The sequence below is a fragment of the Rhizobium sp. L51/94 genome (assembly GCF_019355555.1).
GTDB classification, from domain to species: Bacteria; Pseudomonadota; Alphaproteobacteria; order Rhizobiales; family Rhizobiaceae; genus Rhizobium; species Rhizobium rhododendri.
On record NZ_CP072141.1, the window covers coordinates 1,706,515 to 1,817,290 of the forward strand.

The 110,776-nt window shown below is 61.4% G+C and carries 116 protein-coding genes and 1 tRNA gene (1 of these 117 cut by a window edge); 67 read left to right on the forward strand and 50 right to left on the reverse strand.

What is annotated here, in order from left to right; translation table 11 throughout:
• Nucleotides 1–1,096 carry the 3' portion of a methyl-accepting chemotaxis protein gene (locus J5274_RS08275; protein ID WP_142824175.1) on the forward strand. Its footprint begins 905 nt before the window's first position, so 1,096 of the gene's 2,001 nt are visible here — the last part of the coding sequence; the start codon falls outside the window, past its left edge; it ends in the stop codon at nt 1,094–1,096.
• A 57-nt stretch (nt 1,097–1,153) separates the two neighbouring features.
• On the opposite strand, the gene J5274_RS08280 is transcribed toward J5274_RS08275, so the two are convergent.
• A complete protein-coding gene (locus J5274_RS08280; RefSeq protein ID WP_142824176.1) occupies nt 1,154–2,044 on the reverse strand; it encodes an AraC family transcriptional regulator in 891 nt (296 codons plus the stop codon).
• A gap of 167 nt (nt 2,045–2,211) precedes the next feature.
• Here J5274_RS08280 and J5274_RS08285 point away from each other — a divergent pair, with 167 nt between their 5' ends.
• Both J5274_RS08285 and J5274_RS08290 read left to right on the forward strand, forming a co-directional pair.
• On the forward strand, nt 2,212–2,943 hold the full coding sequence (locus J5274_RS08285) for an SDR family oxidoreductase (RefSeq protein WP_142824177.1): 732 nt from the start codon (nt 2,212–2,214) through the stop codon (nt 2,941–2,943).
• Nucleotides 2,940–3,215, forward strand: a complete 276-nt coding sequence (locus J5274_RS08290) for an Atu4866 domain-containing protein (RefSeq protein WP_142824178.1) — start codon at nt 2,940–2,942, stop codon at nt 3,213–3,215. The genes J5274_RS08285 and J5274_RS08290 overlap by 4 nt, the downstream gene beginning before the upstream one ends.
• A 21-nt stretch (nt 3,216–3,236) precedes the next feature.
• Here J5274_RS08290 and dxs read toward each other — a convergent pair whose 3' ends face one another.
• The 4 genes from dxs to J5274_RS08310 all read right to left on the reverse strand — a co-directional run bounded on the left by dxs (nt 3,237) and on the right by J5274_RS08310 (nt 7,567).
• Complete coding sequence (gene dxs / locus J5274_RS08295) at nt 3,237–5,153, reverse strand: 1-deoxy-D-xylulose-5-phosphate synthase (RefSeq protein ID WP_142824179.1); 1,917 nt, start codon at nt 5,151–5,153, stop codon at nt 3,237–3,239.
• Between the two features lie 122 nt (nt 5,154–5,275).
• Nucleotides 5,276–6,199, reverse strand: a complete 924-nt coding sequence (locus tag J5274_RS08300) for a pirin family protein (protein WP_142824180.1) — start codon at nt 6,197–6,199, stop codon at nt 5,276–5,278.
• A 169-nt stretch (nt 6,200–6,368) separates the two neighbouring features.
• Nucleotides 6,369–6,620: an exodeoxyribonuclease VII small subunit gene (locus J5274_RS08305; RefSeq protein ID WP_111217733.1), complete on the reverse strand. Its 252-nt coding sequence runs from the start codon at nt 6,618–6,620 to the stop codon at nt 6,369–6,371.
• Between the two features lie 2 nt (nt 6,621–6,622).
• Complete coding sequence (locus tag J5274_RS08310; RefSeq protein ID WP_142824181.1) at nt 6,623–7,567, reverse strand: histone deacetylase family protein; 945 nt, start codon at nt 7,565–7,567, stop codon at nt 6,623–6,625.
• Nucleotides 7,568–7,731: 164 nt separating this feature from the next.
• Here J5274_RS08310 and J5274_RS08315 point away from each other — a divergent pair, with 164 nt between their 5' ends.
• Nucleotides 7,732–8,133 carry a thioesterase family protein gene (locus tag J5274_RS08315; RefSeq protein ID WP_142824182.1) on the forward strand — a complete coding sequence of 134 codons (402 nt, stop codon included), beginning with the start codon at nt 7,732–7,734 and terminating at the stop codon, nt 8,131–8,133.
• Here J5274_RS08315 and J5274_RS08320 read toward each other — a convergent pair whose 3' ends face one another.
• From J5274_RS08320 to J5274_RS08330, 3 genes are read right to left on the reverse strand one after another with little or no spacing between them, the layout of a single operon-like run.
• Nucleotides 8,134–8,697, reverse strand: coding sequence for a biotin transporter BioY (locus tag J5274_RS08320; protein WP_142824183.1), 564 nt, complete (start codon nt 8,695–8,697; stop codon nt 8,134–8,136).
• Between the two features lie 29 nt (nt 8,698–8,726).
• The gene (locus J5274_RS08325) at nt 8,727–9,329 is read right to left on the reverse strand and encodes an energy-coupling factor transporter transmembrane protein EcfT (protein WP_219274917.1); all 603 of its coding nucleotides are present in this window, start codon (nt 9,327–9,329) and stop codon (nt 8,727–8,729) included.
• The gene (locus tag J5274_RS08330) at nt 9,329–10,006 is read right to left on the reverse strand and encodes an energy-coupling factor ABC transporter ATP-binding protein (RefSeq protein ID WP_142824185.1); all 678 of its coding nucleotides are present in this window, start codon (nt 10,004–10,006) and stop codon (nt 9,329–9,331) included. Before J5274_RS08330 ends, J5274_RS08325 begins: the two co-directional genes overlap by 1 nt.
• A gap of 109 nt (nt 10,007–10,115) precedes the next feature.
• Between J5274_RS08330 and J5274_RS08335 the strand changes: the two genes are divergently transcribed.
• On the forward strand, nt 10,116–11,306 hold the full coding sequence (locus J5274_RS08335; protein WP_142824186.1) for a winged helix-turn-helix domain-containing protein: 1,191 nt from the start codon (nt 10,116–10,118) through the stop codon (nt 11,304–11,306).
• Between the two features lie 69 nt (nt 11,307–11,375).
• Here J5274_RS08335 and ribB read toward each other — a convergent pair whose 3' ends face one another.
• Both ribB and aroC read right to left on the reverse strand, forming a co-directional pair.
• A complete protein-coding gene (ribB, locus tag J5274_RS08340) occupies nt 11,376–12,476 on the reverse strand; it encodes a 3,4-dihydroxy-2-butanone-4-phosphate synthase (protein ID WP_142824187.1) in 1,101 nt (366 codons plus the stop codon).
• Between the two features lie 10 nt (nt 12,477–12,486).
• Entirely contained in the window at nt 12,487–13,584 is a 1,098-nt protein-coding gene (gene aroC / locus J5274_RS08345; protein ID WP_142824188.1) for a chorismate synthase, read from the reverse strand.
• 437 nt (nt 13,585–14,021) lie between these two features.
• On the opposite strand from aroC, the gene J5274_RS08350 reads away from it, so the two are divergent.
• The gene (locus tag J5274_RS08350; RefSeq protein ID WP_142824189.1) at nt 14,022–14,279 is read left to right on the forward strand and encodes a DUF1344 domain-containing protein; all 258 of its coding nucleotides are present in this window, start codon (nt 14,022–14,024) and stop codon (nt 14,277–14,279) included.
• A gap of 16 nt (nt 14,280–14,295) precedes the next feature.
• Here the strand turns inward: J5274_RS08350 and J5274_RS08355 are convergent, their stop codons facing one another.
• From J5274_RS08355 to J5274_RS08365, 3 genes are all read right to left on the reverse strand, one after another.
• Nucleotides 14,296–14,889 (reverse strand): histidine phosphatase family protein, encoded by a 594-nt coding sequence (locus J5274_RS08355; protein ID WP_142824190.1) that lies wholly within the window; start codon nt 14,887–14,889, stop codon nt 14,296–14,298.
• Nucleotides 14,890–14,909: 20 nt separating this feature from the next.
• Complete coding sequence (fabI, locus tag J5274_RS08360; protein ID WP_142824191.1) at nt 14,910–15,728, reverse strand: enoyl-ACP reductase FabI; 819 nt, start codon at nt 15,726–15,728, stop codon at nt 14,910–14,912.
• A 121-nt stretch (nt 15,729–15,849) separates the two neighbouring features.
• Complete coding sequence (locus J5274_RS08365) at nt 15,850–17,034, reverse strand: DnaJ C-terminal domain-containing protein (RefSeq protein ID WP_219274918.1); 1,185 nt, start codon at nt 17,032–17,034, stop codon at nt 15,850–15,852.
• A 306-nt stretch (nt 17,035–17,340) separates the two neighbouring features.
• Here J5274_RS08365 and J5274_RS08370 point away from each other — a divergent pair, with 306 nt between their 5' ends.
• The 3 genes from J5274_RS08370 (at nt 17,341) to J5274_RS08380 (ending at nt 22,553) form a co-directional block, all read left to right on the forward strand.
• On the forward strand, nt 17,341–18,345 hold the full coding sequence (locus J5274_RS08370) for an ornithine cyclodeaminase family protein (RefSeq protein ID WP_142824193.1): 1,005 nt from the start codon (nt 17,341–17,343) through the stop codon (nt 18,343–18,345).
• Nucleotides 18,346–18,358: 13 nt separating this feature from the next.
• Nucleotides 18,359–19,903 carry a histidine ammonia-lyase gene (gene hutH, locus J5274_RS08375; RefSeq protein WP_219274919.1) on the forward strand — a complete coding sequence of 515 codons (1,545 nt, stop codon included), beginning with the start codon at nt 18,359–18,361 and terminating at the stop codon, nt 19,901–19,903.
• A gap of 91 nt (nt 19,904–19,994) precedes the next feature.
• Nucleotides 19,995–22,553 (forward strand): DUF1217 domain-containing protein, encoded by a 2,559-nt coding sequence (locus J5274_RS08380; protein ID WP_142824195.1) that lies wholly within the window; start codon nt 19,995–19,997, stop codon nt 22,551–22,553.
• A gap of 78 nt (nt 22,554–22,631) precedes the next feature.
• Here the strand turns inward: J5274_RS08380 and J5274_RS08385 are convergent, their stop codons facing one another.
• Complete coding sequence (locus J5274_RS08385; RefSeq protein WP_142824196.1) at nt 22,632–23,090, reverse strand: RT0821/Lpp0805 family surface protein; 459 nt, start codon at nt 23,088–23,090, stop codon at nt 22,632–22,634.
• Nucleotides 23,091–23,153: 63 nt separating this feature from the next.
• Between J5274_RS08385 and pdxH the strand changes: the two genes are divergently transcribed.
• A complete protein-coding gene (gene pdxH, locus J5274_RS08390) occupies nt 23,154–23,774 on the forward strand; it encodes a pyridoxamine 5'-phosphate oxidase (protein WP_142824197.1) in 621 nt (206 codons plus the stop codon).
• Nucleotides 23,775–23,778: 4 nt separating this feature from the next.
• On the opposite strand, the gene J5274_RS08395 is transcribed toward pdxH, so the two are convergent.
• On the reverse strand, nt 23,779–24,825 hold the full coding sequence (locus tag J5274_RS08395) for a polysaccharide deacetylase family protein (RefSeq protein WP_142824469.1): 1,047 nt from the start codon (nt 24,823–24,825) through the stop codon (nt 23,779–23,781).
• Nucleotides 24,826–25,080: 255 nt separating this feature from the next.
• On the opposite strand from J5274_RS08395, the gene J5274_RS08400 reads away from it, so the two are divergent.
• Both J5274_RS08400 and J5274_RS08405 read left to right on the forward strand, forming a co-directional pair.
• Nucleotides 25,081–26,385: a D-alanyl-D-alanine carboxypeptidase gene (locus tag J5274_RS08400; protein WP_142824198.1), complete on the forward strand. Its 1,305-nt coding sequence runs from the start codon at nt 25,081–25,083 to the stop codon at nt 26,383–26,385.
• Between the two features lie 90 nt (nt 26,386–26,475).
• Entirely contained in the window at nt 26,476–26,784 is a 309-nt protein-coding gene (locus tag J5274_RS08405; protein ID WP_142824199.1) for a MazG nucleotide pyrophosphohydrolase domain-containing protein, read from the forward strand.
• Between the two features lie 55 nt (nt 26,785–26,839).
• Here J5274_RS08405 and tldD read toward each other — a convergent pair whose 3' ends face one another.
• From tldD to J5274_RS08420, 3 genes are all read right to left on the reverse strand, one after another.
• Nucleotides 26,840–28,255 carry a metalloprotease TldD gene (tldD, locus tag J5274_RS08410; RefSeq protein WP_142824200.1) on the reverse strand — a complete coding sequence of 472 codons (1,416 nt, stop codon included), beginning with the start codon at nt 28,253–28,255 and terminating at the stop codon, nt 26,840–26,842.
• A 61-nt stretch (nt 28,256–28,316) separates the two neighbouring features.
• Nucleotides 28,317–28,931 (reverse strand): invasion associated locus B family protein, encoded by a 615-nt coding sequence (locus tag J5274_RS08415; RefSeq protein WP_142824201.1) that lies wholly within the window; start codon nt 28,929–28,931, stop codon nt 28,317–28,319.
• Nucleotides 28,932–29,013: 82 nt separating this feature from the next.
• On the reverse strand, nt 29,014–29,628 hold the full coding sequence (locus tag J5274_RS08420) for an invasion associated locus B family protein (RefSeq protein ID WP_142824202.1): 615 nt from the start codon (nt 29,626–29,628) through the stop codon (nt 29,014–29,016).
• 340 nt (nt 29,629–29,968) lie between these two features.
• On the opposite strand from J5274_RS08420, the gene coxB reads away from it, so the two are divergent.
• From coxB to J5274_RS08475, 12 genes are all read left to right on the forward strand, one after another.
• A complete protein-coding gene (coxB, locus tag J5274_RS08425; protein ID WP_142824203.1) occupies nt 29,969–30,859 on the forward strand; it encodes a cytochrome c oxidase subunit II in 891 nt (296 codons plus the stop codon).
• A 20-nt stretch (nt 30,860–30,879) separates the two neighbouring features.
• Nucleotides 30,880–32,580 carry a cytochrome c oxidase subunit I gene (gene ctaD / locus J5274_RS08430; protein ID WP_142824204.1) on the forward strand — a complete coding sequence of 567 codons (1,701 nt, stop codon included), beginning with the start codon at nt 30,880–30,882 and terminating at the stop codon, nt 32,578–32,580.
• 60 nt (nt 32,581–32,640) lie between these two features.
• Nucleotides 32,641–33,597: a heme o synthase gene (locus tag J5274_RS08435; protein WP_142824205.1), complete on the forward strand. Its 957-nt coding sequence runs from the start codon at nt 32,641–32,643 to the stop codon at nt 33,595–33,597.
• Nucleotides 33,597–33,731 carry a hypothetical protein gene (locus J5274_RS28755; protein ID WP_142824206.1) on the forward strand — a complete coding sequence of 45 codons (135 nt, stop codon included), beginning with the start codon at nt 33,597–33,599 and terminating at the stop codon, nt 33,729–33,731. The genes J5274_RS08435 and J5274_RS28755 overlap by 1 nt, the downstream gene beginning before the upstream one ends.
• Before the next feature lie 75 nt (nt 33,732–33,806).
• Nucleotides 33,807–34,355: a cytochrome c oxidase assembly protein gene (locus tag J5274_RS08440; protein ID WP_244615291.1), complete on the forward strand. Its 549-nt coding sequence runs from the start codon at nt 33,807–33,809 to the stop codon at nt 34,353–34,355.
• Between the two features lie 60 nt (nt 34,356–34,415).
• A complete protein-coding gene (locus tag J5274_RS08445) occupies nt 34,416–35,291 on the forward strand; it encodes a cytochrome c oxidase subunit 3 (RefSeq protein WP_142824208.1) in 876 nt (291 codons plus the stop codon).
• 118 nt (nt 35,292–35,409) lie between these two features.
• Complete coding sequence (locus J5274_RS08450) at nt 35,410–35,793, forward strand: DUF983 domain-containing protein (RefSeq protein WP_142824209.1); 384 nt, start codon at nt 35,410–35,412, stop codon at nt 35,791–35,793.
• 1 nt (nt 35,794) lies between these two features.
• Nucleotides 35,795–36,550, forward strand: coding sequence for an SURF1 family protein (locus J5274_RS08455; RefSeq protein WP_224128096.1), 756 nt, complete (start codon nt 35,795–35,797; stop codon nt 36,548–36,550).
• A 127-nt stretch (nt 36,551–36,677) separates the two neighbouring features.
• Nucleotides 36,678–37,685, forward strand: a complete 1,008-nt coding sequence (gene ispH / locus J5274_RS08460) for a 4-hydroxy-3-methylbut-2-enyl diphosphate reductase (RefSeq protein WP_142824211.1) — start codon at nt 36,678–36,680, stop codon at nt 37,683–37,685.
• A 33-nt stretch (nt 37,686–37,718) separates the two neighbouring features.
• Nucleotides 37,719–38,687 (forward strand): homoserine kinase, encoded by a 969-nt coding sequence (locus J5274_RS08465; protein ID WP_142824212.1) that lies wholly within the window; start codon nt 37,719–37,721, stop codon nt 38,685–38,687.
• A complete protein-coding gene (rnhA, locus tag J5274_RS08470) occupies nt 38,684–39,124 on the forward strand; it encodes a ribonuclease HI (protein ID WP_142824213.1) in 441 nt (146 codons plus the stop codon). Before J5274_RS08465 ends, rnhA begins: the two co-directional genes overlap by 4 nt.
• An 83-nt stretch (nt 39,125–39,207) precedes the next feature.
• Nucleotides 39,208–39,516 (forward strand): Dabb family protein, encoded by a 309-nt coding sequence (locus J5274_RS08475; protein WP_111217796.1) that lies wholly within the window; start codon nt 39,208–39,210, stop codon nt 39,514–39,516.
• A gap of 58 nt (nt 39,517–39,574) precedes the next feature.
• On the opposite strand, the gene J5274_RS08480 is transcribed toward J5274_RS08475, so the two are convergent.
• Nucleotides 39,575–40,060 (reverse strand): peroxiredoxin, encoded by a 486-nt coding sequence (locus tag J5274_RS08480; RefSeq protein ID WP_142824214.1) that lies wholly within the window; start codon nt 40,058–40,060, stop codon nt 39,575–39,577.
• A 61-nt stretch (nt 40,061–40,121) separates the two neighbouring features.
• Nucleotides 40,122–40,958, reverse strand: a complete 837-nt coding sequence (locus J5274_RS08485; protein WP_224128080.1) for a protein-disulfide reductase DsbD domain-containing protein — start codon at nt 40,956–40,958, stop codon at nt 40,122–40,124.
• A gap of 134 nt (nt 40,959–41,092) precedes the next feature.
• On the opposite strand from J5274_RS08485, the gene J5274_RS08490 reads away from it, so the two are divergent.
• From J5274_RS08490 to J5274_RS08500, 3 genes are all read left to right on the forward strand, one after another.
• Nucleotides 41,093–41,698, forward strand: coding sequence for a YqgE/AlgH family protein (locus J5274_RS08490; RefSeq protein ID WP_142824215.1), 606 nt, complete (start codon nt 41,093–41,095; stop codon nt 41,696–41,698).
• Between the two features lie 93 nt (nt 41,699–41,791).
• A complete protein-coding gene (locus J5274_RS08495; RefSeq protein ID WP_111217804.1) occupies nt 41,792–41,983 on the forward strand; it encodes a CsbD family protein in 192 nt (63 codons plus the stop codon).
• An 88-nt stretch (nt 41,984–42,071) separates the two neighbouring features.
• Nucleotides 42,072–43,157 (forward strand): putative zinc-binding metallopeptidase, encoded by a 1,086-nt coding sequence (locus tag J5274_RS08500; protein WP_142824216.1) that lies wholly within the window; start codon nt 42,072–42,074, stop codon nt 43,155–43,157.
• A gap of 25 nt (nt 43,158–43,182) precedes the next feature.
• Here J5274_RS08500 and J5274_RS08505 read toward each other — a convergent pair whose 3' ends face one another.
• The 4 genes from J5274_RS08505 to thrC all read right to left on the reverse strand — a co-directional run bounded on the left by J5274_RS08505 (nt 43,183) and on the right by thrC (nt 49,488).
• Entirely contained in the window at nt 43,183–46,038 is a 2,856-nt protein-coding gene (locus J5274_RS08505) for a sensor domain-containing phosphodiesterase (protein ID WP_244615289.1), read from the reverse strand.
• 74 nt (nt 46,039–46,112) lie between these two features.
• Nucleotides 46,113–46,724 carry a GNAT family N-acetyltransferase gene (locus J5274_RS08510; RefSeq protein ID WP_142824218.1) on the reverse strand — a complete coding sequence of 204 codons (612 nt, stop codon included), beginning with the start codon at nt 46,722–46,724 and terminating at the stop codon, nt 46,113–46,115.
• A gap of 47 nt (nt 46,725–46,771) precedes the next feature.
• A complete protein-coding gene (locus tag J5274_RS08515; RefSeq protein ID WP_142824219.1) occupies nt 46,772–48,070 on the reverse strand; it encodes a pitrilysin family protein in 1,299 nt (432 codons plus the stop codon).
• Between the two features lie 17 nt (nt 48,071–48,087).
• On the reverse strand, nt 48,088–49,488 hold the full coding sequence (thrC, locus tag J5274_RS08520) for a threonine synthase (RefSeq protein WP_219274920.1): 1,401 nt from the start codon (nt 49,486–49,488) through the stop codon (nt 48,088–48,090).
• Between the two features lie 311 nt (nt 49,489–49,799).
• Here thrC and J5274_RS08525 point away from each other — a divergent pair, with 311 nt between their 5' ends.
• On the forward strand, nt 49,800–50,423 hold the full coding sequence (locus J5274_RS08525; protein WP_142824221.1) for a hypothetical protein: 624 nt from the start codon (nt 49,800–49,802) through the stop codon (nt 50,421–50,423).
• 85 nt (nt 50,424–50,508) lie between these two features.
• Here J5274_RS08525 and J5274_RS08530 read toward each other — a convergent pair whose 3' ends face one another.
• Nucleotides 50,509–51,201, reverse strand: a complete 693-nt coding sequence (locus J5274_RS08530) for an HAD family hydrolase (protein WP_111217934.1) — start codon at nt 51,199–51,201, stop codon at nt 50,509–50,511.
• A 158-nt stretch (nt 51,202–51,359) separates the two neighbouring features.
• Between J5274_RS08530 and J5274_RS08535 the strand changes: the two genes are divergently transcribed.
• From J5274_RS08535 to J5274_RS08545, 3 genes are all read left to right on the forward strand, one after another.
• Nucleotides 51,360–52,028, forward strand: a complete 669-nt coding sequence (locus tag J5274_RS08535; protein WP_142824222.1) for a GntR family transcriptional regulator — start codon at nt 51,360–51,362, stop codon at nt 52,026–52,028.
• A gap of 176 nt (nt 52,029–52,204) precedes the next feature.
• A complete protein-coding gene (locus J5274_RS08540; RefSeq protein WP_142824223.1) occupies nt 52,205–52,789 on the forward strand; it encodes a biotin transporter BioY in 585 nt (194 codons plus the stop codon).
• Between the two features lie 32 nt (nt 52,790–52,821).
• Nucleotides 52,822–53,214 (forward strand): DUF1284 domain-containing protein, encoded by a 393-nt coding sequence (locus J5274_RS08545; protein WP_224128078.1) that lies wholly within the window; start codon nt 52,822–52,824, stop codon nt 53,212–53,214.
• Here the strand turns inward: J5274_RS08545 and J5274_RS08550 are convergent.
• On the reverse strand, nt 53,181–53,894 hold the full coding sequence (locus J5274_RS08550) for a helix-turn-helix transcriptional regulator (protein ID WP_142824225.1): 714 nt from the start codon (nt 53,892–53,894) through the stop codon (nt 53,181–53,183). The genes J5274_RS08545 and J5274_RS08550 overlap by 34 nt on opposite strands.
• Before the next feature lie 71 nt (nt 53,895–53,965).
• Between J5274_RS08550 and J5274_RS08555 the strand changes: the two genes are divergently transcribed.
• A complete protein-coding gene (locus J5274_RS08555) occupies nt 53,966–54,295 on the forward strand; it encodes an NIPSNAP family protein (RefSeq protein ID WP_142824226.1) in 330 nt (109 codons plus the stop codon).
• Nucleotides 54,292–54,654 carry an antibiotic biosynthesis monooxygenase gene (locus J5274_RS08560; protein ID WP_142824227.1) on the forward strand — a complete coding sequence of 121 codons (363 nt, stop codon included), beginning with the start codon at nt 54,292–54,294 and terminating at the stop codon, nt 54,652–54,654. Before J5274_RS08555 ends, J5274_RS08560 begins: the two co-directional genes overlap by 4 nt.
• A 5-nt stretch (nt 54,655–54,659) precedes the next feature.
• On the opposite strand, the gene J5274_RS08565 is transcribed toward J5274_RS08560, so the two are convergent.
• Both J5274_RS08565 and J5274_RS08570 read right to left on the reverse strand, forming a co-directional pair.
• Nucleotides 54,660–55,007: a DUF86 domain-containing protein gene (locus tag J5274_RS08565; protein WP_142824228.1), complete on the reverse strand. Its 348-nt coding sequence runs from the start codon at nt 55,005–55,007 to the stop codon at nt 54,660–54,662.
• Complete coding sequence (locus J5274_RS08570; protein ID WP_142824229.1) at nt 55,008–55,304, reverse strand: nucleotidyltransferase family protein; 297 nt, start codon at nt 55,302–55,304, stop codon at nt 55,008–55,010.
• A 144-nt stretch (nt 55,305–55,448) separates the two neighbouring features.
• On the opposite strand from J5274_RS08570, the gene J5274_RS08575 reads away from it, so the two are divergent.
• A complete protein-coding gene (locus J5274_RS08575; protein WP_142824230.1) occupies nt 55,449–56,582 on the forward strand; it encodes a site-specific DNA-methyltransferase in 1,134 nt (377 codons plus the stop codon).
• Nucleotides 56,583–56,696: 114 nt separating this feature from the next.
• Here J5274_RS08575 and J5274_RS08580 read toward each other — a convergent pair whose 3' ends face one another.
• From J5274_RS08580 to mutY, 3 genes are read right to left on the reverse strand one after another with little or no spacing between them, the layout of a single operon-like run.
• Nucleotides 56,697–57,062: a nuclear transport factor 2 family protein gene (locus J5274_RS08580; protein ID WP_142824231.1), complete on the reverse strand. Its 366-nt coding sequence runs from the start codon at nt 57,060–57,062 to the stop codon at nt 56,697–56,699.
• A 4-nt stretch (nt 57,063–57,066) separates the two neighbouring features.
• Nucleotides 57,067–57,681, reverse strand: coding sequence for an HAD family phosphatase (locus J5274_RS08585; protein WP_142824232.1), 615 nt, complete (start codon nt 57,679–57,681; stop codon nt 57,067–57,069).
• A 16-nt stretch (nt 57,682–57,697) separates the two neighbouring features.
• Nucleotides 57,698–58,780, reverse strand: a complete 1,083-nt coding sequence (gene mutY / locus J5274_RS08590; protein WP_374113738.1) for an A/G-specific adenine glycosylase — start codon at nt 58,778–58,780, stop codon at nt 57,698–57,700.
• A gap of 96 nt (nt 58,781–58,876) precedes the next feature.
• Between mutY and J5274_RS08595 the strand changes: the two genes are divergently transcribed.
• From J5274_RS08595 to J5274_RS08625, 7 genes are all read left to right on the forward strand, one after another.
• Complete coding sequence (locus J5274_RS08595) at nt 58,877–59,377, forward strand: DUF721 domain-containing protein (protein WP_142824233.1); 501 nt, start codon at nt 58,877–58,879, stop codon at nt 59,375–59,377.
• A 62-nt stretch (nt 59,378–59,439) separates the two neighbouring features.
• Nucleotides 59,440–59,664: a DUF6290 family protein gene (locus tag J5274_RS08600; protein ID WP_142824234.1), complete on the forward strand. Its 225-nt coding sequence runs from the start codon at nt 59,440–59,442 to the stop codon at nt 59,662–59,664.
• Nucleotides 59,648–59,920: a type II toxin-antitoxin system RelE/ParE family toxin gene (locus tag J5274_RS08605; RefSeq protein WP_142824235.1), complete on the forward strand. Its 273-nt coding sequence runs from the start codon at nt 59,648–59,650 to the stop codon at nt 59,918–59,920. Before J5274_RS08600 ends, J5274_RS08605 begins: the two co-directional genes overlap by 17 nt.
• Nucleotides 59,921–60,131: 211 nt before the next feature.
• Entirely contained in the window at nt 60,132–60,827 is a 696-nt protein-coding gene (locus tag J5274_RS08610; RefSeq protein WP_142824236.1) for a DsbA family protein, read from the forward strand.
• Between the two features lie 396 nt (nt 60,828–61,223).
• Complete coding sequence (locus J5274_RS08615; RefSeq protein WP_142824237.1) at nt 61,224–64,682, forward strand: chromosome segregation SMC family protein; 3,459 nt, start codon at nt 61,224–61,226, stop codon at nt 64,680–64,682.
• A 507-nt stretch (nt 64,683–65,189) separates the two neighbouring features.
• Complete coding sequence (locus tag J5274_RS08620) at nt 65,190–66,083, forward strand: MBL fold metallo-hydrolase (RefSeq protein ID WP_142824238.1); 894 nt, start codon at nt 65,190–65,192, stop codon at nt 66,081–66,083.
• Nucleotides 66,084–66,211: 128 nt separating this feature from the next.
• A complete protein-coding gene (locus tag J5274_RS08625; protein WP_142824239.1) occupies nt 66,212–67,702 on the forward strand; it encodes a diguanylate cyclase domain-containing protein in 1,491 nt (496 codons plus the stop codon).
• 259 nt (nt 67,703–67,961) lie between these two features.
• Here the strand turns inward: J5274_RS08625 and J5274_RS08630 are convergent, their stop codons facing one another.
• Nucleotides 67,962–68,399, reverse strand: coding sequence for a hypothetical protein (locus tag J5274_RS08630; protein ID WP_142829214.1), 438 nt, complete (start codon nt 68,397–68,399; stop codon nt 67,962–67,964).
• 239 nt (nt 68,400–68,638) lie between these two features.
• Between J5274_RS08630 and J5274_RS08635 the strand changes: the two genes are divergently transcribed.
• From J5274_RS08635 to J5274_RS08645, 3 genes are all read left to right on the forward strand, one after another.
• Nucleotides 68,639–69,271, forward strand: coding sequence for a CatB-related O-acetyltransferase (locus tag J5274_RS08635; protein WP_142824241.1), 633 nt, complete (start codon nt 68,639–68,641; stop codon nt 69,269–69,271).
• Between the two features lie 161 nt (nt 69,272–69,432).
• On the forward strand, nt 69,433–72,099 hold the full coding sequence (gene ppdK, locus J5274_RS08640) for a pyruvate, phosphate dikinase (protein ID WP_142824242.1): 2,667 nt from the start codon (nt 69,433–69,435) through the stop codon (nt 72,097–72,099).
• Nucleotides 72,100–72,186: 87 nt separating this feature from the next.
• Nucleotides 72,187–73,107, forward strand: coding sequence for a DUF1499 domain-containing protein (locus J5274_RS08645; RefSeq protein WP_142824243.1), 921 nt, complete (start codon nt 72,187–72,189; stop codon nt 73,105–73,107).
• A 3-nt stretch (nt 73,108–73,110) separates the two neighbouring features.
• On the opposite strand, the gene J5274_RS08650 is transcribed toward J5274_RS08645, so the two are convergent.
• Both J5274_RS08650 and J5274_RS08655 read right to left on the reverse strand, forming a co-directional pair.
• A complete protein-coding gene (locus J5274_RS08650; protein ID WP_142824472.1) occupies nt 73,111–73,572 on the reverse strand; it encodes a thiol-disulfide oxidoreductase DCC family protein in 462 nt (153 codons plus the stop codon).
• Nucleotides 73,573–73,602: 30 nt separating this feature from the next.
• Entirely contained in the window at nt 73,603–74,517 is a 915-nt protein-coding gene (locus J5274_RS08655; RefSeq protein ID WP_219274922.1) for an MBL fold metallo-hydrolase, read from the reverse strand.
• A 183-nt stretch (nt 74,518–74,700) separates the two neighbouring features.
• On the opposite strand from J5274_RS08655, the gene J5274_RS08660 reads away from it, so the two are divergent.
• Nucleotides 74,701–74,775 (forward strand) — tRNA-Gln (locus J5274_RS08660).
• Nucleotides 74,776–74,803: 28 nt separating this feature from the next.
• Here J5274_RS08660 and J5274_RS08665 read toward each other — a convergent pair.
• Nucleotides 74,804–76,156: a Fic family protein gene (locus J5274_RS08665; RefSeq protein WP_224128094.1), complete on the reverse strand. Its 1,353-nt coding sequence runs from the start codon at nt 76,154–76,156 to the stop codon at nt 74,804–74,806.
• Nucleotides 76,157–76,219: 63 nt separating this feature from the next.
• Here J5274_RS08665 and J5274_RS28760 point away from each other — a divergent pair, with 63 nt between their 5' ends.
• Nucleotides 76,220–77,269, forward strand: a complete 1,050-nt coding sequence (locus J5274_RS28760) for a D-alanyl-D-alanine carboxypeptidase family protein (RefSeq protein WP_224128076.1) — start codon at nt 76,220–76,222, stop codon at nt 77,267–77,269.
• A gap of 81 nt (nt 77,270–77,350) precedes the next feature.
• Here J5274_RS28760 and J5274_RS08675 read toward each other — a convergent pair whose 3' ends face one another.
• Nucleotides 77,351–78,052: a RibD family protein gene (locus J5274_RS08675; protein ID WP_142824245.1), complete on the reverse strand. Its 702-nt coding sequence runs from the start codon at nt 78,050–78,052 to the stop codon at nt 77,351–77,353.
• Nucleotides 78,053–78,267: 215 nt separating this feature from the next.
• Here J5274_RS08675 and J5274_RS08680 point away from each other — a divergent pair, with 215 nt between their 5' ends.
• Complete coding sequence (locus J5274_RS08680; protein WP_142829213.1) at nt 78,268–78,873, forward strand: hypothetical protein; 606 nt, start codon at nt 78,268–78,270, stop codon at nt 78,871–78,873.
• A gap of 45 nt (nt 78,874–78,918) precedes the next feature.
• Here J5274_RS08680 and J5274_RS08685 read toward each other — a convergent pair whose 3' ends face one another.
• The 3 genes from J5274_RS08685 to J5274_RS08695 form a co-directional block, all read right to left on the reverse strand.
• Nucleotides 78,919–79,947: an LLM class flavin-dependent oxidoreductase gene (locus J5274_RS08685; protein ID WP_142824247.1), complete on the reverse strand. Its 1,029-nt coding sequence runs from the start codon at nt 79,945–79,947 to the stop codon at nt 78,919–78,921.
• 181 nt (nt 79,948–80,128) lie between these two features.
• Complete coding sequence (locus tag J5274_RS08690; RefSeq protein WP_224128074.1) at nt 80,129–80,581, reverse strand: hypothetical protein; 453 nt, start codon at nt 80,579–80,581, stop codon at nt 80,129–80,131.
• A gap of 247 nt (nt 80,582–80,828) precedes the next feature.
• On the reverse strand, nt 80,829–81,326 hold the full coding sequence (locus J5274_RS08695; RefSeq protein ID WP_142824248.1) for a histidine kinase: 498 nt from the start codon (nt 81,324–81,326) through the stop codon (nt 80,829–80,831).
• A 302-nt stretch (nt 81,327–81,628) separates the two neighbouring features.
• Here J5274_RS08695 and J5274_RS08700 point away from each other — a divergent pair, with 302 nt between their 5' ends.
• The gene (locus J5274_RS08700) at nt 81,629–81,841 is read left to right on the forward strand and encodes a hypothetical protein (protein ID WP_142824249.1); all 213 of its coding nucleotides are present in this window, start codon (nt 81,629–81,631) and stop codon (nt 81,839–81,841) included.
• Nucleotides 81,842–81,907: 66 nt separating this feature from the next.
• Here the strand turns inward: J5274_RS08700 and J5274_RS29335 are convergent, their stop codons facing one another.
• Complete coding sequence (locus J5274_RS29335) at nt 81,908–82,372, reverse strand: ankyrin repeat domain-containing protein (protein WP_142824250.1); 465 nt, start codon at nt 82,370–82,372, stop codon at nt 81,908–81,910.
• A gap of 90 nt (nt 82,373–82,462) precedes the next feature.
• Here J5274_RS29335 and J5274_RS28765 point away from each other — a divergent pair, with 90 nt between their 5' ends.
• The 6 genes from J5274_RS28765 to J5274_RS08730 all read left to right on the forward strand — a co-directional run bounded on the left by J5274_RS28765 (nt 82,463) and on the right by J5274_RS08730 (nt 87,935).
• A complete protein-coding gene (locus tag J5274_RS28765; protein ID WP_224140283.1) occupies nt 82,463–82,804 on the forward strand; it encodes a transposase in 342 nt (113 codons plus the stop codon).
• Nucleotides 82,805–82,879: 75 nt separating this feature from the next.
• Nucleotides 82,880–83,029: a hypothetical protein gene (locus J5274_RS28770; RefSeq protein ID WP_224128070.1), complete on the forward strand. Its 150-nt coding sequence runs from the start codon at nt 82,880–82,882 to the stop codon at nt 83,027–83,029.
• Nucleotides 83,030–83,066: 37 nt separating this feature from the next.
• Nucleotides 83,067–83,603, forward strand: coding sequence for a PadR family transcriptional regulator (locus J5274_RS08715; protein ID WP_142824251.1), 537 nt, complete (start codon nt 83,067–83,069; stop codon nt 83,601–83,603).
• Nucleotides 83,604–83,617: 14 nt separating this feature from the next.
• On the forward strand, nt 83,618–85,528 hold the full coding sequence (locus tag J5274_RS08720) for an ABC transporter ATP-binding protein (protein ID WP_307877637.1): 1,911 nt from the start codon (nt 83,618–83,620) through the stop codon (nt 85,526–85,528).
• Between the two features lie 131 nt (nt 85,529–85,659).
• Complete coding sequence (locus tag J5274_RS08725; protein ID WP_142824253.1) at nt 85,660–86,649, forward strand: aldo/keto reductase; 990 nt, start codon at nt 85,660–85,662, stop codon at nt 86,647–86,649.
• A 170-nt stretch (nt 86,650–86,819) separates the two neighbouring features.
• Nucleotides 86,820–87,935, forward strand: coding sequence for a metallophosphoesterase (locus J5274_RS08730; RefSeq protein WP_142824254.1), 1,116 nt, complete (start codon nt 86,820–86,822; stop codon nt 87,933–87,935).
• A 161-nt stretch (nt 87,936–88,096) separates the two neighbouring features.
• Here the strand turns inward: J5274_RS08730 and J5274_RS08735 are convergent, their stop codons facing one another.
• Nucleotides 88,097–89,446, reverse strand: a complete 1,350-nt coding sequence (locus tag J5274_RS08735; protein ID WP_219274923.1) for a hypothetical protein — start codon at nt 89,444–89,446, stop codon at nt 88,097–88,099.
• Nucleotides 89,447–89,689: 243 nt separating this feature from the next.
• Here J5274_RS08735 and J5274_RS08740 point away from each other — a divergent pair, with 243 nt between their 5' ends.
• The 3 genes from J5274_RS08740 to J5274_RS08750 all read left to right on the forward strand — a co-directional run bounded on the left by J5274_RS08740 (nt 89,690) and on the right by J5274_RS08750 (nt 91,652).
• Nucleotides 89,690–89,980 (forward strand): hypothetical protein, encoded by a 291-nt coding sequence (locus J5274_RS08740; RefSeq protein WP_142824256.1) that lies wholly within the window; start codon nt 89,690–89,692, stop codon nt 89,978–89,980.
• Between the two features lie 79 nt (nt 89,981–90,059).
• Complete coding sequence (locus J5274_RS08745) at nt 90,060–90,689, forward strand: hypothetical protein (protein ID WP_142824257.1); 630 nt, start codon at nt 90,060–90,062, stop codon at nt 90,687–90,689.
• 174 nt (nt 90,690–90,863) lie between these two features.
• Nucleotides 90,864–91,652, forward strand: a complete 789-nt coding sequence (locus J5274_RS08750) for an SDR family NAD(P)-dependent oxidoreductase (protein ID WP_142824258.1) — start codon at nt 90,864–90,866, stop codon at nt 91,650–91,652.
• 145 nt (nt 91,653–91,797) lie between these two features.
• Here J5274_RS08750 and J5274_RS08755 read toward each other — a convergent pair whose 3' ends face one another.
• On the reverse strand, nt 91,798–92,223 hold the full coding sequence (locus J5274_RS08755; RefSeq protein WP_142824259.1) for a helix-turn-helix domain-containing protein: 426 nt from the start codon (nt 92,221–92,223) through the stop codon (nt 91,798–91,800).
• A 102-nt stretch (nt 92,224–92,325) separates the two neighbouring features.
• On the opposite strand from J5274_RS08755, the gene J5274_RS08760 reads away from it, so the two are divergent.
• Nucleotides 92,326–93,264 (forward strand): aromatic alcohol reductase, encoded by a 939-nt coding sequence (locus J5274_RS08760; RefSeq protein ID WP_142824260.1) that lies wholly within the window; start codon nt 92,326–92,328, stop codon nt 93,262–93,264.
• Nucleotides 93,265–93,332: 68 nt separating this feature from the next.
• On the opposite strand, the gene J5274_RS08765 is transcribed toward J5274_RS08760, so the two are convergent.
• The gene (locus J5274_RS08765; protein WP_142824475.1) at nt 93,333–94,445 is read right to left on the reverse strand and encodes an AI-2E family transporter; all 1,113 of its coding nucleotides are present in this window, start codon (nt 94,443–94,445) and stop codon (nt 93,333–93,335) included.
• Nucleotides 94,446–94,908: 463 nt separating this feature from the next.
• Between J5274_RS08765 and J5274_RS08770 the strand changes: the two genes are divergently transcribed.
• Nucleotides 94,909–95,436, forward strand: coding sequence for a DUF4142 domain-containing protein (locus J5274_RS08770; RefSeq protein ID WP_142824261.1), 528 nt, complete (start codon nt 94,909–94,911; stop codon nt 95,434–95,436).
• 318 nt (nt 95,437–95,754) lie between these two features.
• On the opposite strand, the gene J5274_RS08775 is transcribed toward J5274_RS08770, so the two are convergent.
• The 6 genes from J5274_RS08775 to J5274_RS08800 form a co-directional block, all read right to left on the reverse strand.
• Nucleotides 95,755–96,849 (reverse strand): ABC transporter ATP-binding protein, encoded by a 1,095-nt coding sequence (locus J5274_RS08775; RefSeq protein ID WP_279309156.1) that lies wholly within the window; start codon nt 96,847–96,849, stop codon nt 95,755–95,757.
• Nucleotides 96,850–96,866: 17 nt separating this feature from the next.
• Nucleotides 96,867–98,819, reverse strand: coding sequence for a glycoside hydrolase family 127 protein (locus tag J5274_RS08780; RefSeq protein ID WP_161990938.1), 1,953 nt, complete (start codon nt 98,817–98,819; stop codon nt 96,867–96,869).
• A gap of 31 nt (nt 98,820–98,850) precedes the next feature.
• Nucleotides 98,851–99,726, reverse strand: coding sequence for a carbohydrate ABC transporter permease (locus J5274_RS08785; RefSeq protein ID WP_142824477.1), 876 nt, complete (start codon nt 99,724–99,726; stop codon nt 98,851–98,853).
• A 2-nt stretch (nt 99,727–99,728) separates the two neighbouring features.
• Nucleotides 99,729–100,664, reverse strand: a complete 936-nt coding sequence (locus tag J5274_RS08790) for a carbohydrate ABC transporter permease (RefSeq protein ID WP_142824263.1) — start codon at nt 100,662–100,664, stop codon at nt 99,729–99,731.
• 66 nt (nt 100,665–100,730) lie between these two features.
• Nucleotides 100,731–101,981, reverse strand: a complete 1,251-nt coding sequence (locus J5274_RS08795; protein WP_142824264.1) for a sugar ABC transporter substrate-binding protein — start codon at nt 101,979–101,981, stop codon at nt 100,731–100,733.
• Nucleotides 101,982–102,028: 47 nt separating this feature from the next.
• Nucleotides 102,029–103,075 carry a LacI family DNA-binding transcriptional regulator gene (locus J5274_RS08800; RefSeq protein WP_263431865.1) on the reverse strand — a complete coding sequence of 349 codons (1,047 nt, stop codon included), beginning with the start codon at nt 103,073–103,075 and terminating at the stop codon, nt 102,029–102,031.
• A 623-nt stretch (nt 103,076–103,698) separates the two neighbouring features.
• Between J5274_RS08800 and J5274_RS08805 the strand changes: the two genes are divergently transcribed.
• The 8 genes from J5274_RS08805 to J5274_RS08840 all read left to right on the forward strand — a co-directional run bounded on the left by J5274_RS08805 (nt 103,699) and on the right by J5274_RS08840 (nt 110,015).
• Entirely contained in the window at nt 103,699–105,264 is a 1,566-nt protein-coding gene (locus J5274_RS08805) for a GMC family oxidoreductase (protein ID WP_202617132.1), read from the forward strand.
• Nucleotides 105,265–105,308: 44 nt separating this feature from the next.
• On the forward strand, nt 105,309–106,160 hold the full coding sequence (locus tag J5274_RS08810) for an oxidoreductase (RefSeq protein WP_142824267.1): 852 nt from the start codon (nt 105,309–105,311) through the stop codon (nt 106,158–106,160).
• 52 nt (nt 106,161–106,212) lie between these two features.
• The gene (locus tag J5274_RS08815) at nt 106,213–106,956 is read left to right on the forward strand and encodes an SDR family oxidoreductase (RefSeq protein ID WP_142824268.1); all 744 of its coding nucleotides are present in this window, start codon (nt 106,213–106,215) and stop codon (nt 106,954–106,956) included.
• Nucleotides 106,953–107,399 carry an SRPBCC family protein gene (locus tag J5274_RS08820; RefSeq protein ID WP_161990937.1) on the forward strand — a complete coding sequence of 149 codons (447 nt, stop codon included), beginning with the start codon at nt 106,953–106,955 and terminating at the stop codon, nt 107,397–107,399. Before J5274_RS08815 ends, J5274_RS08820 begins: the two co-directional genes overlap by 4 nt.
• An 84-nt stretch (nt 107,400–107,483) precedes the next feature.
• Nucleotides 107,484–108,404: a LysR substrate-binding domain-containing protein gene (locus J5274_RS08825; protein ID WP_142824270.1), complete on the forward strand. Its 921-nt coding sequence runs from the start codon at nt 107,484–107,486 to the stop codon at nt 108,402–108,404.
• Between the two features lie 35 nt (nt 108,405–108,439).
• Nucleotides 108,440–109,015: an NADPH-dependent FMN reductase gene (locus J5274_RS08830; protein WP_142824271.1), complete on the forward strand. Its 576-nt coding sequence runs from the start codon at nt 108,440–108,442 to the stop codon at nt 109,013–109,015.
• Between the two features lie 188 nt (nt 109,016–109,203).
• The gene (locus J5274_RS08835; protein ID WP_153816479.1) at nt 109,204–109,371 is read left to right on the forward strand and encodes a hypothetical protein; all 168 of its coding nucleotides are present in this window, start codon (nt 109,204–109,206) and stop codon (nt 109,369–109,371) included.
• A gap of 155 nt (nt 109,372–109,526) precedes the next feature.
• The gene (locus J5274_RS08840; RefSeq protein WP_202617133.1) at nt 109,527–110,015 is read left to right on the forward strand and encodes a cupin domain-containing protein; all 489 of its coding nucleotides are present in this window, start codon (nt 109,527–109,529) and stop codon (nt 110,013–110,015) included.
• Between the two features lie 147 nt (nt 110,016–110,162).
• On the opposite strand, the gene J5274_RS08845 is transcribed toward J5274_RS08840, so the two are convergent.
• Entirely contained in the window at nt 110,163–110,684 is a 522-nt protein-coding gene (locus J5274_RS08845; RefSeq protein ID WP_142824273.1) for an isoprenylcysteine carboxylmethyltransferase family protein, read from the reverse strand.
• Between the last annotated feature and the right edge of the window lie 92 nt (nt 110,685–110,776).

A 110,776-nucleotide genomic window follows, 5' to 3' on the forward strand; every position in this document is an offset into this window, starting at 1 on the left:
CGCCGGCCTGTCGACATTGGCAAGCGGCGATGTCGCTGCCCGCCTCGAGCAGGTCTTCGCCCCGCAATTCGACAGCGTCCGCATCGACTTCAACAATGCCGCTGAAAAGCTCGACGTGACGCTGCAGTCCGTCGGCGACAATGCCTCGGCCATCAGTGCCGGTGCCGACGAGATCCGTACTGCCGCCGACGATCTTGCGCGCCGTACCGAACAGCAGGCAGCATCGGTGGAGGAAACGGCCGCAGCCCTCGAGCAGGTGGTGACAACCGTGCGCGACTCCGCCAAGCGCGCCGAAGACGTCGGTCATCTCGTCGAGCGCGCCCGCCTTGGCGCCGAGCGCTCCGGCGACGTCGTCCGCAAGGCGGTTTCGGCGATGCACGAGATCGAAAAATCATCGGGCGAAATCAGCAACATCATCAGCGTCATCGATGACATTGCCTTCCAGACCAACCTTCTGGCTCTCAACGCCGGTGTCGAAGCTGCGCGTGCCGGCGAGGCGGGCAAAGGCTTTGCCGTCGTCGCCCAGGAAGTCCGCGAACTCGCCCAGCGCTCGGCAAAAGCTGCCAAGGAGATCAAGGCGCTGATCAACACGTCGGGTACGCAGGTCAATGCCGGCGTGGCGCTCGTCGGTGAAACCGGCAAGGCACTGGAGGCGATCGTTTCCGAGGTCCGCGAGATCAACCAGAACATCGCCGCGATCGTCATCTCGACCCGCGAACAGTCGACCGGCCTTCAGGAGATCAACCTCGCCGTCAACGCCATGGACCAGGGCACCCAGCAGAACGCGGCCATGGTCGAGGAGCAGACGGCTGCAAGCCATTCGCTCGCAAGCGAAGCCAGCGCCCTCGACGACCTCCTCCGCCAGTTCAGGCTAAGCAAGGGCCGCCACCCACAGATATCGAAGCCCGCCGCCTTCGCTCCGAAGCCTGCGACGGCGCCCAGGCCCGCTGCGTCCAGAATTAGCGCCGCCACAGACCGCACCCGCGCGGTAACCTCGCCGGCACGAGCCCTTGGGCAGACGCTCGCGAAAGCCCTCAGCGGCGGCAAGCCATCCACCGCCAGCGCCCCGGCTCAGGAAAACTGGGAAGAATTCTGAGAACTGGCTGATAAATCCGAGTTCAACGAAAAGGGCGGTGCAGCAGCATCGCCCTTTCTAGTTTGGCGCGGCGGGTGTGGCGGTGCTACGCATCCGTGCCACGTCGCGCCGGGGCGTCTCCCGGTGGGTGCGGCGATAATCGCGGCTGAATTGGGAAGGGCTGTCGTAGCCCACCCGAAAGCCAGCTTCGGCCGCTGTCAGTCCTTCGATCATCATCAGCCGCCGTGCCTCCTGAAGACGGATCTGCGTCCGGAACTGCAGCGGGCTCATCTCCGTCGTCGTTCGAAAATGCTCGTAGAATGACGACGGGCTCATGCCGGCGATATTGGCGAGATCCTGGATTGCAAACGGTGCTTGAAAGTTCCGGCAGATATAGTCGATGGCGCGGCCGATCTGGTTGAGGCGGCTTTCGCCATTGGCAATCTGCCGCAGCATGGCGCCCTGCGGCCCGCCGAGCAGGCGATAGAGGATTTCCCGTTCGACGAGCGGTGCCAGCGCCGCCGCATCCTCCGGTTCGTCCAGCAGCATCAGCATCCGCGCAACAGCATCGATGAGCTTCGGCGTCGTGGCGCTGAGGCGGGCTGCCGGGGCGTTGTCGACGCGCGTGGGGGTTGTCGACACCATCTCCGCGAGAATACCGGCGTCGAACTCGAGCTTGAAGCAGAGATACGGTTCGCAGGCGCTTGCCTCGATCACGGCGCCGATGACGGGCAGGTCGATGCCGACGACCAGATAATGAGCCGCGTCGTAGACAAGACTGGTCTCGCCGATCACGGCCCGCTTGCGACCTTGGGCAACGATGCAGCAGGAGGGCCGATAGAGTGTGTGGACGGGCTCCGTTTCGGCCGAACAGCGGATCAGCCCGACGCGGGGGATGGCGGTATCGTAGCTGCCGTCTTCCGGTGCGTGGCGGTTGATCAATCCTGCGAGTTCGGCAATGGTTTCCATAGTCGCACTATGTCCCGGCGAAAGCTTGTTGCCAAGACCAAGGGGGCGCTTTCGGAGGATCGTGCAAGAAATTCGGAAAAGCTGTCTACCGCCATCTTGGTCTTGAAGTCAGGTTGTGGCCAACAAAGACGGCAATTCCGTCGTCTCTTTGCTGGAAGGACATTTGAATGACAGGCATCAGGGACAAGGTGGTTCTGATCACCGGCGCAAGCAGCGGCATCGGCGCAGCCGTGGCCATCGAACTCGCCGCAGCAGGCGCCCGCGTCGTCATCGGGGCAAGACGCAAGGACCGGCTCGACACGCTGAAGGCAGAGATCGAAGCCAGCGGCGGAACGGTGCTTTTGCAGGCTCTCGATGTCACTAGCCGCAGGGACATGGACGCCTTCGTTGCGGCCGGCATGGAGGCATTCGGTCGTATCGACGTGCTCGTCAACAATGCCGGGATCATGCCGCTGTCGCCGATGGCGTTGCTCAAGGTCGAGGAATGGGACCGCATGATCGATGTCAACATCAAGGGCGTTCTCTATGGCATCGCTGCCGTGCTGCCGATCATGAACCGGCAGGAGACCGGGCAGATCATCAACGTCTCGTCGATCGGTGGACTCGCGGTGTCGCCGACAGCCGCCGTCTATTGCGCCACGAAATATGCCGTCCGCGCTATCTCCGACGGCCTGCGGCAGGAAAACACCAAGCTGCGCGTCACCTGCGTCTATCCGGGCGTTGTCGAGTCGAAACTCGCGGATACGATAACTGACCCAGCCACGGCCGAAGCCATGGTCGCCTATCGCAGCATTGCGTTGAAGCCCGAAGCCATCGCCCGGGCTATTCATCATGTCATCGCCCAGCCCGGGGATGTCGACACGAGCGAGATCGTCGTCCGACCGACGGCCGCAGCATGACGACAGATCCATCACGCAACGATGAGGTCCGGACAATGTCCCATCCCTATGTCGGCTTGTGGATGACTGCCGATGGCCTCATCCGACACCGTCTTCTCCCGGACAACCGCTACGATGAAGCCCGTGGACAGCGCGAAAGCGCCTACCGTGGCCGCTACGAGGTAAGCGGCACCCACATCGAATACTGGGACGATACCGGCTTCACGGCCGATGGCGATTTCATCGACGGCGTGTTGCACCACGCCGGGATGGTTCTCTACCGCGCCGGCTGATCGGAGCGCTTGCCTTCCATATCAGCCGGCGATGCCGGCAATATTCGGGCGTCCGAGCGCCTTGAAGACAGTCTGGACGATGTTGGCGCGGTCGAGACCGGCATAGGCGAGCATCGCCTCGGGCTTGGCCTGCTCCATCCAGATGTCTGGCATGACGAGCGAGCGGATCTTCAGGCCGATATCGAGCAGGCCGTCTGTAGCGAGGAACTGCAGCACATGGCCTGCAAAGCCGCCGACGGAACCTTCCTCGATGAGGATCAGCACCTCGTGATGGTGGGCCAGCTGGCGGATCAGGTCGTGGTCCAGCGGTTTTGCAAAGCGCGCATCGGCGACCGTCGTCGACAGGCCGGCAGCATCGAGATCCTCGGCGGCCAGCAGGCTGTCGGCCAGCCGCGTCCCAAACGACAGCAGCGCCACCTTCGAGCCCTGCTTGACGATGCGGCCCTTGCCGATCTGGAGGATCTCACCACGCTCCGGCATTTCGATGCCGACACCTTCGCCGCGCGGGTAGCGGAAAGAAATCGGACCGTCGTCATAAGCGGCAGCAGTGCGTACCATATGCTTCAACTCCGCCTCGTCGGACGCGGCCATGACCACGAAGCCGGGCAGAGTGGCAAGGAAAGTGGTGTCGAACGAACCGGCATGGGTCGGCCCGTCGGCGCCGACGAAGCCGGCCCGGTCGATGGGGAAGCGCACCGGAAGCCCCTGGATTGCCACATCGTGCACCACCTGGTCGTAGGCCCGCTGCAAGAAGGTCGAATACAACGCCGCAAACGGTTTGAAGCCTTCGGTGGCAAGACCCGCGGCAAAGGTCACGGCATGCTGCTCGGCGATGCCGACGTCGAAACAGCGCTTCGGAAAGATCTCCGCCAGCTTGTCGAGGCCGGTGCCGTTCGGCATGGCGGCGGTGATGCCGACGATCTTGTCGTCGAGCTTTGCCTCCTGGACGAGGGCGTCGGCAAAGACGCTGGTATAGCTCGGTGCGTTCGGCTTCACCTTGGCCTGCGTCCCGGTGATCACGTCGAACTTGTTGACGCCGTGATACTTGTCGGCGGCAGCTTCGGCCGGCGCATAGCCCTTGCCCTTCTGTGTCACGACGTGGATCAACACCGGCCCTTGAGCATTATCGCGGACATTGCGCAGCACCGGCAGCAAGTGCTCGAACGAATGCCCGTCGATAGGGCCGATGTGATAGAAACCCATCTCCTCGAACATCGTGCCGCCCGTTACATATCCGCGCGCATGCTCGACGGCGCGGGTGATAGCGCGGTCGACGTTCTTGCCGAGATACGCAGTCAGCTTCTTGCCGATTTCCCGCATGCCCATATACGTCCGGCCAGATGCCAACCGCGCCAGATAGGCACTCATGGCGCCCGTCGGTGGCGCGATCGACATGTCGTTGTCGTTGAGGATGACGATCAGCCGTGCGTCCAGCGCGCCGGCATTGTTCAGCGCCTCATAGGCCATGCCGGCAGACATTGCGCCATCGCCGATGATGGCGATCACCTTGCGGGCGGTGTTGTCCAGTTCGGCTGCCACCGCCATGCCGAGACCGGCCGAGATCGACGTTGAGGAATGGGCCGCGCCGAAGGGATCGTATTCGCTCTCCGCCCGGCGGGTAAAGCCGGACAACCCGCCTTCCTGGCGCAGTGTACGGATGCGGTCGCGGCGCCCGGTGAGGATCTTGTGGGGATAGCACTGGTGGCCGACGTCGAAGATCAGCCGGTCGTTCGGCGTATCGAATACCTTGTGGATGGCAATCGTCAGCTCGACAACCCCGAGGCCAGCACCGAGATGGCCGCCGGTGCGCGACACGGCATCGATCATCTCGTCGCGCACTTCACGCGCAAGCTGCGGCATGTCTCGGTCTTCCAGCTTGCGAAGGTCGGCGGGAAAGTCGACCTGATCCAGCAGCGGCGTCTTGGGCGATGATGTCACAGGCTGGAGCCTCTTCTTATGTTCTTGGACGGGCGGCCCGCCATACCCGAAAATAGATCGTTGCGAAAGAAGCCGTTTCAAGGGGCTGCGGCAAGTTGGTCCCCTTCGGCCTGCGGGGCGAGTTAGCCTTCCGGCAGCGGAATGAATTCTTCCTCGTCGCCAGGGACGATATCGAAGCGGCCGGTGCGCCACTCTTCCTTCGCCTGTTCGATGCGCTCCTTCGAGGACGATACGAAATTCCACCAGATATAGCGTTTCGAACTGAGTGCCGCACCCCCGAAAAGCATCAGGTGGCAGCCTTTTTCGGCAGCCGTCAGCGTGATCGCGTCGCCTGGGCGAAAGACCAGCAGCTGATCCGCCTCGAAACGGTCGCCAGCCACCATCAGCGCGCCCGACAGAACATAGACGGCGCGTTCCTCGTGGTCGGCGCCAAAGGGAAACGAACGGCCGGGCTCGAGTGCCAGGTCGACATAAAGCGTGTCGGAAAACACCTTCACCCGCGATGCCAGGCCGTCGAAGTTGCCGATGATCACCCGCCCGGAGGCGCCGTCGCCGTCGATGACAGGCATGGCGCTTTTGTCGGTGTGCGAAAAGGATGGGTCGATCTCCTCCTTGTCCTCAGGCAAGGCAAGCCAGGTCTGCACGCCCGAGATCGACAGCGGATGGCCGCGCAGGTTGTCGGGCGTCCGCTCGGAGTGAACGATGCCACGGCCTGCTGTCATCAGGTTGAGATCGCCCGGCCGGACGATCTTCTCGGTGCCAAGGCTGTCGAGATGGCGGATCTCGCCGTCGAACAGGTAGGTGACCGTGGACAGCCCGATATGGGGATGCGGCCGGACATCCATCGCCTGATCTCCCCGCAGCACCGCCGGTCCCATCCGGTCGAAGAAGATGAACGGCCCGACCAGCCGGCGCCGGCTCGTCGGCAGAGCCCGCCGCACGGAAAAACCGCCGATATCGGCGGTCCGCGGAATGATCAGCTGCTCAATGGCATCGGAGGCACGGGCATCGCCGGGAAGAGGGTCTTTGCCGGGGAAAAAGGACATCGGAATCTCCTGTCGGTGACGGCAGATTACCCGCTCATCCGTTGCGCGCCCAGCAGAACTTTGCCGCACGCAGCGCGCCTGTCGTATAAGGCAACGGTCCGCCCCGCCGACAGATCTGCAAATTGCAGCACTGGATCGGTGGATGCCGGTTCGCATGCCGTCGGAGGCCTTACTGGCTGTCCAGCGGCTCCACGCCGACAGGCTTGCCGGCTCGGTCCAGGCGGATCTTTTCGATGCGGTTTTCGGCGGCGGAGAGCAGCGCTTCGCAATGCTTCTTCAGGGCTTCGCCGCGCTCGTAGATCTCGATGGATTCGTTCAGCGCCACGTCGCCGCGTTCCAGCCGCGCGACAATGCTTTCGAGTTCGGCAACAGCCTTTTCGAACGAGTAGTCGGACACATCCGGCTTGGCACTGTCAGTCATCGTCAACCCTTCATCATACGCAGAATATGCAGGCCCGCCGATTCGGCCAGCCCCTCCAGATCATATCCGCCTTCGAGCAGGCTGACGACCCGGTTCTTGGCGCTCTTGTCGGCCATTTCGAGAACGCGCCCGGTCGCCCAGTCGAAATCCTCGCCGGTCAGGTTGATCTGCGCCAATGGATCGCGGTGGTGGGCATCGAAGCCGGCCGAGATGATGATCAGGTCCGGCCGGAAGTCGTCGAGCGCTGGCAGCACGCGCGACTTGAACGCCTCGCGGAAATGGTCGCTGCCGCTGTTGGGCGACAGCGGCGCATTGACGATGGTGCCTTTGCCGCCGGTTTCGGTCTTGGCACCGGATCCCGGATAGAGCGGCATCTGGTGCGTCGAGCAGAACAGCACGGACGGATCGTCCCAGAAGATGTCCTGCGTGCCGTTGCCGTGGTGCACGTCCCAGTCGACGATGGCAACGCGTTCGGCGCCGTAGGTCCGCTGCGCATGGCGGGCGGCAATGGCGGCATTGTTGAAGAAGCAGAAGCCCATCGCCTTGTTCTTCTCGGCGTGGTGGCCGGGCGGCCGCGAGGCGACGAAGACATTGTCCGCAGCCCCGGTAAACACGTCGTCCACCGCAGCCATCGCCCCGCCGACACCGGTCAGCGCCGCCTGCAGGCTTTTCGGGCTGGCGTAGGTGTCCGCTTCAAGCTGGTTGATCTGCCCTTCGCCGTCCTCGGCGTCTGGGATCGAGCGCATCACAAATTCCAGGTGCTCTTCCGGGTGGGCGAGCAGGATGGCGTCCTCGTTGGCCTGCGGCGCATCGCGCCGTTCCAGCCGGGCGAAATTGGGATGCTCCAGGGCGATATTGATCGACCGCAGCCTGTCGGATCTCTCCGGATGGCCATCGGGCGTGATATGCTCCAGGAAAATCGGATGTTCGTAAAGACGCGTGCTCATGCGGTCAGCCTAACTATGAAACATCTCACCTAGCACGGCAGATGGGAGCGATCACCACAATGTCAACAAATGCGCTTAACCAAGAGGAGGCAAGGCCCGTTTACTTTCGGCCGAGCCGGTGCTTAAGCTTTCATTAAGGACAGCGTGTCCGTCAAGGTTGTGTAATGAGTAGAGCCCAGCGAGCAGACATCACCGAAATGCGCGTTCCACCGCGCGATGTCGACAGGTTCGGCCAGATGTTCATCGCCTCCTACATTTCGGAGGCGGAAACCGCGCTGTCGAACTTCTGGCGTGAACGGCCCGAAGTCAGCGACGAGCCGATATACATCCCGACCCGCGCCTCCTGCTCCCTGCACCGGGGGCTCAGATACGACGAGTTTGCCCGCTTCTCTGTGACCGTCAACAAGATCGGCGGCAAGTCGGTCGGCTTCATGGTGATGGTCGAGGCGGGCAACGAACTGGCAGCCGAAGTGGAGATCCTCTGGCTGGCCGTGCGTGGCGAGGAGCACGAGCCGTCGCCGCTGCCGGAAGACACCCGCGACTGGCTCTACAAATATCTCGACTGATCAGTTCCGCTGCGGCAGCAGCGGGTAGCCGGCCATGACCGCGCGGCCGACCAGCGCTGCGACGACCGCCTTGACGATATCGCCGGGCACGAAGGCCAGCGACCCGAAGAAGGCCTTGCTGAAGCCGATATTGGCGGCGATGGCGAGATAGGCGATGCCGAAGGCATAGAGCACGACCACGCCGCCGGCGACGGAGGCGATGAAGAAGCCGATGCCCTGTGCGATGCCCGACTGCTCAGCCTTAACCAGCCGCTCGGAGAGCATGCCGGTCACGAACGCCGCAAAAATCCATCCGACGAGGAAGCCCGCCGTCGGTGCCACGAAGACCGCCAGGCCTCCACGCCCGCCGGACAGCACCGGCAGGCCGATGGCGACCAGCAGCACGACGATCAGCGCGGCGATTGCCCCGCGTTTGGCCCCGAGCACGACGCCGGCCATCATGACGCCCAACGACTGCGCGGTGATCGGTACCGGAATGACGCCGAGCGAGATCGGCGGCAAAAGTCCGAGCGCCACGATGATCGCTGCGAAAAGGGCGGAGAGGACGAGGTCGCGGGTACTCATGGGGGGCTCCAAAATCAACTGTTACTTTTTCAATGCCGCCGAATGCCGCGCGCGTCAATCGCTGCGGCGATGGCGTCTGCAGCCCGCAGCGTCAGAATGATCAGCGGCACCAGCGTCGTCCGCACCCGGATCGTAAGCCCGCGCGCCTGATGCGCCTCCCGGATCGCCGCATAGCGGCCGACGATCTCAGGCACGAAGCGGACCACGAGGCCGACCGCAAGACCGATATCGGCAGCCTTCACCAGTCCTGTCCGTTCAAGTGGCATCGCCGCCCAGGTTATTTCGTCCATGAAGTCGGCAATGGTGGTAGTCGCCGTCACCGTGGCGGCAAACAGCGTCAGCGTTACCAACCTGAGGACGGTGACCAGGGCCTGATCCCACGGATTGAATAGCAGGCTGAACAGGCTGACGAAGGCAATGGTCAGCAGCACCGGCCGCAAGCGCTGCAGCGCCTCCTTCCAGCCCAATCCGCAGGTAAAATAGAGAAACGCCCCTGCCAGCAGCGCCACGCCCAGCACGCCGGGGTTACCGGTCGCAAACAATGCGATACCGAGCAGCGCCATGACAATGAGCTTCAGCCTTGCGGAGAGGCGATGCATCCAGCTATCGGCATCGACATAAAGCGATTGCATCAGCGGGCGATCTCCCGGTAGAGCGCAATGCTGTCGCCGGGTGATCCTTCGGCGACGAGCCGTCCCTTGTCGAACAGCAGCACGCGCTCGAAATTCTCGATCAATTCGAGGTCGTGGCTGATGACGATGACGTTTTCAGGCAGTTCGCCGATCATTCTCTCGACCCGTCCCCGGTTGCGAAGATCGAGCTGGTTGGTCGGCTCGTCGAGGATCAGGATGTCGGGGCCGGTGACCAGCACCGAGCAAAGCGCCGCCAGCTGCAGTTCGCCGCCGGAAAGCTCGTGGGCGCGCCGGTCGGCCAGGTGCCGGGCGTCGAGGCGGTCGAGTACGGCATCGACGGCAGCCGCAATCTCCGGCTTGCCGAGCCCGCGATTTTTGAGGCCTAGCGCGATATCGTCACGCACGACTGGCAGGATGATCTGGTTCTGCGGCGACTGGAAGATGAAGCCCACCTTGCCAAGCACCGCCTTGGCATCGGCGACGGTATCGAGCCCATCGACCACCACGCGGCCCGTCGTCGGCTTGGCGAGCCCGTTTATCATCCGGGCGAAACTGCTCTTGCCGGAGCCATTGAGGCCGATAATGCCGACGCGCCGCTCGATCAGCGTCACGCTGAAAGGCTGAAGCGCGACCTGCTGGCCGAACCGCAGTCCCGCCTGCTCGAAGCGAATATCCAATGTAGGCCCTCGTGAAACGGAGACGCTGTCCTATAGCCGGTAAATGCGGGGTGGCAAATATAGAAGGCGGACGTTTGATATGGCGTCGATAAAGGGCCATCCTCTCCGCATGACGATTCTGATTTCAAACAGCGACGCCCGCCGCGTCTTCCTGGCCCGTCAGGGGCTGGCGACGCCACCCAACCGCGCGCTCGACAAAGCCGGGCTGCTGCAACTGATCAAGGACATCGGCTTCGTCCAGGTCGACAGCATCGGCACGGTCGAGCGGGCACATCACCAGATCCTGTTTTCCCGCAACCAGACCTATCGCCGCGAGCACCTGACGGAGCTTTTGGAAAAGGACGGTGCACTGTTCGAGCACTGGACGCACGACGCCTCGATCCTGCCGAGCGATTTCTTTGTCTACTGGAAGCACAAGTTTCGCCGCGAGGACGCCGCGATCATCGAGCGTTGGCGCAAGTGGCGGGGCGAGGGGTTCGAGGCCGCGTTCGAGGAGACCTATGAGCGTGTCGCCAATGGCGGCGCGATCATGGCGCGCGAGATCAAGGCGGACGGCCATGTCTCGGGCGGCTGGTGGAACTGGCATCCGAACAAGACGGCGCTGGAATATCACTGGCGCACCGGGAAGTTCGCAATCGCTGGCCGCCGCAATTTCCAGAAGATCTACGATCTCGTCGAGCGCGTCATCCCCGCCGAATTCCTGGCTGGAGAGGTCGACCACGAGGCCTTCGTCGACTGGGCCTGTCGCAGCGCGCTGCAGCGCCTCGGCTTTGCCACGTCAGGCGAGATTGCCGCCTTCTGGAACCTGCTGACGCCCCAGGAGGTCAAGACATGGGTCGATGCCCACGGCCAGGAACTCTGCGAGGTGCTGATCGAACCGGCGCTCGGCGGCAAGCCGCGTCCATCCTTTGCGTTTGCCGGTTTCGAGGAGACCATCGATCACCATCCGGATCCCCCGGCCCGCCTGCGCGTGCTCAGCCCCTTCGATCCGGCGCTTCGCGACCGTGATCGCACGCAGCGGCTGTTCGGTTTCTTCTATCGTATCGAGATCTTCGTACCGGAGGCCAAGCGGGAATATGGCTACTACGTCTTTCCGCTGCTCGAAGGCGACCGGCTGATCGGCCGCATCGACATGAAGGCCGACCGCAAGGCCGGTACCCTCGAGGTCAGGCGCCTATGGCTCGAGCAAGGCGTGCGCGCCTCCAGCGGCAGGCTCGAAAAGCTTAGCGCAGAACTCGAGCGCATCGCCCGGTTTACCGGCGTCGAGCGCGTGGTGCTGCTCGACGGCTGGCGCGGGTGACGCTATCCGTCCCTGTCTCGCTCATAAGCCAGGGCGCGCAGAAGCGCGCCGCACTGTTGTCGAGTGGCCTCAGCAGATCTCGGTTTGGGCGATCTTGATGCCGAAACCTTCGAGCCCGACATAGTGGCGCGAGCGCGTCGTCAGCAGCTTGATCGAGGTGACGCCAAGATCTTTCAGGATCTGCGCGCCCAGTCCGATTTCCAGCCATTCGCTGTCGCGGGTCTGGGCTTCGGCATGGGCCTCGCGATCTTGACGTGCCTTGCGGCCATTGTCGTGGTGACCGACGCCGACGGAGCCTTCGCGCAGGTAGACGATGATGCCGCGGCCCTCGTCAGCGATCTTCTTCATATAGTGCTCGACCGGGCGGCCCTTGCCGAAGACGTCGCTGGCGACGTTTTCCGGGTGCAGGCGCACGGGCACATCGACGCCGTCCCGGATATCGCCGAAGACGACGGCGAGATGCTGCATGGTATCCCATGGCAGCGAATAGGTATGGGCGCGGGCCTTGCCGAAGGCGGTCTCGATATCGAAGCTCGAGCCGAGTTCGATAAGCGTTTCCTTGCGCTGGCGATAAGCGATGAGGTCGGCGACCGAGATCGACTTGAAGCCGTGGGTTTCGGCAAAGGCCGAGACTTGCGGGCCACGCATCACGGTGCCGTCGTCGTTGACGAGTTCGCTGATGACGCCGATTGGGGGCAAGTTCGCCAGCCGGCAGAGATCGACGGCAGCTTCCGTATGGCCGGAGCGCATCAGCACGCCGCCTTCGCGGGCGATCAGCGGGAAGATGTGGCCGGGGCGGACGAAATCTCCGGGGCCAACATTGGGGTTTGCGAGGTTGCGCACCGTTAGGTTGCGGTCATCGGCGGAGATCCCCGTCGTCGTGCCGTGTTTGAAATCGACGGACACGGTGAAGGCGGTAGTGTGGGCCGAGTCGTTTTCCGCCACCATGGCATTGAGGTTCAGCCGCTTGGCTTCCTCGCGCGGCATCGGCGTGCAGACGATACCGGAGGTGTGACGGACGATGAAGGCCATCTTTTCCGGCGTGCAGTGGACAGCCGCCACGATCAGGTCGCCTTCGTTCTCGCGGTCGTCGTCATCCATGACGACGACGATCTCGCCGGCTTCGAAAGCTCTGATGGCATCGACGACGCGCTTCTGGTCGTAGGGCATGGAAACGTCCTTATGTCAGCCGGCCGGTCTGGCCTCGGTCTCTCAGATAATGATCGGCGATTGCACAGGCAACCATCGCCTCGCCGATCGGCACTGCGCGGATACCGACGCAAGGGTCATGGCGGCCCTTGGTGCGCAGGTCGACATTGCGTCCGTCCTTGTCGATTGTCTGGCGTTCGGTGAGGATCGACGAGGTCGGCTTGATGGCGAAGCGGGCAATCAGCGGCTCGCCTGTCGAAATGCCGCCAAGTACGCCGCCGGCGTGGTTGGACAGGAAGATCCGCTTACCGTCGTTGCCCATGCGCATCTCGTCGGCGTTCTCCTCGCCGCTCAGTTCAGCCGCGGCAAAGCCATTGCCGATCTCGACGCCCTTGACGGCGTTGATCGACATCAGCAGCGAGGCGACATCCTGGTCGAGCTTGCCGTAGATCGGTGCGCCGAGGCCGGCCGGAACGCCTTCGGCGATGACCTCGACGACGGCGCCGATAGAAGAGCCGGCCTTACGGATGCTGTCGAGATAATCTTCCCAGACGGGCACGATCTTGGGGTCGGGCGCAAAGAACGGATTTTGGTCGACCTGTGCCCAGTCCCAGTTGTCCCGGTTGATCTTGTGCTTGCCGATCTGCACCAAGGCTGCGCGAACGGTGACGCCGGGCACCACAAGCCGGGCAATGCCGCCGGCTGCAACCCTGGCTGCCGTCTCGCGGGCAGAAGAGCGACCGCCGCCGCGATAGTCGCGGATGCCGTATTTCAGGTCGTAGGTATAGTCGGCATGGCCGGGCCGATACTGGTTGGCGATCTCGCCATAATCCTTGGAGCGCTGGTCGGTGTTCTCGATCAGCATCGAGATCGGCGTGCCGGTCGTCGTCATGGTGACACCGTCATCGTCCAGCATCACGCCGGAGAGCACCTTGACGATGTCGTCCTCGCGCCGCTGGGTCACGAACCGCGACTGGCCGGGCTTGCGCTTGTCCATCCAGACCTGCAGTTCGGCCAGCGTGAACCGCAGCCCAGGAGGGCAGCCGTCAACCACGCAGCCGAGCGAGGGGCCGTGGCTTTCACCCCAGGTGGTAACGCGGAACAGATGACCAAACGTATTATGCGACATGGGGAACGACCGGCTTGCCTTTGGGCCTGCCTGTCGGTGCGACGGGCGCGGCTTGATCTTCGAATTGCGGCACACTCTTAGGACAAAATCAGGCCGAGGCAAAAGGCTTTCTTTGCCGGAGAACTGTTGGAGAAACACAATTGCGAACACTTGCGGACGGGCGCGCCACGCTCCGCGGCGATGCCATCATCGCGGCAAGCCGGGCGCTGCAATCATAGTTTGAAGTGCCATGGCCGGGACCGATTACGAAATGGGCTTACCCGCCGTCGTTTGACCTTTGTCGACAAAGCCTGTCCCTGGTTAATCCGAACTTAATGAAACGCTTAAAGATGATTCATCATTAAGGCGGTAAAAGCCTTTGTTACGAGCAACTTCAGCCATATTCGGAAGGCTATTGGTCAACATCAGAACGACCGAATTTGGAAGAGGTTGGTAAAATGCGATTCTTTGTTGCCACATTATTGGCCACAGCCAGCTTTCTTGCGCCGGTTGCAGGCTTTGCCGAAAGCGCCGACGTCGAGGGGATCATCCGGAAGGTCGATCTGAAGAATCGCAGCCTGACGCTGGACGACGGCAAGACCTACCAGGCCCCGCCCAGTTTCGACTTCAACGGGCTAGAGGTCGGGCTCAAGGTCATCGTCTTCTATACTGAAGTCGACGGCAGGCGCGTTATCAACGATCTGGATATCGTCTAAGCGGCAGGCGGCAGGATCAGTCGATCCAGCCGATAGTCCTGTCCTGCAGTTCTATCCTCAGGATCTTGTCCTGGGGGATCTCGCCCTCGGCCGCTTCTTCCTTGGGTATCTCGGCGACGAGGCGGAACAGCGAGCGGATGACGCCGCCATGGGCGACGCAGACGGTCGGTTTGTCGACCGATTGCAGCCACGAGCCGACCCGCCATGACAGGATCTCGTAGCTCTCGGCATTTTCGCCCGGCGGGATGAAGTCCCACTTGCCGCTATTGCGCTCGACAAGTCGCTCGGGCTGGGTGATTTTCAGTTCCTTGAGGGTGGAGCCTTCCCAGGCGCCGAACGACACCTCGACCAGCCGCTCGTCCGTGCGATAGTCCTCGGGCGGGAGCCCCATTGCCGCACGAGCGATTTCCATCGTTGCCCTCGTCCGGGCAAGCGGGCTTGCAACATAGTCGAAATTCAACGCTTCATCACCGAGCAGGGCAGCCAGCGTCAAACCGTTGACGCGGGCCTGCTCGCGGCCAATATCGTTGAGATCGATGTCGCGCTGGCCCTGAAGCCGGCGCTCGGCGTTCCAGTCCGTCTGGCCGTGGCGGATGACGTAAAGCGTCAAAAATGCATTCCTGTCTGAAATCAGTCCTTGATGACGGAAATATCCGGCGCATCGACGGCCTTCATGCCGACGACATGATATCCGCTGTCGGCGTGATGGATTTCGCCGGTGACGGAACGCGACAGGTCGGAAAGCAGGTAGAGACCGACGTCGCCGACTTCCTCGATGGTCACGGTGCGACGCAGCGGTGCGTTATACTCGTTCCACTTGAGGATATAGCGGAAGTCGCCGATGCCAGACGCGGCCAGCGTCTTGATCGGGCCGGCCGAGATAGCATTGACGCGGATGTTCTTCGGTCCGAGATCGACGGCCAGGTATTTGACGCTGGCTTCGAGTGCGGCCTTGGCAACGCCCATGACGTTGTAGTTCGGCATGACCTTCTCCGCACCGTAATAGGTGAGGGTCAGCATGGCGCCGCCATCGGTCATCAGCTTTTCAGCGCGACGGGCAATCGAGGTGAACGAAAACACCGAAATCTGCATGGTCTTGGCAAAATTGTCGGCAGACGTATCGACGTAGCGGCCGGTCAGCTCGTCCTTGTCGGAAAAGCCGATAGCGTGCACCACGAAATCGATCTTGCCCCAGAGCTTCTCGACATTGTCGAACACGGCGTCAATGGTGGCTTCGTCGGAAACATCGCAATGGCCAGCCAGATGACCGCCGATTTCGGCTGCCAGCGGCTCGACACGCTTCTTCAGCGCATCGCCCTGATAGGTTAAAGCAACCTCGCCGCCCTGCGCATGGATTGCCTTGGCAATTCCCCATGCGATAGAGCGGTTGTTTGCCACGCCAAAGATGACGCCGCGTTTGCCTGCCATCAGGCCTGTTGCTTGAGCCATAGTCTGCTCCCTTGAACTTCAATCGACCCTGCCTATGGCATAGGCGGTTCGAGGGTTCAAGCTAGGCTAGCATCATCAACTGTTAGGGAACGTAATAAAGGGTGCTCGCGCTACCGAAATGCTACAGAAACAATCCATCCTTCATGCTGCGCATCAAATCCGTCATCTTGTGATCGGGTTTTTCCCAAAGCATAAGCCGCAATTCGACCACCAGATCTCCCTTGCCGCCTTCGTCATTTGCAAGGCCTTCGCCCGGAATGCGGATCGTATGGTCTGAGCCGGACCATAGGGGCACGCTGACGGCGAGCCTGCCACGCGGTCCCTCGATCGAGGTTTCCCATCCGAGTACTGCATTTTCGATCGTCACGGGCAGGGTGGTGTGCAGATCGAAGCCCTTGACGCTGAACCGCTCGTGCGGTTCGAGATGCACGGTAACCGCCACGTCGCCACGCAGCATGCCTTGCAGCTTCAGCCCTTGCCCCTTGAGGTGGACGACCTGGCCGTCGCTCATGCCGGCAACCGCCTGGAACCGCACTTCCTTGCCGTCGGCAAGCGGTACGGTGATCCACTGCGCCTTGATGATGTCGTCGAGCGTGATGCGGGCTTCGGCGGCAATCTCGGGGGCTTTTTCCTGAATGGGGGGAGCAGCGCCGGTGATGCGCCGGACGAGCGATGTCAGCATGCCGAAAGGCGGGAGGGCGATGATGGCGGCAAGGGTGCTTGTCGCAACCGCCGGCTCGACCTCGGGGGCTGCAGGCTCGGCAGCCTCCGACTCGGGAGCATCCGCCGCCTTCTGTGCCATTGCCGGCTTTTCCGTCTGGGCTGCAGCGCGGGCGCCAAAAATGCGTTCGACCATGTCCTCGGCTGTTTCCGGGGCAGCGGTTCCATCGGGTGCCGCAGAAGGCGAGGCGGAGGGCGAGGGGGCGGCAGAGGCTGCGGCCGCCGCTGCTTTCTGGGCCTTCTGGGCGTTGGCCCGCTCCAGCTCTTCCATCAGCCGTTCGGCTTTGGCACGCGCCACCTTGGCGCGTTCTTCGGCTTCGCGCGCCGCCTGGCGCTGCTGCATGATGGTCGGACCGTTGCCCTTGGCTGCTGACGACATATTTATCACCTGATCGTAGCGGCTGCGTTTCTTCGGATCCTTCAGGGTCTCGTAGGCACGGCCGACCTCGGCGAACCGGGCCGTCGCCGTCGGGTCGTCGCGGTTGTGATCCGGATGGATGGCCTTGGCCATGGACCGCCAGGCTGCCTTGATCTCGTCCACGTCGGCGTCCTGTCTGACGCCCAAAGTTTTGTAAGGATCACGCATGTGTTCGATCGCCGCTTTTTTGCTGGTACGCCATGTCGAACATGCCGTTCCCACTTCACTGACGCCTCGGTCGGTCCCGCCGAAGCGGAATCCGTGGCGTATATATTGTGATCCTGCGGGACAGTTGCTAATCAGGTGTTACGGTAGGCGTCTGGTGGCCTGCGATCTCCGGCAATGGTTATTCATTCACTAAAAATTGGGGTAATATCAGACCGGACTGTTAAGGATGCGGCGCTGGATTTGCCGATTTGACGCATTCGGCGCCTCCAGCGCCCCGGTCCGGTCAATTCTCGAGCAGGACGGCCTATGCAGGAAATCTGGATCGACTATCTCAACGCCGTGGACGTCAAGGCTCTGGCGCTCACCAACGACGATATCCTCGATGCCGTCTCCAAAGCCCTGGATGCACAGGGGCGAGGCGAAACCGTCATCGAACCGCGCGTCCATCTGGTGCCGGAAAGCTCCGACAAGGGGCACTTCAATGTGCTGCGCGGCTACGTGAAGGCGCTCGACTATGCCGGCGTCAAGGTGGTCGGAGATTTCGTCGACAACTACAAGGTCGGCCTTCCCTCGGAGATGGCAGTGCTCAACCTCTTCGATCCGCAGACCGGCGTGCCCAAGGCCATCCTCGATGCCACCGCCATCACCGACATGCGCACTGGCGCGGTGACTGCCATCGGCGCGCGGCACCTGGCCCGAAAGGACAGCAAGATCCTCGGCCACATCGGCGCCCGCGGGACATCCTACTGGAACGTCCGTCTGCTGGACCACATCTTCGATTTCGACGAAATCCGCATCCATTCCCGCCGCCCGGAAAGCCGCGATGCTTTTGCCGCGCGTCTCGAGCAGGATCTCTGCAAGAAGATCGTCGTCACTGAAACCTGGGAAGACTGTCTGAGGGGTGCCGACATCATGATCGAGGCAAGCCGGCTGCCGGAACCGACGCCGCTGTTCAAGACCTCCTGGGTCAAGAAGGGCGCTTTCGTCGTGCCCTATGGTACGATGAGTGCGCTGGAGTTTGATCTCACCGACATCATGGACAAGGTCGTCGTCGACGACTGGGGCCAGTGCGGTCCCGGCCGCCCCTATGGCGCACTCCGCCGCCATGTCGACGAGGGCAAGGTGACGGCGGAAAACCTGCATGCCGAAATCGGCGAGATCGTCTGCGGCGCAAAGCCCGGCCGCGAGAGCGACGACGAAACCATCCTCTTCTGGCATCGCGGCCTGTCGACCACGGACATTGCGCTGGGGGCTGCCATGGTCGACAAGGCAAAGCGGCTTGGCATCGGCCAGCGGCTGCGCTTTGCCTGAGGATCCAGAAGACATGAAAGTTGGCAAAGGCGCGGCAGGCGTGTTGCTCGACCGCAGCGGCGGCAGTGTCGAGGCCGTCTGCGCCATCGCCCGTCGGGAGGCCACGGTCTCGGTCGACAGCGACGCCATCTCCGGCATCGATGCCGCCTATGCCTGCCTCGTGCGCCACGCCGCGCAAGGCGAAGCCATTTACGGTGTCAGCACCGGCCTTGGCGCCGCCGTCGATACGCGCATCGATCCGGCGGAAGGCTCCGGCCAGTCGGCCATAGCGCGCCCAAGGGCGGTCGGCGTCGGCCGGTTCGCGGAGGTCGCGGAAGTCCGGGCGATGATGGCGAGCCGGCTTGCCCGCTTCTGCCTCGGCTATTCCGGCGTCTCGTCTCCTGTCGCCCTGACGCTCGCCGAAATGCTCAACCGGGGAATCCATCCCCGCGTGCCGATGACCGGCTCCATCGGCGAGGCGGATCTCGCGCCGCTCGCCCATATCGCCTTGACGATGACGGGAGAGGGTGTCGTCCTCTCCGGAGAGGGCAAGCTCCAGTCGGGCGCCGAGGCCTTTGCGTCGGCTGGTTTGGACCTGCCCGTCTTCGGCATCAAGGACGGCCTGTCGCTGATTTCCTCGAATGCTGCATCTGTCGGGCTCGCCTGCCTGCTGCTCGAAGACATCGGCTACGTCTTCGATGCCCATGTCGGTGCAGTGGCGCTGTCGTTCGAGGGGTTCCGGGCCAGCATCGATCCGCTCCATCCCCTTTCCGACCGTCTGCGACCGGGCCCCTGCCAAGGCGAGGTGGCCGCTGCGATCCGGGCGCTGCTCGAGGGCGGCGATCTCGTGGCCGGCAAGGGCGCGAGGCGGCTGCAGGACCCCCTCAGCCTGCGCTGCGCACCTGCCGTCTCGGGCACGGCGCTGCATGCCTTCCGGGCCGCCGTCGCCGTTACCGAACTCGAACTTCGCTCCAGCGACGATAATCCGTCGGTCATCGCCGATCAGGATATCGTGCTGCCGACCGGCAATTTCGATCCGACCCACATGGTTCTCGCCTTCGATACGCTGGGCCTCGCACTTGCGCGTCTGGCGGCGATGGCGGCGGAGCGGATGATGAAGTTGCTGTCGCCCGGTTTCTCGGACCTGCCGCGCTTTCTCGCCCCGGCGCAATCTGGCGCCAATGGCTTTGGCGCGCTGCAAAAGACCATCGCCGCGCTGACGGCGGAAATCGGCCATCTCGCCATGCCGATGCCGTTCGTGGTGACGCCGGTGGCCGACCGCGTCGAAGACTATGCCTCGATGTCGATGTCGGTCATCGACAAGACGAGGCAACTGGTGGCGAAGTGGCGCTATATGACCGCCATAGAGCTGATCGTCGCCGCCCGTGCCGTCGATCTCAGGGAAGGCATCGTGCTTGGACACGGCGCGCAATCCCTGTTTGAAAACATTCGCGCCATCGTGCCCCCGCTCGTCGCGGATCGCTCCTCGAGTGACGATATCCATGCGCTCGCCGACGCCATAGAGACGGCCCGGCTTCTTCCGCCACAGGCCCCAGGCAACGCCACAGCTCAGTTATAAAAGAAACGCCGCCGTAAAGTCTCGGGTAAGCTTACGCTGCTACAATAGAAAATCCTATTCGATCTGACGCAAGCTGTGGGGCCACGCGATCATGACATCGACCTATCAGAGCTTTACGCTCGATACCCGTAATATGACGTCGACGTTGTCGCGAGTGTCCTCGCAGACGACGACCAAGCGCGATATCGACTATTACAATGCCCACATCGGCAATGTGAAGACGCTCGACGATCTCATGGGCGACTACCAGCTCTACAGCTACGCCATGAAAGCCTATGGCCTGGAAGACTTCACCTATGCCAAGGGCTTCATGAAGAAGGTCTTCTCCAGCGACCTCAGCGATGCCACCAGCTTTGCCAACCGCCTGAACGATCCGAAATACAAGCAGATTGCCGCCGCCTTCAACTTCGGTGCATCCGGCACGCCGACGGCGCAGACGGCTGCGACCTCGACGAAGATGTTCGGGGCAGCTGCCACCAAGACGACCGACGCTTCGATCGGCCTCTACCAGCAGTCCTTTGCCACGGAAGAGGCAGCGGCGAAGACCGAGACGGACTATTACGATGCCAATATTGGCTCCGTCAAAACAGTCGACGACTTACTGAAAAACACCCGCCTCAGGGATTACGTGCTGAAGGGCTACGGCATCGATCCGACGAACGTCTCGAACAGCTTCCTGAAGTCGATGCTGACCAGCGACCTCAGCGATCCCGCCAGCTTCGTTAACGTCAACGGCAGCGCGGCTGGCAAGGCGATTACGGCACAGTTCAATTTCAATGCCGACGGCACCATCTCCACCACGACAGCCGACGCGGACAAGGCCTATTACGAAGCCAACATCGGTGCGGTGAAGTCGGCGACCGATTTCGTCTCCGACCGTCGGCTTTTCGACTATGCCAAGGCAGCCTTCGGCGTCCCCTCGAAAGTCACGGACGTGCAGTTCGCCGCATCGGTGGCCGACGCTGCCACGGCGGAACGATACGGCCTGACCTCGACACTGGCGCAATTCAACTTCCAGGCGGATGGAAAGGTGGCCGATGGTGCTGTGATCCAGACCGCCGACCAGATCAGCACGACATCCGCAAACTATGTTGCCCAGTATAAAAGCCAGGCCCAGACCCTCGGCCAGCGCTCGGCAGTCATGGACGCCTATAACGACACGGTGCCCACCTTCGTTACCGGCGCCGCTGCAGCCGACGATGCCGCATACTACAAGGCAAACATCGGTTCGGTGACGTCTGTCGAGGAACTGACCCACAACAAGCGGCTCTTCGACTATGTCAAGATCGCCTACAATCTGGAGGGGCTCGACGGGCAGGCGAATGAAAATACGCTGCGCTATGACTTCGAGACGGCCATGGAAGACCCGACCTATGCCAAGCTGATCGGCTTTTCCGATGTGGTCGCGCAGTTCAACTTCCAGTCCGATGGCACCGTGGCATCGGGCACGCAGGCCCAGACGGCCGCCCAGCTCGCGGCTGCGACAAAATCCTACACCACCAACTACAAGGCGGAACAGGCGGCCACCACCGTCGATGCCGTGGCCAACTACAAGACCCGCATCGCGGCCGTGAAGACCATCGACCAGTTCTTTGCGAGCAACGCCACCGCCGACAAGAGCAAGGCAAACGACAATCTCCCCGAACTCTACCAGATGGCGTTGCGCTCCTATGGTATCGGCGAGACTGAGATCTCCAAGGGCCAGATGAAGAAGATCATGGAGAGCGATCCCTATGATCCGAAAAGCTACGTCAACACCCTGAAGGACGACCGTTTCGTCAATCTGGCAAAAGCGTTCAATTTCGACAGCGAGGGCAAACTGAAGCTGCCGGTCACGGCTCTCTCGACCACGCAGATCAACGCCTACATCTCGGAATATTCCAAGGACAGCAAACGCGGACTGACCGGCCCCGCTCTCACCAAGGCGGTCGCCCAGATCAAGACCGACGCCACCTATTTCGCGACCAAGATGGCCGATGTCACCAACCTGTCCGACTTCCTGAAGGACAGCAAGCTGACGAACTTCGTGCTGACGGCCAACGGCCTCGATCCGAAGAAGATCACCGCCGACACGCTGAAAAAGGCATTCACCTCGGATCCCGCCAAGGCCAACAGCTTCATCAACACTGCGGCGGGGGCGCAATTGAAGCCCATCGTCGACGCGTTCAACTTCGGCATCGACGGCAAGCTCGTGGACACCAAGCTCGGCTCGGCGCAGAACAAGGGCGCCCTGGATTCGACGAACGACCTCTACCTTCACCAGACCCTGGAAAAGCAGGAGGGCGAAACCAATGACGGCATCCGGCTTGCGCTCTATTTCCAGCGCCAGGCGCCTGCCATCAATTCCGTTTACGACATCATGGCCGACAGCGCGCTGTATTCAGTGATCACCACCACCTACAGCCTGCCCAGTGCCATTTCGTCGATGGATGTCGACGCGCAGGCAAAGCTACTGAAAAAGTTCATTAATATCGACGACCTGCACGACACAAAAAAGCTGAACAAGCTGCTGCAGCGCTTCTCGGTGGAATACGACCTGAAGAATAACAACACCGGATCGTCGTCGGCGCTCTCCATCCTGCAGCCCTCCGGATCCTTCGGCGTCAGCGCCGACACGTTGCTGTCGATCGCCCAGCTTAAGCGCGGTTAGTTTTATCGAGGAATGGGCGGTCCGGAGCCATAATCCGCAAGGGGCTCGGCCGCGCGTTGCGCGGCTCGGCCCGGCGGGTTAGCCCTGTGGCTGGAAAGCCAGGACCTGCCACTCGTTGTCGCCGACAAGACACGTCTTGCCGTAGAAGTTGGCGATCCCGTCATAGGCGTGACGGGTGGTGCGGAACTGCCGGCAGACCTGGCCGGTCGCATTGTTTTCGACAATCGTATCGATCACGCCGGCGCTGCCGGTCGAGGCATTGGCCCAGGCCAGAGGCTGGCCCTTGAGCTTACTGAGATCCGCCGATGTCACGGCGTTGCGCACGGTGACTTCGTCGGACACGGTATCGGAGGCGGGTGGCGTCTTCGAGACGGCACCTGTGGTCACCGACTTGTCCACCTTGGCGGAACTGAAAAGATCCATCCCGCCGGTGGTGCAGCCGGAAAGCGACAGAAGAGCGATGCCCATGGCAGCGATGATGCCGCGCTTTGAAAGCAGGCCCTTTGTATAGACTGTCGATCTTGTTATGACTTTCACCCGTATGTTGCTGGGCCAGACAAACCTGGACACTTTGATTAAAATCCGGAGCGCTTAACCAATATGTCGGAAAACGAGTTAACAAGCAGTGACTTCACCCTGCAAAACGAGCCTTTTGTGCTGTTTTCGAGCTGGTTGGAAGAGGCGCACGCCTCTGAGTTGAATGATCCGAATGCAGTTGCGCTGGCAACGGTGGATGAAGATGGTCTGCCGAACGTCCGCATGGTCCTCCTGAAGGGTTTCGATCACCAAGGATTCGTATTCTATACAAATTTCGAAAGTCAGAAAGGCCAAGAACTGCTTTCGGCGAAAAAAGCGGCCATGTGCTTTCACTGGAAATCGCTGCGACGCCAGGTGCGGTTGCGCGGTCCCGTCGAGGTGGTGACCAACGAAGAGGCCGACGAGTATTTCAAATCCCGGCCGCGCGGCAGCCGGATCGGCGCCTGGGCGTCGAAACAGTCACGGCCGCTGGAAAGCCGGTTCGCGCTGGAAAAAGCTGTCGCGGAATATACGGCGCGCTACGCCATCGGCGAAATCCCGCGTCCCGAAAACTGGTCCGGCTTCCGCATCCGCCCGCAGTCGATCGAGTTCTGGAAGGACGGCAAGTTCCGGCTTCACGACCGCATTGAGTTCCGCCGAACGGCCGAGGATGCGGCCTGGGATAAGGTACGCATGTATCCCTGACCAGTCATCCCTTTCCGACAATCCGCATGGGAATGCCGGAAGCCAGGGCCTCGACGTAACGGGGCTTCTGGTAATATCCGTTCAGGGAAATCCGCGGCAACAGCGTCATCGGCGCTGCTGCCGTTGAAAGCACGGTCCCCGGTCGCGTCGTCACGCCGACGGTAAACCCAAGGCTCGCCGCGATCTGTGCCTCGCGCGCCGATACCGCGCCGGCAGTGCCGTAGGGGTAGGCAACCGTGGTCGGGCGTCGGCCGGTGATGGCCGCCACATAATCCGCCGATTCGCGGATCTCGAAGGCGACTTCCGCGGGGCTGAGCCTTGCGAGCGCCCGATGGCTGACGGTATGGGCGCCGAGCGACGCCAGGGGGTGGCGCGCCAGTGCCTGAAGCTCGCCAAAATCCATGATCAGCGCGCGCACGATCTCCAGCGGCTGGATGCCTTCATCCTCTGCCAGCCAGTCGATGGCCGATACTGCCTCCATCTCGTCCGTCCCGTGCACGAAAGCTGCAAACCGCTCGAAGGCGAGTTGCTTTTGCTCGAGGTCGCCGACATCAAGCCGTTCCAGGCCCCGGCCAAAATCGAAGGCCAGCGTCTCGCGCTCCCTGAGGAGAACGGAAAGCGTCTCCCACCACATGCTGTGGGTTCGCTCGGAAAGCCCCTTGGCAACGAAGATCGTCACCGGGACGCCGTGCCGCTCGAACACGGGCAATGCATGCTCGACATTGTTGCGGTTGCCATCGTCCAGCGTGAATGCGGCAAAGCGGGTGGCCCCGCCAGCGGCTATGCGTTGCGGCAGTTCGTCGAGGGCCACAAAGACCCGCCCCTCCGCCTTCAGTTCGCGGATGGCCCGGTCGAGAAACTGCGGCGTGATTTCGAGGTGCCGGTTCGGCTCGAAGGGGAGGGGGCTGTACGGTCGCACATGGTGAAGAGTGAAGATCGCACCGACACCGGCGGCCGCCTTCATTGCCCCAAGCGATTTCAGCAGCAACGCCGCATCCAGCCCTGCGCCGACAACCGTCCGCTTGAGCCGGCGTCGGAGCTCTGGGCTGATGAAGTTTGCCATGATGTCGGTCCGGGTCTGGGGTCATGGCCAGGTTCGGCCAGGCCCAGAATAGGCCGATGCCACTTAACCCTTGCTAAATTATGCTTAAATTCGTCGATATTAACCTGCCCTTTACCGTGACACGTAAAATTGGCGGTCAAGCGCGATTATTGCCTCGATATCGCGCCAAAATCACGCTTTTGTCGCATAATTGCACAGCCGGCCGTCGCGGCGAGCTGGCATTTGTTTCGGTTGGGGACAGGTATGAAGAAAATCTGGGTGGCTCTCTCGGCAGCTGTCGTGCTGGCGAACTCGTCTATTGCCGCCTATGCCGGCAGTGCCTACTTCATCATGGATGCGAAGAACGGCAAGGTCCTGGCGTCGCAGAGTGCCGACGAGCTGAACCATCCGGCATCGCTCACCAAGATGATGACCCTCTATCTGGCCTTCGAGGCGCTGCATCGCGGCAAGCTCGGCTGGAACTCCGAACTCAAGGTGTCGAGCAACGCCGCCGGCAAGAGCCCCACCAAGCTCGGCCTTCGTCCGGGCACCACCGTCAGCGTCCGCGAAGCCGTCAATGGCATGATCATCAAGTCCGCCAACGACGCCGCGACCGTCATGGCCGAGGCGCTCGGCGGCAGCGAAAGCAACTTCGGGCGGATGATGACGGCCAAGGCCCGCCAGCTCGGCATGAGCCGGACCACCTTCGTCAATCCATCGGGTCTCCCCGATCCTCGCCAGATCACCACCGCCCGCGACATGTCGACGCTCGCCGTCGCGCTGATCAACGACTATCCGACCGAGTATCGCCTGTTTTCGCAGACCGGCTTCGTCTATCGCGGCCGGCCGATCCGTGGCCACAACAACCTGATGTACCGCTACAAAGGCATGGACGGCATCAAGACCGGCTACACCAATGCCTCCGGCTTCAACATCGTCAGCACGGTGCGCGATGGCAATCGCCGCCTCATCGGCGTCGTCCTCGGGGGCCCCACGGCGCGTGCCCGCGACGACAAGATGGCCGGATTGCTTAATCGATACATGAGCCAGGCATCGTCCGGCGGCGGCAGCCGTCTGGTCGCAAGTATCGGTGGCCGTGCTGCTCCCCGTGAAGTCGAGGTCGCATCCGCATCGCCTGACATCGATGTGCCGGCTCCCCTGGCGCCGCGCCGTACCACCGTCATCACCCGCACGGTCGCCACGGCGACCGGTCTTGCCGTGCCGATCGAACGGCCGCAAGCGATGCAGGAAATAGTCAACAGGGCCGAGGCGGAGGACGATGCGCCTTCGGCTGAGATGACGGCATCGACCGGCTCGTCTGGTGGTGCCTGGCAGGTTCAGATCGCCGCCACGCCTTCTGCCAAGGCGGCCAAGGATCTGCTGGCGACGGCACAGGCGAAGACCGGCGGCCCGCTGCTGAACGCCTTTGCCTACACGGAAGAAGCCGGCAAGGGCTCGAAGAAGGTCTATCGCGCCCGCTTCGTCGGCTTCGAAAGCCGCGCCGCCGCCGACAATGCCTGCAGCGCGCTGAAGAAACACGATTTCAAATGCATGGCGATGCCGGGCTGACTTTGGCCACGTCCGCTGTCCTTTCACCCGTCGGGATAGACGCCGACGGGTGAATCATGCATCTCTCCATCAGAACGTATGGAGAACGAAATGCTTGGCGATTTGTCTGCGAAGTTCGAAGAAGCGTCACGGTCTTACGCCGAGCAGAACGGCATCATCCGCGACACTGAGTGGTTCTTGCTGAAGCTGCAGGAAGAGGTCGGGGAACTGACGCAGGCCTTCAACCGCAAGACCGGCAGGGGCCGTCGAAAAGGCCTGTCGGACGAGCAGCTCGCAGAGACTATGGAAGATGAAGCCGCAGACGTCCTGGGCCACATCCTGCTCTTTGCAAAGGCCCACGATCTCGACATTGCAGCTGCTGTCGAGCGGAAGTGGCGGTTCACGCCCGATATCCGCTGAAAGCCGTCACGGCTAGACCACATCCGATATGGCCGACCGCATCGATTTCCGAGCCTTAAGCCTTCGTCCCACCCACAGTCACCTGATCCATCCGCAGATGCGGCTGGCCGACGCCGACGGGGACCCATTGGCCGCCTTTGCCGCAATTGCCGATGCCGGTGTCGAGGCTGGTGTCGTTGCCGATCATCGAGACGCGCTTCATCGCATCCGGGCCGTTGCCGATCAGCATGGCGCCCTTGATCGGCGCGCCGATCTTGCCGTTTTCGATCATGTAGGCCTCGGTGCAGCCGAAGACGAACTTGCCGGAGGTGATGTCGACCTGGCCGCCGCCGAAGGAAACTGCGTAAATGCCCTTCTTGACCGACGCGATGATTTCGGCCGGTGTCTTGTCGCCGGACAGCATGAAGGTGTTGGTCATGCGCGGCATCGGCACGTGGGCGTATCCCTGCCGGCGGCCATTGCCGGTCGGCTGCATGCCCATCAGCCGGGCGTTCTGGCGATCCTGCATGTAGTTGACCAGCTTGCCGTTCTCGATCAGCACGTTGTAGGCCGACGGCGTACCTTCGTCGTCGATGGTGATCGAGCCGCGGCGGTTTTCGATGGTGCCGTCGTCGACGACGGTCACTCCCGGCGCAGCGACCATCTCACCCATCAGCCCGGCAAAGGCGGAGGTCTTCTTGCGGTTGAAATCGCCTTCGAGCCCATGTCCGACGGCCTCGTGCAGCATGACGCCCGGCCAGCCATTGCCGAGCACGACATCCATCGTGCCGGCCGGCGCTTCCAGGGCGTCGAGGTTGACCAGTGCCTGGCGTAGCGCCTCGTCGGCCCCGTAGTGCCAGTTGTCCCCGGTGATGAAATCGCCAAAGCCGACGCGGCCGCCCGTGCCGTAGGAGCCGGATTCCTGCCGGTCGCCGTCGCCGACCATGACTGAAATATTGATGCGCGTCATCGGTCGGATGTCGCGGACGCGGTGGCCGTCGGCGCGCAGGATGTCGACGACCTGCCAGGAGGCGGCGACCGATGCAGTGACCTGGCGGACCTTGCCGTCCTTGTCGCGCAGATAGCTGTCGATCTGCTGCAGGAGCTTGGCCTTGTCCTCGAAGCTCGGGCTGCCGATCGGGTTTTCGTCGCTGTACAGCCGCGTGTTCGTGCGCTGCGGGGCCGCGGCGTAGGAGCCGGCATAGCCGCGCGTCACTGCGCCGACCGCATCGGCCGCGCGCTTCAGGGCGGCTTCTGAGAGATCGCCGGCATGGGCATAGCCGACCGCCTCGCCGGCGACGCTGCGCAGGCCAAAGCCCTGTTCGGTGTTGAAGCTGCCGCCCTTCATCCGTCCGTTGTCGAATGTCAGCGATTCCGACTGGACGTGTTCGACGAAGAGTTCGCCATCGTCGGCGCCGTTGAGCGCATCGGCGACGATGCTGCGCAGCTTGGTTTCGTCGGTGTCGAACAGGGTAAGCAGATCGGTGTTCATGAAATTGGTACTCCGTTCATGCCGATGTAGGTCCGGCGCGCAGGCAGAGCAAGCCCGGCGATCAGGGAAGGGCCGTATAACCTTCGGCAAAGCCTTTCAGGTCGACGGGAATGCCGATGCCTTCTTCCTGCGTCTGGAAGACGGTGAAGGTCGCGGTCGTGCCTTTGCGCAGGGTGCCGAGCAATTGCTCCTCGAGCACGACTTCGGCGTAGCAGCCATCCGAGAAGCAGCGGGCGAAATAGGCGTTGCCGATGTCGGCGCCATCGATGTACAGGCCGAGACCGTTCGGCAGCAGCACGCTCAGTGGCGCCTGTACCCTGAGCAGTCCGGTCTTGCCGCCGGGCGCCTTGGACACGGCAACCGAAATCTGCATCTCCGGCCGCTCCTGCGACACGACGCTCTGCATCAGCACGCATTTCTTGTTGGGGCTGTTGTCCGCAGTGCCGCAGACTTCCGTCCAGGCGCCGAAGGTGGTCTTCGCCTGGCTGGAAGCGGGTGGAGGCGTGGCGGGTGCGGGAGCCGGTGCCGGCTGTGCTTCAGGGGCGGGGGCAGGCGCTGCCGGTTGCGGGGCGGGCGTCGTCTGCGCCGTGGCGGGTACGCTGGCGACCGCCCATGCAAGAAGCGCCGCGGCGACAGTGCGGGGTACCCAAAAGCCGGCAAGTAAACCAAACCGCATTGAAGCCTCTTCCAAGAAGGTCGCGCGCCCCGCAGAACGGGACGCCATGAACCGTTAAGTCCCGGCGATCACGCCGGAGACATCACGGCAGGACATCGTAGCCTTCGCCAAATCCCTTGAGATCGACGGGGATACCGATCTTATCCTTATCCGCAGCCTCGCGTACGGAAAAGACCGCAGTTGATCCGGAGCGCAGCATTTTCAAAAGATTATCGTCCAAAGCGACTTCCGCATAGCAGCCATCGGCAAAACAGCGCACGAATTGCGTCTTGCCGAGGTCTTTTCCATCGACGATCAGCCCGAGGCCACCATCGGTCGGCTGGAAAGGATTGAGCAGAACGCCGAGCGGCGCCAGCACGCGCAGGATCTTCGCCTTGCGGTCGGCCGTTTTCAGCACCACGACGGAAAGCCCGACCTCCGGCCGGTCCTCGGCGATCACATTCTGCATCAGCGCGCACTGGTTGGTCTGGGCGCCGGCAGGCTTGTCGCAGATCACAGACCATGCGCCGTGCATCGACTGGACGGTGCCGGGCGGCTGCTGTCCGCCCTGCGGCACAGGCACTTGTTGTACAGGCACCTGCGCCGGCGCCGGTGTCGGCGTGGCGGTCTGCGGCTGCTGGGCGAATGCGGGCAGTGAAGCCGAAGCGGCGATGCCTGCCGCCAGCAACCCAAGCCGCGCGAGGGAACGAAAACCCATGGAAACCCCTAGTTTCGAATCATTGCGGCCATTCTTGCGGGTGCACCCGTCAAATGAAAGCCCTGGACGCTGGATTCCATTTTCACTGCGGCGGAAATAGGACCTGCAGGCGCTTTTGTCCAAGGCTCCTGCACTGCCGCTCGGTGATTTTTCGTAAAGTTACACAATAGTTCGCGCATCTTAGCCCTGCCGAAAGATTAGACCGAGCAAAAATGCCGCACAGGCAAACACTCGGGAATTGTTGCTGCCACGGTGAAACTGTGGTTTGAAGAAGATGAGGAATGGTGGGATTCTGCGTTTGAACGGAGAGGGTTCAAGCGCTTTAGGGAGATACATCGTCATGAAGAGGACCAATGCAGTTCTGGCGTCGCTCGCCTGTCTGCTCTTTACGACCCGTAGTTTCGCCGATCAACCGATGCCGTGGCAGATGGGGATGCAGCCCTCGGCAACGCCGATCATGAGCCAGGTGCGATGGTTCGAGCAATATACGCTCTGGTTCATCGTGCCGATTACGCTGTTCGTGCTGGCCCTCCTCATCATCGTCATGATCAAGTTTCGCGCCAGCAAGAACCCCGTCCCATCGCGCACCAGCCACAACACGCTGATCGAAGTCGCATGGACCATCGGACCGGTGCTGGTGTTGCTGTTCCTTGCCGTCCCATCCTTCGACCTTCTGACCGCGCAGCTGACATTCCCGAAAAATCCCGACGTCACCGTCAAGGTCACGGGGACGCAGTGGCAGTGGAACTACGAATACGAGAACACCGGCGATACGCCGCTGGCCTTTGACTCCTACATGCTGAAGGATCCGGACCGCGCCGCATCCGGCAAGACTGACAAGGCGATCTATCCGCGCCTGCTTGCCGTTGACAACGAACTCGTGCTGCCGGTCAACAAGGTCGTCCGCGTGCTGGTGACGGCGGCGCCGACCGATGTCATCCATTCCTTTTCCATGCCGTCATTCGCCATCAAGACCGACGCCGTGCCCGGCCGCCTGAACGAGACCTGGTTCAAGGCCGAGCGTGAAGGCATGTTCTACGGCCAGTGTTCGGAGCTCTGCGGCAAGGACCATGCGTTCATGCCGATTGCCATCCGGATCGTCTCCGAGGACAGATACAAGCAATGGCTGACCGTCGCCTCGAGCGACCTGGGCAAGGCCAACAAGGCGCTTATGGCCGAGGTCGACACGCCGTCTAAGACGGTCGATGTCGCCGCGAACGTCGCGCAGTAATCCGGGGGGAGATGATTAACATGGCTGGTTCCGCCACACACGACAAGCTGTCCGATGCTCACGGTCACGACGACGCCCATGCGCATGGCGAACAACACGCGCACAAGCCGAGCTTTGCCAATCGCTGGCTGTTCTCGACCAACCACAAGGACATCGGCACGCTTTACCTGATCTTCGCGATCATCGCCGGCGTCATCGGCGGTATCCTGTCCGTGCTGATGCGTATGGAGCTGCAGGAGCCGGGCATCCAGATCTTCAATGGTCTCGCCGCCATGGTCTACGGGTACTCCGGCGATGCCGCCATTGACGGCGGCAAGCAGATGTACAACGTCTTCACGACCGCGCACGCGCTGATCATGATCTTCTTCATGGTCATGCCGGCGATGATCGGCGGCTTTGCCAACTGGATGGTGCCGATCATGATTGGCGCGCCGGACATGGCTTTCCCGCGCCTCAACAACATCTCCTTCTGGCTGATCGTCCCTGCCTTCATCCTGCTGCTGATGTCGATGTTCGTCGAAGGTCCGGCAGGCGCCTACGGGGCCGGCGGCGGCTGGACGCTCTATCCGCCCTTGTCTTCGACCGTCGGCCATCCCGGACCGGCAGTCGATCTGGTGATCTTCGCGCTGCACATCGCCGGTGCCTCGTCGATCCTCGGCGCCATCAACTTCATCACCACCATCCTCAACATGCGCGCCCCCGGCATGACGCTGCATAAGATGCCGCTGTTTGCCTGGGCCGTGCTGATCACCGCCTTCCTGCTGCTGCTGTCTCTGCCGGTTCTGGCCGGTGCGATCACCATGCTGCTGACGGACCGCAATTTCGGCACAACCTTCTTTGCGCCTGAAGGCGGCGGCGATCCCGTGCTGTTCCAGCACCTGTTCTGGTTCTTCGGCCACCCGGAAGTCTACATCCTGATCCTGCCCGGATTCGGAATGATCAGCCACATCGTCTCGACCTTCTCGAAGAAGCCGATCTTCGGCTATCTCGGCATGGCCTATGCCATGGTCGCCATCGGTGCCGTCGGCTTCGTCGTGTGGGCGCATCACATGTATGCTGTCGGCCTGTCGCTCGATACGCAGCGCTACTTCGTCTTTGCCACCATGGTCATCGCGGTGCCGACCGGGGTGAAGATCTTCTCCTGGATCGCCACCATGTGGGGCGGCTCGATCTCGTTCCGCACGCCGATGATCTGGGCTATCGGCTTCATCTTCCTGTTCACCGTCGGTGGCGTCACCGGCGTGCAGCTTGCCAATGCCGGTTTCGACCGTCCGGTCCACGATACCTACTACGTCGTCGCCCACTTCCATTATGTTCTGTCGCTCGGTGCCGTGTTTGCAATCTTTGCGGCCTGGTACTATTGGTTGCCGAAGATGTGCGGCTACATGTACAATGAGAAGATCGGCAACCTGCACTTCTGGGTGATGTTCGTCGGCGTCAACATGGTGTTTTTCCCGCAGCATTTCCTCGGCCTTGCCGGCATGCCGCGCCGCTACATCGATTATCCGGACGCCTTTGCCGGCTGGAACTTCGTGTCCTCGATCGGCTCCTATATCTCCGGCGTCGGCGTGCTGATCTTCCTTTACGGCGTCTACGACACGTTTGCGAAAAAGCGCGTTGCCGGTGATAATCCCTGGGGCGAGGGCGCAACCACACTCGAATGGCAGCTTTCGTCGCCGCCGCCCTACCACCAGTGGGAAGAGCTCCCGCGCATCAAATAATCGCTTTCGGAGCGCCGCCCGACGGGCGGCGTTTTGATCGAGACAAAACTGGACTGTGTAATGACCGTTATCGACAACCACGAGATCCTGGCTTCCGAAGGCGACCTCGGCCTGTCGCAGGCCAGTGCGCGCGATTACTTCGAGCTTCTGAAGCCGCGCGTGATGCAGCTCGTGGTGTTCACCGCGCTGGCCGGCCTGGTGCTGGCGCCCGGTCACATCAATCCGTTCATTGCCGTCATCTCGATCCTCTGCATCGCCGTTGGAGCCGGTGCCTCCGGCTCCCTCAATATGTGGTATGATGCAGACATCGACGCCATCATGACCCGCACCGCCAAGCGGCCTATCCCGTCCGGCCGCGTGACCGGCTCGGAAGCGCTCGGCTTCGGACTGGTGCTGTCCGGCTTCTCGATCACCATTCTGGCGCTCGCCGTCGGCTGGCTGCCTGCCGCCATTCTCGCCTTCACGATCTTCTTCTACGCCGTCGTCTACACGATGTGGCTGAAGCGCTCGACGCCGCAGAACATCGTCATTGGCGGTGCTGCCGGCGCATTTCCGCCGGTCATCGGCTGGGCCTGCGTCACCGGCACCGTGCCGATGGAAAGCATCGTCCTGTTCCTCATCATCTTCCTCTGGACGCCGGCCCACTTCTGGGCGCTGGCACTGTTCAAGATGAAGGATTACGGCTCCGTCGGCGTGCCCATGCTGCCGAATGTCTCGGGCATTCCGACCACCAAGAACCAGATCGTCGTCTACGCCGTGCTAACCGCCGTTGTCGGTGTGGCACCGACCATGATGGGCATGTCCTCGATCGGCTACGGGATCGTCGCCGGCATTCTCGGCGCCATCTTCGTCTACTGTTCGATCACCGTCTGGCGGATGCCGGAAACCGATGTGAAGATGGTCCCGGCCAAGCGGATGTTCGCCTATTCGATCTTCTACCTCTTTGCCATCTTCTCGGCCCTGATGATCGACCGTCTGGTGACGGTGCTGGCCTCGGGCACCGGAGGCTGGTTCTGATGGAAACCGTCAAGCTCACCGCCGCCCAGAAGAAATCGAGACGCGGGCGCAATGTCGCTCTCGGACTGGTGCTTGCGGGGCTGGTGGTGATTTTCTACGTGATGACGATCATCAAGATCGGCACGGGACATTAAGGGAGAGGCTCTTTGGAGGAGGAGACGTCAGGGAGAGCAAGATCGGTCGGGCGCAACAACGGCCTGATCGTTCTGATGTGCCTGAGCTTCGTGGTCGGCATGGGCGCGATGAGCTATGCCGCTGTGCCGCTCTATCGCATGTTCTGCCAGGTCACCGGCTTCAACGGTACGACGCAGCGCGTCGAGCAGGCTTCGACCGTAGTGCTCGACAAGCGCATCCGCGTCACATTTGATGCCAACGTCGCCTCGGGCGTGCCCTGGGACTTCAAGTCGATGCAGCGCGAGGTCGATCCGAAGATCGGCGAGACGATCATGATCAAGTTCGTCGCCGAGAACAAATCAGACCAGCCGACCCGCGCGCAGGCGATCTTCAACGTCTCGCCGATCGAGGCCGGCGCCTATTTCAACAAGGTGCAGTGTTTCTGCTTTAACGAGACGGATCTTGCGCCGGGGGAAAAGCGCGAGATGCCGGTGGTTTTCTACATTGATCCGGAGATTACCAAGGCGGCGGAAACCAAGGACATCGGCACGCTGACGCTGTCCTATACGTTCTATCCGCGGGATGACGCCAAACCCGTGGCATCGAACGAGGCTGCGGCCAAGGTCGGGGTGAAGAAGCTTTAGGGAGGAGGGCATCCGGTTTACCGGCTGCCTTAAGGGAAAAGTTACTCGGGGATTGCTGATATGGCTGACGTACACCAGAAGAACCACGATTATCACATCATCGATCCGAGCCCCTGGCCGATCCTTGCGGCGATCGGCGCGCTCGTCATTACCTTCGGTGGCGTGGCCTATATGCGCTATCTCAACAACAGCCCGTTCAAGCTGTTCGGCATCGATTTCGCCAGCCCCTGGCTGTTCTTCATCGGCCTCGTCGTCATCCTCTACGTCATGTACGCCTGGTGGGCAGATACGGTGAAGGAAGCCCATGAGGGCGCCCATACCCGCGTCGTGTCGCTGCACCTGCGCTACGGCATGATCATGTTCATCGCTTCGGAAGTGATGTTCTTCGTCGCCTGGTTCTGGGCCTATTTCGACGTCAGCCTGTTTCCGAACGAAGCCATCCAGGCCTCGCGCGTCATATTCACCGGCGGACAATGGCCACCGAAGGGTGTCGAGGTGCTCGATCCCTGGCATCTGCCGATCTACAACACCATCATCCTCCTGCTGTCGGGCACGACCGTCACCTGGGCCCATCACGCGCTGCTGCACAACGACCGCAAGGGCATGATCACCGGTCTGGCGCTTACGGTTGCCTTGGGCGTACTGTTCTCCAGCGTCCAAGCCTATGAATATGCCCACGCGCCGTTTGCCTTCAAAAGCTCGATCTACGGCGCTACATTCTTCATGGCGACGGGTTTCCATGGCTTCCACGTGCTGATCGGCACCATCTTCTTGGCTGTCTGCCTGATCAGGGCGATGCGTGGCGATTTTACGCCGACCCAGCATTTCGGCTTCGAGGCCGCCGCCTGGTACTGGCATTTCGTCGACGTGGTCTGGCTGTTCCTGTTCTTCGCCATCTACATCTGGGGCGGCTGGGGCGCACCCGTCGCCGGATGACGAAGGCGGCGATGGCACGTCCTTGACGCTGGTGCCTGTTGGATGTCGCCCTAAGGCGAGTAGAGTTTTGCGGGGCGGGAGCAAGGCTTTTCGTATCCCGCCTGGAAGGCATGACATCATGGTCAACGACACTGCCCATTTCCCGCCGGTTGATCCCATCAGGGTCGGCCTCCGGGGTCGCTGCCCGCGATGCGGACAGGGTGCGTTATTCGATGGTGTCCTAGCGCTGAAGCCTCGTTGCGCTGCCTGCAACCTCGATTTCTCCTTCGCCGACAGTGGCGATGGCCCGGCTGTTTTCGTCATCCTCATCGTCGGCTTCATCGTCATCGGTCTGGTCCTCTGGCTGCAGGTCAATTACGGCCCGCCAATCTGGGTCCACGGGATATTGTTCGGCCCTCTGACCATTCTCCTGTCGCTTTTGTCGCTGCGCTGGAGCAAGGGCATCTTCGTGGCGCTGCAATACCGTCACGACGCCAGCGAAGGACAAATCGAACGTGACTGACGTGCCGATCCAAAAGCCGGGGGCAAATGCCGCTTGGCAGGCTTTCAAGGTCCTGCTGCTTCTCTCGGTTCTTGCCGTGCTGCTTGCACTCGGCACCTGGCAGGTCCAGCGTCTCAAATGGAAGGAAGGCTTGATTGCCGATATTACCGAAAGGCAGGCCGCAGCGCCGATCCCGCTGGGTGATATCGAGGCGATGGCTGCGCGCGGCGGCGATATCGAATATCGCCGCGTGACGACGTCCGGCCGCTATCTCAACGACAAGGAGCGCCATTTCTTCGCCACCTATAACGGCATGTCGGGCTTCTACATCTACACGCCGCTCGAACTCGATGGCGGTCGCCTGCTCTTCGTCAACCGGGGCTTTGTTCCCTACGACCAGAAGGAGGCGAAGACCCGCGAAAAAGGCCAGCTCTCCGGCATGCAGGCCGTAGCCGGGCTTGCCCGCGCCAAATTGCCCTCCAAGCCGTCGTCGCTGCTGCCGGACAACGACATTGCCAAGAACATCTTCTACTGGAAGGATTTGGACGTGATGGCCTCCAGCGTCGGGCTGGATGCTAAAAGGGTGCTTCCCTTCTTCGTCGATGCCGATGCAACGCCCAATCCTGGCGGCCTGCCGGTCGGCGGCGTGACCATTGTCGACCTGCCCAACGACCATCTGCAATATGCCGTCACCTGGTATGGCCTGGCGGCAGCGCTGGTTGCCATCGTCGCGATTTCCTGGCTGCGTAAACGCCATCCGGATGCCCCGGCGCAGTAGGCATGTTTCGCGCAACCCTGTGCGGATGCAATAGAATTGCTTCAATTCATCGGCACTTTAGGCTAGATGGGCGGGCAGGGCGCACCTATCTGTGGTTAGCCCTTGTCCCCGGGCTTTTGGAAAAGACATGAACATCGCCGTTTCGAAACCTGCCCTGACCATTCGCCTCTGCGGCCCCCGCGGCTTCTGCGCCGGCGTCGACCGTGCCATCCAGATCGTTGTGCTGGCGCTCAAGGCCTATGGCGCGCCGGTCTATGTCCGCCACGAGATCGTCCACAATCGCTACGTCGTCGAAGGTCTTGAGGCCAAGGGCGCAATCTTCGTCGAGGAACTCGGCGAAATCCCGCCGGAACACCGCAAGCAGCCTGTCGTCTTCTCCGCCCATGGCGTTCCGAAATCCGTGCCGGCCGATGCCGACAGCCGCAACCTCTTCTATCTCGATGCGACATGCCCGCTGGTCTCCAAGGTCCATAAACAGGCCATGCGCCACAACCGGCTAGGCCGCCATGTGGTGCTGATTGGCCACGCCGGCCATCCGGAAGTGATCGGCACGATGGGTCAACTGCCCGAAGGCACGGTGTCGCTGGTCGAGACGATTGCCGATGTCGATGCCTATGTGCCGGTCGATCCGGACAATCTCGGCTACGTCACGCAGACGACGCTGTCGGTGGACGACACGGCCGGCGTCATCGCTCGCCTGCAGGAGCGCTTTCCGAACCTGACCGCGCCGTCTGCCGATTCGATCTGCTATGCCACCACCAACCGCCAGGAAGTGGTGAAGCAGGCGGCACCCGGCTGCGACCTCTTCATCATCGTCGGTGCGCCGAATTCCTCAAATTCGAAGCGGCTTGTCGAGGTGGCGTTGAGGGCGGGCGCAAAACAATCTGTTCTCGTCCAGCGCGCGTCGGAAATCGACTGGGACAATATGGGCGATATCGCTACGGTGGGCCTGTCCGCCGGCGCCTCTGCCCCGGAGGTGATCGTCAACGAGATCATCGAGGCTTTCCGGCAGCGCTACGATGCGGCGGTCGAACTTGCCGAGACGGTCAAGGAAACCGAGAACTTCCTGGTCAATCGCGAGCTGCGGGATGTCGAGTTGACGACTGCCGACATGGCTTTCGTCAACGGCGAATAAATAACATCAGCGACGCCAACCCAGGAATAATCCGTGGCCGTTTACACAGACATTACCGAAGACGATCTCAAGACCTTTTTGACAGAGTATGATTGCGGCGAACTCACCTCCTACAAGGGGATCGCAGAGGGTGTCGAGAATTCTAATTTCCTGCTGCACACGACGCGCGAGCCGCTGATCCTGACGCTCTATGAAAAACGCGTCGAAAAGGACGACTTGCCGTTCTTCCTGGGCCTGATGCAGCATCTTTCGGCGCGGGGCCTGTCGTGCCCGCTTCCCCTGCCGCGCCGCGATGGCGCTCTTCTCGGCGAACTCTCCGGCCGCCCTGCCGCGTTGATTTCGTTTCTCGAGGGCATGTGGCTGCGCAAGCCCGAGGCGCACCACTGCCGCGAGGTCGGCATCGCGCTTGCAAAGATGCATGTCGCAGGCGAGGGCTTTGCCATCGCCCGGCCGAACGCGCTCTCCTGCGCCGGGTGGCAGCCGCTGTGGGACAAGTCTGAAGCCCGCGCCGACGAGGTCGAGCCCGGCCTGCGGGATGAGATCCGGTCGGAACTGGCTTTCTTCGAGGCGAACTGGCCGAAAGACCTGCCGACCGGCGTCATCCATGCCGACCTGTTCCCCGACAATGTCTTTTTCCTCGGCGACCAGCTTTCCGGGCTGATCGATTTCTACTTCGCCTGCAACGACATGCTGGCCTATGACGTGTCGATCTGCCTCAATGCCTGGTGCTTCGAAAAGGACGGCGCTTACAACGTCACCAAGGGTATGGCCATGCTCGATGGCTACCAGAGCATCCGGCCGCTCAGCGACGCCGAGATCGAGGCGCTGCCGACGCTGGCGCGGGGCTCGGCGCTGCGCTTCTTCCTGACGCGGCTCTACGATTGGCTGATGACGCCGGCCGGCGCCATGGTCACCAAGAAGGACCCGCTGGAATATCTGCGCAAGCTGCGCTTTCATCGCACGGTTGCCACGGGCGCCGAATATGGGTTGGCCAAAGCATGAAACATGTCGATATCTTCACCGACGGCGCCTGCTCGGGAAATCCTGGGCCGGGCGGCTGGGGCGCCGTGCTGCGCTACGGCGATGTCGAGAAGGACCTCTGCGGTGGCGAGGCCGAGACGACCAACAACCGAATGGAACTGATGGCGGCGATCTCGTCGCTGGGTGCGCTCAAGGATGCCTGCGAGGTCGATCTCTACACGGACTCGAAATACGTCATGGACGGCATTTCGAAATGGATTCACGGCTGGAAGAAGAACGGCTGGAAGACCGCCGACAAGAAGCCGGTGAAGAACGCCGAGCTCTGGCAGGCTCTCGACGCCGCCCACAGCCGCCACAAGGTCACCCTGCACTGGGTCAAGGGCCACGCCGGCCACATCGAGAACGAGCGTGCCGATGAACTCGCCCGCAAGGGCATGGAGCCGTTCAAGAAGCGCTGAAGCCGGCTGCAAGACAGACAACAAGCATGTTGCCGCCCGTCGTTTTCCCGGTATGGTGCGGCGGTCACCCGGGGAGGTTTCACATGATCCTGCACTGCGTATTTCTGCGCTTCAAGGCCGCCGTCACGGCGCCGGAAAAGCAATCCATATTTGAAGCGATCGTCGCATTGAAGCAGGTTATTCCAGGCATTCTCGACGTAAAATATGGCCCGAATGTCTCGCCGGAAGGCTTGCATGGCGGCTTCGTCGATGGCTTCGCCGTGACCTTCGAAAGCGGCGCTGCCCGCGATGCCTATCTCGTCCACCCCGAGCACGTCGCCGTCGGCGAACGCATCGTCTCGTCCACCGATGGCGGCCTGGCCGGATTGCTGGTGTTCGATCTCAATATCTGAAAACGGTGCAGGTAGAAGGATCTGGAGGGATGTCCGGCATCCCTCCAGCTGTGCCTGATCAGAGCTGCCCGATCATCGTTGCTGCGGCCGAGACCGTCGCTTCGCCGGGGTTTTCCTCGACGTTCAGTGTCTTGACGACGCCGTCTTCTACCAGCATCGAGTAGCGCTTCGAGCGCACGCCAAGACCGCCGCCCGAGAGATCGGCGTCGAGGCCGAGCGCCTTGGTGAAGGCGGCATCCCAGTCGGCGAGGAAATGGATCTTGCCCATGCCACCCGATTGCTGTGCCCATGCACCCATCACATGCCAGTCATTAACGGAAACGACGGCAACTTCATTGACACCCTTTGCGAGGATGGCATCGAGGTTCTCGAGGTAGCCCGGCAGATGGTTCAGCGAGCAGGTTGGCGTGAAGGCGCCGGGGACGGCGAAGAGCACGACGCGCTTGCCCGAAAACAGCGTGTCCGTGGAGATTTCGGTCGGGCCGTCGGCTGTCTTTTCCTTGAACGTGGCGGCGGGAATTTTCTCGCCGATGGCAATAGTCATGCGTCTCTCCTGGTTTTTTCTGTCGCGTGCGTCTGAACGCCCGTCGATATCTATGATCGCTCTACTCCATGACAAGCGTCGTTTCCATCGCGCGGCTGCCGTTCACGACCAGTATGCCCCAACTCTTGCCGTGTACAACATAGGTCTTCGGCAATTTGCCGATTGTCAGTGCGACCTCCACATCGCGACCGCTGCGGCTGGCGCTGGCCTGCTTGAAAAACACATAGCCGCTGGGGCCGGTCACGTAGATCTGGGGAATGGCGTCGCCAGCGTCCGGCAAGGTGAGATGCAACGACAATGTCTTGCCGTCTGGCGACAGGCTGTGGCTCTTGACGCCGAAATCGGCCGAAGGTTTCTGTGGAAGCGCTGCCGCTGCATCGGTGACGATGGCTGCATCCCCGGCATCGGCGGACGAACCCGGCGGCGGCAACGTCACGCTCATGGTTGCCTGGAAGGGAACGCAGATATCCTTGCAGACGCCGATAAAGGCCGTGATATCGAGTTTTCGCTCGCCGGCGGCATTGATATCGAGCGGCAGGCTGATGGGCGCATCGTAGCCGACCTCATGGACATTTCCGAGCGAGATGAGCTTTGGCACCGGATAGCCGATAGTGTCGATTGTCGCCTTGCTTCCCGCAGGCAGCGTGAGTTGCGGCGGGATGCCGCTTTCACCGGGCTCGCGCCAGTAGGTGATCCAGCCGGGACCCGGCTCGATCTGCAATACAGCCTTTACGTGGCCGCTGACGTCGGCGGGCGTTGCCACCACCCGCATCCGGCCGCCATCGCTGGTTGCCCAGTCGCTTGTCGCCGCATGGGTAGCGGACGCGAGCATCAAGGAGACGGCAAAAATACCTGCCGCCGTCATCGGGATCCGGAAAAGTCTGGGATAGAAAATCATGGAAACAGCGTTAGACGAAGGCGGCCGCACGCGCATCATGCGATTTTTAGCAATCGATCATTTTCAGTTGATTGATCCGTCACATTACCCCATCTTTATCCGGGGGGCATAATCAAGAGCAGTGAGGAGACAGGATGTCGTTATCGACGCTGAAGTACAAAGGTGCACGCGGCTTTCTCGACGGTCAGTTTCTGATCGCAATGCCGGGAATGGCGGACAGTAACTTTGCCCGGACGGTTGTCTATATCTGTGCCCATTCGGATGCCGGAGCGATGGGTTTCATTATCAACCGGTCGCAGAACCTCAGCTTCACCGATGTTCTTCTGCATCTCGACATGATCAAGACTGACGATGCCATCATGCTGCCGGATCGTGCCCGCAGTTTTCCGATCCAGACCGGAGGCCCGGTCGAGAGCGGTCGAGGCTTCGTCCTGCACTCCGACGATTACAAGAGCGAGAGCAGCATCGCTGTCAGCGATGACATCAGCCTGACGGCAACGCTCGATATCATCCGCGCGATTTCCAACGGCAACGGCCCGAAAAAGGCGACGATGCTGCTCGGTTATGCCGGCTGGAGCGCCGGGCAGCTGGAGGCCGAAGTCAGCAATAACGGCTGGCTGAATTGCGCGCCGAGTGAAGAGCTTATCTTCGACCGCAGCCTTGATGATAAATACGAGCGGGCGCTGGCACTGCTCGGCGTCACGCCGGCGATGTTGTCGAGCGAAGCAGGCCACGCCTGATAAACCAGCGCCACCACTGGAACGATATCCGACTGTTGACGTTTTTCCTGCACGACGCACGCAACGTACGTCGCCAACCAGGGAGTGAGACACATGGGTAGCACCAGCGACAAGATTTCCGGTAAGGCCAATGAATTGACCGGCAAGGCGAAGGAAGCCGTCGGCAAGGCCACTGGCGACAACGAGACGCGTGCTAAGGGCGCCGTTCAGGAAGCCAAAGGCAAGGCCCAGGTTGCCGAAGGCAAGGCCAAGGACAAGCTCAAGGACGCCGTCGATCGCGCCTGAGCGAACTGAATAAAGACTTCAAGCCTGCCGCGCCAAAGCGTGGCGGGCTTTTCGACATTTAAGACCGTCGTCGAAAAGGACCGGGCCCATGCGATTGTTTGACTGCGACTCCTGTGGACAGTCGGTGCATTTCGACAATCGCCAGTGCGTCCGCTGCGGCCACCGCCTGGGTTTCGTTCCAGACCGGCTGAAGATGTACGCGCTGGAACCCGACCAGGAGCCGGACTGGCACATCGTTTCAGAACCGTCTCGCTCGCTGCGCTTTTGCTCGAATGCGGCGCTGGATCTCTGCAACTGGATGGTCGATTCCGACGATCCGCAAGGCTTCTGTGCGGCCTGCCGCCATAACAGGCTGGTGCCGAATACCGGGACATCCGAGGGTGTCGACCGCTGGCGCCGGATAGGGCAGGCACAGCGCCATCTGTTTTATTCACTTTTGCGCCTCGAACTGCCGCATCCCGATCGCAGCGAAGATCCGCAGGGCGGTCTGGTGTTCGATTTCCTCGAGGACAAGATCAACAGCGCCGGCTTCGTCGTGCCCGCCATGACCGGCCACGACGACGGCCTGATTGCCATCCGCGCCGCCGAGGCGGACGACGTGACGCGCGAAATGGCGCGCATGTCGATGCACGAGCCCTACCGGACGCTGCTCGGCCACTTCCGCCACGAGACCGGCCATTTCATCTGGAACAAGCTGGTCCGCGACGTCAATAATTTCGACGGCTTCCGCGAGGTGTTCGGCGACGAACGCGAGGACTATGGCGCAGCACTGCGGCGCCATTACGAGAACGGGGTGCGTGCGGATTGGCAGAGTAGCTTTATCAGCGCCTATGCCAGTTCCCATCCCTGGGAAGATTTCGCCGAGTGCTTTGCGCACTATCTCCACATCGTCGATACGCTGGAGACAGCCCGTGCTTTCGGCATCGCGGTCGATCCGCGCGGGCATGAGGAGATGGCGTCGGAGGTGGATTTCAATCCCTACAGGGCGCACGATGCCGAGCAGCTTGTTTCCGCCTGGGTGCCGCTCAGTGTCGCCGTGAACAGCATCCAGAGGAGCATGGGACAGCCGGACTCGTACCCATTTGTCCTGTCGCCGCCGGTGGTGAGGAAACTCGATTACCTGCTGCGGCTCATCCGTGACGCAGCAGCAGGCCAGACGATGCAGGCGGCCTGACCAGCGCGAGGCGGGGAGGCGTGCCTCAGGCGCGCCTTGTCAGCGGAAAACGTTCCTTCAGCAATCGCAGCACCGATTCCGAGCCCATCGGCGGTCCGAAGAGAAAGCTCTGGCCGTAGGTGCAGCCCATCTTGGCGAGTTCCAGCGCATCTTCCTCGGTCTCGATACCCTCAGCGACGACTTTCATTCCGAGTTCGCGCGCCATCGAGATCACGGAGCGCAGCAGCACGGATTTCTTGTCGCTCTCGTCGCGTACCAGGCCCTTGTCCAGCTTGATCGTGTCGAAGGGGAAGCGGGTGAGGTAGGAGAGCGACGAGTAGCCGGTGCCGAAGTCGTCGAGTGCGAGGCCGAGGCCTGCTTCGCGCAACTTCGCCAACACGAGACGCGCCTGTTCCGGATTTTCCATGACCATCGTTTCCGTCAGTTCGAGCTTGATGCGGGACGGATCGCAATGGGTCTTGGCAAGCAGCGCCCGGACGTCGTCGTAGAGCTCGTTGTTGAGCAGCTGGGCGCTCGACAGGTTGACGGATACGAACAGCGGCAACTCGCCCGTCTGGCGTGTCCAGGCCATCAGGTCGTTTGTCGCCTGCTCCATGGCGAACATGCCGAGCGGGCCGATGATGTCGGTTGCCTCGGCAATCGGAATGAATTCGGTCGGCGAAATGTTGCCGCGTTTCGGATGCTCCCAGCGCATCAGCGCCTCGAAGCCGGCGATCTCGGCATCTTCCAGCCGGACGATGGGCTGGTAGACCATCGACAACTCCTTGCGCTCGACGGCGCGACGGAGATCGGATTCCAGTTGCAGGCGGTCGGTGCCGAAGTTGCGGAAGGCTGGCAGGAAAGGTTCGACCTTATTGCCGCCGGCGCGCTTCGAGCGATACATCGCAAGCTCGGCGTCGCTGAGCAATCCGGCAGCGCTTTCCTGCTGGTCGACCCAAGAAGTCAGTCCGATGGAGGCGGTCAGCACGATTTCGCGATTGGCAAAGTTCAGCGGCACCATGATCGCCTTGCTGACGGCATCGGCGAAATCCGCCACCTTGGTCGGATCGCGCTCGGACACCAGGATCAGGCCGAACTGGTCGCCGGAGAGCCGCGCCAGCGTGTCCTGCGGCTTCAGTAGGCGGCGCAGGCGACGTGTCAGGGCGACCAGAATGTTGTCGCCGGCGGCAACGCCCAGCGCGTCGTTGACCATCTTGTACCGGTCGATATCGATGACCATCACCGTCGGTCGGACCAGATCGCCGGCGGGGGCAAGGGTCAGCACGGCCTGCAGTCGGTCGAGGAAAAGCTGCCGGTTCGGTAGTCCGGTGAGGTTGTCGTGCAGCGCGTCGTGCAACAGGCGCTCGACGGAGTTCTTCTGCTCGGTGACATCGACGACGGTGCCGACGCAGCGGATGATTTCGCCGTTCGATCCCAGCACCGGCCGGGCGCGGATTGCGAGCCAATGGAAATGGCCGTCCTCGGCGCGGATGCGGAACTCGTGGTTCAGCCTGCCGCGACGGTGCTCCAGCAGCACGTCCAGCGTCGCGCGGAAGCGGTCGCGGTCGTCGGGGTGTAGCCGTGGCAGCCAGTTGCGAGCAGCACCGTGCATGCTACCGGGCGAGAGTCCGAGCTTCTGCGAGATATCGGGAATGGTGACGACTCGGTCGCGCGCCACGTCCCAGTCCCAGACGGTATCGCCGGAGCCGGTGAGTGCCAGCGATTGGCGCTCCAGATCGGAAAACAGGCCCTGCTGGAAGGCGCCGCCGGCAAAGGCGTGCTGCATGACGGTAAAGCCGATCAGAAGTACGATGAGCACCAGACCGCCGCCGAGTGCCGGCTGGATGATGTCGTTGTCGAGCTTGCCGGTGACCGTTAGCCAGGCGCCGAACAGCCAGACGAGGATCAACGCCCAGGCCGGCACCAGCAGGATCGCCCGGTCATAGCGGTTGATACCGAGATAGACGATGAGCAGGATGCCGGCGGTTGCCGTCAGGGCCATGGAGAGGCGGGCAATGCCGGCGGCAATCGACGGATCGTAGACGGCCACGCCGAACAGCAGCGCCAGCCCCAGTATCCAGGCAAGCGTGACATAGCCGAGATGGGCGTGCCATCTGTTGAGATTAAGATAGGTGAACAGGAAGATCACCAGGCTGGAGGCCAGCGCCACCTCGACGCAGGCCCTCCATATTCGTTGGTCCCCGGATGTGATGCTGATCAGCTTGCCGAGAAAGCCGAAGTCGACGCAGATATAGCCGAGCACCGCCCAGGCAAGCGCCGCCGTCGCCGGCAGCATCGACGTGCCTTTGACCACGAAGAGGATGGTGAGAAACACCGCCAGCAGGCCGGAAATGCCGAGCACGATGCCACGATAGAGCGTGAAGGCGTTGACCGTATCCTTGTAGGCGTTCGGCTCCCAGAGATAGATCTGCGGCAATTCCGGGGACGACAGTTCGGCGACGAAGGTGATGACGGCGCCGGGATTGAGTGTGATGCGGAACACGTCCGCCTCGTCGCTCGGCTGCCGGTCGAGCGCAAAACCTTCGCTCGGCGTGATGGCGATGATGCGTTGCGAGCCGAGGTCGGGCCAGAACATCTTGGAATTCACCAGACGGAAATGCGGCGCGACGATGACGCGCTCCAGCTGTTCTTCAGAGACGTTGGCCAGTGCGAACACCGCCCAGTCGCCCTGGTGACCCGGCGAACTCGAGCGCACCTCGATGCGGCGGCGGATACCGTCGGCACCAGCGGCCGTCGACACCTGGAAGGCCTCGCCCTGGTTGGCGTAGATCTCGGTCGTCTTCGTAAGGTCGAGCGCCGTGTCGTCGCGCGAGATCTTCACCGGCTCCGCAGCCCGCGCGCCGGTCGCAAGCATAGCCGTCATCGCCAACAGGGCCGTCATCGCAAACAGGGCAACAAGGAACGCGATCAGGGAATGGCGAAGGAAGTGTGGTTGGGAAGGAGTGTCGGCAATCATCAGCGTGTGGTCTTCCCGAGCGGGTCCGTGTCTGTGGCCAAGCGAGAAAACATCACGTGATCACGCCATTGGCCGTTGATTTTCAAGTAGCCGCGCAAATGGCCTTCCCGTTGGAACCCGGCCTTCTGCAAAAGCCGCACGCTACGCTCATTCTCCGGAATACAGGCTGCCTCGATACGGTGCAACTCCAGCCCGGAAAAGATATAGGGTATAACTATCTCAAGTGCGGCGAACATATGGCCTTGGCCGGAATAGCGCTCGCCCATCCAGTAACCGATCATGCAGCTCTGCGCGGCACCGCGCCTGATATAACCGACAGTGAGCCCGCCGAGCAGCGTGGAGTTGTCGCGCTTGAAGACCAGAAACGGTACTGCCTGGCCGGAGTTGTACTCCTGCTTGCCCCGCACGACGCGGGTCCGGTAGGCGCCCTCGGTCAGTTCGTCGGTACGCCAGGTCGGCTCCCACGGTTCCAGGAACCGGCGGCTCTCGGCCCTAAGCTTCTGCCACTGGCTGAAGTCGGCGTTGCGCGGCAAGCGGAGAATATGGTCGGCGCCCTCAAGTTCGATCGTGTCCGGCTGCCGAGACAGAAACCGAAAAACCGACTTTGGCATTCGTCCATGTCTCCCGGAACTGGATCGTGAGGGGCCTCCGGCTGGGATCAGCCGTTGGCGGCTTTGGATGCCTGGCGTGGTGTGGCCAGCGAGGCGATGATGTCTTCCATCGGCGCCAGCTCGTCCAGCGGACCGATAGCGGAGAGGGTCGGCACGGCGTCGAAGAACAGACGGCCGGCGAGATCGGTCAGCCGCTGGATGGTGATGCCCTCCAGCCGTTCCATCATCTCCGGGTTGGGGATCGGCCGGCCGTAAAGCATCATCTGTCGCGCGACCTGGCCGGCCCGTGCGGCAGGACTTTCCTGACCCATGAGCAGCTGGGCCCGGATCTGGGCGCGGGCGCGGTCGATTTCCTGCTGGTGGATCTTGTCGGCAGATTTGCGCAGCTCATCGACGATCACAGGCAGCAGTTCCGGCAGGTTTTCTCCGCCGGTTGCGGCATGGATGCCGAAGATGCCAGTGTCGGAAAAGCCCCAATGGAAGGCATAGACCGAATAGCAGAGGCCGCGCGTCTCGCGCACTTCCTGGAACAGCCGCGACGACATGCCCCCGCCAAGGATATTGGCAAGAATCTGCGAGCAGTAGAAATCCCGCGCATGGTAGGCGCGGCCTTCGAAGCCGAGCAGGATCTGAGCATCCATGAGGTCGCGCGTCTCGCGAACGCTGCCGCCGACGTAGCGGGCTGTCTCGATGACGGGCGCTGCAGATGGCGCTGTCGGAAGGCTTGCAAAGCGGGTCTCGACCTGCTTGACGAAGCTGTCATGATCGACGGCACCGGCTGCCACCACGAACATCCGGTCGCAGGTGTAGTTGCGTCCGAGATAGCCGCGAATCTGCTCCGGCGTGAAGCCGAGCACGGTTTCCGGCGTCCCCAGAATGGCGCGCCCGAGCGTCTGGTCACGATAGGCGACTTCCGAGAATTTGTCGAATACGACGTCGTCCGGCATGTCGTTGGCAGCGTTGATTTCCTGCAGGATAACCTGCTTTTCACGCTGCAATTCGTCCTCGTCGAAGGCCGATTCCGTCAGGATGTCGGCGAGAATATCGACAGCGAGCGGCACGTCTTCTTTCAGCACGCGCGCGTAATAGGATGTCGTTTCCGTCGATGTCGCGGCATTGACCTCGCCGCCGACATTCTCGATTTCCTCGGCAATCTCGCGTGCTGTGCGGCGAGCCGTGCCCTTGAACGCCATGTGTTCCAGAAGGTGGGCAATACCGTGTTCGGCTTCGGTCTCGTTCCGCGATCCCGACTTGATCCACACACCGAGTGCAACGCTTTCAAGATGCGGCATCAACTCGGTTACTACCGTCAGCCCGGATTTCAGCCGGGTGCACTCAACTGTCATATTAGATCTTTCTGCGCTTAACGTCTTGAGGCCTGAACATGGTCACCGATAAAGCTTTCCACGGCTTTGAGGTCGGGATCCAGGATGTCGAAGCGCTCCTCCCTGTGCATCAGATCAGCAAGCCACGTCGGAAGCGCCGGGTCAATACCGGAGGCTGATTTTACTGCGGCGGGGAATTTTGCGGGATGGGCGGTGGCCAGCGTCACCATCGGGCTGTTCGGCTTTTCAAATTTACTGGCGACGAAGACGCCGATCGCGGTGTGCGGGTCCAGCAGGTAGCCGGTGTCGGCATAGGTCTGGCGGATGGTCTCGGCCACCTGTTTCTCGGTCGCCCGGCCGGCACGGAAATCGCGCTTAATGAAGCGCATGGCTTCCGGGGCGATGTCGAAACCGCTCGACTGCTTGAGGCTTTCCATGGCGGCGCGCACCCGGGAGGCATCGCGGCCATTGGCCTCGAAGAGCAGCCGTTCGAAGTTGGACGAGATCTGGATATCCATCGATGGCGAGGTTGTCGCCTTGACGGCCCGCATCTCGTAGCGGCCGGTCTTCAGCGTCCGCGCCATGATGTCGTTCTCGTTGGTGGCGACCACCAGCTTGTCGATCGGAAGGCCCATCTGCTTGGCGACATAGCCGGCAAAGATATCGCCGAAATTGCCGGTCGGCACGGTGAACGAGATTTTCCGGTCCGGGCTGCCGAGCGCCACGGCTGTCGTGAAATAGTAGACCACCTGCGCCATGATGCGCGCCCAGTTGATCGAGTTGACGCCGGAAAGGCCGACGCCGTCGCGGAACGGCGCGTCGTTGAACATCGCCTTCACGAGGTTCTGGCAATCGTCGAAATTACCGTTGATGGCCAGCGCGTGAACGTTGGAAGCCGTCGAGGATGTCATCTGCCGCTGCTGCACCGGCGAGACCTTGCCATGCGGGAAGAGGATGAAGATGTCGGTGCGATCGCGACCGGCAAAGGCATCGATGGCCGCGCCGCCGGTGTCGCCCGATGTGGCACCGACAATCGTTGCCCGCGCGCCGCGCTCGGCCAGCGCATACTCCATTAGCCGCGCCAGCAGCTGCATGGCGACGTCCTTGAACGCTAGCGTCGTGCCATGGAAGAGCTCCATGATAAAGCTGTTCGGGCCTGTCTGCACCAGCGGCACGATGGCCGGATGGCGGAAGGTGGCATAGGCCTCGTCGATCATGCTACGGAATATCTCTTCCGGAATTTCGCCGTTGGTAAACGGCAGCAGCACGCGGAAGGCAATTTCCTGGTAGCTCTTGCCGCGAAAGCCCCGGATGTCCTTCTTGCTCAGTTGCGGCCATTCACGCGGAACGTAGAGACCGCCGTCGCGTGCGAGGCCTGCCAGCAGTGCATCGCAGAAACCGAGGGCAGGGGCTTCTCCCCGGGTTGAGATATATTCCAAGGTCTTTACCTCTGATGTGGACGGTCGGACGGAAGATGGGTTGTCTGAAGTCTATGCCGGAAACGGCCCGTAGATGCGCCTTTTTGCGCCAAATCCGCGGCCTGGTTTTCGCAACCGTACGATTGTGCACGCCTCCGTCGAAGCGCGCCGGAAGCCGTTGCAGCGGAGGGATTTCGAAAATTGAACCAAAACGAAGCGTACCCAATCGATTTTTCGAAGCGCCGCTGATATAGACCATCGCCAAGTGCGATGAAAGGCCCGCAATTCAACCCGGGCTTGGCAAATTCATATTGTGTACAGGGTGATTTATCGTGTCAGGCAGAGCTTCGCGTCTACTTCTCGCCGTATCGTTGACAGCAGCATTGAGCGGCTGCAGCTCGCTTGGGCTCGGTAGCAAGGACAGTAAGGACCCCGCAACGCAGATCAGCGTTGCGCCGGAGGGAGCGGCATCCGCCACGCCTGCCACCCAGCCAGTGGGTCAGGCCTATGTCGCCGGAAAGTGCCCGCAAATCGTCATTCGCGACGAGGGTGCGATTTACAAGACCTACGCCAAGGGCGCCAAGGACGATGCATCGCAGCTCGCCTACCAGGCGTCTCTGGTGCAGGGCACACGCCAGTGCACCACCGACGGTACGGCGCTCAACATGACGGTGGTCGTGCAGGGCCGCCTCGTTGCGGGTCCGATGGGCGGTTCCGGCAGCGTCAACCTGCCGATCAAGGTTTCCGTCATGGATGGCCAGACAGTGCTTTACAGCGACACGACGAATTACCAGGCCTCGATCCCGCCCGGCGAGGGCTCGGCGCAGTTTCTCTACACCGACAACAAGATCCACGTGACCGGCGGCGCGGCCGGCTTCGTCAGCGTCTACGTCAGCTTCGAACAGTCGCCCGCAGCCCCGACCAAGACCGCCCGCACCGTTCGCAAGAGAAAATAACGGCCGTCGCAATTATAACGGCGTTTATCGAAGCCACTGGAGCCGGTCGCAAGCATTGCGGCCGGTTTTTTAGTGCGGTGAAATCCTAAAGGACGCCGTCCCATTCGGCGAGGGCTGCAACGACGCCCGGCAGGTCCGTCATTCGCGAAATCACGGTTTCAGCACCGGCATCGGTAAGTCGGTCGGCGTGCGACGGGTAGGTGTGGGAGGCGCCGGTAAAGCCGATTACCCGCATGCCTGCTTCGCGGGCGGCGTGCACGCCATGGACGGAGTCCTCGACGACGACGACCTGCGACGGCGAGAGATCGAATTGCGCTGCGCCATGCAGGAAGATGTCCGGCTTCGGCTTGACGCGGTCGGGGCCCAGATCCTTGGCCGAATAGATATGCGGCGCGAAGGAGGAGTGCAGGCCGACCTTGGTCAGCATCATCTCAAGACGCGCAGAACTCGAATTCGAGCAGATGCAGCGCGGCAGATCGATGCGTGACAGGGCCAGTTCGATGCCGGGAATGGCGGTCACGTCGTTGGCAAGGCGCAGGTCGAGAAGTTTTTCCGAGCGTTCGAGCAGCGACGCCGAAAACGGAATGCTCGCTTCCCGCTCGACTTCGAAGAGGATGTTCTGCCAGGTCATGCCCGAGAAGCGCTCGCCCATTTCCTCGACGCTGATCGGGTATCCTGCCTCGGTGAGCAGCTTGGATTCGACCTCCGCCGCGATGATTTCCGAATCGACGAGGACGCCGTCGCAGTCGAAGATGATAAGGTCGAAGCCAGTGTTCATGTCGATCAAGCCTTTGGATGAGCAGCTTTGGATGAGATGGTGCGGCTTTACACGACGGGGTCCGAAAGCTCAACCGACGCGCGGGCATGCCTGGCCTGCGGGTGAGGGGAGGCTTTCTCTTCTCGACAAGGCTCCGGTGCCTCAGTAAGGATCGCCGCATGGCCCGGGAAAAAGACGACACCATCGCAAACCGCATCAGCCGGGTGCTTGCCGAGCGCATCATCCATGGCGAACTTGCGGCCGGCCTGCGTCTTCGGCAGGACCACATCGCCGAGGAGTTCGGCGCCAGCCACGTGCCGGTGCGCGAGGCTTTTCGCCTGCTCGAGGCGCAGGGGCTTGCCATCAGCGAGCCGCGCCGCGGCGTGCGGGTCGCCTCCTTCGATCTGCGGCAAGTCCGCGAAGTGGCCGAGATGCGCGCCGCCCTCGAGGGGCTTGCCCTCAAGCATGCCGCGCCGCATCTGACGCCGGCGATACTCGATGCCGCCGAAGAGGCGACGCGGGAGGGCGACGCGGCTGCAGACGTCCGCGCCTGGGAGGCTGCCAACCGCCGCTTCCACCGGCTCATCCTGACGCCTTGCGGTATGACGCGCCTGCTCGCCGCGATCGACGACCTGCACGCCGCCAGCGCCCGCTTTCTCTTCTCCGCCTGGCAATCCGGCTGGGAAACGCGCACAGACCAGGATCACCGCGCTATTCTCTCGGCCCTGCGTCATGGCAGGGCCGACGATGCCGCGGCGATCCTCGGGCAGCATGTCCTGCGCATCGGCAAGGCACCATCGCGCGCCCCCGGCGGCACCCCGCAGGAAATTTTCGTCATCGTCGGCTGATTCCAAAATTATAGATAATCGTGTGTCTGCCAGTCTTTTTCGAGGCTTGGGTATGTGAATTCCTGCGACCGAATGCTGCCTCGATGCGGGAAAACTCGTCTATGGCACTTGCGCATCCATGAAGTCTTGCGCATAAAATAGATAGTCACTGAAATTATCTATAATATGGAGCAATCATGTCCCAGTCCCACGCCATCTCGAATTTCGATCCACTGCGGCTTGGCAGTCAGTCGCGCCCGATGCAGGCGCTTTTCGTCTTGGCAGGCACGATGGTCCTCGCCCTCGCATCGCGCCTCTCGGTGCCGATGGTGCCGGTGCCGATCACCATGCAGACCTTTGCCATCACCATGATCGGCGCGCTGTACGGCTGGCGCCTGGGCGTAGTCACGGTGCTTGCCTGGCTCGGGCAAGCCGCCGTCGGTCTTCCTGTGCTCGCCGGCGGTGCTGGCGGACTTGCGCCGTTCTTCGGGCCGACCGCCGGTTATCTCGTCTCGTTTCCGATCATCGTGGCTCTGGCCGGTTGGCTTGCCGAAAAAGGCTGGACCGGTGCCCGCTATGTCCGCAGCTTCCTCGCCCATCTCATCGCCAATTTCCTCGGCCTTGCCATCGGCGGCGCATGGCTGGCAGCGCTGATAGGCGCAGAGAAGGGCTGGTTGTTCGGCGTTGCACCGTTTATCCTCGGCGGCGTGCTCAAATCTGCCCTTGCTGCGGCGATCCTGATGGGCTTCGGCAATCGGAGCAGCGAGACTGACGAGAATTGACGGTCAGGCTTCGGCTCCATCACCTTTTGTGCATGCTGACCTTTATTGGTGAGGGCTACGATCCGGCCTTCACCAAGAACTACCGCAGCATCGCGCGGCGGTTGACGGAAGGCGAGGACATCCTGCTCGTCTCCGGCCCGGACGACATCTGCGCGCCCCTTTTGGATGGCCCGGATGCCCACTGCCTCCTTGCCAGCGTGGATATCCGGGATAACGCAGCAGCCGCGTCCATCTCGGCGCTGCTGGGTCGCAAGGTCAGGCCCGGGTCAACGCTGCTGCCCGATGCCGCGCTGCTTGCCGCCCTTCGCACGGCTTTTACAGAGGGCACGATACGGCAGGCCTGTAGCGGTTGCGAGTGGGACGGGCTGTGCAGCCGCATCGCCTCCGGCTGCTATTCCGGAATACTCGTCGATCCCGCCAATTGATCCACGGGGAAGTGTTTGAGAAACTGCCGCTCTCCGGCGGCGGAAAACAGGATCGAGCGGCTGCCTTCCGCGCGACGCGCCCAGCCTTCGTCGAGAAACTGGCTCAGCAGCGCCTTGCCGAGGCTGCCGGCCAGATGCGCCCGCCGTTCGCTCCAGTCGAGGCACGAGCGGCAGACCGGCCGCCGCGATGCCTTGAGCAGCGACGCATCGATGCCGATATCTCGGAGGCGGGTTTCACCCGTCGCTGTCAACGACAGTCCGTCGCCGAGCGTGTCGATCGATCCGCTGGCGATCAGGCTGTCGAGCATCCGCACACCGTAGTCGCCGGCCAGATGATCGTAGCAGATACGCGCCTTTCGCAGCGCCGGCTCTTTCGGCCCCGGCTGATGGCGCAGATGCCCGCGACCGGCCGCAAATCCCATGATGCTTTCCAGCAATTTGCCGACGCTGTCGTCGGCCAGTGTGAAATAGCGATGGCGACCCTGCTTCCGCTGAGCGAGCAGCCGTCCTGCTTCCAGCTTTGCCAGATGCGAGCTTGCCGTCTGGACGGTAATCCCGCCCGCTGCCGCAAGCTCGGTTGCTGTCAGCGCCTTGCCGCCCATCAGCGCGGTCAGCATGTTGGCGCGTGCGGGATCGCCAATGAGCGCGCCGATCTGTGCGATGTCCGGTCCTTCTTTCATACTTCGACCGTAGCCGAAGCATTGTCGTTTCGCAACATGCCAGAACGATGGGGCAGAAAAGGAGCGTCACCATGATCACCTGTTTCATCCGCTACGAAATCGACCCCTTCGGCCGCGAGGTATTTGCCGAATATGCCCGCAATTGGGGCCAGGCAATTCCGCGCTGCGGCGCCGATCTCATCGGCTATTTTGGACCGCATGAGGGCTCGGCAACGACAGCCTTCGGTGTCTATTCCATCGAAAATCTCGCCGCCTATGAGGCTTACCGCGCCAGGCTGGCCGCAGACCCTATCGGCCGGGAAAACTATGCCTTTGCCAGGCGCGAGCGCTTCATCCTGAAGGAGGACAGGATATTCCTGAAGAACGTATCGCTGCCGCACGCGGCAAAGGTGCAGCCATGATCGCCGTGATCTTCGAAGTCCTGCCCTATCTCGGCGAACGCCACACCTATCTCGATCTTGCCGGCGACCTCAGGGAGGAACTCGAAAAGATCGACGGTTTCCTCTCGATCGAGCGCTTCGAAAGCCTGGCGATGCGCGGCAAACTCCTGTCGCTGTCCTTCTGGCGCGACGAGGAGGCGGTCAAGACCTGGCGAAACCTCGAAGTCCACCGCGCCGCCCAAAAAGCCGGCCGCAACAACATCTTCGCGGACTATCGCCTGCGCGTCAGCCACGTCGTGCGTGATTACGGGATGAAGGACAGGACGGAGGTGCCGGAAGATAGCCGCGAGAGGAGTGGGGTAGGAAATACGACTTGGTAGGGATTCTAAGCAGCTTTTGTTTGTGCTCTCATCTTATGGATTGCACTCCTCAGGCCGGCGACGTCGCCGATAATTGTGTCCCAGATAATCTCGTCGGCGATGCGATGATATTCGTGCCTCAAGATATTTCCAATCGCTCGGATCGCTTGCCATTCGATCTCAGGTGTGAGCCTCTTGAGCTCTTCAGGGATATGACGGCTTGCCTCCGAGACAATTTCTATTGCTCGTTGAAGGCCGAGCTCGGTGAGGAGGTCCATCATGACCTTCTCACGGCTTCTTCCCGCCACAGTCTTTTCAATAAAATCTATCATTCCAAGTATATCGTCGAAAATAAGTTGAATATCTCTGGCCATCTAAAATATCCGTATTGCTGAACTTTCTATTCTGTCTTTTAACTTGTGATGCAGACTGTTGCGCGTGGTAACATCGACGTCGGTGGGTAGCGCGTCCTCAAGAAGAAGCTTTATGCTGGCAAGATTGATTAACGAGAATTTCTTTGTCCTGTCATAATCAATAAACACATCGAGATCGCTCGTCGGGCCCGCCTCGTTCCGGGCTACCGAGCCGAACAGGAAAAGCGAGGTCGCGCCGAGCGCCTTCAGCGCATCAGCCTGCTGTTTCAACGCTTCGATGGCCTCATCTCGGGTCATGGCGGCATCATAGCAAATAAGCCGATCTCGTTCCACGCCGAAATAAATTCCCAAATCGATCCGCGCTTCAGGGTTTGGTAACCAACTTAGGTAACCATACCGGACAGTTAAAGCGTAATGCGTAAGCGTAAGAGCGAGTATCCCATGGCGTCAGTTTTCCCGCTTGCCGACCTCAAGATTTCCGAGAGGCCGGGGTCCTGGATCGACACGATCATCAAGGGCGACTGCGTCGCCGCGTTGGAGGCCCTGCCCACCCATTCCGTCGACGTGATCTTTGCGGATCCACCCTACAACCTGCAACTCGGCGGCGCGCTCCACCGTCCCGATCAGTCGCTGGTCGATGCGGTCGATGACGAGTGGGACCAGTTCGCCTCCTTCGAGGCCTATGACGCATTTACCCGCGCCTGGCTGCTCGCCTGCCGCCGCGTTTTGAAGCCGACCGGTACCCTTTGGGTCATCGGCTCATACCACAACATTTTCCGCGTCGGCGCGATGATGCAGGATCTCAATTTCTGGATCCTTAACGACATCGTCTGGCGCAAGACCAACCCCATGCCGAACTTCAAGGGCCGTCGCTTCCAGAATGCCCATGAGACGATGATCTGGGCGAGCCCGAGCGCCAAGGCCAAGGGCTATACCTTCAACTACGATGCCCTCAAGGCGTCGAACGACGACGTCCAGATGCGCTCCGACTGGCTCTTCCCGATCTGCAGCGGTGGCGAGCGGCTGAAGGGTGAGGACGGCAAGAAGGCCCATCCCACCCAGAAGCCGGAAGCGCTGCTGGCCCGCGTCATCATGGCGTCGTCGAAGCCCGGCGACATCATACTCGACCCGTTCTTCGGCACCGGCACCACGGGCGCCGTCGCCAAGCGCCTCGGACGTCACTTTGTCGGTATCGAGCGCGAGCAGGAATATATCGACCACGCCGCAGCCCGCATCGCTGCGGTCGATACGCTCGGCAAGGCGGAACTCGTCGTCATGACCGGCAAGAAGCAGGAGGTGCGCGTCGCCTTCAACGTGCTGGTCGAGAACGGCATGATCCGCCCCGGACAGGTCCTGACCGACAGCCGTCGCCGCTACAGCGCCATCGTCCGCGCCGACGGCACGGTTGCATCCGGCGGCGACGCCGGCTCGATCCATCGCCTTGGCGCCAAAGTTCAGGGTCTCGACGCCTGCAACGGATGGACCTTCTGGCATTTCGACGACGGGAAATCCCTGCGCCCGATCGACGAACTCCGTTCCATCATCCGCGCCGATCTGGCGAAAGCCGAAGCCTGACGGCCTCGCTGGGTCCCACGCTCACCGCCTGCCGATTGTACCTCCAGTTGCGGCAGGCGGCGCGAAGACGCCCAGGGTCACAAACCCTGGGCGTCCTGCATTTTAGTCCCTGGTTCAGAACGCCTGATAATCGGTGACTTCTACGCTGACCACCTGGCCGTCTTCGTTGAAGATGATCGTTTCCTCGCCTTCGCGCACCAGCGGCTTGCCAGTCACCGCGTGGGTCGCCCGCACCGACCAGACGGCGCGGCCGGAAAGCGGCGTCAGCGTCTCGACGAGGCTGTTGATGCCCACCTGATCCGGATAAGTCTCGAAATACTGGCGGATGGCCGCAAGCACCGCCTCGCGGCCGACAAGGCTGCCGACGCCGTTCGAGACATAGGTGGCCTCGGGCGCGAAAAACCGCTCCATTGCCGCATAGTCCATGCCATTGACGGCCTCATGGAAGAGTTCGATGCGTTCTGCCGGGTCGAATTGCATGGTCTCAAACCTCGATGCCAAATGTTGCAAGATCGGCGCGCAGCTTGTCCGCGCCGGTGAAATGGACCGCGTTCCAGCCGGCAGCCTTGGCGCCCTCGACGTTGGCCAGCGAGTCGTCGATGAAGAGTGTTGATGCCGGATCGAGGCCGAAGCTCTTCGCATGGGTCTCGTAGATCGCCACGTCCGGCTTGATCAACTTGATGTCGCCCGACACCGTGACGCCGCGCGTCTTGGTGAGGAACGGAAACCGTTCCTGAGCCTCGCGAAAGGTGTCGGAGGCGAAGTTGGTGAGCAGCGTCACATCGCGGCCCTCGGCAATCAGTTTCTCCGTGATCGCGACACTGTCTTCGTAGTGGTGCGGCACCATCTCGTGCCAGTGCTTGCGAAAGGCGCGGATCTGCTCGGCGCGCTCGGGATGTTCGGCGATCAGTAGGTCCTCTGCCTCCTGCCACGTGCGGCCCCGGTCCTGCTCGATATTCCATTCGTGGGTGCAGACATTGGCAAAGAACCAGTTGCGCTCCGCCTCATCGGGAATGACACGGGCGAAGGGGAGGTCCGGATCGTAGTGGATCAGGACCTTGCCGATGTCGAAAACAATATGCTGTATCTGGGGCGTCATCGAAACCTCTCATGCGCTAATCGAAAGCACGGGGAATAGCCTGGGCGATCGCTTTTTTCATGACGGTCGGCAAGGCCTGTGCGTCAAGATTTATAACCGGCTCCCACCATCCGTCATTGCTTTTGGATCTGGCGCCGACGGAAGCGCGGAAAATCGAAAGCCGCAGCTCGAAATGCGTGAAGACGTGCACGACGGTGCCGCAGGCCTGCCAGTTGGCGGCAAAGGGTGCTGCATCGACAGTCATGTCGCCGTCGATCCGCGCCGTCCACGCTGTTGTAGGCACCTCCGTCATGCCGCCGAGCAGGCCGCTGTCGATCCGCCGTCGCAGCAGGATTTCGCCGGCATCGTTGACCGCAACGAAGGCCGCACCCTGGCGAACCGGCTTTGTCTTTTTCGCCGCCTTCACCGGAAAATGCTCCGGGTCATGCAGCGCAAGAGCCTCGCAGCTGCCATTGAACGGACAGAGCGCACAGGCCGGCCTCTTCGGTGTGCAGATCGTCGCGCCGAGGTCCATCATCGCCTGGGCGAAATCGCCGGGCCTGACCGCTGGCGTCAGCGCCACCACCTTCTGCTTCATCAGCGGTTTTGCCGCCGGCAAGGGCGTGGAGATGGCATAGAGCCTGGAGATGACGCGCTCGACATTGCCGTCCATGACTGCCGCCTGCCGGTCGAAGGCGATGGCGGCGACCGCTGCCGAAGTATAGTCGCCGATGCCCGGCAGGGCACGCAATCCTTCTTCCGTATCAGGAAAGCGCCCGCCGTGCTCGCCGGCGACGGCATCGGCGCACTTCTTCAGGTTTCTCGCCCGGGCGTAGTATCCGAGGCCTGCCCATGCAGCCATGACGTCGTCGACAGGAGCGGCCGCGAGATCGCCCACCGTCGGCCAGCGACTGACGAACTTGGCGAAATAGGCCTTTACTGCCGCGACTGTCGTCTGCTGCAGCATCACTTCCGACAGCCAGATGTGATAGGGATCGGGCAGAACGCCGCGCGCTGCCATCGAGGGCGAGACACGCCAGGGCAGGTCGCGGTGATGCCGGTCGTACCAGGCAAGAAGCACTGCGGCGGACGGAGGCGTAAGCTGTTTCAAGGTCATCATTTGCCGCATCAGGGAGATATGGCCTATACTTGGCCGAGCTGCGTCGGCGGATCAAGGTCCGCAGCGCCAAACAATGACCCCCGAGGCGTGCTGTCGATGAGTTATCCCCGCAAAGGCGCCAAGCAGATCTCCGAAGTGGCGAATGGCCTGATCGATCCGGTGCTGGCGCGCCGGGCCGGAATCAGCACCGCCTTGCTCGGCTCCTGGGACGATATAGTCGGCGCCGATTTTGCCGATTGCACCCGCCCTGAAAAGATCGCCTGGGCCAAGCGTAACGGTCCGGGCGAGGGCGGCTACCAGCCCGGCGTGCTGACCATCGCGTGCGAAGGTGCCCGCGCCCTGTTCCTCACCCACGCCCAGGGCGAGCTGATCCAGCGCATCAACGGCTTCTTCGGCTTTGCCGCCGTGCACCAGATCCGCATCATCCAGAAGCCGGTCTCCCAGCACGCCAAGCGCTCGCGCGCGCCGGTGCCGCTGAAAGGCGCCGCCGCGGTGAAGCTCGAGGGGATGATGGAGGGCATCGAAGGCGACAAGCTGCGAGCCGCCGTCCAGAGGCTCGGGACGGCTGTGCTGGGCAAGCGCATTACCGGCAAATAATCTGGACGCTTTGCGTCTGCGGACACCGGTGCTATACACGTATAGCACCGGGAGATATGTCCATGCTTGCCCTGCGTTTGCCGCCTGAAATCGAAGCAAGACTAGATGAACTCGCCAAACGCACCGGGCGGAGCAAGAGCTTCTATGCGCGTCAAGCGATATTGGAACACTTGGACGATCTGGAAGACCTCTACGTCGCCGAGCAAAGGCTCGAAGAATTCCGTAGAGGCGACAGTGATAGTATTTCTCTCGCTGAGTTGATGGCGCGCCATGGCGTGGAGGATTGAGTTCCAGCGGTCAGCGGAACGCGATCTTGAAAAGCTCGACCATGAGAGCGTGAAAAGGATACTCCGTTTCCTTCACACCCGTGTCGCCAGCCTCGAGGACCCCCGGTCGATAGGGGAGGCGCTTCGCGGATCGGAACTTGGAAACTTCTGGAAGTATCGTGTTGGAGACTATCGCATCATTGTCGACATAGACGACGGCACTGTCCGGATATTGGTCGTCCGCATTGGCAATCGGAAGGACGTCTATCGCCGCTGATCGAAAGGAACGATCATCGGGCCGTGGCAAAAGTCGGTCCGGGAACATTTGTCGGACTGCATGGCCTAAAATAATCCTCCCACAGCAAACGCGTATTCGCCCCACCGGTCACAATTCTTTGAAGAAAGTTCCGGTCCCCTGCCTTGTTCGCGGCGCGGAGCCGTTATATCGCAGATATCAACAGACGATCTTCTCTCAACACGGGTGATATATGCCGATGTCCGACATGCTTCTGACCAAACGCCATCTTCTCGGCGGTGCTGCCCTTGGCGCATTCGCAATGGCGCTGGCCGCGACCGGTGCCGGCACTGCGTTTGCCGCGACTGCTCCGACGCCGGAAGGCACGGTCGACATGGCGCAGGCGCTGCAGCCTGGCAAGTCGCCCGACATGGCGGTGGGCGACCCAAACGCCAAGGTCAAGATCATCGAATACATGTCGACGACCTGCCCGCATTGCGCCCATTTCGCAGCCACCACCTTCGATCCGATCAAGACCAAGTATATCGACACCGGCAAGGTCTATTTCATCATCCGCGAATTCCCGATTGCCAGCCAGGACCAGGATCCGGCAGCCTATGCCGCTTTCATGCTGGTACGCTGCGCCCCGAACGGCCCATCCGTGCCGCTGCTCGAGACATTTATGAAGCAGCAGATGCAGTGGGCTGGTCCCGCGGTCACCGATGTTCGCGCTTCGCTGCTTCAAATCTCCAAAATCGCCGGTTTTACACAGGACAGCTTCGAAGCCTGCTTGAACAACGGCGCACTTGTGGATGATATAAACGCCGTGCGGGCACGCGGCGTCACTTTCGGCGTCAACGGCACACCCACGTTCCTGATCAACGGGAAGCGTTACTCCGGGGACATGTCGGTTGATTCTATGTCGGCCATCATCGACAGCATGCTCTGACCCGCGCCACGTTTCAATGACGGGCAGCGGCGGCCGTGCTGCGCCCGTCATTTGCTTCCCAGTCGGACCGTTCTCGAGGCGCGTCGGCAGCCTATGGCAAAGTTTCGGCAAGGTTCCGTTCACTTCACGCTGCGCTGTTTCCTCCCCTCATTCCTGTGCTTGTCACAGGAATCCAGCCAAGGCGCGTCTGCGCCTTGAGAAGACTCTCCTGCAATCGAAAAACGACCTCTCGCGCCCAAGGACTTGGGCGCACTGGATTCCTGTGACAAGCACAGGAATGAGGGATGATGGTGTGACACCCTGCAGCTTCCACTCGAAGCCCGGCGTCCTGCCCCCCCTGCATGTCTTTCATCTCACTCGAGCTGACAGAGGCGGGTACACCACCCCGGCCTTGCAATGAAATTCAACAAGCTCCGTCTCGTCGGCTTCAAGTCCTTCGTCGAACCCTCGGAATTCGTCATCGAGGGCGGCTTGACGGGCGTTGTCGGGCCGAACGGCTGCGGAAAGTCCAATCTCGTCGAAGCCCTTCGCTGGGTAATGGGCGAGAATTCCTACAAGAACATGCGCGCGTCAGGCATGGACGACGTGATCTTCTCCGGCTCCGGCCACCGTCCGGCACGCAACACGGCAGAAGTGGCGCTCTATCTCGACAATGCCGACCGCACCGCACCCGCCGCCTTCAACGACAGCGATGAAATCCAGATCACCCGCCGCATCGAGCGCGAGCAGGGCTCCGTCTACCGGATCAACGGCAAGGAAGCCCGCGCCAAGGATGTGCAGCTGCTGTTCGCCGATGCCTCGACCGGCGCCCGCTCGCCGTCAATGGTCGGCCAGGGGCGCATCGGTGAATTGATCCAAGCCAAGCCCCAGGCACGCCGCCAACTGCTCGAGGAAGCCGCCGGCATTTCCGGGCTGCATTCCCGCCGCCACGAAGCCGAGCTCCGCCTGCGCGCTGCCGAAACCAATCTCGAACGGCTCGACGACGTCACCACCCAGCTCGATAGCCAGATCGAGAGCCTGAAGCGTCAGGCCCGCCAGGCCAACCGCTTCAAGATGCTGTCGGCCGATATCCGCGCTCGCGAGGCGTTGCTGCTGCATATTCGATGGGTGCAGGCCAAGCAGGCCGAGGGTGAGGGCGAGAGCGCCCTGAACCAGGCGACGGTCGTCGTGGTGAAAAAGGCGCAGGCCCAGATGGAAGCGGCAAAGGCGCAGGCCGTCGCCAGTCTGAAGATGCCGGAGCTGCGCGAGGCCGAGGCCAAAGCCGCCGCCGGTCTGCAGCGTCTGCAGATCGCCCGCACCCAGCTGGAGGAAGACGTCGGCCGCATTTTGCGCCGTCGCGACGAACTGATGCGCAGGCTGGCCCAGCTCGGCGAAGACATCAGGCGCGAGGAACAGCTGGTGGTCGACAATGCCGCCATCCTTGAGCGCCTGGATGCCGAAGAGGCGGAGCTTTCGGACATGCTCGCCGATTCCGGCCGGTTATCGGAGGAGAGCCGCACCGCATTCGAGGCCGCAGCCACGACGCTTGCCGAAAGCGAAGGGCTGTTCGCCCGGCTGACGGCGGAGCGCGCCGAGGCTGCCGCCGTCCGCAACCAGCTGGAGCGCGCCATCCGCGATCTCGGCGACCGCAAGATGCGACTTGAGCGGCAGATGGCCGAGGCAAACGGCGAACTTGCAACCATCGCTGAGAAGATGGCAAGTCTGCCGGATCCGGTCGAGCGGCGTGAGCAGGTCGAGGCCGCCGAAATCGGTGTCGAGGATGCCGAAACTGCCGCCCAATCTGTCGAGGCGGCGCTGGCAAAAGCCCGCGGCACCGAGGCCATGGCCCGCCCTCCGGTAGAGCAGGCCCGCACCCGCCTCAACGCTCTCGAAACCGAGGCACGCACCATTGCCCGCATGCTCGACGGCGGCGGCGCTGCCGGGGGCTTTCCGCCGGTTGCCGACGATATCAGCGTCGATCGCGGCTTCGAGACGGCGCTGGGGGCAGCGCTCGGAGACGACCTCGATACGCCGCTCGATCCAGGCGCGCCTGCCCACTGGTCGGATAACGGCGATGGCTCCAACGATCCTGACCTGCCCGAGGGTGCCGTGCCGCTGACCGCCCATGTCGGCGCACCACCGGCCCTGAAACGCCGGCTCCGGCAAATCGGCCTCGTCGCCGGTGGCGATGCAATCAGGCTGATGGCAGTTCTCAAGCCCGGCCAGCGGCTGGTCACCCGCGAAGGCGCTGTTTTCCGCTGGGACGGCCATATCACCGGCGCCGATGCGCCGAGCGCTGCAGCCCTGAGGCTCGCCCAGCGAAACAGGCTTGCCGAGTTGCAGGCGGAAGTCGAGCTCGCCGCCAAAATCCTGGCGGAAGCCGAGGCGCTGCTGGCGGCTGCAGCCGACGCAATCCGTGCCGAGGAACGCCGCCTGACGGAAGCCCGCGACCGTAGCCGCATCCTGGCCCGCCAGCTGACGGAGGCCCGCGATGCACTGGTGGCCGCCGAACGCGCTTCTGGCGATCTCATTCGTCGTCGCGACGTTCTCAATGAGGCCGTAAGCCAGCTGAAGGCGCAGATCGAGGATCTGGCCATCCAGGACGAGAATGCCCGGATCGAGATCGAGGATGCACCCGACCTCACCGTCATCGACGCGCAATTGCGCGACCAGCAGGCGGCTGTTGCCACCGACCGTGGCGTGCTGGCCGAGGCGCGCGCCCGCTACGAGGGCCTTAACCGCGAGAACGAGGCACGCCAGCGCCGGCTGATGGCGATCGGCCAGGAACGCGAGACCTGGCGCCAGCGCGTGGCAAGCGCCGACGGCCACATCCAGACGCTGCGCGACCGCGAATCTGAGGCCCGCGAGGAGGCTGCCGAACTGGAGCTTGCGCCCGATGAGTTCGACGACAAGCGCCGGGCGCTAATGAGCGAATTGCAGAAGATGGAGGAAGTCAGGCGTGGGGCTGCCGACCGCCTGGCCGAGGCCGACATCGTCCAGCGCGAGGCCGACAAACTGGCGACGACGGCGCTCTCCGAGCTCGCCGAAAGCCGCGAGCGGCGGGGCCGGGCCGAGGAAAGGCTGATGTCTGCCCGCGAAAGGCGGCTGGAAAGCGAAGCCCGCATCCGCGAGGCCCTCAACGTCGCCCCGCACGAGGCGCTGCGGATTGCCGGCAACCCGACCGGAGGCGAGCCGGACCTGCGCGAAGTCGAACGCGAGCTGGACCGGCTGAAGATCGAGCGCGAGAGGCTGGGCGCCGTCAACCTGCGGGCCGAGGAAGAAAGCAAGGAGCTCAGCGACAAGCTGGCAGCGCTCATCAAGGAGCGCGACGATATCATCGACGCCATCCGCAAGCTGCGCGGCGCCATCCAGAGCCTCAACCGCGAAGGCCGCGAACGGCTGATTGCTGCCTTCGATATCGTCAATGTCCAGTTCCAGCGGCTGTTCACCCATCTGTTCGGGGGCGGCACGGCTGAGCTGCAGCTTATCGAATCCGACGATCCGCTCGAGGCCGGCCTCGAGATCCTCGCCCGCCCGCCTGGCAAGAAGCCGCAGACCATGACGCTGCTGTCTGGCGGCGAACAGGCGCTGACGGCGATGGCCCTGATCTTCGCCGTCTTTCTGACGAACCCCGCACCGATCTGCGTGCTCGACGAGGTCGATGCCCCGCTCGACGACCACAATGTCGAGCGCTACTGCAATCTGATGGACGAGATGTCCGCCTCGACAGACACCCGCTTCGTCGTCATCACCCACAATCCGATCACTATGGCCCGCATGGACCGCCTCTTCGGCGTCACCATGGCCGAACAAGGCGTCTCCCAACTCGTCTCCGTCGATCTGCAAACCGCGGAACGGCTGCGCGAAAGCGCGTGAGCCGGAGGTCTGGTTGCATTGCCATCACGGCGGATGGCCCGGCGAGACCATCGAGACAACAGTCCGCAAGACCGATGCGACGAGCAGTCATAACTCCCGATGGGGTGTCCAGCCGGCAATGCACAGCGCCCGCAGTCGGTCGCCGTCATTTTCGAAATGGTCGCCGTCAAGGCTGCAGCGCGCCACGCGGTCGGCGCGGAAGCGTCCATTCTGGTAACGGGATGGTGTGCTCTCTGATAGTTAACGTTCGTGTCTGGCTCGGAGTCGATCTCACTGATTGTTGGGCTTTTAAGTGAGATGGAACTGTTTTCCCGCCGGACCGTTATCTGTCCGGCAGTTGACCTCTGCTTCAAAACAACCGGTTTCCCCTGACCGGTCGCAAAAGCCTCGCAGTAGCGGTACGCCGTTCTGGGAGGCTTTTTTTATGGTGCGGTGATCGATAAAGTTAGCTGGCCGTTCGAAGTCGCACTCGCGCGGCAAAGCGGAACCCACCACCGGAGGAACCCGATGTCTGATTTCACTGCGTCGCTCCGCGTTGGCGAACCCTATCCCGGCATTTTTGCCTATTACGACGGACGGATTGAGGGCAGGCGGCTTCATTCGGACAGGCCGAACTGGCTTGACGACGGGGCCTATTCGCTGGGGATTGCCTCCTATGCCATCCTCGATGGGGTCGAGGCGCTGGTCTACGACACCCACATGTCGCTGGCCCACGCCGCTGCGATCCGCGACCATCTGGAGGCGCTGGGTGCACGGTCGATCCGCGTCGTGCTCAGCCATTGGCACACCGACCATATCGCCGGTAACGCCGCGTTTGCCGATTGCGAGATCGTTGCACTGAAGGGTACTGCTGATGCGATGGCGGCCAATCGCGAAAAGCTGGAGAACGGCGATCCACCCATTGCGCCTGTGGTCATGCCCACCCGGCTTTTTGAGACGAAACTCGAGCTGGCGGTCGGCAAGCGTCGCATTGAACTTCACCATTTCGACATCCATAGCGCCGACGGCAATGTCCTCTGGTTGCCGGATGAGGGCATATTGCTCGCCGGTGATACGCTGGAAGACACGGTTACCTACATCTCCGAGCCGCAGAATATTGCCACCCACATCCGCGAACTCGAGCGCATGCGCAAATTGCCGATCAAGCGCATTCTCCCCAATCACGGAGCCTTGGAGCGCATCGCCGGCGGTGGCTACGAGCCCACGCTGATCGATGCTAACCGCAGATATCTCATCGCGATGAGCGACGTCGCGGCCGGGAAAATGGATCCGGATCATGATCTTGCAAGCTTTGTCGCGGATGACATCGCAACCGGCGCAATCCTGTACTTCGCGCCCTATGAATCAGTCCATGCCGAAAACATCGTAGCCGTCCTGTCGGGCAGCAAGCCGGAAAGGTGAGACCATTTATCCAATCGCCATCCGGCAACTGAAACTTGTCCCGTAATCATCCGTTCCTGTCGTGATCCTTGCGGATAAGAAATGAGAATATAAGTGTTTTCGTAACTATTCACGGATAGTGTTTTTGCATGAAAAATCATTGCGTTAAACCAAAAGAGGAAGGAAGGCTCGACTCCGAGCGGCTCAGGCTCGAAACGCTGGAGATGCTGGGTTTGCTGGATCCAGTGGCCGAACGTGACTTCGATGTGCTGGTCTCGATGGCGCGACGCACCCTCGGCTGCAGCGTCGCCCTGCTTTCTCTCGTCGGCTCCGATCGCCTGTTGTTCAAGGCGAGTGCCGGCGTACAGTTTACCGATACACCGCGCGAACATTCGTTCTGCTCGACTGCGGTCGCGCTGGAAGAGCCGTTGATCGTGCCGGATGCCAGTGTTGATCCGCGTTTCGCAGAACATCCGCTTGTGAAAGGTGCGCCTCACATTCGTTTTTATGCCGGCGTGCCGATACGCGCTAAAATCTCCTACGGCAGCGATGTGTCCGTGGCGATCGGCACCGTGTGCGTCGTCGACGAAAAGACGCGTGTCCTCAGTGCGGAAGAACTTGCTTCCATCGCAGATATTGCGCATCTGGTGGAATCGATCATCGATGCACGACTGACCGCACTTTTCACCGCGCAGATTGCCGATGAAAGCGAAGGCCTCGTCCGCAGTCTCTACCGCGAGCAAAGACAGCTCAAACAGGCCGAGCGCATGGCCAACATCGGCTCATGGCGGCTGGTTCTCGGCAAAAATCGGGCAGAGTGGTCCGATCAGGTTTTCGCCATTCACGAGTTGCCGGTGGGCCAGATGCCGCCGCTTGAAAAGGCATTGGATTTTTATCCGCCGCATGCCCGCGAAACCGTCTCTGCCGCCATCGAGCGGGCACTCCAGACAGGCGAACCCTTCGAAGTCGAGACCGACTTCATCACGGCAAAAGCCAATGCCCGCAGGGTGCGATGCCTCGGTGAAGTCGAGATCCGCGATGGCACGCCGGTGGCACTGATCGGCGTCTTTCAGGACGTCACGGCTCGATACCATATGGAGCAGTCGCTCCGCCGCATCGCCGGAACCGACGATCTGACCCAGCTGGCAAACAGGGCGCAATTCAACCTCGTTCTCGACGAGCGGCTGGATCATGCGCGGGCGCACAATGAAACTCTAGCACTGCTGCTGATCGACCTCGATGGTTTCAAGGCGATCAACGATCAATGCGGCCATCTTGCCGGAGACGACCTTCTGCGTCTCATCGGCGAGCGGCTAAAAGCACCGTATCTCTCCCGCTGCTTTGTCGCGCGGCTTGGCGGCGACGAGTTCGTCGTCGTCGTTTCGGACCCGGCCGATGTCGCCGACTTCGAAAACCTGCTCTCGCGTTTGCTTTCCGACCTGAGGCACACCGTCACCAAGGGGAAGGGGCTGCTGCACATCTCCGGCAGTATCGGGATATGCTGGCTGGACGACACGGTCACCAGCCGCAGCGATCTGGTGCAACGCGCCGACGTCGCCCTTTATGCTGCAAAACAGACCCAGCGCGGCACCGCCCAGGCACATGTCCCCGAGAAGTGGCAGGAGTCGCTGGGACTGTAGGATTTGCCTCGACGCTGCGTCGCCCGCGAAGGTAGATGATGGAGCGATGTCAGTGCACAGGACTGACGCGAAACAATCTTCACTGCCGGCATGGCTAGGCATTCGCCGCAAAAGCGTCGTTCAAATCGACCGACAAGGTACGCATGGTGGGCTGAGAGGTCGATGTCAAAAAAAGAACACCGCCGGCTGAGCCCGACAGTGTTCCAATGCTTCTGGCTCGTGCTTCTGGCTCGCCTTGGAGCAAGCCGGGCGCTTGTGCTCAGTACTGGTCGTCGTTGGATCGGTCAGACGAGCCGCTCATCTTTTCGATGATCTGCATCAGCGTATCCGAGCAGACCTTGGTCGGTTCGTCGTCCGCGCATTTGACATCGATCTTCGTCCGACCGTCCTCGATCCGGAAATGTGCGGCCTTCGACGGTGGCGGTGGCGGACGGTGGTGCCCGCTCATACCCATCTCGCGGCCCATCTCGCGAGGGCCGGGCGGCGGCGGTGGCGGCGCATCGCGACCTGGCATTGGCGGTGGTGGAGCATCGTTCGCGTCACTCATGACTTCCGGCACTGCGGAATGCGGCGGTGGCGCCATTTTTTCCTGTGCTGCCGGAGGGACAGGCGGCGCCGGCTGCGGCGAAGCCGTCTGGGCAAAGGCCGATGTCGTCAATGCGGCGATGGCTAATCCGGTCACTATAATGGACTTCATTGGGTTTTCCTCGTGCGTTGATAGCACCAGTTAACCCGGCGGACGCCGTTTCGTTCGAGCGGGATCGAGATTTAGTCGGGAGGCGGACGGTTTGTCGCTGCGGACTGCGTCTGGCGACGCTGTAGGATCGCTATTCAGATTATTGATGAAAGCATTTTGGTGGCGCGATGGATTTCCTCGGTCGTGGAAAATAACATTGCGGCTCCTACCGCGCTGGCCTCGTACTGAACGGTGTCCATATGCCTCTTCTCGATGCGAATGCAATCAATCCCATCACTCTGCCTGACGGAACTTTGTATCGCGATACTGTCTATCTTAAAAACGTTGTCAGCCATCCGCGCATGGAGATCGGCGAGTACAGCTATTTTACGCACTCCGGCAAGCCTGAAGACACTGCCGAAATACTTGCTCCCTACCTCGGGCATAGCGTCCGCGAGAAGCTGATCATCGGCAAGTTTGTCCAGATCGCGAGAGGTGCCTATTTTATCACCAGTTCAGCCAACCATCCGATGGCGGGCCTCACAACCTATCCATTCCGTATCTTTAGCCCCGAGACCTTCGGATACAAAGATCTGCCGGTGAAGGATACCGTTGTCGGGCATGACGTATGGATCGGCCATAATGCTGCTATCATGCCGGGTGTGCACATCGGCGCTGGAGCGATCATCGCTGCTGCGTCCGTGGTCGTTCGAGACGTTCCACCTTACGCCGTTGTAGGAGGAAACCCTGCCGCGGTCATTCGGATGCGATACCCCGAAGAAGTCATCAGCGCGCTTCTGGATATTGCGTGGTGGGATTGGCCGGTCGAAAAAATCGAAGCGAACTTGGTCGCGCTCGAAAATGGCGACCTCGATGCTCTAAAAACTGCTTGAGAATGAGATAAGCGCAGTTTGCGGGGACCGCATCCTGTTATCTTCCTCGTGCCCGAAGCTGCTGCGACCATCTTTTATACCGCATCGCAACATTCTGCCGTATTTGTCGCCTTTCAATTCTTCGGGGATCGATTACGATTGGCCTTTGAGGGGCGTGCGCAATGGTCAAGTGGGTTTACACATTCGGCGACGGCAAGGCGGAAGGCCGGGCCGGCGATCCCGAGCTTCTGGGCGGCAAGGGTGCCAATCTGGCGGAAATGTGCAACCTCGGCCTGCCTGTGCCGCCGGGGCTCACCATCATTGCCGATGCCTGCTGCCTGTACCTCGGCAATGGCCGCAATTTTCCTGACGAGATGAAGCGCGAGGTCATGGCGGGCCTTGCACAGATGGAGGCGATTGCCGGGCGACGGTTTGGCGGCGCCGAGCGTCCGCTGCTGGTGTCGGTGCGCTCCGGTGCCCGCGCCTCCATGCCAGGCATGATGGATACCGTGCTCAATCTCGGCCTCAACGACGAGGCAGTCGAGGCGCTGGCAATCGATTCCAGCGATCCGCGCTTTGCCTGGGACAGCTATCGCCGCTTCATCCAGATGTATGCCGATGTCGTCATGGGCATCGACAATGAGGTTTTCGAGGAAATCCTCGAGGACGAGAAGGGCCGGCTCGGTCACGAATTCGATACCGATCTGACAGCCGGCGAGTGGCAGGCGGTGGTCGTCCGCTACAAGGCCGTCATCGAGGAGGATTTCGGCAAGACCTTTCCGCAGAATCCGCATGACCAGCTCTGGGGTGCGGTCGGCGCCGTCTTTGCCAGCTGGATGAACCCGCGCGCCGCCACCTATCGGCTGCTGCACAATATTCCGGAAGCCTGGGGCACCGCCGTCACCATCCAGGCGATGGTGTTCGGCAATCTCGGCGACGAATCGGCAACCGGCGTCGCCTTCACGCGCAATCCGTCCACCGGCGACAAGGAGCTCTACGGCGAATTCCTGGTCAAGGCGCAAGGCGAGGATGTGGTCGCCGGCATCCGCACGCCGCAGAGCCTCACCGAGGCTGGCCGCATCGCCTCCGGCTCCGACCGCCCGTCGATGGAAAAGCTGATGCCGGCAGCCTTCGCCAGCTTCAGCCGCATCTGCGCCGAGCTCGAGGCTCATTACCGCGACATGCAGGACATCGAATTCACCGTCGAGCGCGGCAAGCTTTGGATGCTGCAGACCCGCGTCGCCAAGCGCACGACGCAGGCGGCGATGAAGGTCGCCGTCGATATGGTCGCGGAGGGCATCATCAGCGAGGACGAGGCCGTTATCCGCATCGATCCCTCGACGCTCGACCAGCTGTTGCATCCGACCATCGATCCGCGCGTCTATCGCGAAGTCATCGGCAACGGCCTGCCGGCATCGCCCGGCGCTGCCACCGGCGCTATCGTCTTTTCCGCCGATGAAGCGGTGGCTGCAAGGGCGGAAGGCCGCAAGGTCATCCTCGTGCGCGTCGAGACCAGCCCGGAAGATATCCACGGCATGCACGCGGCAGAGGGCATCCTCACCACGCGCGGCGGCATGACCAGCCATGCGGCCGTGGTGGCGCGGGGCATGGGAATCCCTTGCGTCGTCGGCGCCGGCAATCTCCGCCTCGATGTCCGCAACGAGCGGCTGATCGCCGCCGGCATGTCGTTCGGACGTGGCGACATCATCACCATCGACGGTTCGGCTGGTCACGTCGTCAAGGGCGCGGTGCCTATGACCCAGCCGGCTCTCTCTGGCGATTTCGCCCGCATCATGGCCTGGGCCGACGGAACACGTCGCATGACGGTGCGCACCAATGCCGACACGCCGGCCGATGCGCGCGCCGCACGGGCGTTCGGCGCCGAAGGCATAGGCCTTTGCCGCACCGAGCACATGTTCTTCGAGGGCGACCGGATCCATGTGATGCGCGAGATGATCCTTGCCGAAAACGAGGCCGGACGACGCACCGCCCTCGACAAGCTGCTGCCGATGCAGCGCTCGGATTTCACCGAGCTGTTCGCGATCATGCACGGTCTGCCCGTTACCATCCGCCTGCTCGATCCGCCGCTGCACGAATTCCTGCCGAAGACCGACGCCGAGATCGCCGAAGTCGCCGCCGCCATGAACATATCGCCGGTCTTCCTGCGCCAGCGGGTCGATGCGCTGCATGAATTCAACCCGATGCTCGGCCATCGCGGCTGCCGGCTGGCGATTTCCCACCCCGAAATCGTCGAGATGCAGGCCCGGGCTATCTTCGAGGCGGCGGTCGCAGCGGCGCGCGCGACCGGGGCTGCGGTGGTGCCGGAAATCATGGTGCCGCTGGTCGGTCTCAAGTCCGAGCTCGACTACGTCAAGGCGTGCATCGATGCGGTTGCCGCCGCAGTGATGGGCGAGGCGGGCATGAGCATCGACTATCTCGTCGGCACGATGATCGAATTGCCGCGCGCAGCCCTCAGGGCCCACGTCATCGCCGAGGCTGCCGAATTCTTCTCCTTCGGCACCAACGATCTTACCCAGACGACCTTCGGCATGTCGCGAGACGATGCCGCCGCCTTCATCCCCACCTATCAGCGCAAGGGGATCATCGAGCGCGACCCGTTCATCTCGCTGGATTTCGATGGGGTTGGCGAGCTGATCCAGATTGCCACGGAGCGCGGCCGGCGCACCCGGGGCGACATCAAGCTCGGCATCTGCGGCGAACATGGCGGCGATCCCGCCTCGATCCATTTTTGCGAATCGATCGATCTCGACTATGTCTCCTGCTCGCCATTTCGCGTGCCCATCGCAAGGCTTGCGGCCGCCCAGGCGACGATCAAGGGACGGAAGTGACGATGCGAGGCGTTTCGTTTACCAGAACCGTGCTCTAAACAGAGGCTCGATACTGTCCTTTCCGGCCGCCGATCCGATGAGCCCCCGATGACCATTCGTTTCGATCGACCTATCTCCGGTGCTGCAAAAGCGGCGCGACTGGTCGCCGCCTTCGCGCTGGTGCTGTGCATCCTGGCGTTGCTCGACCATCGCTTCGGGCCGTTGACCACGCCCTATCTCGCCCTTTTCCTGCTGGTGTCGGCAGCTCTTGCAGCCGTGGCAGTGCTTCTGGCTGTCATCGGCCTGGCGCAGCTCTGGAGAACCGGCGCGGTTGCCGGTGTCTCGTCGATGAAGGCGCTGGTCTATGCCGCCCTGCCGCTGGCGCTGCTTGGCCTTGCGACGCAACGATACGTCACCCGTCCGCAGCTTTTCGACGTGACCACCGACCTTGCCAATCCGCCGGCCTGGCTTGCCCAGCCGCGCGTCGATGCGCTCTGGCTTTCAAGGGACGCAAGGATCACGCCCGCCACCCGCGAGGCGCAGGGCGTAGCCTATCCGGAGCTGACGGGCCGGCGCTACGAGGGGGCGATGGACCGTGTGCTGCTGGCGGTGCGGAAAGTCGCGCGACAACGCGGCATCGCCTTCGTCAGGGCCGAAGGCACGGAGATCCGCGACCCCACCATCGACGACCTGCCGGTCAAGCCGCAGCGTGGCGGGCCGATTGTCATGGCGCCCGATATCGGCCCCATCCCGATGAAGCGGCCGGAGGGCGTGCTGGAAGGAGAGGACCCGATCGCCGCGCTGATACAGCGTGTCACCGACGTGACGCTGCAGGGCGAGACACGGACGAAAATCATCGGCCTGCCGCTCGACGTGGTCATCCGCCTGCACGAGGAGGCTGAGACGACGCTGGTCGATATCCGCATCGCATCGCGCTACGGCGCCCATGATCTGGGCGTCAGCGCCGGCGTGGCCGAGGCCTATCTGAAGGCGCTGGATGCGGAGCTTCTCGGCATCGCCGGTAACTAAGCGCTATGACAGGAACCGCGCCCGCTCCTGCGGCGTTGGCACATAGCAGCTTTCGAGGCGACCGGCGATATCGAGGCGGTGTCGGGCTATGAAGCCATAGAGCCTATCGCGCCATCCGCGTGGAACGATGCGCGCCACGCCGGCCAGCGACCACGGCAGGCCGAGCCCGGCCAGCACGCGCAGCGTCGCATCGGATTTCAGATAGGCACGACCGTTCTCGAGCAGCATGTTCGTCTCGTAATCGCGGGTCTCGAGGCCGTAATGCCTATAGAGCGCATCGCCGAGCGGCGTCTGCGCGGCGATGAACCGGTAGCGATCCCTGCGGTCCTGGTTGAGGACGAAGCGAACCCAGGCCGAACAGAACACACAATGGCCGTCGAAGACGATGATCGGCCGTCCGTCGTCGAAATCGGGAACGGCAGCATCGTCGCGATAGCTGAAGTCTCTTGTGCGCGCCATGGTCATCCTTTTTGTGCGGGCCAATATGTGTGAGCCTCAGGCGGCCGGGCGGTAGGTGCCGAGCAGGGACGGCGGGCCGTCGGTTGCGACCACTCCCTTCTCCACCAGATCTTCCAGATGCGCCAGCACGGAAAGCGCAGCGGCGCCATGCAGGCGAACATCGGTATCGCGGTAGATTGCCCGCACCATGTCGGAAATCAGCCGGTCGCCGGCCTTGATGCGCTCATGGATCGCCCTTTCGCGCATCCGCCGGTGCGTGCGCAGGCCGCGCATGAAAGAGGCCGGTTCTCGCACCGGCCCGCCATGGCCGGGAAAGAAGATCTTGTCGTCGCGCGACAGCAAGCGCTCGAGCGAAGCCATGTAATCGGCCATCGCCCCATCGGGCGGGGCTACCACGCTGGTGGCCCAGGCCATGACGTGATCGGCCGAAAACACGATGCCGGATCCTTCCAGCGCAAAGCAGGCATGGTTGGCACAGTGGCCGGGCGTCAAAAGCGCCGTCAGCGCAAAGCCGTCACCGAAAATCGTCTCGTCGTCGGCCACCGTGATATCGGGCACGAAATCCATGTCGGCACTCTCAGCGAAGGGATTGATTTCGCCCTCATGCAGCGGGCGTGCGGCCCAGTGCGGTCCCTGTCCGACGGTAAGCGCGCCCGTTTCCTGCTGCAGTCGCCGTGCCAGCGGCGAGTGGTCGCGGTGGGTATGGCTGACAAGGATATGGCTGACGGTGCGGCCGGCAAGCACCGCCATCAGCGTTTTGAAATGGGCAGCACTGTCCGGCCCGGGGTCGATGACCGCGACCGATGATCCGGCGCCGACGATATAGCTGTTGGTCCCATGAAAGGTGAAGGCGTTGGGATTTTCGACCGTCAGCCGCTCGACGCCGGGAGCCACAGGCACACCACGGCCATAGCCGGGATCGAAGGAGCGGTCGAAATCGGGGCTTGCCATGTCACTCTGCCAGTTTTCGCCCGGAGCAGGCCGAACGATCCATAGTACGTTTCCCCTCCCGCCCTAGCATAGCGCCCCCCGAACATCAGAAAAATATGCTGCCTTGCAAAACTTAGTGATTGTGACGGCGGCTCCGCTTTGCTAATCAGGCCTCGGTTCGGCGACACGGTCGCCCGACCATGCTGGGGCGTCGCCAAGCGGTAAGGCAACGGCCTTTGATGCCGTCATACCCTGGTTCGAATCCAGGCGCCCCAGCCAGAAAATTGAGACCCATTCTAGCGTAACACTAACGAACAGCAGGGTAGAGACTTGGAAGCCATCGCTCGATGACATCGAGTGGGAAGCCGAGGCGGACTTTGCCCTTGGGGCTATCGGATACCAGCATGCCCCGTTCAAGCAGGCCGGTCAGAACCGTACGCGCTTGTCTCTCCTGGTAGCCGGTGAGCGCCTGCGCCTGGGATCGGGAAAATTCTCCTGCCAGCACCGCTTCGCGCAGCAGCGGCCAACTACCCTTGGGCAGGCGCTGAATCTGCACTTCCTCGGCACACCAGACTTCGATCCGGTTCAGTAACTCTTCGGGCTGAAGCAATCCCTCCATGAAGGTCACCTGATCGACGCAGCACGAGAGGAAGAACGTGGTGAAATCGGTCAGGCCTGCCTGTGTAAGGTTACCTCGACCATCGAGGTCGCCGCGGCGTGGCTGATCCGCCCGCGCCAGCAGGCGTTTGTAGTCATCAACGTTTCGTGCAAGTCCGCGCGACACGGACCAGAGTTCCGAGCCTATTCCGAGGTCCCGCAGCAGCGCATGTGAAAACAAGCGGGTGACGCGACCGTTGCCGTCGAAGAAGGGATGAATCCAGGCGAGGCGATGATGGGATGCTCCGACGCCGATGATCTTCTGAAGCTTGGAAAGCATATTCATGGAATAGGCTTCGACAAAACGATGAAGCAATGGCGCGATCATCGCGGGTTCCGGCGCAATATGGTCGCCAACCCTGACATGCCGCGTCCGAAGCTCACCGGGGACCATTCTGATTTCCTCGCCGGTGTCAGGATTTGCGACGATCAGCAACTCGTCCGGCAGGCGACGGCAGAATTCGCCGTGAAGCCAGCAGATTCCCGCCACGGACAGGACCGGGAACGGCATGTCACCGTGGTCGATGAGCTGCTGGACCTCTATGTGCGCGCGTGCTTCGAGCTGCAGGTTTCTCTTTTCAGTCTCCGCCGCATACTCGCCGGCCATCGCACGATCGATATCGATTGGTAGCGTGTTATGTCCCTCGATGAGGTTCGAATAGTAGCAGTTCATCGAGCGAACCAAATCGCCAACCGATGCGCGCAAAACCGGATGCAGTCGCGCGGCAAAACGACTGGCTGCCGATGTCAGCTCGATTGCCAGGTCTTCCAGTTCCCGGTTGCTGTCAGGAAGCAACGGTTCCATGCTTGCAAGCGAAGCCATTTTGCCGCTTTCTTTTCCGATAAATAGATGATGTTTATCATAGCTATAGAAGGCAATGTCCGCAATCGTTTTGCCGATGTTATTGCCGCATCGGAATTTCCTGCTTTCGCCGCTCCGGGAGATGCGGCCAGTCCACTCCAGACTTCGTCTGTAACCCATCGCCATGCCCTCGGTCGTCACCAAACTCTTGTGTCCGCATCGCTCATCATGGCATGAGGAGATCTTTGTGCAGGAGGCGGGTTTATGATCGGAGCGCTGTTGGCGGCAAGGCGGTGGACGGCCTGGGTGTTGGTTGCTTGCCTTTTCGCAAGTGCGCCGGCCAGTGCCACGCCGGTGCTGGTTGTCGATACGGCAACACGCCAGGTCCTGTACCAGGAGGACGCAGGCGCGCCATGGTATCCGGCCTCGACGACCAAGCTGATGACGGCGCTGGTTGTTTTCGAAGCCCTGCGCGCCGGTCAGGTCAGCCTTACGACACCTGTGGTCATGACGCGCAATGCCACGAAGCAGGCTTTTCTCGAATCCGGCCTGACCCTTGGGCGAACGATGACGCTTGAGGACGCGCTGTTTGCGGCGCTCACGGCATCGGCCAACGATGTCGCCGTCGCCCTTTCCGAAGCGGTGGCGCCTGATGAGGCGTCGTTCGTCCAGCGCATGAACGCGGAGGCCGTGCGCCTCAAAATGACCGGCACCCACTTTTCCAGTCCCAACGGCCTGTTCGACCGGAAAAACTATACTACCGCACGCGATCTTGCGATCTTGGGAATGGAGATCGACCAGATGTTTCCCGAGTACCGGCGCTTCTTCGCAGCGACGGCTGTGACGATCGATGGCAAGGAGATCAAGTCCAACAATGCGTTGCTTACCAGCTTCAATGGCACGATCGGCATGAAGACCGGCTTCCTCTGTGCTTCAGGTCGAAACTATGTCGGGCTGGCCACGCGGAACGGGCGGCGTGTGATGGTGGTCCTTCTCGGCGCCACGACGGAGCGGGAGCGCAACGAACGGGCGGCGCTGTATCTGACGCAGGCCTTCGAGGGCCGGCTGTCTCCGTCAGGACCCGTCGACGATGTCCAAAATCGCACCGATATCGCACCGGAGGACATGCGTATCCGCCTCTGCACGGCCAAAGCAGCAGCCTATGAGACCAGTCGCGATGCGCTTTACCCGATGGGCTTGCCGGGCCAGGAGACCTATCTGCGCGACCAGATCCCCGGCCAGGTCCACGAGATCAGAACGTGGCCCACAGAAATCGTACCCGACGTGCCAGCCCCTTCGCGCCGTCCCTCGTGATCCGGAGGATTGGCCGGTTCTGAGAGGCCGCTTTGCGGTGATGTCAGCAATGCAAGGTGACGGGCTGGAGACCAGCCGTCCTCACTGCGGCCGCTTTACCGCATAGCGCAGATGCAATGCGCCGTGGCCGAGGGGTTCGCAGGAGATCAGCGAGAGCTCGGCTTTCCCCGTCAGGCCTTCCTCGCCGTAGGCGATGATGCGGTCGCTGCCTTCGCGTGCCTCAAGCGCCGGCGCAACGACGAAACTGAGTTCGTCCACCAGTCCGGCAGCCATCAGCGAGCCATTCACGGCAGCACCGCCTTCCAGCAAAATGCGGGTGATGCCGAGTTCGCGGCCGATGAGGTCGAGCATCGCGCCGATGTCCATTTCGGGCGTTTCCGACACGACATAGGAGACGCCGTCGGCGGTGAGTTCGGCCAGATGGCTGTCGGGCACGTCGCGTCCGAGCAGCACGACGACATGGTCTCCATAGAGCGCGTCGCTGGAAAAATGCAGCTTGCCGGAGCGGTCAAGCGCAATCGCGAAACTCGTGGCGGCGGTATTGGCGAAGTGATGCGGCCGCCTGACATCGAAGGGTGCCGCTGGCGGATGGGCGCCGGCCTTGGAAATCTCGGCCATCGTCACGCGCCCGACCATCCAGGCATTGGCATCGTGTGCCTTGTGGACCTTCTCATAAAGCGCCGACCAGTCGGAGCGGCTCCCATCCGGGCTTGTCGTCCAACGGCTCGGATGCAAGCTGCCATCCGGCGATGTGAGCATGAGGCAAATAACGCGAGGTCTCATCTGGCCAATCCTCTTTATCGAAAGTCTGTGGTGGACGCATATAGGCCGCCGCCCGGGATCGAAAAGATCCGCCAGCCTTGCCTGCTTCCGGACGCAATCAAAAATCTGTGGCGAACATAGTTACATAAACTGCCCGCGAAAGGACTCTTTCCGACAAAACCCCTGCCGCAATTCAGGGTCTCTATAGGGCAACTGAAACAGCCACGGAGAGAATCATGACTTCGCAGCAGCAGACCTGGTACAGGGCCGGCAGCGACATCGTCGCGCGGGCAGGATTTTCGCTCGTCATGTGCGGCGCCCTGGCGGCCGTCATCTATGTGACCCACCGTAACGGTTCGGAAGAGCTGGCCGCCGCACCGATGAACAATGCGCCGAGAGTTGCGATAGTGCTTCCCGGCGTCGTGGTAAACCCCGGTGTCTCCGTGGCGCAGGCGGCGATCGATGCCAGTCCGGCAGCAGCGCCCGTCGTCGCGAATATTCCGATCCCCACCTTCCGCGCCGTAGCAGCGGCGGATTCGGCTCCCCGGCATACGCCCGTCCCCGCCAAGCGGGCGGTGAGGGAGGCGGTCGTCGCCAGCGCCGGTACCGTCAGCTTCGAGAGCTGCCTGCCGGGCTGCGAAACGAAGGATCCGCTGATCGTCGGCCACGTCGCCGCGCCGCAGGTGCCCGCCGCATTCCCGCAAGAGGGGGACACGCTGGTGGAAACGGTCAGTTTTCAGGAGAGGGAGCCGGGTCTTCTCGGCAGGGCAATGGATGCGCCGAGCCTCGTCTACCGCACCGGCCGCAAGGCTTTGACGAGCCTGGTCGCTGCAGCCATGTAAACTCAGCGGCAATGCAGGGCAAATCACTGCCCTGCTGCATCACCGTCAGGCGAGCAGATCGCGGACCGTCGGTGCAACCCTGGTGCCGTAGAGTTCGATGCAGCGCATCAGCTTTTCGTGGGGAAGCGGGCCTGCGCTGTATTTGAGGTCGAAGCGGCTGACATCAAGCACCTTGATCGTTGCAGCGATCTTGCGCGCCACAGTCTCCGGCGAGCCGACATAGAGCGAGCCGTGGTCGATTTCCTGGCGGAACTCCGATGCCTCCATCGGCGGCCAGCCTCGTTCCGCACCGATCTGATCGCGCATGCGCTTGTAGTCCGGCCAGAATTCGGCCCGCGCCTGCTCGTCCGTGTCGGCGACATAGCCCGGCGAGTGCACGCCGATCGCTTGCATCGGCAGCTTCAGTTGGTCATAGACACGCTTCGAGAGGTCGACATAAGGCACGAAACGTTTCGGGTCGCCGCCAATGATCGCCAGCATCAGGGGAAGGTTGTGGCGTGCCGCGCGCACGACAGACTCAGGGCTTCCCCCGACACCGATCCATGTCCGCAACGACCCCGTCTCGATCGGCGGAAAGACCTGCTGGTTGGTCAGCGGCGGGCGGATAGTGCCCTTCCAGCTGACCGACTTCTGCGAGACCAGCGCTGCGAAAATCTCCAACTTTTCCTCGAACAGGGTTTCGTAGTCGCGCAGCGCAAAGCCGAAGAGCGGAAACGACTCGGTAAACGAACCGCGCCCGAGAATGACCTCCGCGCGCCCGTTCGAGAGTGCGTTGATGGACGAGAAGCGCTGGAACACCCGGATAGGGTCGTCGGAGGAAAGCACGGTGACCGCCGAGCCGAGCCGGATGCGCGTCGTGCGCACGGCCGCAGCAGCCAGCAGGATTTCGGGAGCGGACACGGCAAAGTCGGCGCGGTGATGCTCGCCGATTCCGATGAAGTCGATGCCCAGAGTGTCGGCCAGCACGGCCTCCTCGACGACATTGCGCAGCACCTGCGCATGGGTGAGCGGCACGCCGTCGGCAGACGAAGTGACGTCGCCGAAAGTATCAAGGCCAAGTTCGATCGATGTCATGGGCGTACTCTGATGGTTCTGGGGCAGGACGATAGGCTTGCCGGATAGCGTTCAGGGATGAAGGTGGGCATCGCGCCAGGGTTGTTCAAGCCGGCACGCTGGGGTGCCGCCCCGCACAGCCCGAAAATGCAAACAGGCGGCCTGGAGCCGCCTGCGCCATGTCCATCCTGTCGGCAGTGTACTAGCTGGCGGCGGCAGGAGGTGTCGGGATGAGCAGTTCGGCGCAATAAGATGGGCCGTTCACGCCGGGCATGTCGCCAACGATGCGGATCGAGCGGATAACGTAGTCCGACGAGGTGGTTATGTCAGCCTTGCAGCTGAGATTGACGGTGCGGGCTGGCTTGCCCGGCGCTCCATCGGCAGTCTTGGTCTCGACGCGGACCTTCTTGTACCCGCCACGCCAGTTGTAGACCCGGCCGCCGCCGTCGTCATGGTCGGAGATCGGAGGGCCGTAGGCGGCAAAGAACTTGCCGGCAGATCTGCCAGACCAATAGTCCTGAACGGGATTGGCCTTCATCATCGGAATGGTGGCAACGTTCGAAACGGTCGTGCATCCGGCGAGGGCCATCATCAGCCCTGCCGCAGAAAACATGCGGATGTTCATCGTATCGTCCTTGAGCTCGTTCTCGCGCATTGACTGTCGGAAAAGCCGCTGTCCCGCGCCGTTCCCGTCTGTCCCACCCACGGCTTTACCGTCAAAGTCGATAAAAGCAAATTATCATTAGCGGCCTTGTCACGAATTTGATGGGAGTGTTGCGCCAGATGCACGTCTGGCCTCTCGCAACCGGCGTGCGCGCCGCTGCGGGTGAGGGGTATCCCGGTCGCCAGCCCCGAGGCAACGCTATTGCGGTGTCCCGGGGGCAAGGTCTATCGGCTTGGCGCTATTTGACGGCGACCAGCGACGAAAGGATCGACGTCAGCTCCTTGTCGTGCTTGCTGCCGGAATCCTTCGATCCCCAGTAGGTGACGACAAGCAGCTTGCCGGGTACAGGCGACAGGAAGGCGAGTTCCACATCGACGGCACCATCATTGTCGGTGCCCTGCCAACCGAGCGTCGACATCTTCATGCCGTTGATGGTGTTGTCGCCCTCGTCCTTCTGGGTTGCAGGATCGATCTTGACGCCGCTCTTCGTCAGGAAATCGATCGCATCGCTGACGACCTTGTCGGAGGATTTCTCGTCTGCGACGTCGATCGAGAAGTAGACTGCAGAGTCGTCGGAGGTCGCATCGATGCCGGTCTCGGTTTCTTTCGGCGCCCAGCTATGGGGAATGGTAACGGACGCAATCGGTGCATCGCTCGGAAATTTCAGCGTTTCCGCCTGGGCAAGAAGCGGGAAGGCGAAAGCCATGGCGGAGGCGACGAGAAGCAATTTTTTCATGGGAAAATCCTTGGGGCGCGGTCGGCGTGTTATTATCGAGGCAAAGAGGCGACCACGGCTTTGCTCGTGATCAGCTTGCGGTAAATCCGGTGAAAAATCGACACAATGTTGAGTGGCAGGAGCGACCAAATTTGGGTTATTTTTCCAAACCAGAAAGCGGAAGTGGCCTGAAGCCCGAATAGTCGCAATCGCAAAGAGCGTCTCACGGCACCGGCGGCGCAAATCGCTGCTGATTGCCGTGAATGACGGAACGATCAGAAGCCAAGCCCGTTACGAGCCCAAAGCAATTCTCGGAGCACATCATGTCCAACCCCCACACTGAGACAGGCGGTCCGTACAAATCCGACCGGAATTTTGTGTCCGGCAGGCAGGCCGCGCAGACCCAATACGCCGAAGGCGGAAACGCCAGCTACGGCTCCATCAGGCAGGAAGAAGATGGCGAGGCGCTCCAGACGCAGAGCGCCGACACCCTCGTCATGCTGCAACTGGCCTCGTTCGAAGGCCGTGCCATGTAAGGCAAGACTGATCGCATCCCGACGTGTGTCCCGCGTCGCGAAACTCTTGCAGACCGTCCTAAAACGCTACTCTCGATTAGTCGGGACCGGCACACCTGCTGCAATATATGTTTCTCGCAGTTTGGTACTCCTGGTCGCCCATATCACGGGCGATCGTCCGGCATTGTTGACATGATGCGGATTGGCCCCACTTCTCAACAGCAGCGCTGCAATTTCGAATGCCTGCTCTGTTGCAATAGCCAAGCTCGCCTGCCTGCTTGCAGTCCATAGCGGTCCATTTCCGTAACAGTCTAGAACGTTGACCTCTGCGCCAGCAGCAAGCAGTTTCCTAACAATCGGAATGTGCCCATTCTGAGCGGCTACGTGTAAGGCTGTGAATCCGTCCTTATCGGCAGCGGAAACATCGTCAGTGCTACGTAGTTCATTTTCTAGCGCGACAAGATTCCCCTCGGCAGCATAGTGCCAAAGCGAACTCCGACCATACTCGTCGACATCTGACCGCCTATTTCGCCATGGCCATTGTGGCATCATACCTCCAAGAGATCATCGCGGAAATCTCACGGAGGGTACGAAAACTTGACTCTAGATTCCAGAGAATAAGGTTCCGTGATAGAATTTGCCATGGCATATCTCTCAGGATCAGATCGCGCTCAATTGTTGCTTCTGCCCGAAGCAATGGACGATTACGTGGAGCCGGATAACCCGGTCCGCTTCATCAAGGCTTTCGTGGATGGCCTCGATCTTGCTGCCGCAGGCTTTGTACAGGTGGCCGCGAAGGAGACCGGCCGTCTGGGTTATGATCCGGCCGACCTTTTGAAGCTCTACGTGTACGGCTATATCAACCGGGTGCGTTCGAGTCGGCGACTGGAGGCAGAAGGCAGAAGCCCATCGCAACATCGAGGTGATCTGGCTGCTGCGGCACGTGAAGCCGGACTTCCGCACCATCGCCTTTCCGCCGCGTGAACCGGTCGGCCTTCAAGCAGGTCTTCCGAGAGTTCGTCGTCCTGTGCGCCAGCTTGGTTTTTCGGGCGCGAACTCTTGGGGGTCGATAGCGCGCGGATCAAAGCGGTCAACAACAAGGATCGCAACTTCACCCGTGGAGCGTTGACCAAGTTCATCCGCGAGGCCGACGAGAAGCTGGCCGAATACATCACCGCAGAAATCGGGTCCCGGCAGAGGGTCGTTTAATCTTGAATCCCGATATATCGAGATCTATATCGGGAACATGGACAACAAATCTCACGACGGCGGTCGCCATCACGGGCACCACAGCAAGCATCACCGACATCACGGGGGCAGGGAGGGCAAACGTCCTTTCGATTACGGGGAGCTGCGCCTCCTCCTTCTCACGATGATTGCCGACAATCCCTCGCATGGCTATGACCTCATGAAAGCTATCGAGGAGCGCATGGGCGGCAGCTATTCGCCGAGCCCGGGCGTAATCTATCCGACCCTCGCATGGCTTGAGGACATGGGTTACGCCACCATCGACATCGACCAGCCTGGCCGGAAGCGATATCGCATCACCTCCGAAGGCGAGGCATTTCTCATCGCCAACAGAGCGTCCGCAGACGACCTCGTCGCACGCGTCGGGACTGCGCGTGGCGATGGCGTCACGCTTGTCTCTGCGGCGATCATTCGAGCCATGGAAAACGTCAAGCTGGCTCTGCGACTTCGGCTTCGCGGTCCGCTGGAAGACCATTCGGCTGAAATTATCGCCAGCGCGCTGGATGCCGCGGCGAAAACGATCGAACGCTCTTGAGAGCGCCGTCAAAGGTGACGTCTCGTCCTGGCGAAGCTGCCGGTTTGAAAGCGTCTGAACCCGCCGGCCCCGCTGGCGGACCGGGATCATCCGGCAGCCGCCTCCGCGACAAGCTGGGCAATCTGCGGCTTCTTGCGCGGCTTGTCGCCCAAATCTGGAGAACGAGCCGATGGCTGACGCTTGCCAGCATGTGCTTGAGGCTCGTGCGCGCCCTCCAGCCGGTCCTCGCCCTCTATGTCGGCAAGCTCATCATTGACGAAGTGGTGCGCCTGGCCGCAACCCATTCCGCCTCATCAAGTCTCTCGGAGTGGTGGGCCAGCGGGCGGCTGAACGTCATTCTTCCGCTGCTGGCGCTGGAATTCGCACTTGTTTTCGCTCTCGACCTGCTGACGCGGGCAACGACGCTGGTCGATTCTATCCTCGGCGAGCGTCATTCCAATACGGTGAGCGTCGAGCTGATGCAGCATGCTGCAAAGCTCGACCTGCGTCACTTCGAAAGCCCGGAATATCAGGATAGGCTGGAGCGCGCCCGACGGCAGGCGGCCGGTCGCAATGCGTTGTTGCCGCAGATGTTCGGGCAGGCCCAGGACATGATTACCGTCGCCACGCTGGCCGCCGGGCTGGTGGCCTATGCACCGTGGCTCATTCTGCTGCTGGCGCTATCCTTCGTTCCGGCCGTCTGGGGAGAAACGCGCTTCAACATCAGGTCTTACGACCTCACGCGCGGCCGGACACCGGAGCGTCGGCAGCTCGAATACATTCGTTTCATCGGTGCCAGCGCCGGCACCGCGAAGGAGATGAAGCTCTTCGGCCTCGGGACGTACCTCGTCGACCGTTTCAAATCGCTGTCCGAGACGATATTTGCAGAAACACGAACGCTATCGATTCACCGGGCGATCTGGGGATCACTGCTCGCCGCGATCAGCACCCTGACCTACTACGGGGCCTACGCCTATATCGTCTGGCAGACCATCGTTGGTGTATTTTCGATCGGTGACCTCGCATTTCTCGCCGGAGCGTTCCTGCGGCTCAATGGCCTTTTCCAGAAGATACTCCTCGGGTTCACGCAGATCGCCGGGCAATCGCTGTATCTCGACGATCTCTTTTCGTTTTTTGAAATCAAGCCGACGATCAGTTCACCTGTCGATCCAAAACCCTTTCCTCAGCCGATACGCGATGGCATCGTTTTCGACGACGTCGGGTTTCGATATCCGGATACCGACATATGGGCCGTCCGGGGCCTCAGCTTCACATTACGTGGCGGCGAGACCCTTGCGCTGGTCGGCGAGAACGGAGCTGGCAAGACGACGATCGTCAAGCTTCTGACGCGCCTCTACGATCCCGACGAAGGTCGGATCACCGTCGATGGCGTAGATCTTCGGCAAATGGACATCGCCGAGATCCACGCCCATGTCGGGGTCATCTTCCAGGATTTCACGCGCTACAGCTTCACTGCCGCAGACAACATCGGTGTCGGACGCATCGAGGCGCGGACCGACATGGAGAGGATCGAGGGCGCCGCCGAACTGAGCCTTGCCGACGCCGTCATCAGCAAGTTGCCGCTCAAATACGAACAGCCGCTCGGGCGTCTGTTCAACAAGGGGCGCGATCTCTCCGGTGGCGAATGGCAGAAGCTCGCTATCGCGCGAGCCTATATGCGGAATGCCGAGCTGGTGATCCTCGATGAGCCGACAGCGGCCTTGGATGCCAAATCGGAGGCGGAGGTTTTTTCCCGGTTCAAGAGCCTGGCCGAAAATACGACGGCGGTTCTCATTTCGCATCGCTTCTCGACCGTCCGGATGGCGGATCGCATCCTTGTCCTCGAAAACGGCAGCATTCTGGAGAGCGGAACCCACACCGAGCTGCTCCAGCAAGGCGGGCGGTATGCGCAGCTCTTCGAACTTCAGGCGGCTGGATACCGTTAAACCGGCGAGTGCAGGATTGCTCCGGTTTCGATCCATGCCCTGCTGTCAGCGCTATAGTCGCCGGCCCGGACTGTCTTTCGCATCGCCTTGCGCTATGTTGCCCTCTTGCGCATCGCGGGAGGAGCTACGCCATGGAATACCGCCGTCTCGGAAAATCAGGGTTGAAGGTCAGCGAGTTCTCGTTTGGATCGTGGGTCACGTTCGGCAAGCAGGTCGATGGCAGCGATGCCGTCAGCATGATGGCGCACGCCTATGACAACGGGGTCAATTTCTTCGACAACGCCGAAGGTTACGAGAGCGGAAAGTCCGAACTCGTCATGGGCGAGGCCCTCAAAACACTCGGCTGGAGCCGCGACAGCTTCATCGTTTCCAGCAAGGTGTTCTGGGGCGGCCAGAAGCCGACGCAGCGCGGTCTTTCGCGAAAGCATGTGACCGACGCTGCCCATGCGGCCCTGAAGCGTTTGCAGGTGGACTATCTCGATCTGTATTTCTGCCACCGCCCGGACATCGATACACCGATCGAGGAAACGGTTCGCGCCATGCACGATCTCGTGGCTCAAGGGAAGATTCTCTATTGGGGCACATCCGAATGGTCTGCCCAACAGTTGACGGAGGCCTATGCCGTGGCCCGCGACCTGCGCATCACGCCGCCGACGATGGAGCAGCCGCAGTATAACCTGTTCGAGCGTCAGAAGGTCGAAGCCGACTATCTGCCCCTCTACGATCTGATGGGACTGGGCACGACCATCTGGTCGCCGCTGGCTTCCGGCGTTTTGACCGGGAAATACAACAAGGGCATTCCCAACGACGGGCGCATGAACCTGCCGGGCTATGAGTGGCTGAAGGAAAAATGGTCGAGCGAAGCCGGTCGCGCCCAGCTTGCGAGAGTCTCCGAGTTGGCCGACCTTGCCGACGAAATCGGAATCTCCATCACCCATCTGTCGCTTCTGTGGTGCCTGTCGAACCGCAATGTTTCGACCGTGATCCTGGGCGCATCGCGCCTGAGCCAGCTGGAGGACAATCTTGCGGCGCTCAGCCATAAGGACAAGCTCACCGCTGATGTCCTGGAGCGCATTGAGGCCATCTTCGGAAACAAACCCGCCGCGCCGCAGCGGTTCTGAGTGGAAAAAGCCGGACAGGGGCTCGTGGGCGGGAAAATCAGCAATGATTTCTACCGCCCGGGCGTCGAACCGTTTCCGAACCGCATTTAAAAATAGATTTCCATCGGTTGGTTTCCCAACTAAAGGCGGCTTGCGCGTCCCGATCTATTTCACTGGAAAACCTCTGATCCATGTTCAACATCATTCTCGGACTGCCATGGCTTCTGGTCGTGGTGCGCTTTATCGAACCGTTGCCATGGCCATGGTCGATAAAATTGCTCCTCGCCGCCGTCCTGCTGATTGCGTCGCAATTCCTCCTGTTCTGCCGTCTTTCGTCGGGATCGGTTTTCTCGCCGGAGTTTCCGAGGCCGCTCATCATCGCCTTCAACGTGATCTTCGGGGCGACAGTCCTGCTTGCGGTATTCCAGATCGGCCTCGACCTGGTCTCGATTGTCCTCTGGCCGATAAAGGGTGCGTTTCCAGTCGTTCGTCCTGAGTTGCGCTATGGAATGGGGATTTTTGCGCTTTGCCTCGCTATGTTTGGCGTGAGCCAAGCCATCCGCGTTCCAGCGCTCAGGGATATCGAAATTCCGGTATCCGGTCTTCCCGCCGCCTTTGATGGATATCGCCTCCTGCAGTTGACCGATCTCCATATCAGCAGGTTGTTTCCCGGGCGCTGGGCAGACGCGGTGGTGTCGAAGGCGAACGCTCTCGATGTGGACCTGATCGTGATGACGGGTGATCTGATCGACGGCGATGTCGAGCACCGACGTCTCGATGTCCAGCCGATTGCGAAACTGCGGGCGCGGGACGGCGTCTTGGCCATTCCCGGCAACCACGAGTACTTCTTCGACTACAAGGAATGGATGCGCGAATACCGGATGCTGGGACTTCAGCCGCTTTTGAACCAGCATGTCGTCATCGAGCGCGACGGGGCGAAGATCGTCGTAGCAGGCGTAACCGACCGCTCCGCCGAACATTCAGGCAATGTTGGGCCGGACTTGCGTGCGGCCATTTTCGGCGCTCCCGAAGGGGCTCCGATTATCCTGCTCGATCACCAGCCGATGGGAGCCGCAAGCGCCGCCAGGGCAGGGGTCTCGCTTCAGCTTTCCGGCCACACCCATGGCGGAATGGTCGTCGGGCTTTCCAGCCTTGTGGCGAGGGGCAATAACGGGTTCGTTTCGGGCCTTTACAAGGTGGAAGGCATGCATCTCTATGTGAACAACGGCACGGGGCTTTGGCCGGGTTTTGCCCTGCGTTTGGGAAAGCCGGCGGAACTCACCCGCATAACTCTCCGGTCCGCGTAGAGAACCGGCAGTTCAGCACAGTTAGGTCAGTTAATGGCGCTTACGCTGCTGTCGGGCGCAGTATCCGGTCGATCGTCCTGGGGCAGGCCTCAAGCGGCGGGCCAGCCCGTTTCAATCTCCGGCGTCAAAACATCGCCGGTCCATTGCGATTTGAGGATGCCTCAAGCTGCGAGGTCTTGATGGTCCTGCAGGCTGTCAGAATGCGAAGCCAAAAGCTGGCGCGCGACAATATCGTGGTTGAGCCAGAGAACAGGGCCCGACGGCTCCGAGGTCTCTCCGAATATCAGTTTCCCGGTGGCTTCCACAACCAGACTACTCAGGCGGTCGCTGATCAGCGCCTTCCCATCGCGGTGCATCTGGGTGATCTCGCTCGACGCGCCGATGACAAGATCGGTCTGCTTCTGGCTGTTTGCCATAGGCCACGCCGAAAAATCATAGAAGGGGCGCATGACGTCGTTCGCCTGCATTTCAGCGATCTTGCGGAAGACATCTTCCATCGTAAAGCCGTCCGCAAGAAGCTGCCCGCAGGCTTGCCACTGGTCGTCGACCCATTGACCGCCGCCCTCCTGCATGAGCGCCAGCAGCAGCGGAATGAGCGGCAGTTCGATGCCCGTGAAGACATCCGAAGAATTCGTCCGAATTTCGGGGCAGTTGTAGACTGTCGCCTTGATCCCGGCTTCCCAGGCGCGCGTCGCGATGCCTTCAAGCCGCATCTTGGCGTAGCCCTGGGTGTAGTTGGTATAGGTCTGCCAGCGATACTCGCCATCGATGAGCACTGCGGAGCCATGGTAGCCGTAGGCCGTGTACCTGACCGTGCCGCCCGAGTTCTCGATCCTGTCGCGTATGGCGGCGCTGAACTCGATGAGATGTCCGAAAGTGTCGGCCGACACCTCGTCGAAATTCTGCAGGATGAGCTTGCCCATATCGCTGTCGAGCAGGGTCTGCGACGACATGTGGCGCGCTCCGCGCCCTTTGTAGATCCGGTTGGCCAGCACGAGGAAGACCTTGGCCTTCGGAATGCCTCCGGCCATCGTATGGGCGAAAAATACGTTCTTGCCATCGGCGATCATGCCGTCAAGCACATCCATCACCTGGGCAAGCGCATTGGTAAACCGGGCTGTCCCCGTCGCGCGACAGCGCGCCAGATAGTCCCAGTCAAGTTTCTCGTCCTGCCAGTTCTCCAAGGTCATTTCGCCGAGGATATCGGTGGGTGTCGGACCACCGTCGGGCGCGTCCATGTCGAAGCCTGCCATCAGCGGGATATTGATGATCCGGCCGCCCAGGCGAGCTTCGGCAGCTGAGAATTCTTCGGCATCGAGCGGGCGCAGGCTTCCGCTTTCATCGCGGCGTCCAACCGTCACGCCGACGATCTCCATTCCAGCCGCGCGTGCCTCGTCAAGCAGGCCAGTTGCATAGCCGCGACCGAACAGTTCGCCGAAAAGCACGAAAACGTCGCCCTTGCCGAAGACCGTATTCTTGGCCAGGCGACTGACAGCTATTGGCTTATCCATGAGTTTCACTCTTGATCATGCGTCATAGCGCGACGCGTCTCGATGATTTCACCCCCAGATGCCCTGATAAAGCGAAAAACAAAACTCATTTAAAGTGACCAAACATTTCACAGCGTGAACTGCCGCCCGAAATTGCGCGAGAATGCAGCAGCTGAAATGTTGACCCAAGGTCGGATCGTCACCAGATACCGGTCTATCGGAGGCCTATTTGACCGATCGACAGCACGTTTGAAGGAATTCAAGATGAGCACGCCCATCACCGCGATCGAAACCTTGAGCGTTCGCGAGCGCGAGGATTTACTGGTCGGGCTCGCCATTGCCCTCGAGGGTGTTGCCAAAGAGGCACTGGTGGAAGGGAACAAGCATTTCGCTGCGGTCTCGCAGGGAATGGCCGATGCGATTCGCGTCAACGCCGATGACTGGGCCCGGGAAGATGTCGAGAATGCCGGCTTTGCAGCCCAACAGGCTTCGGAAATGCTGTCGAGGTTCCGCGTCGAGCATCCGCACCGCGTCGTGACCTACGCACTGAATTAGGCCGTCAGCGCTTTTCCGGCATGCCGGGAAGACCGCACCCGGTGTTGACTTCGACTATGGCGACGCCCATTTCGTCGGCATGCCAAGGACCGAAAAGACCGATGCCCCGGAACTGCTCAAGGAGTGGGCGCTGTCGCCAGCAGCGACGCTCGGCTCATCCGTGCGCGCCAAGGGCATTCTTCTTGAAATCCGGGCGCGGTTGCCGTTGGCGATCCGGAAATCGCTGGATATCGATGGTTCGATCCTGAGACTGGTACTGCCGGAAACCTCGAAGACCGTTTTTCGCTCAGTGTCGGCTGTCGTCACCGAGGCACTTGTGGACATCGAAAGCCTTCCGGTCATCCCCCGCGAGATCCAGGATATCCTGACGATGACGACGACGGAGAGGCACCGGTGGCTGAAGGACGGGCGACTGCAGAGTGCCGGGATTCGCACCGTCAGACTGCGCGGGCGGGCGAAACAGATCACGTTCCACGTCTTCGATCCAAGGTTTGTCGAGGATCTGCTCAACCGCAGCGTGGTGGACGAGTGGCGCGAAGACGATGTCATCGCCGCCGCCGAGAAAAGGCAGCAGGCGTCCTGGAAGAGAAAGCTCACCCGTTCGCTGAAGACCGAAAAGACTTCGTCTGATCCCACAGGTGGCGGTGACGATGACCGTTCGCCGCTGAGCGGCTGGGAAGAGTTTGGGCGCGATGGCCTTCTGCGTTAGGTGGCTTCACTGAAATCCCGCGATCGCTCGATACTTCGAGACGCTTCAGTTCGTCGAAGCTATCCTGCTGCTGCCGGCAAATCTCATCCGATATGCCAGCGACCAATTCCACCGACTTGTCATGACGGACATCGGCGGCAATTCTATACAAGCCAAAAAGGGGAGAGAGAAAGAATGGAACTGGGTCTCAAAGGGAAGAATGCTGTCATCACCGGAGGCAGTGTCGGAATTGGCCTGACGATTGCGGAAGGACTTGCCGCGGAGGGCGCCAACGTCATTCTGGCTGCAAGAGGAAAGGAAAGAGTTGAGGCAGAGGCCGCCCGTATCGCTTCCAAATACGGGGTGTCTGCGACAGGCATTGCCGCCGACGTTGCGACTGCCGAGGGAACGAACAGCGTCATCCGCGCCGCTGCTGAAGCCGGGGGAGCGGATATCCTCATCAACAATGCAGGCACCGGCTCAAACGAGACTGTCATGGAGGCCGATGACGAAAAGTGGCAATTCTACTTCGACCTGCATGTCATGGCTGCCGTCCGGCTTGCCAGAGGTCTTGCGCCTCAAATGCGGGAAAAGGGCGGCGGTGTGATTTTGCACAATGCGTCCATATGCGCCGTGCAGCCGCTTTGGTACGAGCCCATCTACAATGTCACCAAGGCGGCATTGATGATGTTTTCGAAGACACTTTCCACCGAGCTGATCCCGCAGAACATCCGGGTAAACTGCGTGAATCCCGGCCTCGTCCTGACGCCGGATTGGATCAAGACCGCCAAGCAGCTCACTGCCGAAAAAGGTGGCGACTGGCAGGGCTACCTCGACTCCGTGGCCAACGAACATGCTCCCATCAAAAGGTTCGCCACTCCACAGGAAGCCGCCGACTTTTTCGTTTTCCTGTGCTCGGAACGGGCGAGCTATTCGGTCGGCTCGACATATTTCGTCGATGGCGGAATGCTGAAGTCTATGTGAGTTTCGGCCTATCTCGGCCGCACGATCAGCCTATGTGCGGCCGGGCAGTGTCGGTGCTCGGGGCCACCCCAAAGTCTCGGGCGTGCGGGAGCATCCGACCGATCATTGATCGTGGCGCACCTGTCCGTGGCAACCTGCAAACCCATCAGAAAGATTGCCACGAAGGCTTCTCCTGCGGCCGGGAATCATATTCGTCACGCGACTTTCGAAACTGATCCGAGTTCTCGACGACCCATGTCCAAAGGGGAATCATGCGGATCAGTAGCGCCATCCCAAGTTCGGTAAGCTCGTATTCCACGCGCGGCGGCATCTCCACGAGATCATAGCGCGCGACCAGCCCATCTCTCTCGAGTTGGCGAAGGGTGCGTGTCAGCATCCTCTGGGTAACACCATGCATTCTTCGTCCGATATCCGCATGGCGCAGTCTGCCATAGACACCCAGGGTGTGGATGACGCCCAGCGACCACCGGTTTCCTGCATGGGTGAGGACCTCGCGCCTCACCCCGTCCTCATCCTCGCGAAGACCGTCGCAGACGGTTTGGGAGTAGCTGAGGATTTCGTCTATGGTCATCTTCCTGCCCTCCGGTATCACGCGTGTACCTTCTTACGACCCTCCCGGAAATATGCCAGTTACCCGTTCACACGAACGATGAGACTGGCAAGGATTTCCAAGATGAACTCTTCTCGAACAGCATACTCACAGTCGATATTGGTTATTGGTGCGGGAGAACTCGGCATGCCGGTTCTGCGCAATCTGGCGCGTAAAGCCAGGCATCATGCGGACACGACGATCAGCGTTCTCTTGCGGGCCGCAACTGTTGAATCGACGGACACGGTAAAACAGCGTGATGTCTCCGAAATTCGCGAACTGGGGATCGAGATTGTCACCGGCGACATTCTTGCCGCTTCCGTCAGCGAATTGGCGGCAATCTTCGCTCGCTTCGATACCGTGATCGGCTGCGCAGGTTTCTCTGCGGGTCGAAACACGCCAATGAAGCTTGCGAAAGCTGCGCTGGACGCCAATCTCAAGCGATATTTCCCATGGCAGTTTGGCGTCGATTTCGACGTGATCGGTCGCGGCAGTCCTCAGGACCTGTTCGACGCCCAGATCGATGTGCGTGACCTCCTGCGTGCCCAGGACAAGACCGACTGGGTGGTGATCTCGACCGGGATGTTCACCAGCTTCCTGTTCGAACCGGTCTTCGGGGTCGTTGATCTCAAAAAGAATGTGGTCAATGCGCTTGGCAGCCTGGATACCGAGGTCACTCTGACAACTCCCGACGATATCGGTGCCTTGACCGCGGAAGTGGTCTTTGCTCAGCCGACGATCCGCAATGAAATTGTCTATCTTGCCGGCGACACCCTGACCTATGGTGCGGTTGCCGACACGCTCCAGAAGGTGCTTGGGCGCCCGTTTGCAAAGGCAGAATGGACAGTTCCGGATCTCCTATCTGAACTCGCGCGGGACCCCGACAATCACATCCGGAAATACCGGGCGGTCTTTGCCGAAGGCAAGGGCGTGGCATGGCCGAAGCGCAACAGCTTTAATGAGCGAAATGGCATCGATGTCATGACAGCCGAGGAGTGGATCAGCGAAAATCTTCGCTCCTGACGGCGATGCGGCTCGGCTGGGCGCAAGTTGCATGTGAGCGCTCAAGCTGAAGCTCACGCATACGCCGATTATCCAGCCGGAGCTTCTTCCTTCTCGGAATGGCGCTCGGACAGAAAGTCGCCCAGCCCTTTCAGACCATCGATGTGCTCGCAGAAGGTATTCACGGCCACGAGCAACGGCACGGCGACAAGCATTCCGACGGCCGACCACAGCCATGCCCAGAAGGACACGGCGATGAAGACGACCACGGTGTTCAGCCGGAGACTTCGTCCGATGAAGTACGGCGTGATCAACTGGCCCTCGATGCTCGTCAATCCGAGATAAAGGACGCCGACAGCAAGCGACCAGCCTGGCACATCAAACGACACCAGCGCGACACTCATGGCGACAAGAATACCCGCGAAGGCACCGAGATAGGGGACGTAGTTGAGAAGAAACGCGAGCACCCCGAAAATGATAGGGCTCGGCATGCCGACAGCCCAGAGCAGGAGGGCAACGGCAACGCCAAGTCCGCCATTGATGATGGTGATCGTCAACAGATAGCGCGAGAGCTTGCGCTCGATATCGTGGGCGATGCGCATCGCCCGCTTTTTGTCCTTGAACGTTGGCATGACATGGACGAGCTTCTCGTAGAACATATCGCCTGACGCCAGTAGGAACAGAAGCAGGATCAGCGTGAAGATGAACTGCGCCATCGCTGCGGGAGCAAAGAGAGCAGCGTTTGCGATCATGCTGCTGTCGCGAACTTCCACCTGCTGAACGTCGGCCGAGTGACTACGGGTCAATTCTCCGAGGCGGGTTGCGGCATCCATGATCCCTGAAAAGGTACTGGAGAGACCACTGAGCTTGCTTTGCACATCCTTCTGGATCTGCGGCGCGCGCTCCATCCATCCGCTGACGGGAATGGCCAGAGCGCCTATCAGGGCGAGAAACCCGAAAAACAGAACGGCGACGATCACCAGCGACGTCAGTGTAGAAGACACGCCACGCCGGTCAAAGAATCGTCTGATCGGCCCAAAGACCATGGCGAGCAGGAACGCCAGTACGATGGGCACCAGGAATTCCTTTGCGCTGCTCAATGTAAACACCGAGCCGTAAAGGAAGAGACCAATAATTGCCCATCTGGGGGCGGCGCGAACGGCGGAGACTTTCGAGCCATCCCCGCGGTCCTCTGGCAACATGTTCACGTCTGACAAATCATTTCCCCGATGTCGGCGGACTACAACGTAGCCGACGATAGTGAAGTGGCGCTGCCGTCACAAAAGGCAATCGAACCCTGTTTCTTGGAGCGGCGGACTTGTCTGAAGAGCCCTCGAACCTGAGAGGCACAGCAGTCCGTCGCGGCGACAGATTGAACGCCCGATACGGTGTAAGTCGCTCTCTGCGATCCCCGGATACCCAGATCGGACGGCGATCCAATCACGAGCAGCGCCATGGCGTGGTCTGCAACGGCGTGGGTCTCGTTGGCAGAAAGCGCATCACACTTTCCGTGGCGCCCATGTGAGCATGGCAAACCTCAATGCGTCCTATCGGTTCCGCGTCTGTCCGGTATCGCTCAAAAGGGGCCGTAAAGCACTTGCCCTCCGGCCAATTGGGAACGCCTGAGCCAAAAGCACGTTAGCCAGAGCAAATGGAGGACTACAAATGAACAAGATAATTCTGACCGCAGCGCTTCTCATGGTTTCTACCTCGGCTTTCGCTCAATCGGCTGCCGAAAGCACAGGCGTCAATTCGCTGATGGGCAATGCTCCGAAGACGGAAGACTTTGTCACCGAGGCCGCCACCAGTGACATGTTCGAGATCGCGGCGAGCAAGCTGGCTGTTGAAAAGGCCGATCCGGCCACGAAGGCCTTCGCCGAGCAGATGATTGCCGACCACACCAAGACATCGGCCGAGATGAAGGCGATGGTCGATTCCGGCAAGGTAAAGGTTGCAATCCCGACCGCCATGACGTCTTCGCAGCAGGGCATGATCGACAAGCTCAACGGTCTAAAAGGCGACGACTTCAACAAGCAGTACCATTCCGACCAGGTCTCGGCCCACAAGGACGCCGTCGACCTCTTCAAGCGCTACGGCGACGGCGGCGACAATGCCGACCTGAAGACGTGGGCCACGAAGACACGCCCCGCATTGGAGCATCATCTCATGATGGCGCAGGACCTGAACAAGTAAGCTACGGACAGGGCGGCGGATACTCCGTCGCCCGTTCACTGTTGCGATGTAAAGTTTGCGGACGGTGCCCCAATGCCCCTACCGACAAGAGCGGCGAGCCTAGACAGCAGACTATCAGAGGTCTGAGCGGGCCCCTTCCGGTTGAAATGTCATCAAGGCAAACGAGCCGAGCGGCATGCCCAACGATTTCCGCTTATGGGCATGGGTCGCCTCCCTTCCAAGCCATAAACATAGCCAGCAACGTTTGTTTGCGCCAAGAAAGTTCTCTGCATTGCCGCAGGCACTCCGGTGCATCTCATCTCCATAACCGCAGCTCACTCAGCCGTCGCTGCGGACCCGTCTTCCGTCGGCATCGAACAAGCGCGCATCCGATGGATCGAACGTCACTGTAATCGACTGCCCGACCTTGGGCGCTGGGCCCCGACCGCCTTGGACGACCAGCGACACGCCCGGCTGAACCTGCCCGTAGAGATAAGTCGCACCACCCAGGAATTCCGTAAAGTCGACGGTGAGACTGAGGCCAGGCTCGGCGTCGCGGGTTAACCGTAGATGCTCTGGTCTTATGCCGAACTGCAGTTCACCGTTTGCGGGTAGGCTAGCAGGCACCGCGAACGGCAGGCGCTGGCCGCCGATCAGGAGCGAGCCGGCCTCGCAGCTCGCCGGCAGGATGTTCATCTTGGGGCTGCCGATAAAGCCGGCCACGAACAGGTTGTCGGGATCGTTGTAGAGGTCGAACGGGGAACCGATTTGTTCGATACGGCCAGCTCTGAGAACGACGATCTTGTCTGCCAGCGTCATGGCTTCGGTCTGGTCGTGTGTGACGTAGATCATCGTGTTGCCGAGTTGCTTGTGCAGCCGTGCGATCTCGATGCGCATGCCCACCCGCAATTCGGCATCGAGGTTGGAGAGCGGTTCGTCGAACAGAAAGACCTTGCGATCGCGCACGATGGCTCGACCGATAGCAACGCGTTGGCGCTGACCGCCGGAGAGCTGGCCAGGACGGCGATCGAGCAAGGGAGACAAATGCAGAATTTCGGCCGCCGCCTGCACCATGTCGGCGACTTCCTTCTTCGGCCGATGCGCCATGCGCAAGCCAAAGCCCATGTTCTGGGCGACGGTCATGTGCGGATAGAGCGCATAGGACTGGAATACCATGGCAATGCCGCGATCCGAGGGATCGGCATCCGTGACGTCGCGTCCGCCGATGAGGATTTCGCCCCGGCTTGTCTCCTCCAGTCCGGCAATCAGCCGCAGAAGCGTCGACTTTCCACAGCCGGACGGCCCCACGAACACGACGAATTCGCCGGCCGCAATGGAAAGGTCGATGTCGTGGATGACGTCGACCGCGCCGAAGCTCTTGGAGACGCCCCTCAGATCGACGCCGCTGGTCTGGGCTGAAAGGTGAGATGCCACTCTCATGTCCACCGCATTCATCGACCACCCTCCGTCCGGATCCAGACCAGCATCTCTCCCGCTGCGCGATTGTCCCACAGATGATATGGAACCGCCCGGATTTCCGCCTCCTCCCGGCGAGGCAGCCTTTCCGTGTAGAGGCTTTCGCCAGCGGCCACTTCGCGCAGACCGGTCGTTACAAGTGCCGGGATGCTACCAAGTGTGTTCACGGGCTCGCAGCGAAAGCGACTTTGCGGTTGAAGGACGAGGGAGTTCAGGTCATCGCCATTGTCGACGCCCTCAAGGCAATAGACCAGCGGCCCCCGCTGGAGCGCCACCCGTCCCTGGTCGACCCCCGCCTTCGGGTGCGCGTGTAGTTGCTGTACCGGCATCTCTAGATCGAGTTCCACAACATCTCCCGACTTCCAGAGGCGGGACAGCCTCGCATACCCCTTCTGCTCGACGGCAGCTCGGTCGACCGGCGCGCCGTTGACACGGATCGTCACGCCCGGTGACCAGGCCGGCAGGCGCAGGGAAAGAGTGAATTCGGCCGGCTGCTGCGGCTCCAGCGTCAGCCGGATGGCGCCATCCAGGGGATAGATGGTTTCCTGGCCGATACGAACAGCCGTTCCTGCCGTCTCCAGATCCGCAATGCCCTCGCAGTAAAGATGCACGGCGATTTCGTTTTCCGACTCGCCGTACATGTATGTGCCGACCGACGCTACCAGCCGGGCGATGTTCGGCGGGCAGCAGGGGCAGCGATGCCAGGTCCACCTATGATGCTTGCCACGGCTTTCCAGCGGATTGTCATAGAAGAACCGGGTGCCGTCGATGGAGAGACCGACCAGAGCACCGTTGTAGAGCGCCCGCTCCATGACGTCAGCATAGGCGCGATCGGGACCCAGCCCCAGCATGCGGCTGGCCCAGAAGACCAGCGCCACGGCAGCACATGTCTCGGCATAGGCCGTTTCGTTTGGAAGGTCGTAGTCGAAGGTCAGTCCCTCGTTGTGGGCAGAGGGCCCGAAACCACCTGTGACGTAAAGGTTCTTCTCGGTAAGGTGCGCCCAGATCGCCTCGAGCGCAGGTTTCAGACTGTCGTCGCCAAACTCGGTCGATACATCGGCCATCCCGGAGTAGAGGTAGGCGGCGCGCACGGCATGGCCAACCACATGGCGCTGCTCGCGCACCGGCACATGGCTCTGCGAGTACTCGTAGGTCGCAAAGTGATAATCGGCCGGATCCCGGCCCCGCGCGCGGGCTTCCCGGTCGTAATAGTGCTGGCCATCAGGCCGTTGGCCACGCTCGTTGACGAAGAAGCGGGCAAGCTCGAGATAGCGTTGCTCGCCGGTGGCGCGCCCAAGCTTGACAAGCGCAAGCTCGATTTCGGGATGTCCGCAATAGCCCGGCTTCTGGTCTTCTCCGGGCCCGAAGACGGTCGCTATATGATCGGCGTAGCGCGCCATGATATCCAGCAATTTGCGCTTGCCGGTGACGTGATAGTAGGCCACGGCACCTTCCATCAGGTGGCCGGCATCATAGAGCTCGTGGCAATCGCGCAGGTTGGTCCAGCGCTTGCCGGGTTCGATCCGCTGGTACCAGGAATTCAGGTAGCCATTCTCGTCCTGCAGTCGTCCATAGGCATCGACGATCTCGTCGATCCGGGCCTCGAGCGCGGCATCCGGCTTGTGCAGCAGCCCATAGGCGGCCGCCTCGATGCTCTTGCCGAAGTCGGAGTCCCAGAACATCTGGGTGCTGACAGTATCATTGCCCTGCTGGTAGGGAATGCGCAGCCCGGGGTTTGGCCTGTCCGGATCGACCTGGTCCAGCATGCCCGCTTCGATGCAGCGGTCGAGCAGGGTGTGCGCGGTGGCGGTTGCGATGGTTTCGATGCGGGGACCGAAGAAGCCGCCGACGCGCACCTGATGGACGGCCGGTGGGCGGAATTTTGCATTCTGGCGGATCGTGTCGGCGGCGGAAGAAGGCATGCTCATGATGTAGGTCCTCTGTTGGATTGGTGTGCGCCTATTTCACCGCGCCGGCCGTGAGGCCGCGGATGTAATAGCGCTGGAGAGCAAGAAAGAGCAGCAGGCAGGGGATCATCATCACGGTAACGCCCGCCTGCACGGCGCCCCAGTCGACTGAGCCATAATGGCCGGAGCGCACGGCCGTAACGAGCACCGGAAGCGTGTAGCGGTCCTGATCGGTCAACAGCACCAATGCTGCCAGGAATTCGTTCCAGGCGTTCAGGAAGGCGAAAAGGCCGACCGAAACGACACCCGGAAACACCAGCGGCCCCATGACATAGACCAGCGCCCGCAGTCCCTTCACGCCATCGATGCGCGCCGCCTCCTCGATCTCCTTGGGCACTGCGTCGAAGGCATTGCGCATCATGAAGACCGAGAAAGGCAGCTGCAGCGTGACATAGATGAGGACGAGGCCGCTCAGCGTATTCTGCAGCCCGAGCTTGGCGAGGATCAGGAACAGCGGTGTCAATATGGATTGAAACGGCACCATGATCGTCGACAGAATGAGAACGAAGGCCACCGCCTTGAACGGAAAGCGGAAGCGCGAAAATCCGTAACCGGCAAAGACCGAGACCACGACGGTGAGCAACGCCGTGGCGACGGCGACGAAAAGGCTGTTGCCGGCGTAATGCAGGATGCCGGCGCCGAAATCCTCCAGTCTCCCGTAGTTGCCAAAGCCAAGTCCCTGGATCGAAAGCAGCCCATTTCCCGCCATGGCGGGCGGTCGGAACGATGCCAGCAGGACAAGCGCAATCGGCGCCAGAAACAACAGTGCAACGAGCAGGCAGGTGGTGTGAAACAGCACTCCGTAAAGCCAGGCATTGCCGCGTCTGCGTGCCGGCGCAAGCTTTGCTGCGTGAAGCGTTGCGGTCATCGTCATCGCGCGGCCTCCCTGTCACCCAGCAGTCGCAGCTGGATCACGCTCAGCACCACCAAAATGGCAAGCAGCACCATCGACAGCGCCGCACCATAACCGAGACGGAAGGACACGAAGGACTGGCTGAAAATCCAGTAAACTGCGGTGATCGTCTTGTTCTGCGGTCCGCCGGCGAGAATGATGTAGAATTGGTCGAAGGCGAGCATGGAGCCGGAAACGCACAAAATGAGCGCAAGGGCAAAAGGACGGCGCACCAGCGGCAGCGTAATGAAGCGGAACCGCTGAAGCGCGTTCGCGCCGTCGATCCGGGCGGCCTCCGTGAAGTCGGCCGGAATGGAGTGCAGTCCGCTCATCAGGATGACCATGTAGAAGCCCGCCATCTTCCAGATCACCATGGCGGTGACCGACCAAAAGGCGGGTGCAAAGGTGGCGAGAAGGTTCACGCGGCCATCCGTGAGACCCAGCGCCTCGGCCAAAGGGGAAAACAGTCCGCTGTCGACATTCGACAACCAGCTCCACAATAGGCTCGCCGAGGCGAAACCGATCACCACCGGCAGAAAAAACGCGGTACGATAGAAGCCGGCGAACGGTCGTGACTTTTCCACCAGGAGGGCTAGCGCAAAACCGACCAGCAAAAGGCCGATCGTGGCTGCGATGGTGTAGCGGATGGTGAAGGCGAGCGCGTTCCAGAAGTTGATGTCGTTCCAGAGCGCCTTGTAGTTGGCAAAGCCGACCCAGCGCGGCACGCCGATCAGCGGCCAGTTGTGCAGCGACATCCAGGCGGTCATGCCAAGAGGCACGAGAAAGAAGACGAGGACCAGCGCCAGCGCCGGAGCCACGTAGAGAAGTCCCATCCAGTCACGACGCGGCTTGCGCCGGGGACGCAGAGAGGCATTGGGCGCGCCGCTTGGCGTCGCCAGAGTATTGACTGACATCGGTCTGGTCCTTCGCTGATATCCATGCAGCGGAGCCTCACGGCTCCGCCTTTCAGGATCGAGCCTTCAGGGCGCGGTGTCGACGATCGACTGCATGGCGCTCTGCGCGGCCTGGATCGCCGGTTCGATCGCATCCGGTCCACCGAAGAAGGCCGTGTTCAGCATGGTGATCCATGGGCCGTTGGCGGAGTTGATCAGATCGTTAAACACAGTGGAATAGGGCGTCCGGCCCTTGGCCATCGCGTCGGCAGCAATCAGATAGCGTGAATCGAGGCCTGCCAGCGCTTCCTTGGCGATATCGCTACGGATCGGCAGCGAACCGTTGCGGGCAAGCAGCTTCTGGCCGTCGAGCGAATAGGAGAACTCGAGGAACGCCTTCACCGCCTCCATTTTCTTGGTCCCCTTGGAGACGACAAAATTGTCGCCGCCGGCAAAGGAGGAGGAGCCGCCTTCCTTGCCCGGAAGGGGAGCGACGCCGTATTCGAGATCTGGACTTTGCGAATTGAGCGCGCCGATGGCGAAGGAACCGGACGGCGTGATGCCGATCTTGCCAGTGGCGAAGGCAGAGAAGAAATTCGCCCCCGTGTCCGTTTGTGCGCCTGCCGGAATGAGCTTGTCTCTTGCCATGCCCTGATAGAAGGCGATCGCATCCCGCATCTGAGGCGTATCCAGCGTAACCTTGCGGCCATCGGCGGAGAAGATGTCGCCGCCCGACGCCCATATGAGCGGCGTGAAGGTGAAGATATTGCAGCCGCCGCAGTTGCCGGAGAAGTAGAAGCCTTTGATATCTCCCCCGAGGGCATTGACCTTTTCCGCATCGCTACGGATTTCCGCCCACGTCGCTGGCCCCTTGTCGGGATCGAGACCAGCCTGCCTGAACAACTTCTTGTTCCAGATGAGCACCGAGCCATCAGCGGAGAACGGCACGCCATAGATGCGGTCGTTGTAGGTCCCGACTGAAATGTGCGCCTTCGACAGAGCGTTGAAATAGGGCAGGGACTTTGCAAAATCGGTCAAATCCTCCAATTGACCGGCCGCGGCAAAGGCGGGCGTGTAGATCAGGTCGAGCGATAGGGCATCAGGTGCCGTCCCGCCGGCCGCTGCCACGGCGTATTTTTGCACGAGTTCATTGACCGGTACGATCTGCAGATCCGCGTGATGCTCCTTCTGGCTGTTGTTGAATGCATCGACGAGCTTCGGCATGAAGGTCGAGCTGTCGGACCGCGTCCAGAGCGTGAAAGTATCCGCGCTGGCGGATAGCGGCAGAGCGAGCGATGCTGCGACAAGGCCGCTGAACCCCAATATCCATTTCTTCATTTCATTCCCCTCCCAGTTTTGCACCCGGCTTCGGGTGCGGTTAAATCCTATTCAGTCGACGGCTCCTCCGAACCGCACGATTGACGCACCTTCAAGCGGCACGGAAGACGGCGCTGCCCGGCCTCCACCGGCTTGCCGTCAATGAGATCAAGTAGCGTGACGCCAGCCTGGCGCCCCAACTCCTTGAGGGCCATATCGACTGTCGTCAGCGGCGGACGCGTGGCCGTTGCAAAAATCTCCCAGTTGTCGAAGCCGACGACGGCGATGTCCTCCGGCACCCTGAGACCCGCAAGCGTCAAGGCGTCGATCAGCCCGCGGGCGATCTGGTCGTTGCCGCAAAACACCGCATCGGGCCGATCAGACACCGGCTTTGCAACGAGCAGCTGTCCGCTTTCGTAGCCAAAGCGTTCGGACCATTCGCCGGACAGCGCCGCGCCAAAGCAGGGGAGCGCCGCTTCGGAGAGCGCGCGCAGCCAGCCCTTTTCCCGCAGGCCGACGGCGCCGAAGCTGCGCGGACCCGTCACATGCGCAATGCGCGTGCGACCGAGGCTGACGAGATGGGCGACGGCCGCATGCGCGCCTCCCTCGTCGTCGGGGACAAAACCGATGGCGCCTGGAGGACAGGCCGCATTGACGTAGACGACAGGCATGTGAACGGCAGGAAGATCGACCGGCAGCACACGGTCGATACGCTTTCCGGAAACCACCAGCCCGTCGACGCGCTTGTCCTCCATCGCTTCCAGATTGAGCCGCACGCGCTCCGGATCGTCGTCAATGGCACACAGAAAGACCGACACTCCACGATCTGCCATCGCGGACGACAGGCCGGCGGCAATTGGGAGGGTAAAGCGACCGTATGTGTCATTGGTGAGAAGGCCAAGGGTGAATGAGCGCTGGTGAACGAGCGCGCGCGCCATGGCGTTCGGGCGAAAACCCATCTTCTGCGCGATATCCTGTATGCGTTTCCGGGTCTCGACCGTCATACGGCCGCGCTCGTTTAGGGCCTTGGATGCAGTGGAAACCGATACGTTCGCAGCAAGCGCAACGTCTTTAATCGTGATGCGCGCGGCGACCTCTGTCCTGTCGCCTGACAACACTGCCACGCCTTTGCTATTTTCGTTCAATACCACCGGACATCAACATATCTGGAATGAAAAACCGTTTGCTCACCATAGGAAAACCGTTTTCTCATCTTTGGTCAAGCGCTTTTTCTCGTTCGTCATGACGTATGGGATTAAAACCTTCGAGCAATCTTGGCGTTGCCAGACGCGCCTATGCCGGAGCAATGGTTGCACAAGAAACGCACCGCAAACGAATTGCCGCTTTTCGGAAAGATACGAGGCGACATCTGTGGAGATTTCATCCAACTCGTGTAGCCATGCCCTCGGATGCATTGGGTTGCGGCTATGTCAAACGAAGCGTCTTGAGCGCGGTTATCCTTCGGATCGAAATAGCTGGCCTGCTCGTATGATCCAGTCTGTCTGCGGACATGCGTTGCCAACGACCACCCTTGGGGCCGCACGGGGTGGGACGTAGGCCATACGTCCATCGCTGATACGATCGTCCATGCTGTTGAACTTAGCTTCCGGGACCAGGCCGCTGTTGGGGTGCGCGGGCATTCGCTATTTCCCTGACACCGGAGTGAAGTGGCGTTGCAAGCGCCGACGGGCATCGGCCGAGGACGGTTTGAGCAATGGCAATGACGCGGAGACGTTTCATGGGTGAAGGTGACAAGGCAACGGCTGCCTTAGTAATCGGCGGGGGTGCTGCCCGGGCAGGCTCGCGACCGGTCGACGTCATCATCGTCGGAGCCGGATCTGCGGGATCCGTGCTTGCGACACGGCTCAGTGCCGATCCCCATCGTCACGTGCTGTTGCTGGAGGCCGGCCCCAGCTTTGCACCGACGGGCTACCCGAAAAGCCTGACCGACGCCGGCACTGTCGGTACGCCCGATTTCGACTGGCACTACCACAGCGACGACAAGGAAAGGCTCGGCCATGACATTCCGCTGCCACGCGGCCGGGTCGTCGGCGGCAGCTCGGCAGTCAACGGTACTGTCGCCATGCGGGCACGACCGTCAGATTTTGCGCGCTGGGCAGCGCGCGGAATTAAGGGATGGTCCTGGAATGAAGTGTCTGCCGCGTTCGAGGCGCTGGAGAACACCCCGACCGGCGACAGCGCCGTTCACGGTCGATCCGGCCCTTTCCCGATCAGGCAGCGCACCCTTAGCGAACTGACGCCGTCGTCGAGAGCCTTCGTCCAGGCCGCCCGCCACCTTGGCCTTGCCGACGTGCAGGATTTCAACGGCGACGCTGCGGACGGGGCAGGGGCATACCCGCTGAACGTCGTCGACGAGATGCGGATGAACACCGGCATCGTCTATCTGACCGCCGAGGTCCGTGCCCGTTCGAACCTTGCGATCCGCAGCGGGTCCGAAGTGGACAACATTGTCTTTAGCGGCCATCGCGCCACGGGCGTTCGGCTGGTCTCCGGAGAAGTCCTCACAGCAGGCGAAATCATCCTTTCGGGCGGGGCATTCGGCAGTCCGGCCATTCTCCTTCGCTCCGGCATCGGTCCGGCCAGCGATCTGCGTGCTCTGGAAATCCCGGTGCTGGCGGGTCTGCCGGTCGGCGCACGTCTCCAGGACCATCCGTTCTTCTACAATGTCTACGCGCTGAAGGCGTCGGAAAAAGCCATGAGACCTGCGGCCGGCGCGCTTGTCTGGACGGGCTCATCTTTGTCGGTCGGCGGCGAACTCGATCTTCAGGTGTCCGCCACGCACTTCATCGACCCGAAGGCCAGCCCCACCGGTGGAGCGATCGTTCTCGCCGCCGCCGTAACCCTGCCGCGGTCCATTGGCTCCTTCCATCTGACGTCGCGCGATCCGCGCATCGCGCCGCGCATTCACTACAATTTCTTCGACGACCCCAGCGATCTCGACAGGATGGTGGAGGCGGTCAGACTCTCCCGGGAGATCGGCAGAACGGCGCCGTTCGCAGGCATGGTTGACCACGAGATGGCACCGGGGGCTGGCATCCAGAGCGACGCGGACCTGCGCGCCAACATCGTCGCCAATATCGCAGCCTACCAGCATCCGACTTCGACGGTCCCGATGGGGCCGGACACCGACGACACCGCCGTCGTCGATGCCTTTGGGGGCGTGCGCGGTTTCCAGGGCCTTCGTGTCGTCGATGCCTCCATCCTGCCGGACATTCCATCGGTTCCAACCAACGTCACCACCATCATGGTCGCCGAGCGGATCGCCGCCCGCATCCTCGCCTAGCTCGAATTTCCCTCCGATTAGAGCCTCTCAGAAGGACGCTTCCCATGTCGCAGACAACATCCAGGAACTGGCTGATCACCGGCGTATCGTCGGGTCTCGGCCGCACCCTTGCGCAAGCCGCGCTGGCTCAGGGCGATCATGTGGTCGGCACGGTTCGCAATGCCGCCAACAAGGCCGAGTTCGAGGCTGTCGCACCGGGCCGCTCGTCTGCCGTCGTCCTCGATGTTACCGATGTTGCTTCCGTGGAGGCCGGGCTCGCTGAGGCGGCCACCCTGTTCGGTGGCCGGATCGACGTCCTTGTCAACAATGCCGGATGGGGGATGCTGGGCGCGGTCGAGGAGACCAGCGAGACCGAGGCGAAGGCGGTGTTCGACACCAACTTCTTCGGCCAGCTCAATGTCTTGCGGGCGGCACTGCCGATCATGCGGGCTGCAGGAACCGGTCACATCGTCGCCGCATCCGCCGTCGGCGGGTTTACGGGCTTTGCCGGGCTTGGGGTGTACTCTGCGGCAAAGGCTGCGGTCGACATCATGAACGAGGCTCTGGCGCAAGAGGTCGCGCCGTTCGGGATCAAGGTGACAATCCTGACACTGGGCATTTTCCGCACCAACTTCGCCTCGTCATCGCTGAAGCATGTCGGCCAGACGATTGCCGCCTATGAGGACAACCCCGTCGGCAAGTTCCGTGGATTCATGGACCAGATCTCCGGCAAGCAGCCGAACGATCCCCAGCGTGGTGCCGAGGCAATTCTCAAGCTCGTCGCCTCCGAAAAGCCGCCTCTGCATCTTGCGCTTGGAGACGACGCGGTCGCCGTCATGGAACGCAAGATGGCGTCGATGAAGAGCGATATCGATGCCTGGCGCGAAGTCAGTGCATCGGTCGTGTTCCCGAAATGACCAAACAGAACGTCCCGCCGCTGATCTCGTATTTTCACCCAGGAGCATTCCCATGACATCCCTAGCAGGCAAGGTTGCGCTGATCACCGGTGCATCGCGTGGCATCGGCCGGGCGATTGGCGAGCGGCTCGGACGCGAGGGCGCTACGGTGGCGATCAACTATCGCAGCCGTCCCGAGGAAGCGGCGGACGCGGTTCGGGCGGTCGAGGAGGCCGGCGGCGTGGCGCGCGCCTTCCAGGCCGATGTTGCCAACATGGCGGACATCGGCCGGCTGTTTTCGGAAGTCGATGCTGCCTTTGGCGGCCTCGACATCGTCGTCGCCAATGCAGGACTACCGTTCATCGGCGTGGCAGTCGTTGACGTCAGGGAGGAGGATTTCGATCGGATCTTCGGACTGAACGCCAAGGGTTCGTTCTTTGTGCTTCAGGAAGCGGCCAAGCGCGTATGCAACGGCGGACGGATCATCGATATTTCGACATCGACAACCGCGTTCACGGCACAGGGGATGGGGCTGCACGCCGCTTCGAAGGCCGGATCGAAGCTGATCGTGGAGGTCCTTGCGATTGAACTCGGCCATCGTGCGATCACGGTCAACTCGGTCATGCCCGGCGCGACCAACACCGAGTTCATCAAGGATGCGCCGCAGGAAGAGCGGGACCGCATCGCTGCCGGCTCACCGCTTGGACGCCTTGGCGAGCCCGACGAAATCGCCGATGTCGTCGCCTTCCTCGCCTCCGATCAGGCGCGATGGCTGACGGGGCAACACATCCTGGCGAATGGCGGAGCGAGGGTATGACCAAGAGCTATGTCGCCGTCTACACCGCGACCATTAGCGCAAGTCCGGAGCGGATCTGGGCTGTCGTCCGCGATTTCGCAACAGTTGCATCGTGGAACCCCATTGCCCGCGAGAGCCGTCTGGTGGGCGAGCGGGAACGGGAGCTGATCACCTCCGACGGGACGCTTGTCCGCGAGCGGATGATCAAATGTGACGACGACGCACGTCATCTCACCTACCAGATGGTGACATTCCCTATTCCCGTCACCGAGCAGACGAACCAGATCCTTGTCGTTGCAGGCAAATCTGACGACGAGACGAACATCCGGTTCGAGGCGTCGTTCATTCCGGCCGACGGGGCGGATTCGAACGTGATACAGGGCATCAATCTTTCGGCGTTTGCGTCGGCATCTGAAGGTCTTGCCCGTCATTTGGGGGTTGCCCTGGTGAGGGCGTCTCTCTAATGCTGGTTGTGGCCTCTCTATAGAATGAGGCCCTCGAACACGGGTCTTGGCGGGATGTCCGTCAACCTGCTGAAGGACTGCCTAGTGCTTGACCTGAATGACGTCCGCTACTTCGTTCAGGTCGTCGACAGCGGAGGGCTGACGGCTGCAAGCCGCAGCACGGGTATTCCGAAGTCGACCCTGAGCCATCGGCTCCAGCAGCTCGAGGCAGGCCTGGGTGTGCGCCTGGTCAACCGGACGTCACGGGCGCAGACACTGACCGAGGCGGGCTCCTTGTTCTATCGCCACGCTCTTGTCATGCTCCAGAGTGCAGAAATGGCGGAAAATTCGGTTCGCCAAAGGCTGGATGAGCCGACGGGGGTCGTCAAATTTACGACGGCGATCGCAACCTCCATGTATGTCCTGCGCCATATCATACCGCAGTTTGCGATCGATCATCCCAAGATCAACCTCGTCCAGCACACGGGCGACGAGCAGACCGACATCATCGGCGGCGCCTTCGACCTGGCGATCCGGGCCCACGAGGGACAAATGACCGACTCGGCCCTGGTGCAGCGTACATTGTCTCCGGCACCCTGGTTCATCTTCGCGGCTCCCTGCTATCTCCAGCATCGCGGTGAGCCAACCACGCCGGACGATCTTTTGGAGCATGACCTTCTGGCGATGTATCGTCCCGGGCAGGCGACCGTCTGGAAGCTCAGCCATCCCTTGATGGGCGATCGCTCGCTTGCGGTCCAACCCCGGATGGCGGGCAATGACCTGATGATGCTGAAACAAGCGGCGGCGGACGGGATCGGCATCACGGCGCTTCCGGGTTACATTTGTCGGGAGGAATTGCTCGAGGGAAAGCTGCAAAGGGTGATGCCGGAATGGCTGGCGGGCAAGGCGGTCATCACGGCGGTATTGCCTTTCCGGGATTATGTGCTGCCATCGGTGCGTGCGTTTCTCGACTACCTCATCATCGAGCTGCCCAAAGTGGTCAACCCTGATCCTGGCTCACCATAGTTCGCCATTTGTCAGCAATCTCAGTCGGAGCCTTCATGTCCCAGTCCAAGTCGCTGCACTTCGTGACCCTTCTCGGAAGCCTGCGTCATGGCTCCTACAATGCCGCCATCGCGCGGGCCCTGCCGTCCTTGTCTCCCGACGGTGTGACGATCGCAGCGCTTGGTTCGATCGGTTCGTTTCCGCTCTATGACGAGGATTTGGAGAAGACGGGGTTCCCGGCCGATGTGATGGCCATGGGCGACACGATCCGTCTGGCCGATGGCGTCATCATCGTCACGCCGGAGTACAACTACTCCGTCCCCGGCGCTCTCAAGAACGCTCTGGACTGGCTTTCGCGTCTCCCGAACCAGCCGTTTGCGGGCAAGCCAGTGGCGATCCAGACGGCGTCACGCGGCATGCTGGGCGGCGTCCGCGCCCAGTACCATCTCCGACAAATCCTTGTGTATCTGGATGCAGCCGTACTCAACAAGCCGGAGGTGATGATCGGGCATGTCCCCGGCAACGTCGATGGAGAGCCGCCCGAGCTCACCGATGAAGAGACGCGCCAGCACCTGTCAAAGCAGATTGCCGCATTCGCGCACTTCTCTGAAGGTACAAAGACCAGCATTTAATCACCTTAATGATACTTTAAGATGTCTGTCTTGCCGCGGTCATCGGAACGAGGGCTTTGATCGTTCATTTCCTCGGACATACCGTCTTGGATAGGCAGGCTAATCATTCCGTCAGATTTCTTTAACTGAGAGCGACCGATCCAAATTGAGAGATCGGGCCATAAGCTTTGAAATGGATGATCAGGCACATGACCCAACGGTGCATTCTAAAGCCCGTCGATCCCTACAGCGGCAAGATCTACAGCACTGGCTGGAAGCAGCCGGGTCGCGGAACCCGGTCTGTTCTGGAGAAGGCCTGCGGCAAAGTGCTTGCGGCGGATTTCTCTATGGCGCGCTCATCAGTCCAGGGGGTCTGAGCCTCGACGTCTTTCTCAAGGGGCACCGATGCCTGTTGCGAAACGCGCGGCTCGTCGAGTTCTTGGAGAATAACCAAGCTCCAGCGGAATAAACAGCGGCCTTTCAAAACCGAACCCGGGGCCGGAATTGCCCCATAATCACCGAGGATATGAATATGAAACCGACATACGTGCATCGCGAAAAACCCGATGCCTACCTGTTCCTTGGCGTCGTCATGCGCGTGCTCCTCACAAGCGAGGACACGGGTGGACAGTTTACAATGATCGAGGGGACGATGCCGCCCAAGGGCGACGGCGGGCTCCACGTTCATCGCGACGACGACGAGAGCATGACACTCCTGGAAGGCGCGCTGGACGTGACGGTCGGGGAGGTCGGCTTCCGGCTGGAAGCGGGCCAGTCGTATTTCGCCCCGCGCGGCGTGCCGCACAGGTTGCGAAATACGGGTACGGTTCCCGCCCGAGGTCTCCTCGTGACGACGCCGGGTGGCTTCGATTCCTTTGTCGCACGAGCGGGCATTCCGGTTCACAACGGAGTGGTGCCGATATTGCCGCCACCTTCGCCTGAAGGGATGGGAGCGCTTCTCGAATTGGCGGCCCAGTACGGGATTACAGTTCTGGAACCGCCGGCGGGCCTTCCTTCCTGAAGTCGCTCCGAGAGCTTGCCGGGCATTCGTGCCTGGCAAGCTTTCGGGTTTTGACAGGCACCTCACCAATCCACCCGGCATGGGTTTTGATGTCCGCTTTTGAGCTCACGCTCTGAAGCACATGGTCGGCGCGCCCGTCCCCCGACCTCAATACGCCGAAAACCGCGATCTCATTGCCGCTTCCTCCTGGACGATGCGGATGATCAGCGGGATGGCGTAAAACGGCAGGCCGGCAGCCAGGGTGAGGGGAGCGTTCATGAGCAGAGCGAAGCCGATCAACTCCGGCAGGATATTCAGGAAGTAATTCGGATGTCGCACCCACCGGAACAGCGCATGGGTGACCAAAACGTGCTCACGGGCAATCAGGAGCTTCACCGTCCAGAGGGAGCCGAGCAGCCGGACCACGACCACCAGCGCTACGACCCCGATCGTATACAGAATGACGCCAATCCAGAAGGCGGCGTCAATGGGGTGCGCCTGGAAGGCACCTTCGGTCATGGCGCTGATATAGAAGGCGATGTGCGCGAGCGCCAGGATAGCCGTATTGCGCGCACCGATCTCCACGGCACCCTCTCGCTTCAACGCCGCCTCGTGGCGAAGCGATACGACGAGCATGGCGACACGGAAGGCAACCGCAACCATGCAGAAAATGATGAGACCCAGGGGCATATGAAATCCTTTCAATTGAGCGTCTTGCCGATGAACGCAACACCGGCGAAACCGGTGGTCGCTGCCCGAAGGCCTGCCTCAAGCCGTCTGCA

Excerpts from the sequence above, each read along its gene's own strand:
- J5274_RS08600 (WP_142824234.1), top strand. The coding sequence starts at position 59,440 with ATGCTTGCCCTGCGTTTGCCGCCTGAAATCGAAGCAAGACTAGATGAA.
- J5274_RS08610 (WP_142824236.1), top strand. The coding sequence starts at position 60,132 with ATGCCGATGTCCGACATGCTTCTGACCAAACGCCATCTTCTCGGCGGT.
- J5274_RS08570 (WP_142824229.1), bottom strand. The coding sequence starts at position 55,304 with ATGACCCGAGATGAGGCCATCGAAGCGTTGAAACAGCAGGCTGATGCG.
- J5274_RS08780 (WP_161990938.1), bottom strand. The coding sequence starts at position 98,819 with ATGAGCATGCCTTCTTCCGCCGCCGACACGATCCGCCAGAATGCAAAA.
- J5274_RS08320 (WP_142824183.1), bottom strand. The coding sequence starts at position 8,697 with ATGAGTACCCGCGACCTCGTCCTCTCCGCCCTTTTCGCAGCGATCATC.
- J5274_RS08545 (WP_224128078.1), top strand. The coding sequence starts at position 52,822 with ATGCTGACCTTTATTGGTGAGGGCTACGATCCGGCCTTCACCAAGAAC.
- J5274_RS08555 (WP_142824226.1), top strand. The coding sequence starts at position 53,966 with ATGATCACCTGTTTCATCCGCTACGAAATCGACCCCTTCGGCCGCGAG.
- J5274_RS08305 (WP_111217733.1), bottom strand. The coding sequence starts at position 6,620 with ATGACTGACAGTGCCAAGCCGGATGTGTCCGACTACTCGTTCGAAAAG.
- tldD (WP_142824200.1), bottom strand. The coding sequence starts at position 28,255 with ATGAACACCGATCTGCTTACCCTGTTCGACACCGACGAAACCAAGCTG.
- J5274_RS08680 (WP_142829213.1), top strand. The coding sequence starts at position 78,268 with ATGACTTCGCAGCAGCAGACCTGGTACAGGGCCGGCAGCGACATCGTC.
- J5274_RS08475 (WP_111217796.1), top strand. The coding sequence starts at position 39,208 with ATGATCCTGCACTGCGTATTTCTGCGCTTCAAGGCCGCCGTCACGGCG.
- J5274_RS08550 (WP_142824225.1), bottom strand. The coding sequence starts at position 53,894 with ATGAAAGAAGGACCGGACATCGCACAGATCGGCGCGCTCATTGGCGAT.
- J5274_RS28765 (WP_224140283.1), top strand. The coding sequence starts at position 82,463 with ATGGCATATCTCTCAGGATCAGATCGCGCTCAATTGTTGCTTCTGCCC.
- J5274_RS08820 (WP_161990937.1), top strand. The coding sequence starts at position 106,953 with ATGACCAAGAGCTATGTCGCCGTCTACACCGCGACCATTAGCGCAAGT.
- J5274_RS08505 (WP_244615289.1), bottom strand. The coding sequence starts at position 46,038 with ATGACGGCCCTGTTGGCGATGACGGCTATGCTTGCGACCGGCGCGCGG.
- J5274_RS28755 (WP_142824206.1), top strand. The coding sequence starts at position 33,597 with ATGGAAACCGTCAAGCTCACCGCCGCCCAGAAGAAATCGAGACGCGGG.
- J5274_RS08285 (WP_142824177.1), top strand. The coding sequence starts at position 2,212 with ATGACAGGCATCAGGGACAAGGTGGTTCTGATCACCGGCGCAAGCAGC.
- J5274_RS08765 (WP_142824475.1), bottom strand. The coding sequence starts at position 94,445 with ATGTTGCCAGAGGACCGCGGGGATGGCTCGAAAGTCTCCGCCGTTCGC.
- J5274_RS08730 (WP_142824254.1), top strand. The coding sequence starts at position 86,820 with ATGTTCAACATCATTCTCGGACTGCCATGGCTTCTGGTCGTGGTGCGC.
- J5274_RS08435 (WP_142824205.1), top strand. The coding sequence starts at position 32,641 with ATGACCGTTATCGACAACCACGAGATCCTGGCTTCCGAAGGCGACCTC.
- J5274_RS08685 (WP_142824247.1), bottom strand. The coding sequence starts at position 79,947 with ATGACATCGATCGAACTTGGCCTTGATACTTTCGGCGACGTCACTTCG.
- J5274_RS08805 (WP_202617132.1), top strand. The coding sequence starts at position 103,699 with ATGGGTGAAGGTGACAAGGCAACGGCTGCCTTAGTAATCGGCGGGGGT.
- J5274_RS08415 (WP_142824201.1), bottom strand. The coding sequence starts at position 28,931 with ATGCGGTTTGGTTTACTTGCCGGCTTTTGGGTACCCCGCACTGTCGCC.
- J5274_RS08485 (WP_224128080.1), bottom strand. The coding sequence starts at position 40,958 with ATGATTTTCTATCCCAGACTTTTCCGGATCCCGATGACGGCGGCAGGT.
- J5274_RS08690 (WP_224128074.1), bottom strand. The coding sequence starts at position 80,581 with ATGCGCGAGAACGAGCTCAAGGACGATACGATGAACATCCGCATGTTT.
- J5274_RS08445 (WP_142824208.1), top strand. The coding sequence starts at position 34,416 with ATGGCTGACGTACACCAGAAGAACCACGATTATCACATCATCGATCCG.
- J5274_RS08335 (WP_142824186.1), top strand. The coding sequence starts at position 10,116 with ATGACGATTCTGATTTCAAACAGCGACGCCCGCCGCGTCTTCCTGGCC.
- J5274_RS08735 (WP_219274923.1), bottom strand. The coding sequence starts at position 89,446 with ATGGATAAGCCAATAGCTGTCAGTCGCCTGGCCAAGAATACGGTCTTC.
- J5274_RS08625 (WP_142824239.1), top strand. The coding sequence starts at position 66,212 with ATGAAAAATCATTGCGTTAAACCAAAAGAGGAAGGAAGGCTCGACTCC.
- J5274_RS08630 (WP_142829214.1), bottom strand. The coding sequence starts at position 68,399 with ATGAAGTCCATTATAGTGACCGGATTAGCCATCGCCGCATTGACGACA.
- J5274_RS08580 (WP_142824231.1), bottom strand. The coding sequence starts at position 57,062 with ATGCAATTCGACCCGGCAGAACGCATCGAACTCTTCCATGAGGCCGTC.
- J5274_RS08565 (WP_142824228.1), bottom strand. The coding sequence starts at position 55,007 with ATGGCCAGAGATATTCAACTTATTTTCGACGATATACTTGGAATGATA.
- J5274_RS08725 (WP_142824253.1), top strand. The coding sequence starts at position 85,660 with ATGGAATACCGCCGTCTCGGAAAATCAGGGTTGAAGGTCAGCGAGTTC.
- mutY (WP_374113738.1), bottom strand. The coding sequence starts at position 58,780 with ATGATGACCTTGAAACAGCTTACGCCTCCGTCCGCCGCAGTGCTTCTT.
- J5274_RS08370 (WP_142824193.1), top strand. The coding sequence starts at position 17,341 with ATGCAGGAAATCTGGATCGACTATCTCAACGCCGTGGACGTCAAGGCT.
- J5274_RS08620 (WP_142824238.1), top strand. The coding sequence starts at position 65,190 with ATGTCTGATTTCACTGCGTCGCTCCGCGTTGGCGAACCCTATCCCGGC.
- J5274_RS08325 (WP_219274917.1), bottom strand. The coding sequence starts at position 9,329 with ATGCAATCGCTTTATGTCGATGCCGATAGCTGGATGCATCGCCTCTCC.
- J5274_RS08845 (WP_142824273.1), bottom strand. The coding sequence starts at position 110,684 with ATGCCCCTGGGTCTCATCATTTTCTGCATGGTTGCGGTTGCCTTCCGT.
- J5274_RS08420 (WP_142824202.1), bottom strand. The coding sequence starts at position 29,628 with ATGGGTTTTCGTTCCCTCGCGCGGCTTGGGTTGCTGGCGGCAGGCATC.
- J5274_RS08810 (WP_142824267.1), top strand. The coding sequence starts at position 105,309 with ATGTCGCAGACAACATCCAGGAACTGGCTGATCACCGGCGTATCGTCG.
- J5274_RS08815 (WP_142824268.1), top strand. The coding sequence starts at position 106,213 with ATGACATCCCTAGCAGGCAAGGTTGCGCTGATCACCGGTGCATCGCGT.
- J5274_RS08515 (WP_142824219.1), bottom strand. The coding sequence starts at position 48,070 with ATGACAGTTGAGTGCACCCGGCTGAAATCCGGGCTGACGGTAGTAACC.
- J5274_RS08700 (WP_142824249.1), top strand. The coding sequence starts at position 81,629 with ATGTCCAACCCCCACACTGAGACAGGCGGTCCGTACAAATCCGACCGG.
- J5274_RS08510 (WP_142824218.1), bottom strand. The coding sequence starts at position 46,724 with ATGCCAAAGTCGGTTTTTCGGTTTCTGTCTCGGCAGCCGGACACGATC.
- J5274_RS08760 (WP_142824260.1), top strand. The coding sequence starts at position 92,326 with ATGAACTCTTCTCGAACAGCATACTCACAGTCGATATTGGTTATTGGT.
- J5274_RS08365 (WP_219274918.1), bottom strand. The coding sequence starts at position 17,034 with ATGCGTGATCCTTACAAAACTTTGGGCGTCAGACAGGACGCCGACGTG.
- J5274_RS08770 (WP_142824261.1), top strand. The coding sequence starts at position 94,909 with ATGAACAAGATAATTCTGACCGCAGCGCTTCTCATGGTTTCTACCTCG.
- aroC (WP_142824188.1), bottom strand. The coding sequence starts at position 13,584 with ATGTCGCATAATACGTTTGGTCATCTGTTCCGCGTTACCACCTGGGGT.
- J5274_RS08840 (WP_202617133.1), top strand. The coding sequence starts at position 109,527 with ATGAAACCGACATACGTGCATCGCGAAAAACCCGATGCCTACCTGTTC.
- J5274_RS08645 (WP_142824243.1), top strand. The coding sequence starts at position 72,187 with ATGACCATTCGTTTCGATCGACCTATCTCCGGTGCTGCAAAAGCGGCG.
- J5274_RS08755 (WP_142824259.1), bottom strand. The coding sequence starts at position 92,223 with ATGACCATAGACGAAATCCTCAGCTACTCCCAAACCGTCTGCGACGGT.
- ribB (WP_142824187.1), bottom strand. The coding sequence starts at position 12,476 with ATGCCCTACGACCAGAAGCGCGTCGTCGATGCCATCAGAGCTTTCGAA.
- J5274_RS08835 (WP_153816479.1), top strand. The coding sequence starts at position 109,204 with ATGACCCAACGGTGCATTCTAAAGCCCGTCGATCCCTACAGCGGCAAG.
- J5274_RS08380 (WP_142824195.1), top strand. The coding sequence starts at position 19,995 with ATGACATCGACCTATCAGAGCTTTACGCTCGATACCCGTAATATGACG.
- J5274_RS08750 (WP_142824258.1), top strand. The coding sequence starts at position 90,864 with ATGGAACTGGGTCTCAAAGGGAAGAATGCTGTCATCACCGGAGGCAGT.
- J5274_RS08740 (WP_142824256.1), top strand. The coding sequence starts at position 89,690 with ATGAGCACGCCCATCACCGCGATCGAAACCTTGAGCGTTCGCGAGCGC.
- J5274_RS08440 (WP_244615291.1), top strand. The coding sequence starts at position 33,807 with ATGTGCCTGAGCTTCGTGGTCGGCATGGGCGCGATGAGCTATGCCGCT.
- J5274_RS08785 (WP_142824477.1), bottom strand. The coding sequence starts at position 99,726 with ATGACCGCAACGCTTCACGCAGCAAAGCTTGCGCCGGCACGCAGACGC.
- hutH (WP_219274919.1), top strand. The coding sequence starts at position 18,359 with ATGAAAGTTGGCAAAGGCGCGGCAGGCGTGTTGCTCGACCGCAGCGGC.
- ctaD (WP_142824204.1), top strand. The coding sequence starts at position 30,880 with ATGGCTGGTTCCGCCACACACGACAAGCTGTCCGATGCTCACGGTCAC.
- J5274_RS08605 (WP_142824235.1), top strand. The coding sequence starts at position 59,648 with ATGGCGTGGAGGATTGAGTTCCAGCGGTCAGCGGAACGCGATCTTGAA.
- J5274_RS08635 (WP_142824241.1), top strand. The coding sequence starts at position 68,639 with ATGCCTCTTCTCGATGCGAATGCAATCAATCCCATCACTCTGCCTGAC.
- J5274_RS08480 (WP_142824214.1), bottom strand. The coding sequence starts at position 40,060 with ATGACTATTGCCATCGGCGAGAAAATTCCCGCCGCCACGTTCAAGGAA.
- J5274_RS08790 (WP_142824263.1), bottom strand. The coding sequence starts at position 100,664 with ATGTCAGTCAATACTCTGGCGACGCCAAGCGGCGCGCCCAATGCCTCT.
- J5274_RS08695 (WP_142824248.1), bottom strand. The coding sequence starts at position 81,326 with ATGAAAAAATTGCTTCTCGTCGCCTCCGCCATGGCTTTCGCCTTCCCG.
- J5274_RS08560 (WP_142824227.1), top strand. The coding sequence starts at position 54,292 with ATGATCGCCGTGATCTTCGAAGTCCTGCCCTATCTCGGCGAACGCCAC.
- J5274_RS08595 (WP_142824233.1), top strand. The coding sequence starts at position 58,877 with ATGAGTTATCCCCGCAAAGGCGCCAAGCAGATCTCCGAAGTGGCGAAT.
- fabI (WP_142824191.1), bottom strand. The coding sequence starts at position 15,728 with ATGGCTCAAGCAACAGGCCTGATGGCAGGCAAACGCGGCGTCATCTTT.
- J5274_RS08540 (WP_142824223.1), top strand. The coding sequence starts at position 52,205 with ATGTCCCAGTCCCACGCCATCTCGAATTTCGATCCACTGCGGCTTGGC.
- J5274_RS08280 (WP_142824176.1), bottom strand. The coding sequence starts at position 2,044 with ATGGAAACCATTGCCGAACTCGCAGGATTGATCAACCGCCACGCACCG.
- coxB (WP_142824203.1), top strand. The coding sequence starts at position 29,969 with ATGAAGAGGACCAATGCAGTTCTGGCGTCGCTCGCCTGTCTGCTCTTT.
- J5274_RS08405 (WP_142824199.1), top strand. The coding sequence starts at position 26,476 with ATGCTTGGCGATTTGTCTGCGAAGTTCGAAGAAGCGTCACGGTCTTAC.
- J5274_RS08575 (WP_142824230.1), top strand. The coding sequence starts at position 55,449 with ATGGCGTCAGTTTTCCCGCTTGCCGACCTCAAGATTTCCGAGAGGCCG.
- J5274_RS08675 (WP_142824245.1), bottom strand. The coding sequence starts at position 78,052 with ATGAGACCTCGCGTTATTTGCCTCATGCTCACATCGCCGGATGGCAGC.
- J5274_RS29335 (WP_142824250.1), bottom strand. The coding sequence starts at position 82,372 with ATGATGCCACAATGGCCATGGCGAAATAGGCGGTCAGATGTCGACGAG.
- J5274_RS08300 (WP_142824180.1), bottom strand. The coding sequence starts at position 6,199 with ATGTCCTTTTTCCCCGGCAAAGACCCTCTTCCCGGCGATGCCCGTGCC.
- J5274_RS08585 (WP_142824232.1), bottom strand. The coding sequence starts at position 57,681 with ATGACGCCCCAGATACAGCATATTGTTTTCGACATCGGCAAGGTCCTG.
- J5274_RS08535 (WP_142824222.1), top strand. The coding sequence starts at position 51,360 with ATGGCCCGGGAAAAAGACGACACCATCGCAAACCGCATCAGCCGGGTG.
- J5274_RS08745 (WP_142824257.1), top strand. The coding sequence starts at position 90,060 with ATGCCAAGGACCGAAAAGACCGATGCCCCGGAACTGCTCAAGGAGTGG.
- J5274_RS08310 (WP_142824181.1), bottom strand. The coding sequence starts at position 7,567 with ATGAGCACGCGTCTTTACGAACATCCGATTTTCCTGGAGCATATCACG.
- J5274_RS08350 (WP_142824189.1), top strand. The coding sequence starts at position 14,022 with ATGCGATTCTTTGTTGCCACATTATTGGCCACAGCCAGCTTTCTTGCG.
- ispH (WP_142824211.1), top strand. The coding sequence starts at position 36,678 with ATGAACATCGCCGTTTCGAAACCTGCCCTGACCATTCGCCTCTGCGGC.
- J5274_RS08500 (WP_142824216.1), top strand. The coding sequence starts at position 42,072 with ATGCGATTGTTTGACTGCGACTCCTGTGGACAGTCGGTGCATTTCGAC.
- J5274_RS08655 (WP_219274922.1), bottom strand. The coding sequence starts at position 74,517 with ATGGCAAGCCCCGATTTCGACCGCTCCTTCGATCCCGGCTATGGCCGT.
- J5274_RS28760 (WP_224128076.1), top strand. The coding sequence starts at position 76,220 with ATGATCGGAGCGCTGTTGGCGGCAAGGCGGTGGACGGCCTGGGTGTTG.
- rnhA (WP_142824213.1), top strand. The coding sequence starts at position 38,684 with ATGAAACATGTCGATATCTTCACCGACGGCGCCTGCTCGGGAAATCCT.
- J5274_RS08715 (WP_142824251.1), top strand. The coding sequence starts at position 83,067 with ATGGACAACAAATCTCACGACGGCGGTCGCCATCACGGGCACCACAGC.
- J5274_RS08795 (WP_142824264.1), bottom strand. The coding sequence starts at position 101,981 with ATGAAGAAATGGATATTGGGGTTCAGCGGCCTTGTCGCAGCATCGCTC.
- pdxH (WP_142824197.1), top strand. The coding sequence starts at position 23,154 with ATGTCGGAAAACGAGTTAACAAGCAGTGACTTCACCCTGCAAAACGAG.
- ppdK (WP_142824242.1), top strand. The coding sequence starts at position 69,433 with ATGGTCAAGTGGGTTTACACATTCGGCGACGGCAAGGCGGAAGGCCGG.
- J5274_RS08530 (WP_111217934.1), bottom strand. The coding sequence starts at position 51,201 with ATGAACACTGGCTTCGACCTTATCATCTTCGACTGCGACGGCGTCCTC.
- J5274_RS08615 (WP_142824237.1), top strand. The coding sequence starts at position 61,224 with ATGAAATTCAACAAGCTCCGTCTCGTCGGCTTCAAGTCCTTCGTCGAA.
- J5274_RS08650 (WP_142824472.1), bottom strand. The coding sequence starts at position 73,572 with ATGACCATGGCGCGCACAAGAGACTTCAGCTATCGCGACGATGCTGCC.
- J5274_RS08450 (WP_142824209.1), top strand. The coding sequence starts at position 35,410 with ATGGTCAACGACACTGCCCATTTCCCGCCGGTTGATCCCATCAGGGTC.
- J5274_RS08830 (WP_142824271.1), top strand. The coding sequence starts at position 108,440 with ATGTCCCAGTCCAAGTCGCTGCACTTCGTGACCCTTCTCGGAAGCCTG.
- J5274_RS08495 (WP_111217804.1), top strand. The coding sequence starts at position 41,792 with ATGGGTAGCACCAGCGACAAGATTTCCGGTAAGGCCAATGAATTGACC.
- J5274_RS08290 (WP_142824178.1), top strand. The coding sequence starts at position 2,940 with ATGACGACAGATCCATCACGCAACGATGAGGTCCGGACAATGTCCCAT.
- J5274_RS08400 (WP_142824198.1), top strand. The coding sequence starts at position 25,081 with ATGAAGAAAATCTGGGTGGCTCTCTCGGCAGCTGTCGTGCTGGCGAAC.
- J5274_RS08490 (WP_142824215.1), top strand. The coding sequence starts at position 41,093 with ATGTCGTTATCGACGCTGAAGTACAAAGGTGCACGCGGCTTTCTCGAC.
- J5274_RS08315 (WP_142824182.1), top strand. The coding sequence starts at position 7,732 with ATGAGTAGAGCCCAGCGAGCAGACATCACCGAAATGCGCGTTCCACCG.